Raw genomic sequence first — 112,415 nt, 5'->3', positions numbered from 1 at the left:
GCTCGTGGACAGCGCTGCGCGACGTCTCGCAGCAGGACGGCGATGGCAATGCGCATCAGGGTGATGTGATCGCCATCGACTGCCGTAACACCTACGCCTATGGCCAGCGCCTGGTCGCGATGGTCGGCCTGGATGATGTGATCGTGGTCGAGACCGATGATGCAGTGCTGGTCGGCAAGGCCGACCGCATGCAGGAGGTCAAGACCGTGGTGGCACAGCTGAAGGCCGAAGGCCGCAGCGAGGCGACCTGGCACCGCAAGGTGTATCGCCCCTGGGGCGCCTATGATTCGATCGACAATGGTGAGCGTTTCCAGGTCAAGCGCATCACGGTCAAGCCGGGCGGCACGCTGAGCCTGCAGATGCACCACCATCGCGCCGAACACTGGATCGTGGTCAGCGGCACCGCCGAGGTCACCCGCGGCGACGAGGTGCTCCTGCTGAGCGAGAACCAGAGCACCTACATCCCGCTGGGCGTGACCCATCGCCTGCGCAACCCGGGCAAGCTGCCGCTGGAACTGATCGAAGTGCAGTCCGGCAGTTACCTGGGCGAGGATGACATCGTGCGCTTCGAGGATACCTACGGGCGCAGTTGAGGTGGGTTGCCAAGCCTGCAACCGGCCAAGGGCGTTACAGAGAAAAGCCAGGGTCAATGACCCTGGCTTTTTCGTTGATCAGTTGCAAAGTTGAAACCACCAAGGGTATGCCAGGCTGACAACCGAAAAAGCGACACTATTGGCACCGGTAGTCTTTGCTCATCTGACTGTCTCGGAATGGATCAGTAAGCGCGTCGGTGTACTGACCCATCAACAGCCTATGAGTCGGCAGCAGATTCTTCCTGTAGAAACGACTGAAAGATGCCAACCTCTCACCGCGCTCCGTCAACTTCACGCAACCGCGCTGGATCTCGATGGTGCCGGACTGCAACTGCTCCGTCAGGCGCACTTCTACCAAGTGGTGCTCTCGCACGTACTCATCCGTAAAAACTTCACGGAACGCATCCTCCCGGATCCCTCCCCCTCGCTGCTGCAACTTCTCAAGAATGTAAAACGACAGCGAACGATCAATGACGGTCGGCACTGAAATTGCGAACAAGTACCCGCCAAGCAACCAGATCGTAGCGAGCTGAATCAACTCGAGCTTGCTGAATTCACTGAACCATTTGAATAAATGAAGCGTGCCAAACACGAGTACCAATGCGATCGCCGCATCAAGCACGCTGGCATAGAAAACTACGTTGACCCGGAAGTACCGCATATGGATGTAGTACGTGAGCAGCAGCGCAACAATGAAGACGGCAGTTGCCAAACCTGCCCGCAAGTACTTGTTCATTTGAACACCAAAAGTTTATTCGCTATGAAACTGAAAGCCATCTGCACCGCAGTTGCTATGAGAAATCCAATGCGATAGTCGTATCCCAATCGATCTGCCCAGATGTACATCACCAGGGCATGCAACGCTGCTATCGCAACATACACGACCAGGAACAGCGAGCCCTGCTTGAGCAGACTGCCCTGCTGACCGTGGAAGACGAAATAGCGATTACCGACGAAGGAGACAGCGATACCGAAAACTGCGGCTATCGCATTGGCAATGCCCGCGACAGGAATCTGGAGAACTTCAATATTGAAATGCAGCACCCCATAGTGCACGATCGTAGCTACGACTCCGTTGATGACGTAGCGAACGAACTGGCCGGACAACAGTCGCTCACTGCCGGCCGGCATACTGAATCTCTGCAACGAACTCCCGGTAGCTCCCTGCAACCAAGACGCCCCCGCTACGGATCATGCCCGAAAGCATCAGAATGATCAGCGTCAACGCAGCGGTCTGCAGAAACACCAGCAAGAGGATTCCAAACGCAAGAGAAAACCAACCCGGAGTCGCAAACCCGAGAGCTTTAAGGAGCAGAGCAAGAACGCCACCGCAGACCGATAGTCCTGCAACCAGTGTGCACGCAATACCCACACGCACAAGCACGTCCTCCGCAAAGACCATCAGCGCACGGAAGCCATGCAATGCCAAACCGACGAAATTCATCTTGCTGCGGCCCGCATAACGCGGCCCCCGATCCAGCGAGCAGGTCTGCACCCGCAACTTCGACCCCAGCACAGCAGCAGCGACGTGAGTCCACAACTCCTGCATCGAGGCCAGTCGACGGACTGCAGGCATCTTGGCTGCCATGAAGTTGCCAAAACTGATCCGGCGCCCACTGAGAAGCGAGAACAGCATCTTGTATACAACATAGAAAGCCTTGAACTTCAAGGATTCCACTCGACTTTTCCGACTCGCGACGACCACATCCACCTCGGGCGAATCCAGCGCTGAAACCAGCTCGGTCATGCTTTCCGGCGTATCTTCGCCATCGGAATCCATGGCAACTACAACCACATCATCCCCGAAGTGCTCGGCTACATAACTAAGACCAATTGCGATCGCGCGTTGATGCCCTACATTGCGGCGCAACTTGATCACCACACCATCAAGGGCCGCAGCCCGAATTGCCGAAACATCAAGGGGCTGACGCACGGATCCGTCATCGACAGCCACGATGTAGGTGTCGAGCCCCTGCGTTCGGGCAATCTCAAGGAACAACTTGGATGACGCTTCCAAGTCCTCGTACACGGGCATCACCACGACCTTGCGCATCAGTCCTTCCTCATGCCTGCAAGCGGTGACGGAAATATGCGATGGTTTCCTTCAGGCCATCCTCAAGACAGACCTTCGGCTCCCAGTCGAACGTTGACTTTGCAAGACTGATGTCGGGCTGACGCTGTTTCGGATCGTCCGAAGGCAACGGGCGGAACTCGATGGTCGAGTGCCCGCCGACAAGGCGCAGAACCGTCTCAGCCAGCTCCAGCATCGTAAATTCGCCGGGATTGCCGATGTTGACTGGACCAGTGAAATCGGCGGGGGAATCCATCAGACGCAACATCCCCTCCACCAGGTCATCGACATAGCAGAAGCTACGGGTCTGTGTACCATCGCCGTAGATCGTAATAGGCTCACCTTTGAGCGCCTGTACGATGAAATTGCTCACCACCCGCCCATCACTTGGATGCATGCGCGGGCCATAGGTATTGAAGATCCGCATCACCTTGATCTCCAACTGATGTTGACGCCAGTAGTCGAAGAACAAGGTCTCCGCACAGCGCTTGCCCTCGTCATAACAGCTGCGGATGCCGATCGGGTTCACGCGTCCCCAGTAGCCTTCGACCTGCGGATGGATCTCGGGATCACCGTAGACCTCGCTGGTACTTGCCTGGAGGATGCGCGCCCCAACACGCTTGGCCAGGCCAAGCATGTTGATGGCTCCGTGGACACTGGTCTTGGTGGTCTGCACCGGATCGTACTGATAATGCACGGGCGAGGCGGGGCAAGCCAGGTTGAAGATGCGGTCCACTTCGACATACAGGGGAAATGTGACGTCGTGTCGCATCAACTCAAAGCGGGGATGGTCCAGCAGACCCTGAACATTGGCCTTGCTTCCGGTGTAGAAATTGTCCACGCAGAGAACATCGTGCCCAGCCTCGATCAGCCGATCGCAAAGGTGGGAACCGAGGAAACCGGCACCACCGGTAACCAGAATGCGTTTTTGCTCTTCAAGTTTCAAAGCTGACCTCGGCATTTTGAAGTTGCGACCATGGAGGCGAATGGGCCTGTACACATGGATAGGCACAGACTGATCGCGGTGATTGTATGCGAAAACAAGGAGTCGCCTCCGGCAAACCGAGCGTACTCCCCACACCTCAGCCGTTGGCCGGTACCAGCTCGGCCATGACCCGCTGCAGGCCATCCTGCCACGTCGGCAGCACGATGCCGAAATCCTGCTGCAGCTTGCGGTTGTCCAGCACCGACCAGGCCGGGCGTTTGGCCGGGGTCGGATACTCGGAACTGGGGATCGCCTCGACCGACGGCGCCTTGGCCAGCAGGCCGGTCGCCAGCGCCTGCGCGAAGATCGCCTCGGCAAAACCGTGCCAGCTGGTCTGGCCACTGGCGGTCAGGTGCCAGGTACCGGACAACGGATCCGGATACTGCAGTGCCTGCGCAGTGACGTCGGCAATCAGTGCTGCCGGCGTCGGCGTGCCGATCTGGTCGGCGACCACCCGCAGCTGATCGCGCTCGGCGCCCACTCGCAGCATCGTGCGCAGGAAATTGGCGCCATGTGAGGCATACACCCACGCCGTGCGGAATATCAGGTGGCGGCCACCGGCGGCACGCACGGCGTCTTCGCCATCCCGCTTGCTGGTGCCATAGACGCCCAGCGGCGCGGTCGCTTCGTCTTCGCGGTAGGGCGCACTGCCCTGACCGTCGAACACGTAGTCGGTGGAGTAATGCACGAAGGGCACGCCATGGGCCGCGCACCAGCGCGCGATCACACCCGGTGCCTGCGCGTTGGCCACGAACGCGGCCTCGGCGTCCTGTTCGGCGCGATCCACCGCCGTGTAGGCCGCGGCATTGACCACCACCGACGGCTGCAGCCGGTCCAGCAGGGCTGTCAGGCTGTCAGGCTGGCCGAAATCAGCGGTTTCGCAGGGGCTGCCATCAGGCAGGACACCGCTGCGGGTGGTCGCGACCACCTGGCCCAAGGGCGCCAGCGCGCGCAGCAGCTCCTGGCCGACCTGGCCATTGCCACCGAAAACCAGAACGGTCATGGCACGTAGACCGGCAGGCGGTCTTCGGCAATGTCCTTCAGGAAGGGGGCGCTCTCGTCCTTGGCCGACAGGGTCGGTGCGCTCACCGGCCAGTCCACCGCGATGTCGGCATCGTTCCAGCGCACGCCTGCATCGAAGTCCTTCAGGTAGACCTCGGTGCACAGATAGCTGAACACCGCGCGCTCGGACAGTACGGCAAAGCCGTGGGCGAAGCCTTCCGGAATCCAGAACTGCTTCTTGTTCTCCGCGCTCAGCACCACCGCTTCCCACTGGCCAAAGGTCGGCGAACCACGGCGGATGTCCACCGCCACGTCATAGACCTCGCCTTCCAGCACGCTGACCAGCTTGCCCTGCGGGCGCGGCCACTGGTAATGCAGGCCGCGCAGCACGCCCTGTGCCGACGTCGACACGTTGCTCTGCACGAAGCGATCCGGCAGGCCCAGCGCGGCAAAGCGCTCGGCGTTCCAGGTTTCGAAGAAATAGCCGCGGGCATCGCCGAACACCGCCGGCTCGATCACCACGCAGCCGGGCAACTTGGTTTCAATCACTTTCACGGAACAACTCCACGCAGGGCGAGCTTGTGCAGGTACTGACCGTAGCCATTCTTGATCAGCGGTGCAGCCAATGCTTCCAGCTGCTCGGCGGTGATCCAGCCCTGGCCGAACGCGATTTCTTCCGGGCAGCAGACCTGGAGGCCCTGGCGGGTCTGGATGGTCTCGATGAAATTGGAGGCTTCCAGCAGCGACTGGTGGGTGCCGGTATCCAGCCAGGCATAGCCACGGCCGAGCGCTTCCAGGTGGAGGTTACCCTCGGCCAGATAGCGCTTGTTGAGATCGGTGATCTCCAGCTCGCCACGCGGCGACGGCTTCAGTTCGGCGGCGTGCGCGCTGGCGTTGCCGTCGTAGAAATACAGGCCGGTGACCGCATAGTTCGAGCGCGGGTTTTCCGGCTTCTCCACCAGGTCGATGACCTTGCCGCTCTTGTCGAACTCGGCCACGCCATAGCGTTCCGGGTCGTTCACCCAGTAGCCGAACACGGTGGCGCCATCCACGCGCTGGTCGGCACGCTTGAGCACGTCGCGCAGGCCGTGGCCGTGGAAGATGTTGTCGCCCAGCACCAGGCAGCTCGGCTTGCCGGCCACGAAATCGCGACCGATCAGGTAGGCCTGCGCCAGCCCATCCGGGCTCGGCTGCACCGCGTACTGGATGTCCATGCCCCACTGCGAACCGTCGCCCAGCAACTGCTGGAACAACGCCTGTTCGTGCGGGGTATTGATGATGAGCACTTCACGGATGCCCGCCAGCATCAGCACGCTGAGCGGGTAGTAGATCATCGGCTTGTCGTACACCGGCAGCAGCTGCTTGCTGACGCCCTTGGTGATCGGATACAGCCGGGTGCCGGAGCCACCGGCGAGGATGATGCCCTTGCGCTGGGTCATGAGGTCTCCTGGGTTCAGGCCGCGGTGCCGATGCGCTGCAGACGGTAGCTGCCGTCGAGCACGCCGTTGACCCATGCCTGGTTGTCCAGGTACCAGTCGACGGTGAACGTGATGCCCTGCTCGAAGGTGTAGGCCGGTTCCCAGCCCAGGTCGTTCTTCAGCTTGGAGGCATCGATCGCATAGCGGCGGTCATGGCCGGGGCGGTCGGTGACGTAGGTGATCTGGCTGCTGCGCGGCTGGCCGTCTGCACGCGGGCGGCGCTGGTCCAGAAGTGCGCAGATCGCCTGCACCACTTCGATGTTCTGCTTTTCCGAGTTGCCGCCGACGTTGTAGGTCTCGCCGACCTGGCCCTTGGCCAGCACGGTGCGGATCGCTTCGCAGTGGTCGGACACGAACAGCCAGTCGCGCACCTGCTTGCCATCGCCGTACACCGGCAGCGGCTCGCCGGCCAGCGCCTTGGCGATCACCAGCGGAATGAGCTTCTCCGGGAAGTGGTACGGGCCGTAGTTGTTGGAGCAGTTGGTGGTCAGCACCGGCAGCCCGTAGGTGTGGTGGAACGCACGGACCAGGTGGTCCGAAGCGGCCTTCGACGCCGAATACGGGGAATTCGGCGCGTACGGCGTGGTTTCGCTGAACTTGCCGGTCTCACCCAGGGTGCCGTACACCTCGTCGGTGGACACGTGCAGGAAGCGGAAGGCCGCGCCCTGCTCGGCCGGCAGCGCCTTCCAGTAGTCACGGACCGCTTCCAGCAGGCCCAGGGTGCCCACCACGTTGGTCTGGATGAAAGCGCCCGGGCCGTCGATGGAACGGTCCACGTGGCTCTCAGCGGCGAAATTCAGCACGGCGTCGGGCTGGTGTTCGGCCAGCAGGCGGGCGACCAGGGCGCTGTCGCCGATGTCACCCTGCACGAACACGTGGTTCGGATTGCCGTCCAGGCTGGACAGGGTCTTCAGGTTGCCGGCGTAGGTCAGCACGTCGAGGTTGATGACCTTGACGCCGCGCGCGACGGCCTCGAGAACGAAGTTACCGCCAATGAATCCGGCGCCGCCGGTGACAAGCCATGTGGGCACTACCTGTTCTCCTGATCGAAATTCATCCAAGGAGCGCCCATGAGCGCCCCGGCACAGCGGCACAGGATACATGCCGATGGCCTTCACGACTGCCTGCGTGACGTGAACGGAACGCCGGGGAGGTCATGTTTTTGCCGCGTCGCAGCAAACCCATACGCATTCGCATGGTCACCCCAAGCCAGCTAGAATCGGGATCCCACCCCCGAACCGGTTGCTGTTCCAGAACCGGGCGTTCTCCGCAACTGTGAGCCGGCCAGTGGCCGGCACTACAAGGATCGAGCAGCAGATGAAAATCCTCGTCGCGTACAAGCGCGTGGTGGACTACAACGTCCGCATCCAGGTCAAGCCGGACGGCTCTGGCGTGGTCACCGACGGCGTCAAGCTGTCCCCCAACCCCTTCGACGAAATCGCTCTGGAAGAAGCCCTGCGACTGCGCGACAAGGGCATTGCCAGCGAAGTGGTGGTTGCGACCATCGCCCCGGCCGATGCCCAGGCGCACCTGCGCAACGGTCTGGCCATGGGCGCCAACCGTGCCATTCACGTCGTCACCGACCAGGCCATCCAGCCGCTGACTGCGTCGCGCACCCTGCTCAAGCTGATCGAGAAGGAACAGCCGGACCTGGTGATCCTCGGCAAGCAGGCCATCGACGATGACGCCAACCAGACCGGCCAGATGCTGGCCACGCTGTGGGGCCGCCCGCAGGCGACCTTCGCCAGCAAGCTGGAGATTGCCGATGGCAAGGCCACGGTGACCCGCGAAGTCGACGCCGGCCTGGAAACGCTGGAAGTGGACCTGCCGGCCGTGGTCACCACCGACCTGCGCCTGAACGAGCCGCGCTTCATCAAGCTGCCGGACATCATGAAGGCCAAGGCCAAGCCGCTGGAGACCCTGCAGCTGGCCGATCTGGGCGTTGAAGCCGCCGACACCTTCAAGACCACCCATTACGCCGCGCCGTCCAAGCGCAGCAAGGGTGTGATGGTCAAGGACGCGGCCGAACTGGTTGCCGCACTCAAGCAGAAGGGGTTGCTGTAATGAGCAAGATTCTCGTCATCGCCGAGCACCACGACGGCAAGCTCAACGCCGCCACCGCCAAGACCGTCAGCGCCGCCGCTGCCATCAGCGGTGCCAGCATCGATGTGGTGGTGCTGGCCGCCGATCCGGCCGCCGTCGCCGCTGAAGCCGCGAAGATCGCCGGCGTCGCCAAGGTCCTGACCGTGGCCAACGCCGCCAACGCGCAGGCCATCGCCCAGGTGCTGGCGCCGCAGATCGCGCAGCTGGCCGAGGGCTACACCCACGTGTTCGGCCCGTCGACCACCTTCGGCAAGGACCTGATGCCGTGTGTGGCCGCCCTGCTCGGCGTCAACCAGGTCTCCGACCTGATGACCGTCGAAGGCAGCCACACCTTCAAGCGCCCGATCTACGCCGGCAACGCGATCATCACCGTGGAAGCCCCAGCCGACCAGACCGTGGTTGCCACCGTGCGTGCCGCGTCGTGGCCGGAAGCCGCCCAGGGCGGCAGCGCCGCCATTGAAGCGGCGAGCGTCGACGCCGCGCTGCCAACCCACACCCGCTTCGTCGGCCTGGCCGCCGGTGCCAGCGACCGTCCGGACCTGCAGAGCGCCAAGCGCGTGGTTTCCGGTGGTCGTGGTGTCGGTTCGGAAGAGAACTTCAAGGTCATCTTCCAGCTGGCTGACAAGCTCGGTGCCGCCGTCGGTGCCTCGCGCGCTGCGGTCGATGCCGGCTACGTGCCCAGCGACCTGCAGGTTGGCCAGACCGGCAAGATCATCGCGCCGGAACTGTACGTGGCTGTGGGTATCAGCGGTGCCATCCAGCACCTGACCGGCATCAAGGATGCCGGCACGATTGTCGCGATCAACAAGGACGGCGATGCGCCGATCTTTGAGATTGCCGATATCGGGCTCGTCGGGGATCTGTTCGCGATCCTGCCGGAGCTGGAAGCAGCACTAAACTGATGCTTTGAGCAGGGCACCCTAGGGTGCCCTGCTTTGAGCAGATTCAGTTGTCTCCGAACAGGTCCCGGGTATAGACCTTGTCTGCGACGTCATCAAGTTCGGAAGACATCCGATTGCTGATGATCACATCGGCCTCGCGCTTGAAGAGAGCCAGATCATTGACCACTCTCGACCGGAAGAATTCCGGATCCGGGCAGTTCGGTTCGTGGACAATTACCTCCACTCCCTTGCTCTTGATGCGCTTCATCACGCCTTGGATGCTTGAAGAGCGGAAGTTGTCTGAACCGCTTTTCATGATCAGACGGTAGACGCCAACAACCTTCGGCTTGCGCTTGAGAATCTGCTCGGCAATGAAATCCTTTCGCGTGGTATTGGATTCAACAATCGCGCGAATCAGATTCTGAGGAACGCTGCTGTAGTTCGCCAACAACTGCTTTGTGTCTTTCGGAAGGCAGTAGCCGCCGTATCCGAAAGAGGGGTTGTTGTAGTGTCCGCCAATGCGTGGATCCAGACTTACGCCCCGGATGATCTGCTTGCTATCCAGCCCGTGGCTGACAGCATAACTATCCAGTTCGTTGAAGTACGATACCCGCATGGCCAGGTAAGTGTTGGCAAAAAGCTTGATTGCCTCCGCCTCGGTTGGATCAGTGAACAGAATGGGAACATCCTTCTTGATCGCTGCATCCTTCAGTAGAGCCGCAAACACCTCCGCGCGCCCGGACTTCTCACCAACGATGATCCGCGAAGGATAGAGATTATCATGGAGAGCACGACCTTCTCGCAGGAACTCCGGCGAGAAGATGATGTTCCCGGTGCCAAATTTGGCTCGCACGCTTTCAACATAACCGACTGGAATGGTCGACTTGATGACCATGGTCGCCTCAGGAGCAATCTTCAGCACCTGAGAAATCACCGATTCGATCGACGAAGTGTTGAAGTAATTCGTTTCGGGGTCGTAATCGGTAGGCGTGGAAATGATGACGAACGCCGCTTCGGCATACCCATCGACCGGGTCCAGCGTCGCCCGGAAATCAAGCCCGCCGCCCTGCAATGCGGCCTCGAGCTCAGGATCGGCAATCGGAGACACGCCCCTGTTGAGCAACTTGACTTTTTCCTCAACGACATCGACAGCAACAACTTCATGCTGGCGAGCAAGAAGCACGCCGTTGGACAATCCCACGTAACCCGTACCAGCAACCGCAATCTTCACAATAGTTTCTCTATCAGTATTGCCAAGCATCAGATGACCACGAGCACACCAGGCACTTTCATCCCTTCCTCGTGGAACCAAAAGACCAACTCCTGAACCAAGCTTACTTCAAGCATGTACTGACCGGGAGGTGCCTCTGCGCTGAAGGAAACATCTACCGCCTTCCCGGGCGATAGCTCAAGCGAAAGATCCTTGCGAGCATCCCAACCCGGCGGCGCGCTGCCGCCTTCAACAGGCACCAAGCGCCAAGAGAGCCGGACATTTCGCCCTTCGGTCTCGATGGTCTTCAAGATCGAATCTGAACCATTTCTTATCCGAACCCTGGCGCTGACACCACCGGCCACTGCAGAACACTCAATGATAAGAAGCTCGATCCTGGCCGCCACCTCCGGTGCAATTCGACCAGCGAAGGGAACTACGTTGAAGTAGGGATCCGCGATGGCACCTGATTTCAATCTGGAAATCAACACAACATCCTCGCCTGCCACCTGCTTTCGAAAGTACTCTTCGTAATCCCCTGAAAGGCATGAATCCGCGCAAGCCGAAGTGCCACGATAGTTATCAAGAACGAACTCTGGCTTAGCATGGTCATCTACAAGTACCACGCGTTCTCGATAATCCGGTGACATGTCCAGCAACGCCCTATCAAGTGGCGTCCTGCTGACGGCCTTTATTGAAATCAACCGCCCACCCTCCAGATCAACCACCGACTCGATTGCAGATCTGTTTGCCAGCCCCCAGTAATCGACCTCAAATCGCCGCTTCCAATCAGAGCCAGCAAGAAAATTGAAGTAGACGTTCTGCAGGGGGTGCACCATCATCATCCAACCGATCTGCACGGCGAATGAAGCAGCAAGAACAACCGGCAGGCCACGTGCGAAAACTGGAAACTCGGCCGCCCACTTAGCTATGACAGTCAAGGCTCCAGCAGAAAGCAGGATCAGACCCGGATAAATGAAATAGAGTTGTCGCCATCCATCGTAGACCACCGACCCCATCGCGATTACTGCGACCAACGGGGCGTATGCAAGCAAAAGATAGGCGGTCACCAGTTCAGCCCTCTCGCCCCAGCGCATTATTTGGACCAACGCAGAAGCAGTACCAATCGCGGCCAGAACCAGGACTACAGGCGGCGTTGTTATTGCTATCCAGACCGGGAGGTAGTGCCAAGGAAGATCAGTTGCCTGGTACACGCGACCGAGATAGAGGACCTCATTATCCCACCGGAAATGCGCCATTCGTTCAAAAACGAAAATGAAATTCCGAACAGGCGCCTCCCAGAGAAATGGGAACATTACATAGACGGCAGCCACAGTGGAAAGAGTGTAAAGCAGGGACAACCTGAATACATGACCGCGGGATCTTTTTGCCTGTACCAGCTGGATAACAAGTAGAAAAACTGTCAGGGGCAGAAGCACGACCCCCATGATTCGGATATCGATAGCAAATCCCGTGGCCACTCCATGGAGTACCATTGCTCCGACACGCCCGGAAATCAGTGCCCTCGTCAACGTCCACGTCGATATGGCCATTGCGGCCATGAACGCAATATCCTTGGAGTTGTAGAACGACTCAGCGAAAACTCTGGGAGAGAGCGCCATCAAAATCGCCGCGGCAATCGCGACGGCCTCGCTCGCATATGCGAGCCTTGCCGTTCGATAGATGGCAAAAACACCCAAGGCACAGAGCAGGAACGTCAACAGATGCCTCAGCGGCCAGATCCGATCCCCCTCTACCCCAGTCAACCGCTCTGCGGCGGCAAGCGGAAGCTCAAAGGCTACGCCATAATCCCTGTCCTGCCACGTTGAAAGGTCGGGTATCGATCTGAGCTCCTCCTGCAAAGCTCCCGAACCCACCACGCCATCAACATACTTGAGGTTGACCAGTCCATTCATCCGGGACGTTGGCTCATCCCAAGAGACAGCGTAATCCGAGTGAATCAGGACTCCCACCAACAGGTAGACCACGAAAGCCGCTGCAGCGAAATACCTTCCTGAGACCCGCATCCCCCCCCCTTGGCCGCATGAATGAGACCCGCAGAGGCTGGAGCCAACCGCGGTCCCTCAGGGGTTCAGCGGGGTTGAGGCAACCGCCATTCCCTCGTCGCTGAACCAGAAAACAGTCTCTTGAACCAAATTCGCCTGCAAAGTTCCTGCCCCACGGTTCAATCCACTAGCGTGGAATTCCACGTTGGCCGATTCACCTGGCGCCAACTGTAGCATCAAGTCCTGGCGGGCATCCCATCCCGGGGGGGCCTTGTCCTCACCGGGCTGCACAACCCGCCATGAGAGGCGAACATTGCGTCCAGCTACCTCAAGGGTACTGATGTCCTGGGAAGATCCGTTGTGGATAGTTACAGTGACCCTCGCCCCGCCCTCATCATAGATCACGCTTGCGATTGCAATGCTGACATTGCGCGCGACTCCTGCCGGGATCCGGCCCGAAAATCTTGCCAATCGTCCGCCAACGCATTCTTGCTTGGGAACCATCACGATCCTATCCAGAAGCTGCTGCGCCTGAGTCCCGTCCACCCGCCCAAACTGAATCTGTGTGCGGACGAAACTCTCCGCGCTTTCACAGCTTCCAGCCACGCCAGCGCCAGGCGGCACGTAGCCGGAATATCCATTAATGGAAGCCATTCCATGATCCTGAGCATAGATCATCGCGTCGAGGTCATCGAGATATGGAGAATCCGATGATCGATCCGCCATGATCACGCTCCCGGGAACCACCCCGGCAGGCACCCTCGATTCAAAGTTCGCCTGCCTGGCCCGCCAATCAGCGAAGCTTGCGTTGCCTGCCTCAAAGGTACTTGACTCTGCAACCAGAAGAACAACCGCCAGCAGACCTCCAACGCAAAGACGAGGGGCACCACGTCGCTCAAGAAGCGTGAGAACACGCTGGAAACCAATACCTGCAAGGATACCAAGAGGCATGACCATGACCAGCATCACACGGGTTACAGCTCGTACTGAGTCGATCCCAGGAACGTGCAGGAAGAGTCGATAGATGGAGAAATTACTAACATTCAGGGTTCCAGCCACCAGCAACAGTAAGGAGACAAACGCCAACCGGCCAATATCGGTGTACTCGATCCTGCGAAGCGCAACCAGTGCACCCACCAAACAGAAGAGCAGAACGCCCACTCCGATGAAAAGCTGATGCTCATGCCGCATTGAAATGTCGGTGATCGAGCCGCCGACAACATGGCTTAGCTTGGAGAAATCTGAAATCAGGTAGCTCCAGACCCTCGGGAGCATACTGAGAATCTCATCGCGAGGTCGCTCAAACCCATGGGCGAGCGTGACTTGCTTGTATTTTGCGAGCAATGCAAACACAGCCGCTCCACACACAAGTACGACGGATGCAGATGCAAGCGTTCCAAACAAATTGGTTCTACTGACACTCTGCATGACGCTCCAGCGGATAGCCCCTGCCTTGCCCAGTAACAGCCAGCCGAAAACCATCGCGATCAGAAGATAAACAGCGAAGACACCTGTATAGATTGCACAGTAGAACTGCGCCATGAGCCAGACGGCAGTCCAAGCCAGAGACGACGTTTTTCCTGACTCCAACCAGGCATAGAAGTTTACAAATACCAACGGCACGAACATGCGAAACGCAAATTGCGCGTGGGCCTGCTGGGCTAGAACCGGGAGGGAGAACGCGAAGACAAACGCAGCAGCCGCGGCACCTGAATGCCTGAGTTTCAAACGTCTGAATGCGACGTATGCAAGCACATAGTTCAGAATGCCTCCAAGCATCAACCAGAGCGCAAGCGCCGGCTCCCGCTCAAACCCAAGAAGGCGAAGCAGGGCATAAGGAAGAATAGAACCGAAATGGTTATCGCTGAGCGCCAGGACGTCCTTGACCGGATAGAAGAACCCCGGACTCCACAGAAACTCTACGTCTCCTCGCAGCCATTGATAGACGTGCTCAAGCACCACAGAGTTGAATCTTGCGTCGATCAGATCGCCCGGTACTGCCGTGAGATAAGAATTTGCCCTCAACTGATAGAAGGTGACACCAACAAACAGGAAAAGTGTGAATGCAATCAGGCCTCTAGCCTTCTCGCCACCGACCGAAATTGCATTCATCAAGACTCTCTCTTCGCTCACACACAATTAGACTCTACGAATGGCGGAAATGCACGGTGCGTAAACTACCAGGCAATCAAGCCTGACCAGTGCAGCCCTTTAACCGCCTACCCACGGAGCAACGCGCCAGCGCACTCCTCCTCCGCAACTGTCAACGGCGGCGCATGATTTTCATGAACCCGTTTCGGAAACTCGAATTTGAGTACTTGGCCACGCTCTGACGGGCCCTTTCGGCCAGTTCGATCTGCGCTCCGGTTCCGTACAGCGCCATCAGATCTCGGGTTTTCAAGCGCAGGTCATCCGCATTACGGAAGTGGAATCCGTCGACGCCATCTGTGACGATTTCCTTCGGCCCCCCCATAGGAACAACGATTGGGATTGCACCAGCAGCCATCGCTTCGCATGCTGTCATGCCGAAGTGTTCCAGCTTCTCCGGTTCGATAGTTTCCGACTCACCCCAGCCAGCACCGTGCCAAAAGATCGAGGCCACGGAGTACTCCTCCAGCAACTCCCTGGCAGTAAGGTTGCCCATGATTCTGATAGGGTAACCGCGAGCAAGCTCATTCACCCGCTCAAAGTACTCTCGATGGGCGGCTGTATCCGCATGTACACTGCCCGCGAGGTGGTACTCCCACCCCTCTGGGACCATGCCAGCGTCGCACATACCCCTGAACGCACCAATGAGTTCCACGTGCTTTTTGTTATGCCCACCGGCAAAGAAACGCCCGACGCTCAGGATTACCCTCTTCTTGCCGTCGAGTTCAATGCCAGCGAATCGCTCGGTGTCGATCGGAGGTGGTAGAACATCCGCTTTGCGCGCCCAACGCTTCTCTACCCAGGCAGCCGTGAATTCTGAATTGGCCAACGGCACATCGTAACTGTCGATAAAAGGGCGCAGATCTTTTGAGACATGGCCTCGAACGAGCTTTCTTGCATTATTAGCAATACGCCCAAAGCGCGGAAATCCCTCGCGACTCAACTTTCCTGCCGCCCGCTGCAGGAAGCGAGCGATGCGTGAGCCTTCAACCAACTCGTGGGGAAAGAACACCAGATAGATCGACCTGACTGCCTGCGAGACCATCGACGAACAATAGGTTGAATTGATGAACAAGTCATAATCAGCACTTCTGGGCGCGAGCTCGGCGCACGACTGTGCAGGCCAGTCCACCCATCGCGCGCCATCAAGCTTCAGATTCATACGCTGGCAGAACTCAACCTCATCAACTGGACCAACGCGAATCAGGTCAACCTCGTAGCCCTCGGACAACAGTACTTCTGCGATGGTTCCGACGTGCTTCTCGCCACCACCCATCGTGGACCAATAGCGATTATAGATACCAACTTTCATCGTGCTCTAGCCCCAATCATATCAGTCGCGCGCAAGCGTCCGGTCCAGCGGTGCAGCAAGGCCAGGGGGGCGAGCTTGAGCAATCCATACTGGATGCGAAGTCGAAGACGAAGCTCTCCATTGCATCTCTCATTCCGGAATCCGCGCCGCACCGCAGCGACGAACGCCCGCAGGCACCGGGCGGACTCCCTCGCATATGCGGCTGCCGCTACATATAGAGGAGCATGCTTGATCTTGATCAAGACGTGGTTTCTCGACACAAAAAAGATGAACGTCGGTGACCATTCGACACTGGACCCGGTATGCACGTGACGAACCACACTATCAGGAACATAACGGAGACTGCCTCCCGCCTTGCGAAGACGCCAGCAGAGATCTGTATCCTCGTAATACATGAAGAAGCTGGAATCGAACAAGCCGGCCTCGATCAATGCCGATCGCCGCATGAGCATCGATGCACCACACAGCGCGTTGACGTTCTCAGCGGCGTCAAACTGGCCGGTGTCCACCTCGTAGATGCCACGATCGCCAGCTTCACCGCTGTCATTCAAGTTGGTTCCAGCATTGTTGATCACATCAAACGCTAGACCCGTCAGGAAGCTTGCATCACAGTCAAAAACGAATTCTTTGAAGCCTGTCTCAAGCCGCCCAGATGCCAGCTGACGCCCGCCTGCCTTGACAGTAAATTCGCCGCCCTCTCCCATCTCAGAGCCAGAGAGCACCAGCTTCAACTGGAAACTTCCGCCCGTCTGCTCTGGCGGCAAAGGGATTCGTAGCGTTGCGTCACCGTTTGTCCAGTTGACCTTCCTGGAACCGTGATACTCCGGCCCCCAGAAGCCGTGGGAATATATCAGCTTTCGGTAACCACTTCCGATGAAGCAACTCTCATCGTCAACAAGCACGCCAAGGTCTCGAGTGTCGTCCGAAACACCTGCTTCGCTCGGTCGGAATGCCGCGCTCTGGATGTTTAGCTCGACATACCGCCGGAAGAAAAGAATTTTCGATCCAGCAGCGGATGCCGCCGGATGGGACATCAGCTCCTCGACCAAAGCCGAGAGCCAGAGCGGATCGACTACGGTATCGTTGTTGATCAGCCCAATCAGCTCACCATTTGCGCGGGTCATGCCAAGGTTGTTTCCACCTGCAAAACCCAGATTTTTCCTTGATTCGATGATGCGAACCCAAGGGAAGGTAGATCCAACATAGCCCACGGAGTCATCGGCCGACGCATTATCGACGAAAATTACTTCAAACCGGGGATACTCGAGCTTCTCGATGCTCTCAAAGAGCGGCTGCAGGAAACGCCTTCCATTGTAATTGACAACAATAAGGCTCACCAAAGGGAGAGATTTCTCGAACTGCGCCCTTTTGGCCTGTGATACCTCATTGAGATGACGCTGTGCCTTCTCTTCATGGACGGCATAATCACGCGCACCCTCCATACTTCGCAGCATCTCCTGATACTCAGCTGCGACCTTATTTACTTCAGCCTTCCAATCACTGTCCTTGGCCATGAGCGCCTGATCGCGCTCAATTGAGATTCGTTCGATCTCCATCCTATAATCCGCGGCGACCTGCTCAACTCGCTGCCCCCACGCCTGATCCTTGTCGACAAGCATCTGGTCGCGCTCAAGACCTATCCTCGCAATCTCGCACTGATAGTCATTGGCCACCTGTCGAACGCGCGCCTCGACGTAGCCAGCAACCTCAAACACGGACTGAGGTAACCGCGGGATCTCCCCCGCAGACGCAAGCGCAACGAAGTAGACGGGCTGGCGAGGCATCTGCGCATTCTGCGCTTCTTCAAGAAGCCCGCCCTCTTCGCTCCAGTAGTGGCGGATCGCATCGGCACGATCCGAAGCAACCGGATTGATCGGCCTGATCCGCCCGATCATCGAAGCCATGGTGGTGCGCTGACCGTAAAGTTCGAAGGCGGGGAAGTACTGAAGAATCAACCCCTCGAACTCGGCACGATCCAACTCCTTGACATGGAATTCATTGTGGAATGCCGGCTTCTCCGAATACTCGACACGATCCGGACTGGATATCATCAGCACTCCGTCGGGACGAAGGACACGAACGATCTCCCTCATCATTTCATGGTGCTGATCATGGTGTTCGATTGTCTCGAAACTGACGACGACGTCGACGCTAGCATCAGGCAAAGGGATTGCTGTGCAGGAGCCGCAATGGAATTCGAGATTATCGGACCTGTATGCGTCACGAGCGTGGTCTACGGCACCAGGATCAATGTCAACGCCAATTACTTTCTGAGCATGTCGGGACATCAAGGCGGAGCCGTAGCCTTCTCCACATGCAATGTCCAGCACCTGCTTACCAGCAATGATCTCGCAGGCTAGGTGATATCGATGGTAATGTTCCATCTCGATCTCACCGGTCACACCCGGGATGAAGCGTTCTCCGGTGAAGTCCAGATGGTGTTCGGACATGGGCACAGAACCATTAATCACGACTTCATCTCCATTTCGATCCTGCGCATTGGTACGCCAAACAGGCCTAGACATACGGCACTCGATTGAACGTGGAGAATCAGGGCATCATGAATCCACTGGTGCTGGACATGATCAGCCTGGGTGCCTTCTGCGACCGCAGGTGAAATACTGTATTCCCCACCAGGCAATACCGGGAAGGTAAAATTAAACGAGGCAACCAGCGTTGTTTCCGGTGGCACCTTCATATCCAGGTCTCGCTGTGACAGGTAAGTATTGTCCGCGAAGATGATCTGGCCCAGTTTATCCTTGACAACAAACCCGACAATCGGCCGATGGATCTCGTCCTTGGTCCGGACAGTGACCTGTAGAGTAACGTCCTGCCCTCCAACGGCCCAGTTAACCGGATTGCCACCAGCATCCAGCAGTTGCACAGAGGTGATGGTGGCGGCACCTGTTCCGAACGAGGCCCGGTTCTCATCGAACTGAAAAACCTCAATGTCGTTGCGCAGATTGGACGCATCGATCAGCGACTGCCTCATGTCCACGTATTCAATAGGTGCGACCTCGACAAAGGCGTCGGTCGCACCACGTGGCTTCTCCCCTGTTTCTTCCGGCTCATCCAGAATCGGTTCAGCCGCAACCACCGAAGTGCCGGCAGATTCTGGCTCGAAAAGCGATGCAAGATAGGCCTGGGACAGCTCCTTGGGCGCACCATTCATGCGGAGATCGCCTTTGTCCAACCAAATTGCGCGTTCGCAGAGATTGATGACAGCCCCCATATCATGACTGCAGAAAAGAAGAGTCCCGCGCTTCATGAATGACCGGAGGAATCTCATGCACTTCTGGGTGAAATAGGCGTCTCCTACGGACAACGCTTCATCGACGACGAGGATATCCGCATCGACATGTGCAATAACCGAGAATGCCAAGCGCACAACCATACCACTTGAATATGTCTTGACCGGCTGATCTATGAAATCGGAAATCCCGGAAAACTCAACGATGTCAGGGTATCGACTCTCCATCTGTTCGGCAGTCAGTCCGAACAAGGCCCCACTGAGCATTACATTTTCTTTCCCGGTGAACTCAGGATTGAAACCTGATCCCAACTCAAGAAGCGCCGCGATTCGCCCGGTTGTTTTTACCTCACCCACAGACGGACTCAACGTGCCACAGACAAGCTGCAGCAGAGTCGACTTTCCCGAGCCGTTGCGACCGATGATGCCAACGGTTTCGCCACGACGCACACTGAACGAGACATCCTTCAGCGCCCAAAATTCGCGATAGTAGTGCTTGGGTTCGCCACCCAGCGCTCGATCCAGCGCGGGCAGGACGAATTGCTTCAACCTATCCTTCGGATCTGCGTAGATTTCGTAGAACTTGCCGAGGCCTGATACATCGATCACTACTTCCGGCGACGGGTCGGGCGAATTCTCAGAGGACATCAGCAAAGCCTTTACGCATCTTTTGGAATACAGCGAATCCGATGAAAGCGAATGCGGAGGCAATCACCAGATAGACGATCAGCCCCTTGAAGTCAGGCAACTTGCCCCAGATCAACACCTGCCGGGATTGCTCCATGATGAAGGTCAGAGGATTCAACATGAACAGCTTCTGGTATTTTTCGGGCCACGCGGACTGCGGATAGAAAACCGGCGAAAGAAACAGCATTGCAGTTGTGATGAACGTCGTTGTCTGCTTCAGATCACGAATGAATACACCCAGCGCGGCGAGGATCCAGGCAATACCGACCGCAATGACAAGCAGGGGCGCCAGAACGACAGGAAAAAACACAACCTGCCAATGCAAACCGCCGTTGCAGAGTACAAGACCCGCGAGCAGGACACATACGCTGGCAAGACAGTGAAAAAGGGCGGATCCGAGGCTGATGACTGGCAGCGTCTCGAGAGGGAAAACGACCTTGGTCACATAGTTTGTATTCTCAAAAATTATACCCGGGGCGCGATTGATCACCTCGGCGAAAAGGCCATGGATAATCACGCCTACGAACATCACCAATGCAAACTGCGCCCTGCTATCGCCCACCTGACCATGCCAGCGCGCCTTGAAGATTACAGCGAAGACAAATGTGTAGATGAGCAGCATTAGCAGCGGATTGATGAAAGCCCAGAGCAGGCCTGCAAATGACCCCTTATATTTACTCTGGACGTCTCTCTTTCCAAGCAGCCACACGATTCCACGATTTGTCCAGAGCGAATTCAACATCGCTCCGGGAGAAATTCGATTCATCTGAAAATTTTTCCCAATGAAGTCATGCGTAAGCACATGAAGTAACGCTACTGCGTTTCAACCCAGCGCCCGTTCCAGATCCACCTGCAGATCCCCCAGCTCCTCCACGCCCACGCTCAGCCTTACCAGCGCATCACTGATCCCCAGCTGCTCCCGACGCGCCACCGGAATCGAAGCATGGGTCATCACCGCCGGATGGTTGACCAGGCTTTCAACACCACCAAGCGACTCGGCCAGGGTGAACAGTGCGGTCTTCTCGCAGAAACGCTTGGCCGCCTCGAAACCGCCCTTGAGCACGATCGAGACGATGCCGCCGTAGCCGGCCATCTGCTTGCTGGCCAGCTCATGCTGCGGGTGTGACGGCAGGCCCGGGTAGATCACCTTTTCCACCGCCGGGTGCTTGTCCAGCCACTGGGCCAGGGCCATCGCGTTGGCGCAGTGCGCCTTCATGCGCAGCGGCAGGGTCTTCAGGCCGCGCAGGGCCAGGAAGCTGTCGAACGGGCCCTGCACGCCACCCACCGAGTTCTGCAGGAAAGCCATCTGCTCGGCCAGTTCGGCGTTGTCGCCAACCACCACCATGCCGCCGACCATGTCCGAATGGCCGTTGAGGTACTTGGTGGCCGAGTGCAGCACCAGGTCCGCGCCCAGTTCCAGCGGGCGCTGCAGCATCGGCGAGGCGAAGGTGTTGTCGACCACCACGATCAGGCCATGGCGCTTGGCGATGGCAGCGACCGCGGCGATGTCCACGATCTTCAGCATCGGGTTGGTCGGGGTCTCGATCCAGACCATCTTCGTCTTCGGCGTGATCGAGGCTTCGAACGCCGCCAGATCGGTCAGGTCGACGAAGCTGAAGTCCAGCCCGGCGGTGCGGCGACGCACACGCTCGAAGAGGCGGAAGCTGCCGCCGTAGATATCGTCCATCGCCACCACGTGGCTGCCGGCGTCCAGCAGTTCGATCACGGTCGAGCTGGCCGCCATGCCCGAAGCGAACGCAAAGCCGCGGGTGCCGCCTTCCAGCGACGCCACGCAACGCTCATAGGCGAAGCGGGTCGGGTTGTGCGTGCGCGAGTACTCGAAGCCCTGGTGCTCGCCCGGGCTGGACTGGGCATAGGTCGAGGTCGCGTAGATCGGCGGCATCACCGCGCCGGTGCTCGGGTCGGGCGACTGGCCGCCATGGATGGCCAGCGTGGCCAGGGCCAGGGCGCGATCCTGGGAAGTAGCGTTGGACATGTTCTTTCCTGAGGGGCGCCGACACGCGGCGCCATCGAAGGTGCGGAAGTCTACCAGCGCGGCCTTAACGACCTTTGACGCGGATAAACCGGGATTCAGCGGCGAACGTCTGCGATCGGCGGTTTACTGCACGCGACGGCGCAGATAGTTCAACAGGTCGATACGGGTGATCAGGCCCAGGAAGGCATCGCCGTCCATCACGATCGCCACCTGGCCGCGGTCGAACACCGGCAGCAGTGCCTCGATCGGCGACTTCACGTCCAGCCGGTCCAGCTTGCTGACCATGGCGGTGGCCACGGTGTCGCGGAAACGCGCCTCATCGCCATAGACGTGCAGCAGCACGTCGCTTTCGTCGACGATGCCGACCAGCTGGTCGCCGTCCATCACCGGCAGCTGCGAGACGTCGTACAGCTTCATGCGCTGGTAGGCGGTGGTCAGCAGGTCGTTCGGTCCGATCACGACAGTGTCGCGCTGGCCGTACGGGCGCAGGATCAGGTCGCGCAGGTCGCCGTGCTGCGGGCGCTGCAGGAAGCCGTTGTCCAGCATCCAGTAGTCGTTGTACATCTTCGACAGGTACTTGTTGCCGGTGTCGCAGACCAGTACCAGCACCCTCTTCGGCGTGGTCTGCTCCTTGCAGTACTTCAGTGCCGCGGCCAGCAGGGTGCCGGTGGACGAGCCGCCCAGGATGCCTTCCTTGCCCAGCAGTTCGCGCGCGGTGTGGAAGCTCTCCGCATCGGTGATGGCATAGGCCTTCTTCACCCGGCTGAAATCGGAGATCGACGGCAGGAAATCCTCGCCGATGCCTTCCACCAGCCAGCTGCCGGACTTGTCGTTGAGGTTGCCCTCGTTGATGTACTCGGCCAGGATCGAGCCGACCGGATCGGCCAGCACCAGCTCGGTCTTCGGCGACAGCGTGGCGAACGCGCGCGACAGGCCGGTCATGGTGCCGGAACTGCCGCAGCCGAACACGATGGCGTCCAGATCGCCGCCCATCTGCTCCAGGATCTCCGGGCCAGTACCGAATTCATGTGCGGCCGGGTTGTCCGGGTTGCCGAACTGGTTGATGAAGTAGGCGCCTGGAGTCTGCTCGGCGATGGTCTTGGCCAGATCCTGGTAGTAGTCCGGGTGGCCCTTGGCTACGTCCGAACGGGTCAGGCGTACTTCGGCGCCCATCGCCTTCAGGTTGAAGATCTTTTCGCGACTCATCTTGTCGGGAACGACCAAGATGAGCTTGTAACCCTTCTGCTGCGCGACCAGTGCCAGGCCCAGGCCCGTGTTGCCTGCGGTGCCCTCGACCAGGGTCGCGCCGGGCTTCAGGTCCCCGCGCTTCTCCGCCGCTTCGATCATCGACAGGCCGATGCGATCCTTGATCGATCCGCCCGGGTTGGCGCTTTCGAGCTTCAGGTAGAGCTCGCAGACGCCGGTGTCCAGGCGCTGGGCCTTGACGATCGGGGTCTGGCCGATGAGTTCGAGGACGGAAGAATGAATGGGCATTCGGAGGACTTTCGATTCGCGCCACGCAGGGCCGGACCGATGATTATCCGTCGGATGGCGATGAATGTCAGGTCGGCGCGGAGACGGGCCGCAAGCCCGCAAAAAGGGATGCGGACGGCCCCGGATCGACGAGGAGACCGGTACCGCCCGCATCGGTGAGTTGTGCCTGCAGGCCAAGGCACCACCGCCTGTGGTGCCTTGGCGCGGCCGCCTCATCGGCGGTGCCGCGATGCCGGGGCAGGAGCACCCGGCGGGGCCATCGATGGCCGGGTCACGCCGTTCCGGGCGTGACGGGGTGCGTCAAAGCGTGGGGGACGTCGTTGGGAGCGGTGTTTCGTACATTCGCAGAAGTCGTTGCTTGGCCAGCAGCTTCTCACGCTTCATGCGACCCAGGGTGACATCATCGATCGGGAGTACACCCAACTCCGCGTCCATGCACTTCTTGTTCAACTTGCGGTGCTGGTCATGGAGTGCCCTGAACTCCGGATCACGCGCGCGACGGGCGTCGATCTCGCTCTGGGGCTGATCTTCAAACATGATGGACCTCCTTCGACAGATACACGAACGCCCCGGCCGCAAGGCACGGGGCGTTGTTCATGGAGGAGCGCCGGTCGATGGCCACCTGGACGCCTGCGACGACCTGCGGCACTGGCCTGCGCACGTCGATCTGCTGCGGTTCGCGCCCTGCTTGCATCGGCCCGGCCCTCCCATCGTCCGGTCCGCGGCATTGCTTCCCGGACGATTGACCCTACGCCTGCTCAAGGCGGGGTACAAGACCCCTGCGTCAAAAAGACCGAACCCCGCCGGGGCGGGGTTCAGGCTGAATGCTCATCACAACGAAAAACAAACAATATCAAGCAATTACGGGGCGATGATGACCTCGGCCGAGCGCGCCTGGGTGGAGGCCGCCTTCTTGCCGGCGAGCTGGATCCGGTTGCTCGCGACACCGGCCGCGACCAGGGCATCGCGCAGCGCTTCGGCACGCTTCTGGCCTACGCCGTTCGCGTTGTCGTAGGCCTCGATGCGCAGGCGGCCCTTCTTGCCGATGTTCAGGTATTCGGCCAACGCCTTGGCCTGGTTGCGGGCCCCGCCGGACAGGCTGGAGGCGCCGGCGGCAAACGCATCGCCACGGAAGGTGAAGACCTCGCCGCGACCATCGAACTTCGAGGCCGGCAGTTTCTGACCGGACACCAGCTCGGCTTCCTCGCGGGCCAGCTTGGCGGCGTTCTGCTGAGCGGCGCTGAGGCGCTGCTGCTGCTTGCCGGCCACGCTGGTCAGGGCGTTCTCGGCGTCCTGGCGGGCCAGGGTCTCGGCCTCGGCGGCCTGGCGCAGGCGCTCGGCCTCTTCGGCCTGCATCTGCGCCTGCATGCGCAGCTGCTCGGCTTCTTGGCGGGCGCGGGCGGCATCGCGGCGGCTGGCCTCGATCAGCAGGTCGCTGCGGGTCCGCTCCAGGCGGTCGACCTCGCGGGCAGCCAGCGCGGTACGCACGGCGGTCTCGGCGATCTCGACCCGGCGCTCGGCCAGGTAGGTGGCCAGCTCCTGGTCGCGGCGCTTGGCCTTGTCCAGGGTGGCGATGGCCTGCTGGGCCTGCATGCGCTCGAACGCGCCCAGCTCAGCGGTATCGGGGTTGGCCTGGATCGCCATCAGGCGCTGGCTCAGCTGCGCCACCATCGGGTTGTCGGCGGCCACGGCCAGGGTCGGCAGCGCCAGCAGCGCGGCCAGGGTTGCGGCGGTCATCGGCTTCACCGGCGGTCCTCCCCGGTCGACAGCTGGCGTTGCAGCTGGTTGACCTCGTTGCGGCGCAGCTGCAGCTGTGCGGATACGGTGGCTTCCTCGCTGCGGACGCGGGCCAGGTCGGCATCGGCGGCGGCGCGCAGGGCCATCGCCGGGGCGTTCTTGCGCTCGCGGCGGTCGCCGGCGGCGCGCTGGGCCTGCTCCAGCCCCTGCCGGGCCAGCCCGATCAGGTCCGGGGCGTACTGGTCGGCGTCGGCCTGGGTGGCCTTGTCGACCGCCTGCCGGGCCTGCGCCAGTTCCAGGGCAGCGTCCTGCGCCCAGGCGGGGGCAGACAGTGCGAATGCAAACGCCATCACATACAGGCCATGGCGCATTCGTGCGAAGCTAAGTCGTTTCATTGGGGAGGCCGTACCGGTTGTCGGTTCACGGCCATTGTCGTCAAGCCGACACCGTGCTGGCAACGGGCGTCGACCGTTTCGTTGGGGAAAATTCGCAATGGATATCGGCTACTTCCTGAAGCTGATGACCGAAAAGAACGCTTCGGACATGTTTCTGACCACCGGGGCGCCGGTCTACATCAAGATCGAGGGGAAGCTCTATCCGCTGGGCAACACCGGCCTGCCGCCGGGCATGGTCAAGAAGATCGCCTACTCGCTGATGGACGAAGGCCAGGTACCGCAGTTCGAGCGCGAGCTGGAGCTCAACATGGCCATTGCCCTGCCCGATGCCGGGCGCTTCCGCGTCAACGTGTTCAAGCAGCGTGGCGAGGTCGGCATGGTCATCCGTGCCATCCGCAGCCGCATTCCGAGCATTGAAGAGCTGAACCTGCCGCAGGTGCTGAAGGACGTCATCATGACCCCGCGCGGGCTGGTGCTGGTGGTGGGGTCCACCGGTTCCGGCAAGTCCACCTCGCTGGCGTCGATGATCGACCACCGCAACAGCACCACCACCGGTCACATCCTCACCATCGAGGACCCGATCGAGTACCTGCACAAGCACAAGATGTCGATCGTCAACCAGCGCGAGGTCGGGCTGGACACCCATGCCTTCCACAACGCGCTGAAGAACGCGATGCGTGAAGCGCCGGACGTGATCCTGATCGGCGAGATCCTGGATGCGGAAACGATGGAGGCGGCCATCGCCTTCGCCGAAACCGGCCACCTTTGCCTGGCCACCCTGCACTCCAACAACGCCGACCAGACCATCGAGCGCATCCTCAACTTCTTCCCGGAAAGCGCACACAAGAACGTGCTGATGAACCTGGCGCTGAACCTGCGGGCGGTGATCAGCCAGCGCCTGGTGAAGAACAAGGAAGGCCGTCGCCTGCCCGCCACCGAAGTGCTGATCAACACGCCGATGATCCGCGACCTGCTGCGTCGTGGCCAGGTGCACGAGATCAAGGCGGCGATGGAAGGCTCGCTGGAGGAAGGCATGGAGAGCTTCGACCAGTGCCTGTTCCGGCTGGCCAAGGCCGGCACCATCGAGCAGGAGGAGGCCCTGCGCGCGGCCGACTCGCGCGATGGCCTGGCGCTGAAGTTCCGCCTGTCCGAAGGCAGCAGCGGCGAGCACGATCCGTACGCGGATTTCTCGGCCGGCGCGCCGAGCATCACCCACGGGTTCTGACCTGGAAAGGGGACGCGGGGGATCAAGTCGTTCATGGCACAAACGACTTCGTCCTTCCCGTTCCCTTTTTTCCTGAAAGGTTCAGGGGCGGTCTCATCCAATGAGACCGCTGATCCGTAGGTTTCCGCAATGGAAACCATCCGCAAGCTCGCCATCCTGGCTGACGCCGCCAAGTACGATGCCTCCTGCGCCTCCAGCGGCTCCGGCAAGCGCGACTCACGCGCCAGCGGCGGCATCGGCAGCACCGAAGGCATGGGCATCTGCCACAGCTATACGCCGGATGGCCGTTGCGTTTCGTTGTTGAAGATCCTGCTGACCAACTTCTGCGTCTACGACTGCGCGTACTGCGTGAACCGCGTGTCCAGCAACGTGCCCCGCGCGCGCTTCAGCGTGGACGAGGTGGTCGCGCTCACCCTGGACTTCTACAAGCGCAACTACATCGAGGGCCTGTTCCTTTCCAGCGGCATCATCCGCAATGCGGACTACACCATGGAGCAGATGGTGGAAGTAGCGCGGCAACTCCGCGAGGAACACCGCTACGCCGGCTACATCCACCTCAAGACCATTCCCGAGGCCTCGCCGGAACTGCTGGCCAGCGCCGGGCGCTACGCCGACCGGCTGTCGATCAACGTGGAGCTGCCCACCGAAGCCGGGCTGAGCGCGCTGGCACCGGAGAAGACCGTACAGTCCATCCGCGGTGCGATGGGCGAGCTGCGCTGGCGCATCGAGGAAGCCAAGGAAGCGCGCAAGGCGCCAGCGGTGGTCGCGCCAGTGTCCACCCGCAGCGCGCGTCCGCGCCCTCCCCGCTTCGCACCGGCCGGGCAGAGCACGCAGATGATCGTCGGCGCCGACGGCGCCAACGACCGGCAGATCCTCGCCAGCGCCGATGCGCTCTACGGCAACTACCGGATGCGCCGGGTGTACTACTCCGCCTTCAGCCCGATTCCGGATGCCAGCCGCCAGCTGCCGCTGCAGCCGCCGCCCCTGCAGCGCGAGCACCGCCTCTACCAAGCCGACTGGCTGCTGCGCTTCTACGGCTATGGCGTGGATGAAATCACCGATACCACCCAGGCCGGCATGCTCGATCTGGACATCGACCCGAAGATGGCCTGGGCGATCCGCCACCCCGAACGCTTCCCCGTGGATCTCAACCGCGCGCCGAAGGAAATGCTGCTGCGCGTACCCGGGCTGGGCGTGCGCAATGTGAAGCGGGTGCTGATGGCGCGCCGCCACGGTCGCCTGCGGGTTGCCGATGTGGCACGCCTGAAGGCGCCGATGAGCAAACTGCTGCCATTCGTGCTGCTGGCCGACCACCACCCACGCAGGGCGCTGGACGATCCGGCGGCGCTGCGCGCCCAGTTGGCCCCACCGCCCCGTCAGGGATCACTGTTCGATGCCCCACCGTCAGCCTGACGCACAGCGCTGGTCGCTGCGGGTGGACCCGCCGTGGTCGCTGGAGGCCTGGCGCAACGGTGCGCGCGATGCCCTCTTGCGTGGCATCGCACCGGAACAGCTGGACTGGCTGGAGGGCAGCGAGGCATCACTGCTGGATGCGCCCGCGGTCAGCTCCGCGCCCGTGCTGGCCGATGCCGGCGTGCCGAACGTACCGCGCGACTTCCTTGAACTGGCGGCCACCTGCCTCTGTCATCGCGATGTGCAACGCATGGCCCTGCTGTACCGGCTGCTGTGGCGCATCACCCATGGCGAGCGCTCGGTGCTGTCGAATCCCGCCGATGCCGACGTGCTGCGCGCAACCGCGCTCGCCCAGGCCGTTCGCCGCGATACCCACAAGATGAAGGCGTTCGTGCGCTTCCGCGAGGTGCCCGGCCAGCCCGAGGCGTTCATCGCGTGGTTCGAGCCACAGCACCACATCGTCGATCGGGTGGCGCCGTTTTTCGCGCGCCGCTTCACCGGCATGCGCTGGGCCATCCTGACACCGTCACGCAGCGTGGCATGGGATGGGCAGGCACTGGCGTTCGGGCCGGGCGCACGGCGTGAGGACGCCCCGGCAGAAGATGCGCGCGAGGCGCTGTGGCAGACCTATTACGCCAGCATCTTCAATCCGGCCCGGCTCAACACGCGGATGATGATGCAGGAGATGCCTGCCAAGTACTGGCGCCACCTGCCCGAGGCGCAGCTGCTGCCGCGCCTGGTGCGCGATGCGGGTGATCGCGTGCAGGAAATGCATGACCGGCCCGCGCAGGCACCGCAACGGAAGATACCTGCGCGGGCGCTGGCGCCAATGCCCGCCGCCGACGCCAAGGGATTGCAGACACTGCGCCAGCAGGCGCTGGCCTGCCGCCAGTGCCCGCTGTGGGAAGCGGCCACGCAGGGGGTGTTCGGTGAAGGCCCGGCCGATGCCCGGATCATGGTGGTCGGCGAGCAGCCGGGCGACGTGGAGGATCTGCGCGGCCAGCCATTCGCCGGCCCGGCCGGCCAGCTGCTGGACCGTGCCCTGGCCGAGCTGGGAATCGATCGCGCCACGCTGTACCTGACCAATGCGGTGAAGCACTTCCACCATGAGCGCCGCGGCAAGATCCGGCTGCACAAGCGTCCGGAAAGCCGCCACATCCAGGCCTGCCGGCCGTGGCTGATGGGCGAGATCGCGCGGGTGCGGCCGCAGGTCATCGTCTGCCTGGGCGCAACCGCTGCAGTCTCGGTATTTGGCCGTGATTTCAATCTGTCGCGCGACCGTGGACGCTGGCACACGCTGGAGGACGGCACCCGCGGCTACGCCACCGTGCATCCGGCGTGGGTGCTGCGGCAGGGCGATGATGCACGCCGCGAGGCCGGCTATCAGCTGTTCCGGGACGACCTTCGGCAGATGCTGCGAGGGGATGGGGCATCCGCCGGGCATGGCCCGGCGCTATCACGGGCCGGGGACCAGTAGCGCCGGGCCACGCAGGGCGAGCGAAGCGGCCTGTCAGGCGGCGTCGAGCTGGTTTTCCGGTCGCGCGCGCTCGAAGGCATCCAGCGCCTGGCAGGCCGCTTCAATCCGGCGCAACGTTGGATATGGCGTCAGGTCCAGGCCGAAGCGGTGCGCGTTGTAGAGCTGCGGCATCAGGCAGAGGTCGGCCAAACCCGGGCGATCGCCGTGGCAGAAGATGCCGGTGTCGCGGCTGTTGGCCAGCATCGCTTCCATCGCCGCAAAGCCTTCGGCGATCCAGTGCAGGGTCCACTGCGCGCGGGCGTCGGCCGGCAGCTGCAGGTCGCGCTCCAGGTACTGCATCACCCGCAGGTTGTTGATCGGATGGATATCGCAGGCCACCAGCTGGGCCAGCGCCCGCACCCGCGCGCGGCCGGCGGCGTCGGCCGGCAGCAGCGGCACCTGCGGGAAGCGCTCATCAAGATACTCGACGATCGCCAGCGACTGGGTCAGCGTCTGCCCAGCGTGCAGCAGCGTCGGCACCAGCTGCTGCGGATTGAGCGCGCGATAGGCGTCCAGGTGCTGCTCGCCACCCTCGCGCACCAGGTGCACCGGCCGCGCCTCCCAGGCCAGGCCCTTCAGCTCAAGGCCGATGCGCACGCGGTAGGCGGCACTGGATCGCCAGTAGGTGTACAGCACGATGCCGTCGTCGACCGGGCCGTCGTCACCCAGGATGTCCATCGCCGCCTCCATGCTCAGGGCTTGGCCGCCTGTTCGATGCGCTGCTCGATCGCACCGAAAATGCTGTTGCCGGCGGCGTCGAGCATCTCGATGCGGACCACGTCGCCGAAGGACATGAACGGCGTGCTCGGCTTGCCGTCGCGCAGCGTTTCCACCACGCGCTGCTCGGCGAAGCACGATGCACCCTTGCTGGTGTCTTCGTTGGCGATGGTGCCCGAGCCGACGATGGTGCCGGCGCTGAGCGGGCGGGTCTTGGCCGCATGCGCGACCAGCTGGGCGAAATTGAACTGCATGTCCACGCCCGCTTCCGGCGCACCGAACCACTGGCCATTGATGTGGGTCAGCAGCGGCAGGTGCACCTTGCTGTCCTGCCAGGCGGCACCCAGCTCATCGGGAGTAACGAACACCGGCGACAGCGCCGAACGCGGCTTGGACTGGAGGAAACCGAAGCCCTTGGCCAGCTCGCCCGGAATCAGGTTGCGCAGCGAAACATCATTGACCAGGCCGACCAGCTGGATGTGGCCAGCGGCCTGCTCCGGGGTGGCGGCCATCGGCACGTCGTCGGTGATCACCACGATCTCCGCTTCCAGGTCGATGCCGTAGTCCTCGCTGACCACCTTGACCGCGTCGCGCGGGCCGTAGAAGCCGGCGCTGGTGGCCTGGTACATCAGCGGGTCGGTGTAGAAGCTCTCCGGCACTTCGGCGCCACGGGCGCGGCGCACGCGCTCGACGTGCGGCAGGTAGGCGCTGCCGTCGACGAATTCATAGGCGCGCGGCATCGGCGCGGCCAGTGCCTGCATATCCAGGTCGAACACGCCATCGGCGTCGCCGGCGTTGAGCGATTCGTACAGGGCGTTCAGGCGCGGCGCGATGTGGCTCCAGTCCTCCAGGGCCTGCTGCAGGGTGGCGGCAATGCCGGTGGCGCGCACGCCGTGGCGCAGGTCACGCGAGACGACGATCAGGGTGCCGTCGCGGCCGCCTTCCTTCAAAGAACCAAGCTTCATGGGTGGGTGTCCGGAGTCGTGGGCAAACAAGTTTCAAGTGTAATCAAATATGCGGCGACGCCAAGCTGCAGCGCGGCATCGGCCCACCCTACCGTAGTGGGGGTTCGGCAGGGCTGCGCCCTGCACCTGCTTCAAGCCAAGGCAACGTCAAATGCCAAAGCGGCTCTGGTTTTCCGTGAGTTGGGTGGGGCGGTGTGGGCGGGCAGGACACGCCGTAAACCCATCCCTGGGGGCTCGATGGCGCCATCCATGGCGCCAACGGTCCTGCCCGCCCACACCGCCCCACCCTTGACAGGTTCCCGGTGACGGTCGGTAGATCCACGCCACGCGTGGATGAAATCTGTCAGATATCGAGTGAAATTCCGGGGTCAGATCCGTTTTCCAATGGAAAACGGATCTGACCCCATCAGCATTCCCAACAGCTCGCAGGAAACAGTCGAAGGCGGGGTGGGTCCGGTGGCGGGAGTGTCCGCGGCATGGATGCCGCGGCCAAGCCCCCAGGGGTGAGGGCGCTTTGCTTGCGAAGCACTGCTTCGCAAGCGCCCGAACGCACAGCCGCCAGCGGCTGGGCCGGACCGCGGAGCGGGGTTTACGGCGTCTCCCGCCACCGGACCCACCCCGCCCTCCCTCAGGAAGCCCGCTTTTGACGTTGACGTTGACGTCGCTTTGGCCTCTGCGGGTGCAGGGCGCAGCCCTGCGGAGAGCCCCCCTACCTGAACGGGGCTTTTTGCGCGAGGTCTCAGCCATCGGTTAGACTAGGCGGGTCTGCAGCGGCCGTCCGTTTCCCTCCGGGATCGCCGGCGACCTGGGTCCGCCCACTTCGCCCGCCCCCACTCCGACGCCGTTCGTCACGCATTCCAGCCTGCGCTCCGTGCCGGCTGCACCCAACTTCTCGCAGCGCGGTTCACGGGAACGCTCCGAGTCAGCCGATCAGTTTGATCTGCCCCCGTCTGTCCGATCGGACAGGCGTTTCTTGTACTTGGAGCAAACTCAATGTCTTTTGAATCGCTGGGCCTGGCGCCCTTCCTGCTGCGTGCGCTTGCCGAGCAGGGCTACGAAAACCCGACCCCGATCCAGCAGCAGGCGATCCCGCTGGCGCTGGCCGGTCGCGACCTGCTGGCCGGTGCACAGACCGGTACCGGCAAGACCGCTGCCTTCGGCCTGCCGCTGCTGCAGCACCTGGGCACCGCCTCGCAGGAAGTGCGCAGCGGCCCCCGCAAGCCGCGCGCGCTGATCCTGGCCCCGACCCGCGAACTGGCCACCCAGGTGCATGACAGCCTGCGTGGCTACAGCAAGTACCTGCGCATCCCCAGCGCCTGCATCTACGGCGGCGTCGGCATGGGCAACCAGCTGGACATCCTGCGCCGTGGCGTGGACCTGCTGGTGGCCTGCCCGGGCCGCCTGATCGACCACCTGGAGCGTCGCAGCATCGACCTGTCCGGCATTGAACTGCTGGTGCTGGACGAAGCCGACCGCATGCTCGACATGGGCTTCCTGCCGTCGATCAAGCGCATCCTGGCCAAGCTGCCGAAGCAGAACCGCCAGACCCTGCTGTTCTCGGCCACCTTCGAGGACAACATCCGCCAGCTGGCGCTGGAGTTCATGCGCAACCCGGAACAGATCCAGGTGACGCCGAAGAACACCGTGGCCGAAACCATCACCCACCGCGTGCACCCGGTCGATGCCGGCCGCAAGCGTGACCTGCTGCTGCACCTGCTGGCGCAGGACAGCCGCGAGCAGACGCTGGTGTTCGCGCGCACCAAGCACGGCAGCGACAAGCTGGCCGCGTTCCTGGAAAAGTCGGGCATCAAGACCGCGGCGATCCATGGCAACAAAAGCCAGGGCCAGCGTCTGCGTGCGCTGGGCGACTTCAAGGCCGGCCGCGTGACCGTGCTGGTGGCCACCGATATCGCCGCGCGTGGTATCGACATCAACGAGCTGCCGAAGGTGATCAACTTCGATCTGCCGATGGTGGCCGAGGACTACGTGCACCGCATCGGCCGTACCGGCCGCAACGGTGCCACCGGCCAGGCGATCTCGCTGGTCGCGCAGGACGAAGTGAAGCTGCTGCGCGCGATCGTGCGCCTGCTGGGCCGTGACATGGACATCCGCGATGTGCCGGGCTTCGAGCTGCAGGTGCCGATCCGCTGGGGCAACAGTGCGCCGGGCAAGGCCGAGCACGATACCGGCGAGCGCGCACCGCGCAAGAGCCATGCACGCCGTCCGCACGGTGATGCGCCGCGCCATGCGCACGCGGGCCCGAAGAAGGCCGGTGGTGGCCGTCGCGAGGGCGGTGGCAATGGCCAGCAGCGTGCAGGTGCCGGCCAGGGCCAGCGCCGTGGCGGTGGTGGCAATGGTGGCGGCCGTGGTCGTGGCCAGGGTGGCGGCGGTGGTCGCGCTGGCTGATCCCAGCTGACATCGAGGGTGCCTCCCGCTGCGCGGGGGCTATCGAGGGACGGCGCTGACGCGCCGTCCTTTTTTGTTGCTGGCTACCGGGTGATAAAGCACGCGGTGGCAGTATCGAGGGCGGATGGGCATGGGGGCAGCGCAGAACACGCTGTAAATACGTCCATGTAGCTCGATGGCGCCATCCATGGCGCCAACGGTTCTGCGCTGCCCCCATGCCCATCCACGTCAAGCATTGCCTGCGCCTTCTTCTCCCGCCGGGTAGCCGGGAGAAGAAAGATCAAATTCCAATTCAAATTCAAATTCAAATTCAAAGTCAGAAGCCGAAGCCGCAGTGCCCGCTTTTGCTTTTGCTTTTGCTCCCGCCTTGGGGTTCGATGCGTCCGCGCCCGCAGGAAACTGTCGAGGGGAGGCCGGGCGGGCTGCGCAGGACCGTGAGGCGCATGGATGCGCCGATCGAGCTTACATGGACGTATTTACAGCGTGTCCTGCGCAGCCCGCCCGGCCTCCCCCACACGCATCAATCAAGGCGCGTAAAGCCTCAACCCCGCGCTTTCGCCGGATTCACCAGATTCCCGAAGAAGACCGCATTGATCAGCAGTCGATCCGTTCCGTGCCAGTACTTGCGGTGCGCCGGGTCATCGGCGAACAGCACTACGTTGCCCTGCCCCTGCGCCGACACCAGCAGCCACGCGCTGCCCCCCACCCGCGCGCGGTTGCGCTCGGACAGGTAACCGTTCACCCGCGGCGGCGTGTCGATGCGTACCACCGTCGAGAAGGGATTCGCGCTCGGCCGCAGCGTCACCGTGTTCTCCTTGTTGATCGCCAGCTGCCGGCGCGGCACGCCGAACGCCAACGGATGGCTGGTGTCCACGTCGGCACTGAGGATGTTGCCGCTGACCCGCTCGATCGCGGCGATGTCACGCTGGTCACCGAACGCGCGGCGGCTTTCGTCAGCGGCATCCTCTTCCTTGCCGAGCTTCTCGCCGTCGGCCAGCTTCTGTTCGATCGCCCACTTCGATGCGCTGCCGTAGGTCACCAGCGAGCCACCGGCCTGCACCCAGCGCTTCAGCGCAGCCACTGCCGTGGCATCGACGCCGGTATAGGTACCGCCGGACAACACAATCGTGGTGTACCGGTCCAACGGCACTCTGCCCAGCTGCTGCGGGTCCAGTTTGCTGGCCGGCAGCCGCAACTGCTGGTCGAGCAGGAACCAGGCCGAGCCGATCTCGGTGGCCGCCACGCCCTCGCCCATTACCAGTGCCACCGCAGGCTTGCGCAGCGCCTTGACGCCGTCACTGCCGAGGTCGATGCCTTCGCGGCTGCGGCCGCTGGACAGCGCATGTACCTGTACGCCCGCCTCGCGCGCGGCGGACGTCACTGCCTCAAGCAGCGCCGCATCCTGCAGCGACTGACCGGCGACCGGAATGACCAGGCTGCCGGCGGCGAAGCTGATGTCGCCCTGCGCGGTCGCGGTGGTGAACGGCTGGAATGCCACGCGCGCATTCACGCCCTTGCCCTGCAGCGCGGCCAACGCGCGCCCGGCGTTGTAGTCGCGCCAGTCGATGGCATAGGCGAATCCGGCCTGCCCGCCAACGACCGCCCCCTGTTCCGCAGGCAGCGTGGTCACGCGCGCACCGCCATCAACGCGGCTGCGGCTGCCCGCGAACGCCACGCCATACGCCGGTGCAATCGCGTAGCTGGTACTGCCGTAGAACACATCACCCTTGACCGGCGGCGTCTCTGCGAAGATCGAATGCACCAGGCGGAACTGCGCCTGCTGCACCGGTACCACGTAGGCACTGCCCGGTGCGAAGTGCTGGCCATCCACGGTCACCGCGCGATCCAGCGCGCGCACCTCGATGCGATGCAACAGCAACAACTCAAGCAGGCGGCGGGTCAACGCCGGGTCATGCGCATCACCAAACACGAAGCTCTTCACCGGCTGCTGCGCGGCCTGCTTCAGTGCGCTCTGGAAGAACTGCTTCTGCAGGTCGAACAGGCCGTTGCGCTCGGCCACCGCGCCTCGCACCGTGCCCAGGCCGGTCGCGACCTGGTTGCGGATGGTGAACGGGAACGTCAGCAGGCCATTCACCGACTCCTGCACACGGCCGCGCGAACTGGCCTGCTCGACGGTCACGCCGACTGCGCCGTGGAAATCAGGATAGGTCGAGCCGTACACCGGCGAGAAGTTGTCGAAGTTCTCGCCGGTGTAGTACAGCGACCCCAGCGCATCCAGCGCCTGCGCGTGATACTTGGCCAGCGTCTTGTTGAATTCGTACGACGCCGCCGGGATCAGCGGGCTGTGCATGCTCTTCGGCGAGGGCTCGAAGTAATAGGTGCTGTCCTTGCCCATTTCGTGGAAGTCGATCTGCACGTTCGGGTACCACTGGTGGAACACCTCCACCTTCGGCCGGGAGTCCTGCTGGGTCAGGGCCAGCCAGTCGCGGTTGAGGTCGGTGAAGTAGTGGTTGGTGCGGCCCTGCGGGAACGGCTCGACGTGTTCCTTGTCGGCCGGGTCGGCCGAGGCCGGATCGGAGGCCCAGGCGTTGTGCCAGTTGGCAGCGCGATCGCGGCCATCCGGGTTCTGCGCGGGGTCGAACAGCACCACCGCCTGCTGCAGCCATCGCTGGGTTTCAGCGCTGCGGTTGGCCACCAGGTAGTAAGCGGTCAGCATCGCGGCTTCGGCACTGGAGGTTTCATTGCCATGTACGCTGTAGCCCAGCCACACCACCACCGGGCTGTCGCCGGCGGCGATGCGTGGCTGCGCCGGATCGACCAGGGTCGCGTGCTGCTGGCGGATCTGTTCCAGTCGTGCGTGGTTACCTGCTGCGGTGACCGTGGCGATCAGCAGCGGGCGGCCTTCATAGCTGCGGCCGATCTCGCGCACGCTGATTCTGTCGGAACGCTTCGCCAGTTCCTGGAAGTACGCCACCAGCTGGTCGTGCCGGGTGTAGCGGCTGCCGATCGGATAGCCGAGGAACTGCTCCGGCGTGGGAATGGCCGCATCAAATGCCGCTGCCTCGGTGGCCTGCGGGAAGAAGTAGGCGCTCTGTGCCTGCGCCGGCAATGGCAAGGACAGTGCGGTGGCGGCGGCGATCAGCAACGGAAGAACGGCACGGTGATGCAAGGACACGGTGACTCCCCTGTAAACAACGGCAGACGGTCGCGCGGCCGGCTCCCTGAAGAGACCGGCCGCGGCGGATGGATCAGAAGCGGTAATCGAAGCCGAGCGTGAAGTAGCGGCCGCGCAGGTCGTACTGGCTGAAGTCGTACGGCGCGCGGATGCCCGGGAACGAGGCGTCGTACGGCGGCGTCTTGTCGGCCAGGTTCTGCACCTTGGCGTAGACGGTCAGCTTGTCGATGCCGGTGTAGGCCAGGTACAGGTCGTACTGGCTGTAGCTGCCGACGCGCGTCTGCACGGCCTTGGCCGCGGTGCTCGCTTCCTGGCGGTAGCCGCTGGTGTAGTACCAGGTCACCGCCGCGTTGAAGTCGCCATGCTTCCAGTCCAGCGTGGTGGTGGCCTTGTCCTTGGGCAGGGTCGGGCCGAGGTTGCTGCCGGCGTAGTCCACCAGCGGGCCGCCGACCACGGTCGGGCGACGGTAATCGCGCACGTGGGTGTAGGCCGAAGACAGGGTGAAGTCACCGAGCGCAGTGGTCGGGATGCGCTGGCGCAGTTCGACATCGATGCCCGAGGTCTTCAGTTCACTCAGGTTCTGGTAGCGGTTGTAGACCGCCTGCAGCTTGCCGCGCTCATCGCGCTGCACCGCGCCGGCCACGTTGTCGTTGACCAGGGTCTGGGTGTTGTTGGTGCCCACCAGGTTGTCCAGCTGGATGCGGTAGTAGTCCACGCTCAGGTTGGTGTTGGCCCACGGCGACAGCACCACGCCGAAGTTCACGCTCCTGGTGCGCTCGGGCTTCAGTTCGTTGTTGCCGACGGTGAAGAAGGTCGGGTTCTGGCGCGAGCCCGGCACGTCCGGATCACGCGGGTCGACCACGCTGCCGTAGGCGATGCTGGTGCTGTTGGAGTTCTCCGACAGCGACGGTGCACGGAAGCCCTTCGAGGCCGACGCACGCACCAGCAGGAAGTCCAGCGGCTGCCAGCGCAGGCCGATCTTCGGCGAGAAGGCATCGCCGAAATCGTCGTAGTGGTCGGCACGCGCGGCGGCGGACAGCTCCAGCGTCGAGGCCAGCGGCACGTTCACTTCGGCGTAGGCCGCACTGACCTGGCGCTTGCCGTGCACTTCGGCGATCGCCGGGCGCACCTGCAGGCCGGCATCGATCTGCCACGGGTTGTTGGAATCGAGCTTCTCCCGGCGCCACTCGGCACCCGCAGCGAAGCCGATCTCGCCCGCCCAGGTGTGGCCCAGGCTGCCGGAGACCTTGGCGTCGATGCCCTGCAGCTTGGATTCGGCCGGACGCAGGGTGGCGATGTTGATTGCGTCGCGCACCGACTGCGGCGTCGCCGCCGGATCCAGCAGGTTGTAGCTGCCCGATGCCAGCGCATCGGCCAGTGCCCAGCGATTGGCGAAACCACCGGAGACGTTCTCACGCTCGCTGCTGCGTGCACCGAACGCGGCCACTTCCCAGTCCCACGACGCGGTGGTGCCACGCAGGCCGAACACACCGCGATAGGCGGTGGAGCGGTTGGTCTTGATCGTGCCGCCGAGGTCGAAGAACGTGTACTCGATCGGGATCGCACGGCCGTACGGGTTGTACGGATTGCTGGCCGGCAGCAGCGACGACACCGGCTCGGCCAGGCCGCTGTTCGCGTTCAATGCGAAGCGGCCGCTCTCCAGGGTGAAGAACGGGCTGCTGCCGAACCACGCGGCGCTCTTGATCTGGCTGTACAGCACTTCGCCGAAGGCCTCAACGCTGTCATTCAGCCGGAACGTACCGTTGGCGTAGGCCTGGTAGCGCTTGGTCGACGGGATCAGCGTGGTGAACGGCGCCTGGTTGAAGCCGCAGGTGTCACCGCTCAGGCCGTCGATCGGCGCGCTGGCAACCCGGGTGGTTCCGGCCGGGCAGTTGCCGTTGGCATCGAGCATCGGCACCGACACGCCGTTGACCAGATAGCGCGCGCCCTTGGCCGACCAGCCGTTCCAGCGGCCGCCCGGCTGGTCGGTGTAGATGCCGCTCCTGGTCAGGTTGCGTTCGTCCTGGTCCAGGCGCTCGCGGTTGTAGCCCTGCAGGCTGAAGAGGATGTTGTAGCCGTCGGTGTCGAGATCACCCAGGCCGCCGACGAACTTCAGGTTCTGCTCGTGCAGGCCGCCCTGGTCGGCACCGCCGAAGCTGCCGCCGATTTCGGCGCCTTCGAAGTTCTGCCGGGTGATGATGTTGACCACGCCGGCCACGGCATCGGAACCGTACACCGCCGAGGCACCATCCTTGAGCACTTCGATGCGCTCGACCGCAACCAGCGGCAGCGCGTTGAGATCGACGAAGGTGTCGGACAGGCCACCGGCCGGAAAACCATAGTTGGCCAGGCGGCGACCGTTGAGCAGCACCAGCGTGTTCTTCTGCGAGAGGCCGCGCAGGCCGATGCCCGCCGAGCCGGAGGCCCAGCCGTTGTTGGTGGTTTCGTTGCTGGCGTTGCCGGTGTTGGCCGAGATCGAGCGCAGCACGTCGGCCACCGTGGCCTTGCCGGTCTGTTCCAACTGCTGGCGACCGATCACCTGCACCGGATTGGAGGCCTCGGTATCGGTGCGCTTGATATTGGAACCGGTGACGCGCACGGCGGCCAGCGTGCTGGCTTCGCCACTGGCGTCGGCGGAGGTTTCGGCGGCGGCGGACAAAGGCGCGGCCAGAGCGACGGCCAGGGCCGCCACGAGCAGGGTGTGCTTGGGCATGACGATGTGGGGGAGGTGGTAAGGACGACGAAGTTCCGCAGTAGTCCATGCCAGGCCGGGGTTCGGCCAATAACATCTCTTCATACGGATATAAGAGAAACTATCATCTCTTCATCCGGATGGAAAGAATTAATTCGCGGAAGCCCAACATCCGCTCAGGCTGCCGGCCCGCCCACGGCGTACAATCGCGCCATGGAAATCTTCAAAGTCTTCATGCTCGAGGCGGCGCATCGCCTCCCCAATGTGCCGCCGGGGCACAAGTGCGCGCGCCTGCACGGCCACTCGTTCCGGGTGGAACTGAAGGTCGAGGGGGAGCCCGGCGCGCAGACCGGCTGGATCATGGACTTCGGCGACGTGAAGGCAGCCTTCCAGCCGATCTACGACCGCCTGGACCACCACTACCTCAACGACATCCCCGGCCTGGAGAACCCGACCAGCGAGAACCTGGCGGTATGGATCTGGAACGAGCTCAAGCCCAGCCTGCCCGCGCTGAGCGAGATCACCGTGCACGAAACCTGCACCTCCGGCTGCCGTTACCGCGGCCCGGCGATCTGATCAAAGCATTGATCTGAAAGGCTTTTCAAAGGCGCCTCGGGCGCCTTTGTTATTTTTGTTGCATTGCCGCATCAACGGCGTATGCTGCATTGCATCAAGTCACTCCCTGATGCCCCCATGGCCGCCGCCTTCAGCGATCGCTTCAGTGATGCCACCCGCCAGCTCGCCGCCGCGGCAACGCGCGCGAACCGGTTGGCGCTGGAGAACGCGGAAAGCATGTTCGGCGTGCAGCTGAAGGCGATGGAGCGCAACCTGACCGCGACCGGCGGCTGGCTGGGCGAACTGGCCCGCAGCGACGATGCGGCGGGCATGCTCTCCAGTGGCGCGCAGCTGTGGCAGGACAACCTGCAGCGGCTGGGCCAGGCCCAGCAGGACGTGGTCGGCCTCGGGCTGCAGGCCGGCAAGGCCTGGTCCGAACTGGTGCAGGGCTACAACCCATCAACGGCGGACGCGAACAATCACTGACGCGACGCAACGCTCATTGCATGGGTCCCTCCCCCCATGCAATCCGGACCCGGCAGATCCCTCCCTCTGCCGGGTCTTTTTTTGCCTGGCGTCCGGATACCGAAGTGCGTCTTCGTCCGTCGTCTCTGCCGGCTGAAGGGCCCTGCCGGGGCGGGCAGGGGCCTGGGCAAATGTCCCCCGGCGCCGGCCGTTGGCCGTCACCTCCTCCTTTACTTTGCCCGGCCCCCCGCCCGCCCCGACGAGGTTCGGCGTGCGGCAGGTGAAGCGCAGCGCTCGTGGCCGCCTTTCAACGAGGCGCCGACGAACTCCGAACGCAGGGCGGAGGCCCTTGCGTACGAAGTAAAGGGGGAGGTGACGGCCAACGGCCGGCGCCGGAGGACATTCGTACGCAAGGGCCTCCGCCCTGCGCCACGCAGAACCCACCGCGAAGGAACCTCAACGCCCGCGACCACCATGCCAATGCTGGTGCCACGCCTGGAACATCAGCACGTTCCACAGGTGCGTGTGCCACTTGCGCTCACCGCGCAGGAACGCCTCCCAGATACCGCGCACGCGTACCGCATCGAAACACCCTTGGTTGCGCAGCAGCTGCGGATCCAGCAGCGCCTCCGCCCAATCGCGCAGCGGGCCCGCCAGCCATCGCGCCATCGGCGGGCCAAAGCCGCGCTTGGGGCGGTACACCAGCGGCTCGGGCAGGTAGCGGGCCAGCAGGTGTTTCAGAATCCGCTTGTGCTCGCCATCGTGGTACTTCAGGTGCTGCGGCAGGCGCCAGGCCAACCGCACCACCTCCATGTCCAGCAGCGGTGCACGCGTCTCCACGCCCGCCGCCATGCCCGCGCGATCGACCTTGGCGAGGATGCCCTCGGCCAGGTCCATGCGGAAATCCAGCAGCTGGATACGCGCCTCGGCCGGCAGCGCCGTGTCCTGCTGCTGGAAGATCGTGATCGGTTCGCGCGCGCCCAGCACCACCTGCGCAGGCTGCCGCCAGCGCGTCACGCGCTGCAGGTAATGCCCTTCCACATCGTTGGCCGCGACCTCGGCCACCAGTGCGCGCCAGCCGCCGAGACGTCCGCGCTCGACGTTCATGCGGTTGCCGCTGCGCCGCGCCAGATCGCGCACCCAGTCCGGCAGACCGCCACACAACCGCGCATTGCGCAGCGCGCGGCCATAGCTGGGGTGGCCGAAGAACAGTTCGTCGCCGCCGTCACCGGTCAACGCCACCGGCTTGCGTGCACCCAACAGCTCGCTGGCCAGCAGGGTCGGCAGCTGCGAGGCATCGGCGAACGGCTCGCACCAGACCTGCGGCAGGCGCTGCAGCAGGTCCAGGCCCTGGCGCGCGTCCATGCGGTGCAGGTGGTGCTTCACGCCCAGATGCCGCGCGACCTGCGAGGCCCAGTCGCTCTCGTCATGGCCGGGATCGTCGAACCCGACCGTCCAGGCTTCGATCGGCAGGGTCGACTGCGCCTGCATCATTGCGGTTACCAATGAAGAATCGGTACCACCGGACAGGAACGCGCCGCAGGCCAGCGGCGAGTGCATGCGGGCGGCAATGGCCTTCTGCAGTGCCGCTTCCAGCTGGTCGGTGGCCTGCTCCAGGCTGGGTGCCGGCTGCAGGGGTTCCTGCAGTGCGCGCTGCATCGCGTCGCGTGCGCACCAGTAGCGTGAGCCACCCTGTGCGGCCTGGCTGGAACCGCCAGCCGCATGGTCATTCAGATCGATGCGCAGCATCGCGCCTGCCACCAGCTTGTGGATGCCGCGGTAGATGGTGTGTGGTGCCGGCACGTAGTCATGGCGCAGCAGCAGGCTCAGCGCATCTTGGTCGATGCTTGGTGCGAAACCGGCGAAGGCCTGCAGGGCCTTCATTTCCGAGGCGAACAGGAACTGGCCCTGGTACCAGCCGTAATACAGCGGCCGCTCGCCGACCGGGTCGCGGGCCAGCCACAGCTCGCGCGACTCGCGGTCCCACACGCTGAAACCGAACGCGCCCTCGATGCGGGACAGCGCGCGCTCCACGCCCCATTCAACGATCGCCTGCAGCAGCAGCCTGGCATCGCTGCAGCTGCGCGGCAGATCGCGCAGCTGCGCCTGCAGGTCGCCACGGTTGTACAGCCGGCCGTCCAGGCACAGCACGTAGCGGCCGCAGTCCGAGCTCAGCGGCTGCAACGGCGTATCGGTGGGTGCCCGGCAGTGCCCCAGCGCGAGGCCGGCCTCGGCGTCGGTCCAGTAGCCGATGCGGCCACGCCCACGCTGCTGCAGGGCGCGCAGCATCGGCGCCAGCTGCTGCAGCAGGTGTTCATCCTCGGCGGGCGGCAGCCAGGCTCCGACGACGCCGCTCATCGGGCACCTCGGCAGCAGCAGCGGGACGGGTTCGGCAGGCGGCGATGGGCGAGCGACATGGGCACGGCACGCGGAGCGGAGGAGACTCCATGCTCGGCGCGCCCCCTGTCCCGCGTCAGTCGCTTTGCTGTCAGCGATGGTCACCAGACGTATCACGAAGGTAACGCTTTGTAACAGCACCGCGTTATGCTGGGCGACAAGTTGTTGCCGGGCCTGAGGTCCGGCCCGTGCGCCAGCAACCCCGGCTGAATGGCGCCCGCCCCCGGGACCCGGGCGGCCCACAGGCTGGGATAGCATCGCCGCGCTCGTGCCGTGGCGGTACGTTTGCGTCCACGGAGGCCTTGAAAATGCTGGATATCGTACTGGTCGAAGACGATGCCCGCCTGGGTACGATGGTCAGCGACTATCTGCAGCGGCATGGCTACCAGGTAGCCCACGAGCGCAGCGGTGAGCGTGCCGTGACCCGGATCCTGGCCGAGAAGCCGGCCCTGGTCCTGCTCGATGTCGGCCTGCCCGACCAGGATGGTTTCGAAGTGTGTCGGCAGATCCGGCCCCACTATGACGGCATCATCTGCGTGCTGACCGCACGCACCGACAACATCGACCAGGTGCTGGGACTGGAACTGGGGGCCGACGATTACATCGGCAAGCCGATCGAACCACGGGTGCTGCTGGCCCGCCTGCGCGCCCATCTGCGACGCCACCGCCGGGTCGAGCCGCGCGATGGCAGCCTGCGCTTCGGCGAGCTGAACATCGACCCGTCCACCCGCAACGTGCACCTGCAGGGCGCGCTGCTGGAGCTGACCACCGCCGAGTTCGACCTGCTGTTCCTGCTGGCCAGCAACGCCGGCCAGATCCTCGACCGCGACGCGCTGCTGCGCGGCCTGCGCGGCATCGCCTTCGATGGCCTGGACCGTTCGGTCGACGCCCGCATCTCACGCCTGCGCCGCAAGCTGGGCGACAACCCGGAACAGCCGGAACGGATCAAGACCGTGCGCGGTCGCGGCTACCTGTTCAGCCGCTCGGCATGGGGATGAAGCGCACGCCCTCGGCGATGCGCGGCCACGCCTTCCATTTCCTGCGCTACGGCATCGGCTTCCTGGTTGCCCACCTGCTGCTGATCGTGCTCGGCCTGTGGGCCTGGGACGCGCTGCTGGAAGACCGCACCGAGGCCGGCCTGCAGGCCGAAATGCGCGGCACCCATTCCCTGCTGCAGCATCGATTCGCCGAAACCCCGCGTGAGCAGTGGCCGACGCTCGCGCGCGAACTGGACGCCGACTTCGCCTATGCCCTGCGCATGGTGCCGCTGGCCGAGGCGGTGAAGGAGCTGCCGGCCAGCCAGCGCCCCTCGTTCAACAATGGCCGCGTGCAGATCGACCTGGAGCATATGCGCAGCCTGCAGCGGATCGGCGACAGCGACTATGCAGTGATGCTGGGGCCGCTGGACGAGGCGCTGCCGGATGAGGGCTGGCAGGACAGCGATGTCTCCGGCGTGGCGATCCTGCTGCTGATCCTGATGGTGGCGGTGGCGCTGCCGATGTACGTGATGGTCTATCGCCTGTGGCGTGATGTCTCGCAGCTTGCGCAGGCGGCACGGCAGATGCGCGACGGCCAGCTGGAAACGCGGGCCCCACGCGCCGGCACCGCGCTGGTGCGGCCGCTGGCCAATGCCTTCAACCATATGGCCGAGCAGCTGCAGCAGCTGCTGGAGAGCCAGCGCGTGCTGGCGCAGGCGGTTGCACATGAAGTGCGCACGCCATTGGCACGGATGCGCTTCGGCCTGGCCGACCTGGAAGACACCGCGCTGGACGAAGTGCAGCGCGATGCGCTGGGTGGCCTGCGCACCGATGTCGATCGGCTGCAGCACCTGACCGATGCCGGCGTCGAGTACGCCGCACTCGGTCGCTGCCATCAGCTGACCCGGCAGCGCCTGCAGCTGGCGGCACTGGTGCGTGGCGTGGTCGCGCAGTTCGCGCCGTTGCCGATGCCCGTGCAGCAGGCGCTGTCGCCGGTGGACCTGGTCAACGTCAACCGACACATGCTGGAACTGGCATTGCGCAACCTGCTCGGCAATGCCCTGCGCTACGCGCGAAGGCAGATCCGCATCGCCAGCACGGTCAACGACGGGTGGCTGTGCCTGCAGGTGGAGGACGACGGCCCCGGCATCGCGCCCGAACTGCGCGGCCAAGTACTGCAGCCCTACGTGCGGCTGGACCCGGGCAGCCCCGGTTTCGGCCTCGGCCTGGCATTGGTGCAGGTGGTGGCCGACAAGCATGGCGGCCACGTCGAGGTGACCGATTCGGCGCTGGGCGGTGCCTGCATCCGCCTGCACCTGCCGCTGGACAGCGGCGGCGCGGTGGAGTGCGAGGCGGCCTGCTAGGCCGCCGGTTCCGCACGCGGCAACGCAAACACGAACAGCGCGCCGCGCTCACTGTCACGCAGTTCGATGCGGCGGCCATGCAGCTGCACGATGCGCTGCACGATCAGCAGGCCCAGCCCACCATTCTCGCCACGCCGTGCACCCAGCGCGGCCGGCGCCTGGAACAGCTGGCTGCGCAGTGCGGGGGCAACGCCAGGGCCATCATCGGCCACGCTCACCTCGACGCTGTCCGGCGTCGCGCGCAGACATACCACGATCCGGCCGCCGTCGGGCGCATGCCGCAGCGCGTTGTCGAGCAGGTTGGTCAGCACCCGCTCGACCAGGCCCAGATCGGCACGCACCAGCGCCAGGCCCGGCGGGAAGTCCGCGTGCAGGCGCTGGTTGCGCGCCTGCGCCGCCAACTCGAATTTCTGCAGCACGTCCTGCAGCAGTTCGGGCAGCGCGAACACCTCCCACTCCAGCCGCACTTCGCCGTGCTCCAGCCGCGCCAGCTCGAACAGCGCGCGTGCCAGCCGACCGACCTTGGCACTCTGCGCCAGGGCGATGCCGAGATAGCGGCGGCGCTCGTCCGGCGACAGCGTGGCGTCCTTCAACGCCAGCGTTTCCAGGTAGCCGTGCAACGACGACAGCGGCGTGCGCAGGTCGTGCGAAATATTGGCGACCAGCTCGCGCCGCTGCAGGTCCTGCTGGCGCAGCTGCTGCCATTGCTCGCCCAGCCGCTGCGCCATCTGCGCGTGCGCGTGTTCCAGGATCACAAGTTCGTCGCGCTCGCCGGGACGCAGCGGCTCGGGCGGCGGCAGCGGCGTCGGTGCATCGATGTCGAAGGCCTGGATGCGGCGGGTCAGCCGTCGCAGCGGGCGGGTCACCCAGTAGAACGCCACCAGCCCGGCCAGCAGGCCCAGGCCACCGACCAGCACCACCGACCACAACGTGGTGTTCCATTGGCTGCCGGCAGCGAGATCGTCGGACAGCATCTGCCGGTGTTCACCGACCAGCACCACATACACATAGCCGGCCTGGCGGCCCTGCACGATCAACGGCGCGGCGCTGAACACCTTGCGGCCGTCCTGGCTGCGCGGGTCATCGCCGAGGATCGGCAACGGTGCACCGGACAGCAGGCGGCGCAGTGGCGCCACGTCCACCCGGTTGCGCACCAGGTGCCCGCTGGGTGCATCGTGGCCGAGGATGCGGCCCTGGTCATCCAGCAGGTAGACCTCGACGCTGGGATTGACCGCCATCAGCTGGCCGAACAACGCGCGCACCGCGGCATCGCGCATGCCACTGGTGTCCATCAGTTCGCTGCGCTGGGCAATGTGCTCGGCCAGGCCCAGCGACAACCGCTGCACCACTTCCTGCTCGTGGCGGGTATTGGCGCGCATCTGCAGTGCCAGCAACGCCATGCAGCACATCAGCATCAGCGCGGCGATCACCGCCGCCAGCTTCTGCCACAGGTTCGGCTTGATCATGCCGCCGCCCCGGCCGGATCGACCAGCTTGTAGCCGCGTCCCCACACCGTCAGCAGTCGCCGCGGGTTGGCCGGGTCCGGCTCGATCTTGCTGCGCAGTCGATTGATATGGGTGTTGACCGTGTGCTCGTAACCATCGTGCTGGTAGCCCCAGACCTGGTTGAGCAGCTCCATGCGCGCGAACACCTGGTCCGGGTGGCGCGCGAAGAACAGCAGCAGGTCGAACTCGCGCGGGGTCAGCTCCAGCGCGTTGCCATCCACCGAAGCGGTGCGTGCCACCGGGTCCAGCTGCAACCCGCCCAGCTCGATCGCACCGGCATCGATGCGCGCGCTCTGCGCCATCGCCTCGGCACGGCGCAACAGCGCACGCACGCGGGCCACCAGTTCCGGCATCGAGAAGGGCTTTGCCAGGTAGTCATCCGCGCCCAGTTCCAGGCCGACGATGCGCTGGGTTTCGCTGCCACGCGCACTGATGATGATGATCGGCACGTAACGCGCCATCGCGCGTGCGCGCTGGCAGACCTGCAGTCCATCCACGCCGGGCAGCATCACGTCCAGCACCAGCGCGTCCCACGGCCCTTCCTGCTCCAGCAGGCGCAGGCCGGCGTCACCGGTGGCGGCGTGGGCGACGTCGTAGCCCTCATCGCCCAGGTGCATGCGCAGCAGGTCGGCGATGTGGGCATCGTCTTCAACGATCAGCACGCGTTTGGTGGACATCGGCAGCTCGGGGCCAGTGGGGAGGCTGCCCGCATTGTGGCGCGGGACGGCCGCCGATACCTCACGAAAAATTGAATCCTGCGTGAGGATTCGTTGACCTGGACGGGCGCAGCATGGCCCCGTCGCCCCTTCCTGGAGTCCGCCATGTCCCTTACCCGACGCCATCTGCTGGGCCTGGGCGGTGTTGCCACCGCGGCCGGCCTGCTCGGCCTGGGTGCCTGCAGCCGTGCCGCCCCGGCCGCCGCCGAGGCACGGCCGGCACGGCAGTTCGAGGTCATGCACAGCGACGCCGACTGGCGCCAGCGCCTCACCCCGGCGCAGTACGCAGTGCTGCGCCAACAGGCCACCGAGCGCCCGTACAGCAGCCCGCTCAACAAGGAACACCGGCAGGGCACCTTCGCCTGCGCCGGCTGTGCACTGCCGCTGTTCTCTTCGTCCACCAAGTTCGAGAGCGGCACCGGCTGGCCCAGCTTCTGGGCGCCGTTGCACAACGCCATCGGCGAGGACCGCGACTTCACCTTCGGCATGCTGCGGGTGGAGGTGCATTGCCGGCGCTGCGGCGGCCATCTCGGCCACGTGTTCAACGACGGACCGCGCCCGACCGGACTGCGCTACTGCATGAACGGCGCGGCACTGGTGTTCGTCCCCGGTGCCAGTGATGGCACCGCCGACGGCTGGCGCGTGCCGGTCGGTTCGTCCCCGACTTCCGGAGCCTGACCATGCTGCTGTTGCTGCTTGCCTACCTGGGGGGCGCGCTGACCCTGCTCAGCCCGTGCATCCTGCCGGTACTGCCGTTCGTGTTCGCACGTGCCGACCGCCCCTTCCTGCGCAGCACGCTGCCGCTGCTGCTGGGCATGGCACTCACCTTCACCGTGGTCGCCAGCCTGGCGGCAGTGGGCAGCCAATGGGTGGCACAGGCCAACCAGATCGGACGCTGGATCGCCCTGCTGCTGATGGCGCTGTTCGCGCTGGCCTTGCTGTGGCCGCGGTTGGCCGACCATCTGCTGGCGCCGTTCCAGCGCGTGGGTGCGCGGCTGAGCGCCCGCGCTGATGCGGCCGACGCTGCCGGGCGTGGCGGTGCCTGGACCTCGCTGCTGATCGGCATCGCCACCGGCCTGCTGTGGGCGCCGTGTGCCGGGCCGATCCTTGGCCTGGTGCTGACCGGTGCTGCGCTGCACGGCGCCAGCGTCGGCACCAGCACCCTGCTGCTGGCGTATGCGTTGGGCGCCATCACCGCGCTGGCGCTGGCGGTATGGGTGGGTGGCCGCGTGTTCCGCGCGCTGCAGGCGCGGCTGGGCCTCGGCGATGTGCTGCGCAAGGTGCTGGGCGTGGCGGCGCTGCTGGCGGTGGTGGCGATCGGCCTGGGCTGGGATACCGGCCTGCTGACCCGCCTGTCCACGGTCAGCACCGCGCGCATCGAGCAGGGCCTGCTGGATGCGGTACCCGGTGCGCAACCGGCGGCACCGCCGATGATGATGATGGCCGGCGCCAATGTCGGGGCCGATGCACCGCTGCCAGTGGAAGGCACCCTGCCAGCACTTGATGGCGCCACCGGCTGGCTCAACAGCCCGCCGCTGAGTGCACAGCAGCTGCGCGGCAAGGTGGTGCTGGTCGATTTCTGGACGTATTCCTGCATCAACTGCCTGCGCGCGATGCCCTTCGTGCACGAATGGGAACGTCGCTACCGCGACCACGGCCTGGTGGTGATCGGCGTGCACACCCCGGAGTTCGCCTTCGAGCGTGACCCGCGCAATGTCATGAAGGCGGTGCAGCAGCTGAAGATCGAGTACCCGGTGGCGCTGGACAACCAGTACACGATCTGGCGCGCGTTCAACAATCGCTACTGGCCAGCGCAGTACTTGGTCGATGCACAGGGCAACATCCGCGGCCACCAGTTCGGCGAAGGCAACTACGCGCGTTCGGAACAGGTGATCCGCCGCCTGCTGACCGAAGCGGGCCAGACCCATCTGCCGCCCCCAGCCGACCCCGCCGCAGCGGACCTGCAGGGCGTCGCCGCGCAGGCCGACATGGGCAACCTGCGTTCGCCGGAAACCTACCTGGGCCACGCCCGTGCCGAGCAGTTCGCTTCACCCGGTGGACAACATGCGGATACCGCCTTCGACTACGCGCTGCCCACCACGCTCGCGTTGAACCAGTGGGGCCTGTCCGGGCGCTGGACCGTCACCGACGAGGCTGCGCAGCTGCAGCAGGCCGGTGGCCGCATCGCCTTCCAGTTCCATGCGCGCGACCTTCACCTGGTGCTGGCGCCGGGCCAGGAAGGAAAGCCGGTGCGCTTCCGCGTGCTGTTGGATGGCAAGCCGCTGCCGGCTGCCGATGCCGGCAGTGATGTCGGCGCCGATGGCAGCGGCGTGGTCAACGAGCACCGCCTGTACCAGCTGGTGCGCCAACGCGGCACGGTCGGCCCGCACCGCTTCGAGATCGAGTTCCTCGACGCGGGCGTACAGGCCTATGCCTTCACCTTCGGTTGAACCGGGAGGACACGATGAAACTCTCCTTCGAACAGGGCATTGCCGCTGGCGTTGCCGGATTGGTGGCCGCGGCACTCATCGCCGGTGTGCTGTTGATTGACCACGGCGCCATCGCGGCACCGGTCGACGCCAGCGCGCAGGCCAAGGCGCTGCCAGTACCCAGCGGCGATGCCGCGTTCCGCGATGACGCCACCCACGCCAGCGTGGTGTTTGCCGGTGGCTGCTTCTGGGGCGTGCAGGGCGTGTTCCAGCACGTCAAGGGCGTGAGCAATGCGGTCTCCGGCTACATCGGCGGCAGCGCTGCAAATGCGCGTTACGAACGGGTCAGCAGCGGCCAGACCGGCCATGCCGAGGCGGTGAAGATCGACTACGACCCGCGCCAGGTCAGCTACGGGCAACTGATGCAGGTGTTCTTCTCGGTGGCGCACGACCCGACCCAGCTCAACCGGCAGGGGCCCGACCACGGCAGCCAGTACCGATCGGCGATCTTCACTGACGACGCCCGCCAGCAGGCTGCCAGCCGCGCCTACATCGCCCAGCTCGGCCAGGCCGGCAGCTACCGCGCGCCGATCGTCACCCAGCTGGTCAGCGGCCAGCGCTTCTACCCGGCCGAGAGCTACCACCAGAACTACATGACCAACTACCCGCAGGCGGCCTACATCCGCTACTACGACGCGCCGAAGCTGGCCGCCCTGGGCAGGCAGTTCCCGGCGCTGTACCGGCGCGATGCGGTGCTGGTGCCGATGCGCTGACGGCTTTTCCCCTGGGGCTGATCGGTGCTTGGCGCTGCTCTTCTGTAGAGCCGAGCCCACGCTCGGCTGCTGTTGGCGGAAAAGCAGCATGGGCTCGGCTCTACACAAAAAAAAGACGCACGGCCATCCAGCCGTGCGCTTGGAAAGTACCGGCCGTGCCCCGATCAGGCCCAGCCGACACCGCCATGCTAGGCTCGCCATCATCATGGGTACAGCACCAGATGGCGGGATGTTCGATGGATACAGATGACCACAGCGCGATGATCCCTCCCCGCTACCAGCGGCTGTCCGATGAACTGGCCGAGGCCATCCACGGCGGCCGGCTTCCCGTCGGCAGCCGCCTGCCGTCGCTGCGGCAGATGGCATCGCAGCGCCGGCTCAGCCTGAACACGGTGATCGCCGCCTATCGCCAGCTGGAGGATGCCGGGCTGGTGATTCCCCGGCCCAAGGCCGGCTTCGAGGTCGCGCCGCGGCTGTCGGTGCCGGAACGGTCGTTGCGCGATGTGCCCTCCGCGCCCACTGCACCGCTGCAGCAGGTACTGATGGCGCGCGTGCTGGAAGCACAGCGCCGCCCGGGCGTGATCGACCTGGCCTTCGCCGGCCCGCGCGGTCGCCAGTTCTACCCCGGCGCGCAGCTCGCCAGGCACACTGCCCAGGTACTGCGCCACGGCCAGCAGACGGTGGAGACCTACGCGCGCCCGAATGGTTCACCACGGCTGCTGGCGCAGATCGTGCGCCGTGGTCCGCGCATGGGCCTGCACACCCACGCCGAGCGCCTGCTGCTGACCCACGGTGCGATGGAAGCGCTGCAGCTGGCGTTGCGTGCAGTGACCCAACCGGGCGACGCGGTCGGCATCGAAGCGCCGTCCTATTTCAATCTGTACCCGTTGCTGGCCAACCTGGGCCTGCAGGCCATCGAACTGCCCACCCATCCGCAACACGGCCTGGACGTCGACGCGCTGGATGCGATGCTGGAGCACACGCCCTTGGCCGCGCTGGTGGTGATGCCGACCGTGCACAACCCGCTGGGCTGCACCATGCGGACCGCCGACAAGCAGCGCCTGGCCGAGCTGGTCAACGCGCGCCAGCTGCCGTTGATCGAGGATGCGGTGTACGCAGAACTGCAGTTCTGCGAGCCGCCGGCGCCCTTGCTGAAGGCGTTTGATCGCGACGGCTGGGTGATGGTCGTCGGCGGCTTCTCCAAGACGCTGGCACCGGATTACCGCATCGGCTGGCTCGATGGTGGCCGCTTCGCCGAGCGCATCGCGCTGCTGAAGTTCCAGTCCACCGGTGGCGAGCCGCAGCTGCTGGGTGATGCGGTGGCGGCCTATCTGGAAGCCGGCAGCTACGAGCACCATCTGCATCGCATGCGTCGCCTGTATCGCGAACAGGTCGGACGGCTGCGGCAGCTGGTGGCCGAGCACTTCCCGGCCGGCACCCGCGCCACTGAACCGCAGGGTGGATTCCTGCTGTGGCTGGAACTGCCGGGCGTGGATACGCGCGAGCTGTTCGAGCGTGCATTGAACGAGGACATCGTGTTCATGCCCGGCCAGGTGTATTCGCGTGGCGCGCGTTACCGCCATTGCCTGCGGCTGTCGTGCTGCCAGACGCTGGACGCGCACGTCATCGGCGCGGTGGAGCGACTGGGCGCGATTGCGCGGGAGCTGGCGGCGCGCCAGCTCCTGTAGAGCCGAGCCTACGCTCGGCTGCCCTTCGCCAATGGTCCCCCACTGAGCCGAGCATGGGCTCGGCTCTACAGTAGGCAGGTCAATCGAGCAGGTGCGTGCTCAGGATCTGGCCATCCGCCCCCGGAAGATTGGGCAGCCGCCCCCAGCACGGCATCGGCAGGCGCTGCTGCAGCGTGGCCACGTTCTCGTCCTGGCGCTGCATCGCCGGGTCGATGTGGTTGCCGATCCAGCCCAGACAGTCCACGCCGCTGGCCTGCAGTGATTGCGCAGTCAGCCGCGCGTGGTTCACGCAGCCCAGCCGCATGCCCACCACCAGCAGCACCGGCAACTGCAGCGCACGCACCAGATCGAGCTGATCCAGCGTGGCCGAAACCGGCGCCAGCCAACCGCCCACCCCCTCCACCACCACCACATCGGCCTGCGCACGCAGTCGTTCGAACGCAGCCACGATCGGCGCCAGTTCAACCTGCACACCATCCTCGGCAGCAGCCAGCTCCGGTGCCAGCGGCTGCCGCAGCGCGTACGGGTTCAGATCCGCGTAGTCCGGCACCGGCCAGCTGGCCGCCTGCAGCGCCAGCGCGTCTTCATTGCGCAGGCCCTGCCCCAGGTCCTCACTGCCGCTGGCCACCGGCTTCATCCCGACCGCGCGCAGCCCGCGCCGGCGCAGCGCATGCAGCAGGGCGGTACTGGTGGCGGTCTTGCCGATCCCGGTATCGGTGCCGGTGACGAACAGGGCGGGCGGCAGCGTGGCGGGCAACGGCATCGAAGGGCTCCAACAGGGCAACAGTGTGTGCATTATCGCCGGCCCGGCGCGCTTGCTAGACTGCAACCATGTTCGCCAATGCCTCGCTCACCGGCAGCAAGCCGGAACAATACGCCCAGCTGCTGGAACAGGCCCGAGGCCTGGTCTACGGCGAGTCCGACCGCATCGCCAACGCGGCCAACCTCTCTGCACTGGTCTACCACGCCCTGCCCGACCTGAACTGGGTGGGCTTCTACCTGTACGACGGCAAGGAACTGGTGGTCGGCCCGTTCCAGGGCCTGCCGGCCTGCGTACGCATCCCGCTGGACAAGGGCGTGTGCGGCGCCGCCGCCACCCAGCGCGTGACCCAGCGCGTGGAGGACGTCGATGCCTTCCCCGGCCATATCGCCTGCGATTCGGCCTCGCGCTCGGAACTGGTGGTGCCGCTGCTGCGTGGTGATGAACTGATCGGCGTGTTCGACATCGACAGCCCGAAGGTCGGCCGCTTCGACGCCGAGGATCAGGCTGGCCTGGAAGCCATCGCCCGCGTGTTCGTCGAGGCGTTGGGATGAGCGCACCGAAGCTGCGCAACATCGGCCCCAAAAGTGCAGCCTGGCTGCGCCAGGTCGGCCTGCGCAGCCGCGACGACCTGGTCGCGATCGGTGCGGTCGGTGCCTTCGTCAAGGTCAAGCGTGCCGGCTTCAAGCCCAGCCTGAACCTGCTGTACTCGCTGGAAGGTGCATTGCTGGACTGCCACTGGCAGGAGCTGAGCGAGCCGCAGCGCGATGCGCTGGTGCAGGACTATGAAGCGCGTATCGCCGCGCATCCGCTGAAGGCGGCCGGCCCGGCCTCGGGCCCGGTGCATGAGCAGCGCTTCGATGCCGGTGATGACGCTGAAGACAGCGTTGACGAGGGCGCGGACGAGGATTGAGCCGCGCCCCTCTGTAGAGCCGAGCCCAGGCTCGGCTGGCCTTTCTGATAGACGTGCAGCCGAGCATGGCTCGGCTCTACAAGAGCAGATCAGGGCTGCTGCAGCTCCAGCAGCTCGCCTACCAGGCCGGTCTCTCCGCGTTCCAACCGCACCCGCAAACGGGTGCCGTGGTCGATGCGCAATGCCCAGCACAGCGACATCGGCAGGCCGCACACCTGCGACAGCACCATGCGCAGCGGGCCACCGTGGCTGACCACCAGCGTCGGCAGCGGGTCCTCATCATCGAGCAGGCGATCCAGCGCGCGCGCGATGCGTCGCTCGAAGTGGCCCCAGCTTTCACCGTTCGGCGGCGGGAACGCATGCGGATCGGCGTGGAACGCCGCCAGCGCATCTTCCGGCAGGTCGAACAGTGATTGCCCGTCCCAGTCGCCGAAATCCAGCTCTTCCCATTCCTCGTCCGCTTCCACGTCCAACCCGCGCGGGGTGGCCAGTGCCATCGCCGTGTGCAGCGAGCGCAGCCGCGGCGAGCTGATCACGCGCTGCCAGGGCTGCGCGGCGTAGGCCTCGATCAGTTCCTGCGGCAGGCCAGCCAGCTGCGGTGGGTCGCTGCGGCCATCAAGGTATTCATCACGGCCATTGCCGGCATGGCGGACCAGGTCGAGGATCATGCGTGCGTCCCGGACGGGCAACGCAGGTACAGCGGAAAACGGGCGGACATCGGCAACGGCACCACGGGATCGAGCAACCATTCTAAAGGCACGGCCGGAGCAGTCGAGCAGACGCGACGCAACGGGACTGCCTGCGATGCCGTAGACTGCGCCCACTTCCAGGTGACCTGCGGCCACGGCCGGCAGGTTGAAACGGGAAGCCGGTGACGCGTGATTCCACGCCAGGCCGGCGCTGCCCCCGCAACGGTAAGCACGTCAGTTCCAGGCAACACCGCCACTGTGCCACGGGCATGGGAAGGCGCCTGGACGGTGGCCTCGCGCCACCCGGCGGCAAGCCCGGAGACCGGCCCGGAAGCCTCAGGTCGCGATGCGGTGGGCATGGCGCTGGATGACCGCAGCCCATGCTGCGGCATCGGCGCGTGCCTGCCTTCGCGGCTCCTCCCCTTCGCCACGCGGGCGTGCGTGGCACCTGGAGTCCCCCATGAAGCTGCAGTCCCGAATTCTGTCCCTGGCCGTGCTGGCCGCCCTGCCCGCGCTGGCACAGGCCAACGAGGACACCACCGCGCTCGACCAGATCCTGGTCACCGCTACCCGCACCCCGATTGCCCTGCAGGACAGCATCGCGCCGGCACAGGTGATCGATCGCGCACAGATCGAAGCGAGCCAGGCGACCTCGCTGCAGGAGCTGCTGCGTGGCCGCGCCGGCATCAACCTCACCAATGCCGGCGGGCTCGGCAAGCAGAGCTCGCTGTTCCTGCGCGGTACCAATTCCAGCCACACGGTGGTGCTGGTCGATGGCGTGCGCATCAACAGCGCCGACCTCGGCCTGGCCATGTACCAGGACCTGCCACTGGCGCAGATCGAACGCGTGGAAATCGTGCGCGGCCCGCAGTCGAGCCTGTACGGCGCCGACGCCATCGGTGGCGTGATCCAGATCTTCACCCGCCGCAACCAGGGCGATTTCGCCCCGCATTTCCAGCTTGGCGGTGGCAGCAACGGGCTGCGTGAAGCCAGCGGTGGCATTGGCGGTGGTACCGAGCGCGGCTGGTTCGGTGCCGACATCGCCTACCAGCATTCCGATGGCATCGATGCCTGCCGCGGCTCGGCCACGCTGTTCGCCGGCTGTTTCGCCGACGAGCCCGACCGCGACGGCTACCGCAACCTGTCCAAGAGCCTGCGCGGTGGCTATACCTTCAACGACCAGTGGAACGTGGAAGGCAGCGCGCTGCGCGCCGACGGCAGGAACCACTACGACGGCTACTACAACTACTCCGAGACCCGCCAGCAGGTGCTGGCCGGCAAGGTGCGCTACACCCCGTCCGAGCGCCTGGCATTCACCGCAAGCGTCGGCCGCAGTGACAACGAGTCTGACAACTTTGGCGACTTCGGTGCACGTGGCAGCGCACAGACCCACCGCGACAGCGCCTCGCTGCAGGGCGATATCGGCGTGGCCGAAGGCCAGCTGCTGAGCGCAGGCGTGGACTGGAGCGAAGACAACCTGGATGGCAGCAGCGCGGGTTACCTCGTCGACAGCCGCCGCAACACCGGCGTATTCGTGCAGTACCAGGGCCGCTTCGGCCGCCACCAGCTGCAGGCCAGCGCGCGCAACGACGACAACCAGCAGTTCGGCAACCACGCCACCGGCAGCGTTGGCTGGGCGATGGAACTGGGCCACGGCCTGCGCGTCAATGCCAGCTATGGCACCGCGTTCAAGGCACCGACCTTCAGCGACCTGTATGACCCGTGGAGCGGCGTGCCGACGTTGAATCCGGAGAAGTCGAAGAGTGCCAACCTGGGTGTTTCGCAGCAGGGCCAGGGCTGGCATTGGGGCCTGGACGTGTATGAAACCCGCGTCGATGATCTGATCACCTACGATGCGGCGACCTTCAGGATGCAGCAGGTGGAGAAGGCCCGCATCCGCGGCGCCGAACTGACCGGTGGCCTGCTGCTGGCCGGCTTCGACATCAACGCCCAGCTGAGCTACACCGACCCGCGCAACCGCACCGGCGGCAGCACCCAGTTCGACAACTGGCTGCCTCGCCGCGCGCAGCAGACCGCGCGCCTGGACATCGACCGCCGCTTCGGCGACTTCCGCGCAGGCCTGACCGTGCAGGGTGCGGGCAAGCGCTACGACGATGCCGCCAATGCGGTGAAGGTGGGAGGTTACGGCACGCTGGATGTGCGCGGCGAGTACGCGCTGACGCCGTCGTGGTCGCTGCTGGCGCGTGCCGCCAACGTGTTCGACCGCAGATATGAGACGGTGGCGTGGTTCAACCAGCCGGGTCGTGAGTACCAGTTGAGCGTGCGTTACCAGCCGAAGTGAAGGAAGGCGCCGGGCATTGCCCGGCGCGTTTTCCATCGACGCATGGCGTCGATCTACTGTAGAGCCGAGCCCATGCTAGGCTCATGCATTCAAGCAGCCGAGCATGGGCTCGGCTCTACACCGGGATACCGGCGGTCAGTCCCGGCAGTTCACGCAGGTCATCGATCACCGCCACCGCATGCGCGGTGGCCAGGTCCAGGCCGCGCGGATAGCCGTAGCGCACCAGTGCGATCGGCATGCCGGCATCTTCGGCGGCGCGGTAATCGGTCAACGAATCACCCACCATCAGGCAGGACGCCACCGGCAGCCCGAAGTGCGCTGCGATATGGCGCAGTGGCTCACCGCTGGGCTTGCGCTGCGGCAGTGAATCGCCCCCCAGCACCAGCGCGAACGCATCACCGATACCCAGATGCTGCAACAGCGGCGGCACCAGCGCTTCGGGCTTGTTGGTGCAGATGGCCAGCGGAACAGCACGTGCACGCAGCTGCGCGAGTGCTTCGCCCACGCCATCGAACAGGCGCGGGCTACGCAGCAGGCACTCACGGTAGTGCACCATGAACACCGGCATCACCTCGGCCAGGTCCACCTCGCGGCCGGCGGCCTGCACCGCCTGCTCGACCAAGCGACGCACACCGTCACCGATCCAGCCCAGCACGGTGGCCTCCGGCACGCGCGCCAAGCCGATGTCCTCCAGCGTGCGGTTCAGTGCTTCGGCGATATCGGCAGCGCTGTCGACCAGCGTGCCATCGAGGTCGAATACGACCAGCGGATAGGGATACGACAAGGGACGGCGCCTGTAAAACGTGGGGCCGTCCATTGTACGCCGCCCTTTTTCTACTGGATCCGCCTCAGCCGATCCGGCGTGCGCGGGTGGCCAGGAAGGTGGGCAGGTAACGGTCGATCAGGAAGCGCGGCCGCGGCTGCCAGTCTTCCATGAAGCGATCGATGACGAAGCCGGCATCCAGCTGCCCCCCAATCAGTTCGGTCAGGCTGTGGCCGAAGGTCAGCGCGTCACCACGGGCCAGTTTCGCCTCGCGTTCCGCCGATGGCAGATCTTCCAGATCCGAATAGGGAATGGCGTACTGCGGCCGGATCAGGCCCTGTGCATCCAGCTGCGGATCACGCGCGCCGACGAACAGCACCGGGTTGTAGAAACTGGCCATCAGCATCCCGTCGCGCGCCAGCACGCGGCGGCATTCGGTCCACACCGGGCGCACGTCGGGTACGTACAGGTTGGAGATCGGATGGAACACCACGTCGAAGCTGTCGTTGGCGAATACGTGCAGGTCGCGCATGTCGCCCTGCACGGTGCGCAGCTGCAGGCCGTCGCGCGCAGCGACCCTGCGATCCTGTTCCAGCTGCCCGTCGGACAGGTCGAACACGGTGACGTCTGCGCCGGCCGCCGCCAGCACGGGTGCCTGCTGGCCACCGCCCGAGGCCAGGCACAGGATGCGGCGGCCGCGCACATCACCCAGCCAGTCCAGCGGCAGCGCGCGTGGGGTCAGGTGCACCTGCCAACGGCCTTCGCGCGCGGCGGCAATGGTTGAGCTTTCCACCGGGCGCGACCATTCGCGCACTTCGCTGGCCTGGCGGTCCCAGGCAGCACGGTTGTGGTCGATCAAGGCCTGTCCATGGTTCATGTGTTCTCCTTGCCCGGTGGGCGCCAATCCAGATCCTGGAAGGCCGGGCTGGCGAAACACTCGGCCAGGTAGTCCAGGAATCGCCGCATGATAGCGGGCTGCTGGCGCCGTGACGCGTACACGGCATGAATGCCGAGTTCGTCCAGGCTGAATCCGGGCAGCAGTTCGATCAGTTCGCCGGTGCGCAGCAGCGGCGCCACCTGGTAGGTCGGCAGCATGGCGATACCGGCACCGGCCCGCACTGCCTCCAGCAGCAGCGAAGCCTCGTTGGCGCTGATGTTGCCGCCCACCGCCACCGACAGTGAACGGCCATCGCGGTGCAGCTGCCACAGGCTCTTGCCCACGTAGTGATGGGTCAGGCAGTTGTGCGCGGCCAGGTGTTCCGGTGCGGTGGGCGTACCGCGTGCCTGCAGGTAGGACGGCGTCGCGCACAACACCGAGCGACAGGTGGCCAGCCGTCGCGCAATCAGGCTGGGGTCGATCTGGCGGGCGATGCGTACGGCCAGGTCCACGCGCTCTTCCACCAGGTTCACCATGCGGTCGACCAGCAGCAGTTCGATGCGCGCCGCCGGGTGGCGTGCGACGAAACCTGCCACCGCCCGCGCCAGGTGGGCCTGCCCGAACGACACGCTGGCGGTCACCCTCAGCGTGCCGTGCGGCTCGGGATCGTCGCTGGCCAGTTCGCCCTGCAGCGCCTCGCCGATGGCCAGCATCTGCCGGAAGCGCGCCAGCGCCGCCTCGCCGGGGCCGGTCAGGCTGACCCGGCGCGTGGTCCGGTGGAGCAGGCGCGCGCCCAGCCAGCCCTCGACCTCGGCCAGGTAGCGGGAGACCATCGCCCGCGACATGTCCAGCACCTCGGCGGCGGCGGTGAGGCTGCCACGCTCGGCCACCTCGACAAACACGGTCATGGCGGTCAGTCGATCCATCTGCTCGATTCCTGCAACAAACAAGCGCGTTATACGCTGTTTTTCGAGCGACTGCAGCGGCCTAGAGTGGCCCCATTCCCACCCCGCACCGCCCCACGGAGTCCTGCCATGAAGATCGCCCTCGTTGGTTCCACCGGCAACATCGGCCGCCAGATCGCCCGCCACGCGCTGGCCAACGGCCACGAACTCACCGTCATCGTGCGCACCGCGCAGGACCTTCCGGCCGAACTGGCCGGTGCCCATCCGGTGATCGCCTCGCTGGATGACCAGGATGCGCTGGTCGCTGCCATCGCCGGCCACGACGTACTGGCCAGTGCCTACGGCCCGCGCCCGGGCGATGACATCGGCCGCGTCGGCGAGGTAGCCGCGCAGTTGGCCGCCGCCGCGCGCAAGGCCGGTGTACCGCGTCTGGTGGTGGTGGGTGGCGCTGGCAGCCTGGAAGTCGCGCCGGGCGTGCAGCTGGTCGATACCCCCACCTTCCCGGAGGCCTACAAGCCGTACGCGCTGGCCCATCGTGAAGCCTTCAATCGCCTGCAGGCGGTGGACGACCTGGACTGGACGTTCTTCTCGCCGGCCGCCGAAATCGGCCCGGGCGAAGAGCGCGGCCAGTACCGCGTGCAGCCCAAGGCCTTCCTGGCCGACGCCAGCGGCCACAGCCGCATCAGCTACGCCGACTACGGCGCGGCGTTCGTCGCCGAGCTGGAAGCGCACCAGTACCCGAAACAGATCATCACGGCAGCCTATTGATCATGGCGTGCGCCGGGGCTGGCCCGGCGCTACCTACCTGTAGAGCCGAAGGCAACGGCAGGAGCCGTTGCCAACGTCGCTTGCGACGGCCCGTAGGGGGCCGGGCAAGGACGCCCGGCATAGCCCACGCTCGGCTCCCCATCCGACACAAGGAATTCCCCATGCGCACCGCTGCCCTGCTGCTTCCCCTCGCGCTGGCCGCCAGTTTCACCAGTGCTCCGCTGATGGCCGCGTCGGCCACCCCGGCGCCGGCCACGGCAACGAAATCCCAGCTGCACCTGCAGACCTTCCATCCCGGCCCGCAGGCCATGTTCTCGGTGTCCTCGGTACTGATCGAAGGCCGCCACGACGCGATCCTGGTCGATGCGCAGTTCGGCGCCAGCGACGCGCGCAAGCTGGTCGAGCTGATCCGCGCCAGCGGCAAGCAGCTGACCACGATCTACATCAGCTACGGCGATCCGGACTACTACTTCGGCCTGGCCACCCTGCAGGATGCGTTCCCGAAGGCGCGCATCGTCGCCACCGCGCAGACCGTCGCCCACATCCAGCAGACCCAGGCCGGCAAGCTGGCCTACTGGGGCCCGAAGATGGGTGCGGACGTGCCGGCGCGCATCGTGGTGCCGCGGGTGCTGGACGGTGATGCCCTGATGCTGGAAGGCCAGCGCCTGCCGCTGATCGGGCTGGATGGCCCGACCCCGGACCGCACGGTGCTGTGGGTGCCGTCGCTGCGCGCGATCGTCGGCGGTATTCCGGTGGTGGCCGGCGAGCACGTGTGGATGGCCGATACGCAGACGCCGAAGTCACATGCCGACTGGCTGCAGACCCTGCAGCGGTTGCAGGCGCTGAAGCCGAAGGTGGTGGTGCCGGGGCACTACGCACCGGGTGCGGCGCTGGATGCGAGTGCGCTGGCGTTCACGGCGGACTACATCCGCGCGTTCGATGGCGAAGCGGCGAAGGCCAAGGACAGTGCGGCGCTGGTGAAGGCGATGCAGGCGCGTTACCCGAAGCTGGATGGCGTGGCATCGCTGGAGCTGAGTGCGAAGGTGGCCAAGGGCGAGATGCAGTGGCCGTGAGGTAGGGGGTTTTCTTTTGCAGGGCTGCGTCCTGCACCTGCTCAATGCAACGGCAACAGCCGAAGCAACAGCAACGGCTGGCTATCCCTGGGATGGCGGGGTGGGTCCGGTTGCGGGGGACGCCGTGAATCCGTCCATGGAGGCTCGGTCGCGCCATCCATGGCGCTCACGCCCCCGCAACCGGACCCACCCCGCCTTCGACAGTTCTGTGCGATCTGCCTGGGTGGCATGGCCTGCTTTTGGTGGGTGTCGACCCTGGTCGACACATGGGTCAGCTTCGCGGGAAGTCGTTCGTTTCGTGCTCGAACAACTCCCCCTGCACCACCGGCTCTTTCTCACGGAACCCACCCAGCCCGACACCCACCAGGCGATAGCGCGTCTCCGCCGGCAGGTCGACGCGGGCGCGCAGGGCCAGCGCGATGTCGCGCAGTTCCTCCATCGATTCCGGTGGGCGTTCCGGGGTGAAGCTGCGGGTGAGGATGCGGAACTGCGCGGTCTTCAGCTTCAGCACCACGGTGTGGCCGACGCGCTCGGTCTTGCGCGTTGCATTCCAGGTCTTCTCCGCCAGCTGCACGATCGCTTCGCCCAGGTCTTCCAGCAGCAGGTCCTCGGCGAAGGTGTCCTCCGAGGAGATCGACTGCACTTGCTGGTCCGGTTCCACCGGCCGCTCGTCGATGCCACGTGCACGGTTGTACAGGCTGCGGCCGAAACTGCCGAACGCCTCTTCCAGATCGATCAAGGCCCACTGCCGCAGGTCGCCGCAGGTGACGATACCGCGTGCGGCCAGCTTGCCTTCCATCACCTTGCCGACGCCGGGCACCCGGTTCACCGGCAACGGCAGCAGGAACGCGTCCACCCGCTGCGGCGGAATCACGAACTGGCCATCCGGCTTGCGCCAGTCCGAGGCGATCTTGGCCAGGAACTTGTTGGGCGCGATGCCGGCTGAAGCCGTCAGGTTCGTTTCCTCGCGGATCTGCGCGCGGATGGTGCGGGCGATGTCGGTGGCCAGTTCGATGCCGCTCTTCGGTTCGGTCACGTCCAGGTAGGCCTCGTCCAGCGACAATGGCTCGACCAGGTCGGTATGGCGCAGGAAGATCGCGCGCACCTGCTGTGACACCGCCTTGTAACGTGCGAAGTCCGGCGGCACGAAGATCGCATCCGGACACAGGCGTTCGGCACGCACCGCGGGCATCGCCGAACGCACGCCGAACACGCGCGCTTCGTACGAGGCCGCGCACACCACCGAGCGCGCGCCGCGCCATGCCACGACCACCGGCTTGCCGCGCAGTGACGGATCGTCGCGCTGCTCCACCGACGCGTAGAACGCGTCCATGTCAACGTGGATGATCTTGCGCAGTCGGGTCATGTCAGCTGGAAAGGGCGGGGGCGTGCTGAACGGGCCACACGCCGAAGTATGGTCGTTGCACATCAACAGGATGCGCGTATTCCATTGAAAACACTACGGTTGCGTACGGTTGAAATGTTTGATCGGCGCAGTTTCCACGGGCATCCTCGAGCGCTTGTTTCCCTGTTTCCCCGCTTCCAGGATTGTGCTTCATGACCCGTCTCCACGCGTTCAACCGCGAACAGCTGCTGGCCAGCGCACGCGGTGAACTGTTCGGCGCCGCCGCCGGCCGTCTGCCCAACGATCCGATGCTGATGTTCGACCGCATCACCGACATCCGCGAGGACGGCGGACCGCATGGCAAAGGCATGGTACGCGCCGAACTGGATATCCGCCCGGACCTGTGGTTCTTCGGCTGCCACTTCATCGGCGACCCCGTGATGCCCGGCTGCCTGGGCCTGGATGCCATGTGGCAGCTGACCGGCTTCTTCCTGACCTGGCTGGGCGCCCCCGGCAAGGGCCGCGCGCTGGGCTGTGGCGAAGTGAAGTTCACCGGCCAGGTGCTGCCGGACGCCAAGCTGGTGCGCTACGAGATCGACATCAGCCGCGTCATCAACCGCAAGCTGGTGATGGCCCAGTCCGATGCCCGCATGTACGTGGATGACCGCGAAATCTACAGCGCGCGCGACCTGCGCGTCGGCCTGTTCACTGAAACCGGGAGCTTCTGATGCGTCGCGTCGTCATCACCGGCATGGGCATCACGTCCTGCCTCGGCAATGATCTGGATACCGTTTCGGCTGCGCTGCGCGAAGGGCGCTCGGGCATCACCGCCCTGGCCGACCACGCCGAAGCGGGCCTGCGCAGCCAGGTCGGCGGCCGCGTCGACCTCGACCTGGACGCGCTGATCGACCGCAAGCAAAAGCGCTTCATGAGCGATGCGGCGGCCTTCGCCTATCTGGCCATGCGCGATGCCATCGCCGATGCCGGGCTCAGCGCCGAGCAGGTCAGCAGTCTGCGTACCGGCCTGATCGCAGGCTCCGGTGGCGGCTCCAGCGAATGGCAGATCGGCGCGGTCGACCTGCTGCGCGAACGTGGCGTGCGCAAGGTCGGCCCGTACATGGTGCCGCGCACGATGTGCTCGACCGTGTCGGCCTGCCTGGCCACGGCCTACCAGATCAAGGGCGTCAGCTACTCGCTGTCGGCCGCCTGCGCCACCTCGGCGCACTGCATCGGCGCTGCCGCGGACATGATCCGCCATGGCGCGCAGGACATCATGTTCGCCGGTGGCGGCGAAGATCTGCACTGGTCGATGAGCGTGATGTTCGACGCGATGGGCGCGCTGTCGACCAGCTTCAACGAGACCCCGGCCAGCGCCTCGCGTCCGTACGACAAGGACCGCGACGGCTTCGTCATCGCCGGCGGCGGCGGCATGCTGGTGCTGGAGGACTACGACCACGCCGTTGCACGCGGCGCGCACATCCACGCCGAACTGATCGGCTATGGCGTCACCTCCGACGGCGCCGACATGGTCGCCCCGTCCGGCGAAGGTGCGGTGCGCTGCATGAAGATGGCGCTGCAGGGCGTCGATCGTCCGCTGGACTACCTCAACACCCACGGCACCTCCACGCCGCTGGGCGACGTCACCGAGCTCAATGCGATCCGCGAAGTGTTCGGCGATGCGGTACCGCCGCTGTCGTCGACCAAGGCGCTGTCGGGCCATTCGCTGGGTGCGGCCAGCGTGCACGAGGCGATCTACTGCCTGCTGATGATGCGCGACGGCTTCGTCGCCGGTTCGGCCAACATCGGCGAGCTGGACCCGAAGGTGGAGAGCTTCCCGATCCTGCGCGAAAGCCGCGAGCAGCAGCTGGATACGGTGATGTCCAACAGCTTCGGCTTCGGTGGCACCAACGCCGCGCTGGTGTTCGGGCGGGTGTGATGGGGAAGGCGTGCCGACCAACGGTCGGCACCTACCGGTTACCTCGGCAACAACGGCAGCAGCAGCGCGTGCGCGTCCACCAGCGATCCAACGATGCGGTGGCCCAGGGCACGCAACTCTTCATCCGGATGCACCAGGTCCGGCACCTGGATCACGGTCATGCCGGCGGCCAGCGCCGCGCGCGTACCGGCCGGTGAATCTTCCAGCGCCAGGCACCGCTCCGGCGCCTGCCCCAGCCGCTGCGCGGCCAGCAGGTAGATGTCCGGCGCCGGCTTCGGCCGTGCCACGTCGCCACTGGTGATCACCGCATCGAAGTACGGCAGCAGGCCAGCAGCGGCCAGCTTGCGGTTGGCCCGTGGCTGCCGCGTGGTGGTCGCCACCGCGCGCGGAACCGCATGTGCCTTCAGCAGTTCCAGCAGCTCCAGGATGCCCGGCCGCAACGGCAGGCCGGTCTGCGTGCGTGCTTCGTACAGCTCATGGCAACGTGCTGCCACGGCGTCGATCACGCTGTCCTTGATGCCCTGCGCACGCAGCAGCGCGTGCGTATCGCGGTCGCCGAGGCCGACCATGCGCAGGAACACCGCCTCGTCCAGGCGCAGCCCGAATTCGTCGGCAGCCTCGCTCCAACAAGCCAGCGAGACGCGCTCGCTGTCGATCATCAGGCCGTCCATGTCGAAGATGACGGCGTCGGGCAGGAAGGGCAGCGCAGCGATGGTGGTCATGGAGCGAACAGCGTATCCAGGTCGCTTGAGGTGAGCTGCCTCCATTGCCCCTCGTCCAGTCCCTGCAGGTCCAGCCCGCCAACGCGGCTGCGGTGCAGGGCCTGCACATGGTTGCCAGTGGCGGCGAACATGCGGCGTACCTGATGGTAGCGACCTTCGTGCAGCACCAGGCGCGCGCGCCGCGCATCCAGCACTTCCAGTTCAGCCGGCAGCAGGGGCGTCTTCTCGGATTCGAGCATCAGCGTGCCGCTGGCGAACAGCGCCACTTCGTCGCCGCGCAGGTCGTCGCTCAGCTCAACGTCGTAGACCTTGGGCAACTTCGACTTCGGCGAGATGATCCGGTGCAGCAGGCCGCCATCGTCGGTCAGCAGCAGCAGGCCACTGGTCTCGCGGTCGAGGCGTCCAACCGTGGACAGCACCGGATCGCGGTCGCGGAAGCGCGGCGGCAACAGGTCGTAGATCAGGCGGCCGGTGTCCTTGGTCGAGCAGGTGTAGCCGGCCGGCTTGTGCAGCGCGATCGACAACCCGGCCGGTGGGTCCAGCGGCTCGCCGTCAACGCGGATGGCGTCGTGCGCCACCTGGTCATCCGCGTACAGCACTTCGCCGTCGGCGTCGGTGACACGGCCTTCGCGGAACATCCACTGCACCTGCTTGCGGCTGCCATAGCCGAGGTTGGCGATGTGCTTGACCAGTTTCATCGGCCCTTGCCCTTCACTGCTTCCACCAGTTTGAAGCCATCACGCTCGGCGATCACGCGCACCGCGCCAAAGCTCTCGTTGAGCGTGTACTCGTACGGCAGGTGGCGGTTGGCCACCACGTACAGGCGCCCGCCCGGACGCAGTGCCTGCGCGGCCACGGCGATGAAGCGCTGGCCGATGTCCGGGCGGTCGGCGCGCGACGGCGTGTGGAACGGCGGATTGCTGATGATGACGTCGTAGCCCGGCTCGATGCCGGCGGTGACGTCCTGCCAGAGGAAGCGCAGCGGCAGCGGACGCGGCGGCGGCGCCAGATTCAGCTCGGCCAGCGCCAACGCACGTTGCTCGGCCTCGTACAGGTCCAGCGCGGTGATCTTCGGGCAGCGCTCCAGCAGTTCGCGCGACAGGTAACCGTAGCCCGCGCCGAGGTCGGCGGCACGCCCGGCAAGGTCGGCCGGCAGGTGCTCGGCCAGCAGCGCCGAGGCCGGGTCGATGCGGTCCCAGGCGAACACACCGGGGCGGCTGAGGAAGCGGCCACCGACGATGGGCCGAACCGCGTCCAGCGCCGACCAGCGCTTGGCCAGGCCGGCGTCGTGCTGGCCCTGCAGCGGGGCGGTCCAGTACACGCGGCAATGGTTCTTGGTCAGGCTGCCGCCGAGGCCGGCCAGCTGCTTGAGGTCGCCCTCGCCCGAGCGCGCGCCTTCGTTGTTGGACTGGCAGGCGACGATGCGGCCGCCGTCGGCGACCAGGGCCAGCGCGCGGGCGAACAGCGCACGGGCTTCCTCGCGCTGGCGCGGCGGCAGCACCAGCACCAGCGGGTAACGGCCCTTGCCGGCGGCATCGTCCAGCTGGCCACTGACGGTCCAGCCGGCAGCCTGCTGCAGCGGCTGCGCGAACGGGGCAAAGCTCTGCTCGCAATGCACTTCGCGAGTGCCAGCGGCCTCGCGCAACGGCCAACCATCGCGGGCACGCAGGAAGGCCACCGGGCCCTCCGGCCAGCGCAGGGCGCCTTGGGAGAACGGCAGGAACAGGGTCTGCAGGGGGGCGTCGTCGCTGGAGGCCATCGGCGCGGGTACTTCAAGCGTGAGGGCCGTCCATTGTACCGGCTCGGCCGGGCCCGCCCGCCAGGACGCTTTGCGAAACCCGAACGGGGCCTTGATCCGCCAGCAACATTGGAACGTTCAGGGTAGAGGCTCCCCCGGAAACCCAGGAGAACCTGCATGCGAGCCTTGTTCGTCGGTGGCGTGGTCGACAACAGTGAAATGGACCTGGAAGGCAGCCATCCGCCCGTGCACTACCCCGAGGACACCGGCGGCGGCCACTCGCGCTACCGGCTGCACCAGGTCGGCCATGGCGCCGATGGCAGCGTGGCCTATGCGGTGTACGGCGCACCGGACCTGGCCGATGACGAGGTGGCGCGGGTCGCCGAAGAACGCGCCTATGCGCGCCGGTTCGAGGCGACGCCGACGTTGTTCGAGCATTGAGGCACCGGTAGCGCCCGAGCCCACGCTCGGGCGAGGGCGCAGCCGAGCGTGGGCTCGGCTCTGCAACCGATCAGGGCGCCCTGGGTGGCAGGCGGTTGATGCTGGCGATCTCGTCCAGCCACACGTGGTGCTGCTGCACCGGCGTGTCGTAGTCGTCCAGCCGCAGCTGGCCGTTGCTGCCTTCATCGCCGGCGCCGTTGCGGTACTGCTGCACGGTGGGCTTCACCGCCACCGTGCCGAGCAGGCGCCGGCCATCATGCAGGGTCAGTTCCACCTGCGTTTCGCCTTCCAGCTGCGGCAGCAGGGCTTCCAGGCGCGCGATCTGCGCCGGGTCGGTATGGATACGGGGAGCGGTACGGGACATCGGCGACCTCCTGCGTGCAGGGTCGCCGATCGGCCGTGAATGCTCAGTGCAGTGCGCTGTCCGCGCGCGGCACCTGCACCTTGCGCACGGCAGCTACCAGCTGCGCAACCGAGTACGGCTTGGCGACGTGCTCCTGGAAGCCCGAGGCCAGCGCCCGGCGACGATCATCGGCACGCGCCAGTGCGGTCACCGCCACCGCGGGCAGTGTTGCCGCATTCACGCCCATGTCTTCGCGCAGCGTGCGCACCAGCCCGTAACCGTCCATGCCCGGCATGCCGATATCGGTCAGCATCACGTGGTACTGCAGGTGCCCGGTATCGGCCAGCAGCGCCAGCGCCTCGCCGGCCGAACTGGCCGCCGATACGCTGGCGCCCTGCTCTTCCAGCATGCGCCGCAGGTATTCCAGCACTTCCGGCTGGTCTTCCACCGCCAGCACGTGCACGCCCCGCAGCGGATACGGCTCGACGATCACCGGCTCCAGGATCGGCCCGCTGATCACTTCGCGCAGCGGCCGGCGCTCGGCATCCGGCAGGTGCTGCGGCAGGCGCACGGTGAAGGTGGCACCGTGGCCATGCCCTTCGCTGGCGGCCGTGACCGTGCCGCCATGCAGTTCAACCAGCTGCTGCACGATGGCCAACCCCAGGCCGAGGCCACCATGGCGCCGCGTGGTGGTGCCATCGGCCTGGCGGAAACGGCTGAACAGGTGGTTGAGGAACTCCGGTGCGATGCCGTCGCCGGTATCGCGCACGGTGATCATCCAGTGGCTGTCGTCGGCCTGCAGCTGTACGTCGATGCGGCCTTCGGCCGGGGTGAACTTGATTGCATTCGACAGCAGGTTCCAGAACACCTGCTGCAGGCGGGTGGCATCGCCGAGCACGAGGCTCGGCTGCTCGGGCAGCTGCAGGTGCACGTCCAGCGCCTTGCCCTCGGCCACCGGTTCCTGCGCGCCGATGGCCTCGCCAAGCAGCGTGCGCAGGTCCAGCACTTCCACTTCCAGCTGCACCTTGCCCAGCAGCATGCTGCTGAGATCAAGCATGTCCGAGATCAGCCGCTTCTGTGCGCCGGCGCTGTTGGCGATCACGTTCAGGCCCTTGAACAGCGGGCTGGTGTTGTCCACGCGCTGCAGCAGAAGTTCGCTCCAACCAAGGATGGTGGTCAGCGGCGTGCGCAGCTCGTGCGACAGGGTGGCGAGGAACTCGTCCTTCAACCGCGCCATGTTCTCGGCGGCACTGCGCGCGGCGCGCTCGGACTGCAGCAGTTCCTCGCGTGCCAGTTCGATCTCGCGGCGTTCGGTCACGTCCGGGCTGCTGCCGGCCAGGCCGATGAAGCGGCCCATGCGCGAGAAGCGCGGGCGCGCGTTCATTTCCAGCCAGCGCCATTGGCCATCGGCACGGCGCGCACGCACCAGCGCATGCATCGATCGCTGTGCCTTCAGCGCTTCCTGCAGTTCGTACTCGAACACCGACGCATCATCCGGGTGCACCAGCCCACGCCAGACATCTTCCGGCACGCGCGTTTCATCGCCACCGAAGAACTCGCTGAAGGCGCTGTTGACGAAACGGGCGTGGCCGCGCTCGTCGAGCACCCATACCGGCATCGGCAGGCCATCGGCCAGCGCGCTGAAGCGGGCTTCGCTTTCGCCCAGGTCCACCTCCATCTGCTTGCGTGCGGTGATGTCGAAGAACAGGATGCCGACCTTGTCCTCTCCCGGCCGTCCCACGCGCACCGCGTCGACCGCGAAGGAGCGACCCAGCGCCCGTGCCTCCATCTCGAACTGTGCCGGCCGGCCGCTGCGCGCGACCTCGCCGTAGATGCGGAACCAGTCCTGCTCGTGGTTCGGCTCCAGCGCCGTCATGCGCTGGCCAAGGGCATCCTTCAGGCCCGTATGGCGCTCGAACGCGTCGTTGACCTCGATGAAGCGGTAGTCGATCGCGCGGTCACCCTCGAACAGCACCTGGATCACGCAGAAACCGGCGTTGATGCGCTCAAGCACGCCATGATGCAGGTCGGGTTCGGGCGCCGGCACCATCATCGGTGGGCGCTCCACTAAGGGCGGCAGTGTGGACAAGGGCGTCTGGACGGGCCGGATTGGAGGCACAGCATCTTCCAAAGGACGTATTCACAGCGTCAAGCGCCGTCAGTCATGGTTGACGACGATGAATTGGCGGCAACCGCTCTTGTGCGTGACGCATTCGGCCATTGCCGTTGCCCGGGAGCAGGCTCACACTCGATGTGTGATCAACATCGTCCCCCTCAGGGATGCAGGAGACCGTCATGAACCGCTCACTTGCTTCCGCCCTGCTGCTGGCCGGCGCCCTCGTGGCAGGCAGCGCCCAGGCTGCGCCCCGCGCGGTGACCGATCCAGCAGCCCCCCGCGCACTGCAGGCCGATGGCCCGGTGAGCGTGAAGTGGGACGATCCGGCCAGGTTCACCGAGATCCGCCAGAGCAGCAACCGCTTCGAGGCCGAACGCGGCGACTGGGTACAGCAGCTGGCGCGCTATGTGCAGACCACCGCCGCCAAGCCGCTGCAACCGGGCCAGACCCTGGATGTGACGCTGGTCGACATCAAGCGCGCCGGTGACTACGAGCCGTGGCACGGCCCGCGCGGGCGCGATATCCGGATCATGCGCGACATCTACCCGCCGCGGATCACCCTGCAGTACACGTTGAAGGACGCCAGCGGCCGCATCGTCAGCGAAGGTGACGCGCGCTTGAGCGATACCGGCTACCTGCACAACCTGGGCCTGAAGAGCGACAGCGACCCGCTGCGCTACGAGAAGCGCCTGATCGATGACTGGGTGAAGCGCCAGCTGGCCAGCCAGGCCACCGCCGCGCGGTAAGGCCGGGCAACGCGCCCCGCCGGCAGGTGTCGACCTTGGTCGACACACGTCAGACGACCGGCGCCGGCCAAGGTCGGCCGCTACCGAAGCCGAGCCTGGGCTCGGCGCTACACGTATACCTTGGCCACGCGCTTGACCGCGCACGGCAGCTGGTAGGCACTCACGCCACAGCGCGGCGCCAGTTCGGACAGCGTCGGCGCAGTGCCCCACAGCTCCACCACGCTGCCGACGCCGGCCTGCGGATGCGCGGTCAGGTCCACGGTCAGCATGTCCATCGACACGCGACCGATCAGCACACCGGGCTGGCCGTCGATCAGCACCGGGGTGCCGTTCGGCGCAAACTGCGGATAGCCATCGGCATAACCCAGCGCCACCACGCCAACACGCGTGCGTGCCTTCGACACGAAACGGGCGCCATACCCCACCGGCTCGCCGGCGTCGATCCAGCGCTCGGCAATCACCTTGGACTGCATCGTCATCACCGGGCGCAGCCGCGCGGTGACCTCCGTAGCATCCGGCAGCGGGTTCGCCCCGTACAGCATCAGGCCCGGGCGCACCCAATCGCTGCGCACGTCCGGCCAGCCCAGCAGCGCGGGTGAATTGCACACGCTGGTCTCGCCCTGCAGGCCGTCGGTGGCACGGGCGAAGGTCGCGGCCTGTTCGTGGGTGCGTTCGCTGTCCAGCTCGTCGGCACGTGCCAGGTGGGTCATCAGCACGATGCGCTCGACCTGCGGCAACGCCGACAGGCGCGCATGCGCGGCACGGAAGCTGTCCACGTCCAGGCCGAGCCGATGCATGCCGCTGTCCAGCTTCAGCCACACCGTCAGCGGACGCGGGCTGTCGAAGGCGGCCACGGCGTCCAGCTGCCACGGCGAACCAACGGCGAACCAGAAATCATGCTCGGCCACCAGCGCCATGTCGCTGGGTTCGAAGATGCCTTCCAGCAGCAGGATCGGCGCACGGATGCCGGCCTGGCGCAGTTCCAGCGCTTCTTCAATGGTGGCCACGCCGAAGCCATCGGCGTCGTCTTCCAGCGCTTGGGCACAGCGCACCGCGCCATGGCCATAGGCATCGGCCTTGATGATCGCCAGGGCCTTGCCACCGCCCAGTTCACGGGCGAGCCGGTAGTTGCTGCGAAGAGCGCCCAGGTCGATCAGCGCGCGGGCAGGACGCATGTGCGGTTCTCGTGTTGCGGCGCGTGACCGTACTGGCCGTAGCGGAAAATATCCAGACCTTCCGTGCTGATCTGCGGCTGGCGCGCGCTCATCAGGTCGGCCAGGTAGCGACCCGAACCGCAGGCCATGGTCCAGCCCAGCGTGCCGTGACCGGTATTGAGGTACAGGTTGCGGAACGGCGTGGCACCGATCACCGGCGTGCCGTCCGGCGTGGCCGGGCGCAGGCCGGTCCAGAACTGCGCCTTGGCCACATCGCCGCCCTTCGGGTACAGGTCGCGCACGACCAGTTCCAGGGTCTCACGGCGGCGCTGCGACAGCGACAGGTCGAAACCGGCCACTTCGGCCATGCCGCCCACACGGATACGGTTGTCGAAGCGGGTGACGGCCACCTTGTAGCTCTCGTCCAGGATGGTCGAGGTCGGCGCCATCGCCGGGTCGGTGATCGGCAGGGTCAGCGAGTAGCCCTTCAGCGGGTACACCGGCAGGCGCATGCCCAGCGGCGCGACCATGGCCGGCGAATAGCTGCCCAGCGCCACCACCACCCGGTCAGCGCTTTCCACCCGGTTGCCGACGCGCACGCCGGTCACCCGGTCGCCATCGAACTCCAGGCCGGTGATGTCCTGGTCGTAGCGGAATTCCACGCCGGCGTCGGCGGCCAGCTGGGCCAGGCGGCGGGTGAACAGCTGGCAGTCACCGGTCTGGTCGCGCGGCAGGCGCAGTGCGCCCACCAGGCCATCCACATGGGCCAGCGCGGGCTCGGCCTGGATGATGCCGGCGCGGTCCAGTACTTCGTACGGCACGCCGTACTGGGCCAGGATCTCGATGTCCTGCGCCGAAGCGTCCAGCTGCTGCTGGGTGCGGAACAGCTGGGTGGTGCCCAGGTCGCGGCCTTCGAATTCGATGCCGATCTGCGCGCGCAGTTCGTTCAGGCAGTCGCGGCTGTATTCGGACATGCGCACCATGCGCGCCTTGTTGATCGCATAGCGCTCATGCGTGCAGTTGCGCAGCATCTGCCACAGCCAGCGGTACTGGGCCAGGTCCATGCCCGGCTTGATCGCCAGCGGCGCGTGCTTCTCGAACAGCCAGCCGATCGCTTTCTTCGGCACGCCCGGGGCCGCCCACGGCGAGGTGTAGCCGAACGACAGCTGGCCGGCATTGGCGAAGCTGGTCTCCAGCGCCGGGCCGGGTTGGCGGTCGATGACCGTGACTTCAAACCCGGCCTGTCGCAGGTACCAAGCACTGGTGGTGCCGATCACGCCGCTGCCGAGAACTAGGACTCGCATGGGACTTCTCCAACCCGATCATTCCCTGCACTGGAGCGCGCCGGGACCATAATTGGGGAAGTATAGACAGCCGATACCAGTTGATTTGCCTGATTTGAAATCAACCGGCAGGATGTTCTCCTGCAATTCATTCCCCAAGGTTGACGGCGATGGCCACCCGTACCCGCGAACTGGACAAGATCGACCGCAAGATCCTGCGCATCCTGCAGGCCGAGGGCCGTATTTCCTTCACCGAGCTGGGTGAGCGGGTCGGCCTGTCGACCACCCCATGCACCGAGCGCGTGCGCCGGCTGGAACGCGAAGGGGTAATCACCGGCTATCACGCCCACCTGGACCCTGCGGCGGTGAAAGCCAGCCTGCTGGTGTTCGTGGAGATCAGCCTGGCCTACAAGTCCGGCGACATCTTCGAAGAGTTCCGTCGCGCCGCCCTGAAGCTTCCCAACGTGCTGGAGTGCCACCTGGTGTCAGGCGACTTCGATTACCTGCTGAAGGCACGGATCAGCGAGATGGCCTCCTACCGCAAGCTGCTCGGCAGCACGCTGCTGACGCTGCCGCACGTACGTGAGTCGAAGAGTTACATCGTGATGGAAGAGGTGAAGGAGACGCTGAGCCTGCCCATTCCGGATTGAGCCGGCTTGCGGGGGGGGGTCAGAGCCCGCTGTGCGGGATCCGACCCCGGTCAGGAGCGGCAAGAGGGCTGGATCCCGCAACGCGGGCTCTGGCCCCGGATCCGTCAACGCTGCTGCGGATGCTTCTGCGATCGCTGCTCCTGCTGCTTGCCGCCCTTGTGCGGCTGCTGCTGATCCATCTGCTGCTGTTGCTGCTGTTGCTGCTGTTGCTGCGGGTTGCGGCCCTGCGGTTCCTTGCCGGGATGACGGTTCTGCTGGTTCTTCATGATCGCGATCCAATGGACAAAGGAGAAGCGGCGGCGGAATGCCGGCGCAGGCTCACGGTGGTCCCGGGTCGGTTAATCGCAGGCGAAAAAGCAGTGACCGGCAGGATGTTGTTTTCGAAGGTTCAGCTGCGCCGCCTGTCGTGGCGCGGCCTTACCGGACCTGCTGGCCGTCGCCCTGCGGCACGCTGTCGAGATAACGCCCGGTGCGCGAGTCAAACACGCGGTTGGGACCGGCCGGGCGCACCCCGGGAATGATGCGGCCGTTGCGGTCGTACACCTTGTCGGCCGGCTTCGGTGCCGCCATCGGCGCGACCTGGGCCGGCCCCGTGGACTTGATCGGCTGCGCCGGCTGCGGCGAAGGCAGCACCTGCGGTTGCGGGCGCGCGGCTTGTGGCGGCGGCGGCACCGGCGCGGGCGCCACGGTGGTGGTGCTGCGGGTGGCGGTCGGATCAGCGGTCGGCACCTGGCCCAGCGCCAACGCAGGCAGCAGGGCCAGCAACAACAGTGGAAGGGTCGGTTTCATGGCACGCTCCGGCGTGGATCGTCTTTACCATGCGCCTGCCCCCGTGTGCCCGCCATGAACGGCCATCACACTTGCAAGGTTGCGCCATCACCCCCACGTTTTCCCGCAACCCCAGGCCATCGACCCCACGGAGCGCCGCCATGACTGCCTTCGATCTGACGCCCCCCACTGCCACCCAGACCGAGGCGCTGGTCGCCGGCCTCAGCAGCGAGGAACGCCGCGTGCTGCTGCAGCACGGCACCGAGGCCCCGTTCTGCGGGGTGTTCCTCGACAACAAGCGCGAGGGCGTCTACTGCTGCCGGCTGTGTGCGCTGCCGCTGTTCCGCTCCAGCACCAAGTTCGATTCGGGCACCGGCTGGCCCAGCTTCTTCGCGCCGTTCGACCCGGCGCATGTGCGCGAGATCCGCGATACCAGCCACGGCATGGTCCGCACCGAGATCACCTGCGCGCGCTGTGGCAGCCATCTGGGCCACGTGTTCCCGGACGGCCCGCCGCCCACCTACGAGCGCCACTGCCTGAACTCCGTCTCACTTTCGTTCACCGGCAACGGCGAACCGTGGCCTGACCCGTTGCAGCGCGGCGGCGCCGAAAGCGGCGTGGCGGGCTGAAACACCCCGCTGACCGATTTCACAGAATTCCCTCTTCAGAAAACCAGCGGATGGGCCGACAAGGAGATATCCCCGCTCCTTGCGTCGCGCCATGCTCATCATCGTTGGATTCCTGGTCGTCATCATCAGCGTGCTGGGCGGCTACCTCGGCGCACATGGCCGCCTGGGGGCGCTGTGGCAGCCCTACGAGCTGGTCATCATCGGCGGGGCCGCGCTGGGTGCATTCCTGGTCGGTACCCCGGCCAAGACGGTCAAGCAGACCCTGCAGGCGATGGTCGGCGTGTTCAAGGGCCCGCGCTACAAGCAGCAGGACTACATCGATGTGCTCAGCCTGCTCTACGAACTGCTCAACAAGGCCCGCCGCGAAGGCTTCATGGCGCTGGAAGACCATGTCGAGCGCCCGGCCGAAAGCGCACTGTTCGGCAACTACCCCAAGGTGCAGGCCGATCACCACCTGATCGACTTCATCACCGACTGCCTGCGCCTGATGATCGGCAGCAACATCGAGCCGCACGAGCTGGAGCCGCTGCTGGAACTGGAGCTGGAAAAGCACCACGCCGAAGCCATGGCACCGTCGCAGGTGCTGACCAAGGTCGCCGACGGATTGCCCGGTTTCGGCATCGTGGCGGCGGTGCTGGGCATCGTCATCACCATGGGCTCGATCGGCGGCGACATCGTCGAGGTCGGTGGCCACGTGGCAGGTGCGCTGGTCGGCACCTTCCTCGGCATCCTGCTGGGCTACGGTTTCGTCGGCCCGATGGCAGCGGCGATGGAAGCACGCGCCGAACAGGACAGCCGCATCTACGAATCGGTGAAGACCGCCCTGCTGGCCTGCCTGCGCGGCTACAACCCGAAGATCGCACTGGAGTTCGCCCGCAAGACGCTGCCGTCGAACGTGCGCCCGGCCTTCTCCGATTTCGAGCAGCACCTGAAGACGGTCAAGTAAGCCATGGCCGAGAACAAGCCCACCGTCATCGTCCGCCGGGTCAAGAAGGCCGGCCACGCCGCCCATCACGGCGGCTCGTGGAAGGTGGCCTACGCCGACTTCGTGACCGCGATGATGGCCTTCTTCCTGGTGCTGTGGCTGATGGCCACCACCAACAAGAACGACCGCGCCGCCATTTCCGAGTACTTCCGCAACCCCAGCCCGTTGAGCGGGCAGAGCGCCACGCCGGCGCCCGGCATGGCCGGACCGGGCGGCGCCAGTACTTCGATGATCAAGCTGGGCGGTGCCACCGACATTTCGCGTGGCAACAGCAACGATCCCTTCAAGAACCAGAAGGAAGCGGTGCCGCAGCCGGTGGACCAGCAGCAGCGCGACAAGCAGCAGCTGGAAGCACTGATGAAGGAACTGCAGGAAGCGATCAGCAAGAGCCAGGCACTGGAGCCGTTCAAGGACCAGCTGCTGCTGGACCTGACCCCGGAAGGCCTGCGCATCCAGATCGTGGACAAGCAGAACCGGCCGATGTTCGATCTCGGCAGCGCCACGCTGAAGCCCTATACGCAGCAGATCCTGCACGAGCTGGCCAACTACCTGAACCACGTGCCGAACCGGATCAGCCTGACCGGCCACACCGACATCACCGCCTATTCCGCCGCACGCGGCTACGGCAACTGGGAACTGAGCGCCGACCGTGCCAATGCCGCACGGCGCGCGCTGATCGATGGCGGCCTGGAGGACAGCAAGATCACCCGCGTGGTCGGCCTGTCCTCCTCGGTACTGTTCGACAAGGCCGACCCGCAGAATCCGATCAACCGCCGCATCAGCATCGTGGTGATGACCCAGGCCGCCGAAGCGGCCGCCCTGGCCGGTGCCGGCCCGCAGGTAGGGTTGTCGGCGCCGACCGCCGACCCGGATGTGCAGGCCGCGCAGGCGCCGGCGCGATGAACCAGGGTCAGATCCCTTTCCCATGGAAAGGGATCTGACCCCACCTGCGCGCGGCCGCTACAATGGCGGTCTTTCCGTTTCCAGGTGATCCCACCCCATGTCCCAGAACTCCAAGGCCAAGCGCGACAAGCGCAAGAAGCAGCAGGCCAAGCGTCCGTTTCTCCGCCTGAACGCCCAGCAGCAGGTGCAGAACCATGCCGTGCTGACCAACGAAGACGGCCAGGTGGTTGCGGCCATCGGCCTGCAGGGCCGTGAGTGGCTGCTGGCCATCGGCGGCCAGACCATGGGCAACGCCGAGAACCCGGTGCCGATGCTGGCCATGCTCAAGCACCTGGCCAACGTGCAGGAAAAGGAAGGCCGCAAGGTCAACCTGGAATATTCCGAGCTGCTGCAGAAGCTGCTGGACACCCTGGCCGAAGAGTCCGGCCAGACCGCTGACGAGTACCTGGACACGCTGGTCGCCGAGTTCGAAGGCGTCGACGCTGCTGAAGGCGAGGAAGGCGAAGCCGCCGAGGCCGCCGAAGGTGATGTGGTTGAAGCTGCTGCCGATGCCGCGGCCACCCCGGCCGCTGACAGCGACAGCAAGCCGCAGGCCTGAACCGGCCGCGGCGGTGACGGTCTACGTCGATGACGCGGTGCATCCCTGGCGCGGACAGCGCTGGGCGCACCTGATGGCCGACACCCTGCCCGAGCTGCACGCCATGGCGGCGCAGCTCGGCATTCCACTGCGGGCCTTCCAGAACAAGGCCAGCGGTGCGCACTACGATGTCACTGCCGAGCTGCGCGCACAGGCGATCGCGCTCGGTGCACGGGCTATTTCCCGGCACGCCGACCGCGACCTGGTCAAAGCGGTGATCGCCAACGCCCGGGCGCAGTACCGGCCGTAGGCGGCGCCAAGTGACGGCTGGGTCGAGTCGACTGGGTAGAGTCGACTGTTAGTCGACTATCGCGCGCAGCGCGGGGTTTTCGCGGCCGGATGGAAGAGCAGTCGACTAACAGTCGACTCTACCCCGTCGGGTGGTCCCGTCGGGTCGTCCCGTCGGGCCGCCCCCAGCAGATCGTCCCCGGCGGATCACCCCATCCCTCAGAACGGGTCGCTGCCCAGCCGGATTTCCACGTTCAACAGCGAGCACAGCGCCAGCATCGCGTCGTCGTCGCGGGTCAATGCCATCACGCCGCTGAAGCCGTCGCTGCCGGCATCCACGCTCCACAGCGTGTAGTTGTGCTCGCGCAGGCGGTCGAAGGCGGTGGACATCAGCTGCACGCTGTCCAGGTCTTCGGCGAAGTCCTCGTCGTCCAGGTCACCACCCCAGTCCAGCTGCAGGTTGAAGCGCGCCGACAGCTCGTTCACCGCCGACTGCAGCGATTCCAGGTCATCTCGCTCCACCTCGAAACCGGACTGCCAGGCAATGGCCGTGAACAGGGCCGGCAGCCAGTCGCTGTCCGCTTCCAGCGGCTGCCCGTCCTCGGACAGGTGCTCGCGCCAGCGATTGAACTGCTGCAGGGCCAGCTCTTCGTCGCCCGGGTTGATCAGCACCAGCAGGTTCCAGACCCGCGCCTCGAAGCCATCTTCGTCGAAGTCGTGGATGTCTTCCTCGAAGTCGAAATAGTCGCTGTTGTCAGGCATGGCGGAACTTCCTCTGGGGCAGGCCGGCATTCTACGGTTTATCCTGTGCCCCTGAAGCCGGCCTTGGTGGCCGTCACTGTGAACGAAGCGATGAGCGATACCCCTCCCGACCACCTGGCGATCAACCCGGCCAGCCCCTTCCATGATGCGCAGGCGCTGGAGCGCGGCGTCGGCGTGCGTTTCAACGACGTCGAGCGCGACAACGTCGAGGAATACTCGGTCAGCGAAGGCTGGATCCGCGTGCAGGCCGGCAAGGCCCGCGACCGCCGAGGCAACCCGATGACCATCAAGGTCAAGGGCAAGGTCGAGGCGTATTTCCTGGAAACGAAGCCGGAATAAGCGCGGCTCCCGCATGATCCTGGGGTCAGACCCCTTTCCTGCGGAAAGGGATCTGACCCCGATCGACGCCGCCCGACCGCAGCATCACTCGCGCTTGCGCGATTCCAGCAGGTCCAGGTTGCGGATCAGGCGCCGCGAGATCTCATCGGAGATCACCCCGCGCCGGGTCAACCGGAACAGTTCCTCGCGTTCGGCATTGAGGCCGGCGCTGCGCAGCTGGCGGTAGCCCATTTCCATGCGCCGTACCTTCTCCGGGTCCACGTCGGGCCCATCACTGTCGCGCTCCAGGTGGCGCTGGTACAGCAGGCTCACCCGTGACGCAGCGTCGTTGTACAGCTGCACGTTCTCGGTGTTCTGGTTCATCACCAGCTGCTGGCGCATGCGCTCGACCCCGGCCAGCGCGGCCTTCGACGACAGCCGGCGTGCCAGGTCCTCTTCCTTGCGTTCACCCGAATCGGCCGGCAGCTGCAGGCCCTTCAGCAGCTGCGGCAGCGCGATGCTGGCCCCCAGCAGCGAGAACAGGATCACCGACGCGGCCAGGAAGATCACCAGATCACGCGCCGGGAACGCACTGCCATCGGGCAGGAACAGCGGCAGGGTCAACACACCGGCCAGGGTGATCGCACCGCGTACCCCGGCCACCGAGGTCGCCACCACGATGCGCCAGTTCGGCGCCTCGCCGCGCTCCAGGCCACGGCGCCGCGCGCGCAGCAGGTTCCAGCGCAGCGACAGCCACACCCACAGCAGGCGCAGCGTGATCAGCGCCAGGTTGATCACCACCACGTACACCAGCAGCCACCACGCACTCTGGTGGCCGCTCTCGTTCATGGTGGTGGTGGCGCGTTCGACGATGCCCGGCAGCTGCTCGCCCAGCAGCACGAACATGATGCCGTTGAAGCTGAACTGCAGCATGTTCCAGACCCCGGCGCGCTGCACGCGCATGCTGCCGGAGACGCGGCCGGTCAGCTCCACGTAGCTCATCGCGATGCCGGCGGCGACCGCGGCGAGAATGCCCGAGGCATGGATCTCTTCGGCCAGCAGGTAGGCCGCGAACGGAATGAGCAGGTTGACCAGCATCGCCGCGCCGGGCTCTTCACCGAAGCGGCGCCACAGCCAGCGCTGGAACGTGGACACACCCAAAGTGACCGCCACGCCCACCGCCAGACCGGCCACCGCCACCCACACGAAGGTCAGCGATGCCGTAGCCAGCGAGAAGGTGCCGGTCATCACCGCCGCCACTGCGAAGCGGAAGCAGACCAGGCCCGATGCATCGTTGAGCAGCGACTCGCCTTCCAGGATGTGCATCAGGCGCTTGGGGATCGGCGCCTTGGAGGCGATCGCACCGACTGCCACCGGATCGGTGGGCGACACGATCGCCGCCAGTGCGAAGCACACCGCCAGCGGCATCACCGGAATCAGCCAGTGGATCAGGAAGCCGGCGCCGATGACGGTGAACACCACCAGGCCGAACGCCAGCTCGAGGATCGCGCCCTTGTCGCGGAACAGGCCCTGCTTGGGAATGCGCCAGCCATCAAGGAACAGCAGCGGCGGCAGGAACAGCAGGAAAAACACTTCCGGCTCGAGCGCGTGGCCGCGGTTGAACACCCCGGCGATCACCGCGCCCAGTCCGATCTGCACCAGCGGCAGCGGCAACGAAAAGGGGAGGACGCGAACCAGGTAGCCGCTGGCGACAACGGCTACCAGCATCGCCAGGACGACTTCGATGGTATGCATGCTTCTTCCAGGAAGCGGCGCGGGGGGAGGCTCGGAAGCCAGCGCCGGAAACCCGGAAAAAATTACCACATGCGACTGCAGGCGCGACGACGGGGATGGCCCGGCGTCAGCCCCGGCTCATGCCGCCCCATCGAAGCGGTACAGGTCCATGGCCAGGAAACCGGCGTCGATGCCGGCATCGATGCGACGTGCACCGAAGCCGCCCTCGCCCGCCGCGCCCATCGCGAAGAACAGCGGCAGCAGGTGCTCGTCGGTCGGGTGCGCGCGCTCGGCGAACGGGGCCTGCCGGCGATAGTCGAACAGTGCCTGGCGGTCATCAGCGGCCAGGCGCTGCTCCATCCACTCGATGAAGGGCCGCACGTACGGCGCTTCCTTGCCGTCCTGGTAGTCGCCCCAGTCGTGCAGGTTGTGGGTAATGCTGCCCGAGCCGACCAGCAGCACGCCCTGCTCGCGCAGCGGCGCCAGCGCGCGACCCAGCGCGAACTGATGCTCGGGGCCGAGCAGCGGCTGGATGGACACCGGCACCACCGGGATATCGGCCTGCGGGCGTAGCAGCCGCAGCGGCACCCACGCGCCGTGGTCGAGGCCGCGCTGCGGATCGAGGGCCACCGCCAGGCCGGCGGCGGCGATGCGGCCAGCCACGTCTTCGGCCAGCGCCGGATCACCCGGCGCCGGGTACTGCAGTTCGAACAGCGCGCGCGGGAAACCGCCGAAATCGTGGATGGTCGGAGGCTGCGGATGCGCGCCGACCAGCGGCTGCCGGCCCAGCCAGTGCGCCGAGGCCATCACGATGGCGCGCGGAGTCGGCAGATCGCGGGCCAGCTCGGCCAGGCGCACGCCGACCTGGCCCGGATGCAGGGCGGTCATCGGCGAACCATGCGAGATGTACAGCGAAGGCAGGCGGAACATGGAATTCTCCAGTTGCAGGATCAGGCGGCGATCAGCGCGAACGCAGGGTCCACTTGCCATCGCCGACCAGGAACAGCACCACCAGCGCCAGCGCCCAGAAGGCCGGGTATTCCCAGCCACCGCCGGCGTTGGCGAAGCTGAAGCCATTGGCGCCGTGCACGTTGACAATGGTGCCCAGCAGCAGCGGCACACCGGCCAGGCCGATCCAGCGCGCGTAGATACCCAGCAGCAGCGCGGCGGTGATCGCCAGTTCGACGCCGATGGTGAGGTAGCCGAGCACGCCGGGCAGCCCCAGCGACTCGAAGAACGCTGCCGTACCGGCCGGGGTGAACACCAGCAGCTTGGTCAGCGCGTGGACCAGGAACAGCACGCCCAGGGCCAGGCGCAGCAGGGTGGCGCCATACGGCGCCAGCGGCGAAACAGGAGCAGTCGTGGTGTGCATGGGGAAGCACCTCGGAAGGAATGGGTACAGGTTATTGCGCCTTCACGAGCCGATAAATACGATCGCTTGACCGTATTTATTTCAAAAGTCGCAACAATGGACACCCTCGAGGCGATGCGTGTGTTCGTGGCGGTGGTCGAGCGCAACGGCTTCAGCGCCGCCGCCCAGGCCTTGGACATGTCCACGGCCGGCGTTACCCGCCAGGTCGCCGCGCTGGAAAAACGCCTGTCCACCCGCCTGCTCCACCGCACCACGCGCCGGGTCAGCCCGACCAGTGCGGGCGCAGCCTACTACGCCCAGTGCGTGCGCCTGCTGGCCGAGTTCGACGCGCTGGAGGCCAGCATCGGCGCCCAGGCGCTGGAGCCCTCCGGCACCCTGCGCATCAACGCACCGGTCAGCTGGGGCATCGCCCGGATGGGACCATTGCTGGCCAGCTACCGCCAGCGCTTCCCGCAGGTGGAGCTGGATCTGGCGCTGTCCGACCGGCTGGTGGACATGGTCGAGGAAGGCTACGACGTGGCCATCCGCATCACCCGTGAGCCGAGCCCGGCACTGATCGCGCGCCGCCTGGGTGAATCGCGGGTGAGCCTGTGCGCCGCACCTTCCTACCTGGCCGCGCATGGCACGCCACAGACACCGCAGGAGCTTCAGGCGCACGCCTGCCTGAGCTACAGCTACTGGGCCGCCGGTGACCACTGGCCGCTGCAGGGGCCCGGCGGCGAAGTGAAGGTGGCGGTGAGCAGCCTGCTGCACGCCAACAACGGCGACGTGCTGCGCGAAGCGGCGATTGCCGGCATGGGGGTGATCCTGCAGCCGGATTTCCTTCTGCAGGATGCACTGGCCGATGGCCGCCTGGTGCGCCTCCTGCCTGACTGGGAGGCGGCGCCGATCGGCATCTTCGCCGTCTACACCAGCCGCAGCCACCTGGCACCGAAGGTGCGCAGTTTCATCGATCACCTGATCGAAACCGGGGTGTAAGGGTGCGTCCGCAGGGTATGGTCCAGCGCTACCGGCGCATGGATGCGCCGACGTTTCCTGCGGATATGGCCCGGTAGAGTCGACTGTCAGTCGACTCCCGCGCGTCGCGCGCGTTTTTCTGCCAAACGCCAAGAGCAGTGGACCAACAAGAGCAGTCGACTCTACACGTCGCCGGCTCCTACTCCGGAGCCCGGCCTAGGCCGCCACCTCGTCCAGCGCATCGATGATCCGCTCCAGCGGTGCCGGCCGCCCCAGCAGGTAGCCCTGCACCTGGTCACAGCCGTGCGCGGCCAGCCAGTCCAGTTGCCCCGGTGTCTCCACGCCCTCGGCGATGATGGTCAGCCCCATGCTGTGGCCCAGTGACAACAGCGCGCGGCAGATCGAGGCATTGCGCGGATTGGTTTCCACGTCCGCCACGAAGCTGCGATCGATCTTGAGGATGTCCAGCGGCAGGTGCTGAAGGTAGGACATGCTGGAATAGCCAGTGCCGAAATCATCCAGCGACACGCTGATGCCCTGCTCGTGCAGGCGCTGCATGGTCTGCATCGCCTGCGCCGGTTTGCGCATCAGGCTGCTCTCGGTCAGCTCCACATGCAGCGCGCCACGGGCCAACCCGAACTCCTGTTGGGCGCGGGTGAACTCGGCCACCAGATCGCTGTTGAAGAACTGCACCGCCGACACGTTCACCGCAATCGGCAGCTCGCCCCAGCCGGCCTCGACCAGCCGCCGCTGCGCCTTCGCTGCCGCGTGGATCACCCACCGGCCCAGCGCAAGAATCAGCCCGGTCTCCTCGCACAGCTGGATGAACTCGTTGGGCGGAATGAAGCTGCCGTCGGCCTGCGGCCAGCGCAGCAGCGCCTCCAGCGCCGCCGGACTGCCATCGCTGGCATGCCGGATCGGTTGGAAGTACAGCTGGAACTCGTTGTCGATGGCCGCATGGATGCGCCCGGCCAGGCGCAGCCGGTCGGCCAGCCGCGTGGTCACCGCCGCGTCGAACCACACCACGACGTTGCCCTCGGCGCGCGCCGCATGCGCCGCCTGCGCGGCCATGCCGATCACCTGCTCGGCGCTGTGGCCGTCACCGGCGATGTGCACTGCCACGCCGATGCGTGGCTCGAACTGGTGCAGTGAATCCTTGCCGCGCATCGGCGCCGACACGATCTGCAGCAGGTCGTCCAGCACGCGCTGGGTATCGTGCTCGGCACCGATGGCGAACACGAAGTCCTCCGCCGGCTGGAAGGCCAGCGTGCCGCAGCGTGCGCCCAACCCGCCCAAGCGGGTCGCCATCGACTGCAGCACCGCATCACCGATCTCGCGGCCCAGCGTATCGGCTACCAGCTGCAGGCCACGCAGCTGCACGAACGCGATGGTGTAGCCCTGTTCCTGCTCATCCAGCTGTTCGGTCAACGCACGTACGTTGAGCAGGCCGGTGGCCGGGTTGTGCCGCGCCTGGTAGGCCAGGTCGCGCTCGTAGGCCAGCCGTTCGCTGACATCCTCGGCCAGCACCAGGCAGGCCGGCTGGCCATCGAAATCGAGCTTGGACAGGTGCGCGCGCACTTCGAACACGCTGCCGTCCTTGCGCCGGTGCAGGCGCACCGCCGCGTCCTGCAGCTCACCCACGCGGGCCCTGGCGATCGCTCCCTTCACCTCGTCCCAGCCTTCGCGTGGGCGGATGTCGAGGATGCTCATCGCCAGGAATTCCTCGCGGCTGTAGCCGTACTGGCGCACCGCCGCGTCATTGACCTCGATGAAGCGCAACGTGTCCGGGTCGAACACCCAGAACGGCGCCGGGTTGCGGTCGAACAGCAGGCGGAAGCGGCGCTCCACTTCGCTCATCTGCTCGCGCGCCTGGTAGCGCTCGCTCAGGTCGGTCAACGCGCCGATCATGCGTCGTTCACTGTCGGCCACCTCCACCCGCTGTCCGCGCGCACCCACCCAGCGCACGTCACCACCGGGCAGCACCAGGCGGAACACCTGGTCGAGCACCGCACTACCGGCGAAGGCCTGGTCAAAGGCCTGCTGCAGGCGTGCGGCATCATCACGATGCACGCGGGCGAAGAAGTCGGCTACCGGCAGCGCATCGGTCTGCACACCGAAGATCTCGCGTGCCAGGGGGGACCAGCGCAGCAGCGCGGCATCCTCGTCCACGTACCAGGTGCAGACACGCCCGACCTGATGGGCCAGGCGCAGCTCGGCATGGCCGGCCTTCAGTTCTTCGGCCATCGATTGCTGGCGGCGGGTCGTGCGGCGCACCGCATACAGCAGCACGAGCAGCACCGCGATGTAGGCCAGCACAATCACCACCGACGCCTGCAGGTAAGGCCACCACGGCGCAAGGACGTCCTCGTCGGCCAGGCCGATCTGTACCGCCAGCGGGCTGCGGTCGAGCGTACTGATGGTCGTGATGCGCGGCACGCCATCGACCACGCCGGGCAGGCTGCCCAGCTCGACCACGGCCTGCGTGCCGAGCAGATCGCGCCGTGGCAGATCGTAGCGACGGCCTACCGTGCCATGCGGATCGGGCACGCGCGCCAGCATGTACCCCTCGGCATCACTGATCGAGACGAGCCCATTGGGGCCGACATCCAGGCCGCCCGCGATGCGCTGCAGTTCGCCGCAGCGCAGCCGTGCCAACAGCCAGCGCTCACCCACCATCGGCAACGCCAGCGGCACCACCCAGCCGCCGTCGCTGGCACGCTGCGGCGGCCCGATGTACAGCGCGCTGCCCTGCCCCCTGCGCAGCGGGTCGGTCCACAGCGGCAGCTGCAGGTCGCCGCGGCCGGCAGTCAGCGCGCGCCCGTGGCTGTCCAGCACCACGATGCTGTGCAGCTCAGCGTGGCGGCGCAGCACGCCACCGATGGCGGCATCCAGCAGTGCCGGCGCCTGTGCCGGCACGCTGCGGAACAGTTCGGCGGCATCGGCGGCAACGCCCGACATCGCCCGCTCCAGGTTGCGCAGCTCCATCGCCAGCAGCCGCTCACTGCCCACCGCCAGCGCCCGGCTCTGCCGTTGCGCGGCTTCCAGCCGGCGCTGATGGTCGTTGACCAGCATGGTGGCCAACCCGGCCACCAGCAACACGCCCAGCAGCACGCCGCCCCAGGTGATGGCGCGCAGCGGCCGGGCCAACGCCCGTTTCAGCGCGGGCATCGGTCGGTCTTCCTTGTGCAGTCGGCTGGCTTCATGCGCGAACGAATCCTCCACGTCCCCGACCTCAACGGCCGGCGGACGCCATTCTTGACGCCTGACCCCGTCCTGCATGGCCACCTCCCCGTGTCCGCGCAGGGCTCCAGCGCCCAGCATGCACCACCCCGGTGACGGCGTGAAGATCGCTTCGGCGCGTTCAGCCAGATCCTGCACAGGACAGGTGGCACAACGGAACGACCAGGCCGGCCGGCGCGGATTAGACTTGGGGTTTTCCGCTGCAAGAGAAGTCCATGTCCAAGCTGCGCCGTCCCACCCTGGCACTGGCCATCGTTGCCAGCCTGTCCCTGGCTGCCTGCGACCGTCCGGCCGATCAGGCCGCTGGCACCGCCAAGCCCGCCGAGGCGGCCCCCGCTGCGGCAAAGCCGATGCTGGGCAGCTTCGGTTTCGATGCCAGCGGCATGGACCGCAGCATCGCCGCCGGCGATGACTTCTTCGGCTTCGCCAACGGCACCTGGGTGAAGAACACCGAGATTCCGGCCGACCGTTCGCGCTTCGGCAGCTTCAACGTCATTGCCGAAAAGACCCTGGCCGACACCCGCGCCATCCTCGAAGGCGCTGCCGGCAACGCGCAGGCCAGCGGTGACGACAAGCTGATCGGCGACTACTACGCCGCTTACATGGACGAAGCCGGCATCGAGCAGCACGGCATCGCGCCGGTGCAGCCGCAGCTGAAGGCCATCGATGCGATCGCCGACAAGGCGGGCCTGGCCCGTGCGCTCGGCGGCGACGTGCGCGCCGACGTCGATCTGCTCAACGCGACCAACTTCTACACCGACCGCCTGTTCGGCCTGTGGGTGTCGGTGGACATGCTGCAGCCGGACCGCACCGCGCCCTACCTGGTGCAGGGTGGCCTGGGCATGCCCGACCGCGACTTCTACCTGGGCGATGGCCGCATGGCCGAGCTGCGCAAGCAGTACCAGGCCTATATCGCACAGATGCTGCAGCTGGCCGGCGTGGCCGACCCGGCCGGCAAGGCCCAGCGCATCCTGGCGCTGGAGACCAAGATCGCGCAGGCGCACGCCACCCAGGAAGAGACCAACGACGTGACCAAGGGTGCCAACCCCTGGACCCAGGCCGACTTCACTGCCAAGGCACCGGGCATGGACTGGAACGCCTTCCTCGATGCGGCTGCGCTGGGCAACCAGCAGGACTTCATCGTGTGGCAGCCCAAGGCTGTGGCCGGCCTGTCCAAGCTGGTCGCCACCGAACCTTTGGACGTGTGGAAGGACTACCTGGCCTTCCACGCGCTGGACCGTGCCGCCGCCTACCTGCCGAAGAAGTTCGCCGATGCCCGCTTCGCCTTCCATGGCACCGCGCTGAGCGGCACGCCGCAGCAGAGCGACCGCTGGAAGCGCGCCGTGGATGATGCCAACCATGCGGTGGGTGAAGCCATCGGCAAGCGCTACGTCGAGAAGCACTTCGACGCGAAGACCAAGGAGCGCGCGGACGAGATGGCGAAGAACATCATCGCCGCCTTCGCCAAGCGCATCGATGCACTGTCGTGGATGTCGCCGCAGACCAAGGCGCATGCCAAGGCCAAGGTCGCCGGCCTGACCGTGGGCATGGGCTACCCGGAGAAGTGGCGCGACTACACCGGCCTGGAGATCCGCCGCGATGACGCGCTGGGCAATGCACAGCGCGCCGAACTGTTCGAATACCAGCGCAGCATCGCCAAGCTGGGCAAGCCGGTCGACCACAGCGAGTGGGCGATGCTGCCGCAGACCATCAATGCGATGAACGTGCCACTGGAAAACCGCCTGGTGTTCCCGGCCGCGATCCTGCAGCCGCCGTTCTTCGACGGTGCCGCCGACGACGCGGTGAACTACGGTGCGATCGGCGCGGTGATCGGCCACGAGATCAGCCACGGCTTCGACAACGCCGGTGCACTGTTCGATGAAACCGGCAAGCTGCACAACTGGTGGACCGCCGAGGACCTGAAGCAGTTCAACGCCGCCGGTGATGCGCTGGCCGCGCAGTTCAGCAGCTACGAACCGTTCCCGGGCGTGCATGTGAACGGCAAGCTGACCCTGGGCGAGAACATCGCCGACGTGGCCGGCCTGGGTACCGCCTACGACGCCTACCAGCTGTCGCTGCAGGGCAAGCCGGGCCAGACCCTGGAAGGTTTCACCCCGGACCAGCGCTTCTTCCTCGGCTTCGCCCAGGCCTGGCGCAGCAAGAGCCGCGAGCAGGCGCTGCGCAACTCCCTGCTGACCGATGTGCATGCACCGGGCCAGTTCCGCGCACTGACCGTGCGCAACATCGACGCCTGGTACCCGGCGTTCGAAGTGAAGGAAGGCCAGAAGCTGTACCTGGCCCCGGACAAGCGGGTCAAGGTGTGGTGATGTAATGGGAACGGGCGCCGCAAGGCGCCCGTTTCATTTTCCGGTAGCGGCCAACCTTGGTTGGCACATGCCTCGCCCTGGTGGGTGCCGGCCTTGGTCGGAGCAGGAATCCACCCATGGGGTGGATCTAATCGCGCAGGCTCGCCGCTGCCAGCAGAGCGCTCGCAGCCAACACCGCCGCCGCCCACAGATTGGCGTGCAGCCCGATGCCATCAAGCAGCCTGCCACCGGCCCACGCCCCCAACGCGATGCCGATGTTGAACACGCCCACGTACAGCGCAGTGGCGATCTCCACCGCGTGCGGCACCGCCTTCATCATCCAGCTCATCAGGCCGACCGACACGCCACCATAGGCCAGGCCCCACAGCAACAGCACCGCAGCGCCGCCCGACGGGGAGTTGCCCACCCACAGCAACAACAGCGGCGTCAGCAGCAGGCCACACGCGATTGCCAGCAGGATGCCTCGTGGATGGCGAGCGGCCAGCGGCCCGGCGATGAAGTTGCCCGCGATGCCCGCCATGCCATAGGCGAACAGCAGCGCGCCGATCCATGCGGCATCCACGCCCGATTGCAGGGTCAGCAGCGGGCGTACATAGGTGAACGCAGTGAAGTGGCCCGTTACCAGCAGCAGCGTCAGGCACAGGCTGCGCTGGAGGCCACGGTGTCCAAGCAGTTGCACGAACTGCGCCGGCCGTACCGGCGCCGCCACCGCCAACGCGGGAAGCACTGCAAGATGCAGCCACAGGATCACCGCACTGAACAATGCCATCGCCGCGAACGCGAAACGCCAGCCCAGCGCGTCCCCGATCAGCGCGCCCAGCGGCACGCCCAGCACCGATGCTGTGGCCACGCCGCCGAAGATGATCGAGGTGGCCAGGCCGATGCGATGCGCCGGCACCAGGCGCGCGGCCAATCCACCGGCGATGGCCCAGATGCCGCCCATGCAGAATCCGACCAGCACGCGCGCCGCCAGCAGCCAGGCGATGCCGGGCGCCAGCGCGGAGGCGATGTTGGCCACCATCAGCAGGCCGAGCAATGCGCACAGGATGCGGCGACGATCGATGCTACCGGCAACGATCACCACCAGCGGTGCGAACAGCGCCGCCAGCAGGGCCGGTAGCGAGATCATCAGTCCGGCGGTACCGGTGGACGCACCCAGGTCATCCGCGATCGGGGTCAGCAGGCCGACCGGCAGCATTTCGGTGGTGACCACCGCGAACGTGGCAAGGCCGATGGCGAAGACCGCCCACCACGGGTGACGGGCCACGGGCACGGTCTGTGCGGGCGAAGCAGCGCTCATCGCGTGGCCTCCGCGGCACGGCCGGACACGCCTGCGTCTGGCAGCGCGTGCTGCGCGAACATCGCGATCAGCAGCACGCAGGCGCCGGCGATCAACGCGACGAGAAAACCCGGGCGCACGCCCGCGGCATCGACCACCTGGCCCGACACCGCCGCGCCCAGCGCGACACCGATGTTCAGGCCGGCCAACAGCCAGGTCATGCCCTCAGTGAGGCGTGCAGCCTGCACGCATTGCTCGACCAGCGACATCGCCACGATCATCGTCGGTGCGAAGAACGTCCCCGCCAGCATCACCGCGATGGCCAGCGATGGCAGGTTGCCGACCCACAGCAGCGGCAGCGCGGTCAGCGCTGTGGCCGCTGCACCCCGCAGCAGCAATCGGCGGAGCGGCACCTGCAGGTTCAATGAACCGAACAGCAGGCCTGCGCCACAGCTGCCCACCGCGTAGGCCGACAGCACCAGACTGGCGGCCAGCGGCTGCCCCCGCTGTTCGGCGAATGCCACGCTGGTGATGTCGACGGTGCCGACGATCACGCCCATCGCCAGCATCAGCAACGCCAGCAGGCGGATTTCCGGTTGCCGCAGCAGCGAGCGTCGCGATGCTGTGGCATCAAGGGCCTGCAGCGGCGGCTCGGTACGGCGTTGCAGCACCAGCGCGGCAACACCGGCCAGCAGCAGCACGGCCGCGACCAGCACGCCGGCCTGCGGCCACACCGCCACCGACAATCCCACCGACAGCGGTGGCCCCGCGATGAACGTAACCTCGTCGAACACGGTCTCCAGCGAGTACGCGGCCTGCAACTGCGGTCCACCGCGATGGATCGCGGTCCAGCGCGCGCGCACCATCGCCGACACACTGGGCATGCAGCCCGCCAGCATCGCCGCAACGAACAGGGTCCAGTCCGGCGCCGACAGTACGGTGCAGGCCAGCAACGCCAGCAGGCCGGACGCGCTGGCTGCAGCCGCCCACGGCAGCACCCTGCCCTGGCCGTGGCGGTCGACCCAGCGCGACACCTGCGGTGACAGGAGCGCGTAGGTCAGCACGAAGGTGGCCGAGACCGCACCGGCCAGGGCATAGCTGCCGCGCAGCTGCGACAGCAGGGTGATGATGCCGATGCCGGTCATCGGCAATGGCAGGCGGGCCGACAGCCCGGCCAGGGCAAGGCCGGTGGTGCCGGGGGCGGCGAACAGGTCGCGGTAGGGGGTAGCCATCAGGATCTCCAGGGCAGCGGCTTGCCTGGCGCACCCGGCGCCACGACAATACATACATAGCGTATGAATAAGAGGCTACATTCATACGCACCGTATGTAAATAATCATGCACTGCGTATGCAAGGAGCTCCGGATGGTCCGTCGTACCCGCGCCGAGATGGAAGAAACCCGCGCCAGCCTGCTGGCCACTGCCCGCCGGGTGTTCAGCGAGCACGGCTATGCCGCCACCTCGATGGATGACCTGACCGCCCAGGCAGGACTGACCCGGGGGGCGCTGTACCACCACTTCGGTGACAAGAAGGGACTGCTGGCAGCGGTGGTCGCCCAGCTCGATGCTGAGACCGATGTCCGCCTGCAGGCGATCAGCGACGGCGCCGATGACGCCTGGGACGGCTTCGTGCAGCGTTGCCGTGCCTATCTCGAAATGGCGTTGGAACCGGAGATCCAGCGCATCGTGCTGCGCGATGCGCGCGCGGTGCTGGGTGGTGCCTCACCGGAATCGCAGCGCCACTGCGTGCACTCGATGCAGCGCCTGATCGAACAGTTGATGGCGCAGGACGTGGTGGCACCGGTAGATGCGCAGGCGCTGGCGTCGCTGATCTACGGCAGCCTGGCCGAAGCCGCGTTCTGGATCGCCGACGGCGAAGATGGCGACATGCGCCTGCAGCAGGCGACGGCGGCGCTGGAGATGCTGTTGCGTGGGTTGAAGTCTGCCGTGTGAAGCCCATCCACGCATGGCGTGGATCTACTGCGGAATCCGCTCGGGTGGATGCCAACCCTGGTTGGCGCGTCTGCGGCACCGCGCGAAACGCGTGCCAACCCAGGTTGGCACCTACCGGAGCATTTCGGGCCACTCGCGCAGGATCACCACCGGCGCGCCCATGCGCGCGCAGGCGCGGCTGGCCAGGCCATCGGGCAATGCGCGACGGAACAGCGGCGCCATGCCCTGCATCAGCTTCGCCGACGCTGCCGCCTGCGCACGCTGGCGGCCAGTGCGTTCCAGCATGCCCTCGGCCCAGTCCGGCAGCAACGCCGCGCCCGCCCCCAGGAACACGTCGCGCGACAGCCCCGGCACCGGGACCGGCAGGCGCACGCCGGACAGCACCTCCAGCACCTCGCGCGAGCGATCATCCACGCGCAGTTCCGGCTGCCGCGCGCAGAAATACGCCGCCACCTCCGCTTCGCTGCGCGGTACATCCACCGCGCCCAGCGCCTCGGCCACCCGGCGGTACTCGTCGTAGTAGCGATCGGCGATGTACGCCGGCACCTCGCGCCCGTAGCGGCGGAAGCCCTGCAGGAAACCAAACGCTTCGGTCACATGCACCCAGGTCAGCAGTTGCGGATCATCGGCGGCGTAGGGCTCGCCCTGCGCGGTCTGGCCGCGGATCTGCGCATGGATGCGACGCACCTTGGCCACCAGCGCTTCCACCTCGCCGCTGGGCGCATAGCTGGTGCCGGCGACGAAGGCGGTGGTGCGGCGCAGGCGACCCACCAGGTCCTGGCGGAAGTTGGAGTGGTCGTAGACCCCGGCCAGCGCACGCGGGTGCAGGGTCTGCAGCATCAGCGCGCACAGCCCGCCGGCCAGCATCGAGGGGAATTCGGCATGCAGCCGCCAGGTGACGCTGTCGGGGCCGAACCAGCCCGGATCACCCACCGGCTGGTCGTAATCGATGCCGCTCTGGCCACGCGGGAAGGCCTCCAGCACCCAGCGCCGGATCGGCGCGGTGACGGGGCGGGAAAGTCGCTGCAGCAGAGCGGGCATCACAGGTCCAGGAAAGGCGGAAGTACGGCCGCGCGTTGCGCGGTCGCCCCCGATTCTGGGCGATCACGACGCCGGCGGCGAGTCTCCGCGCTCAGCGCCCGTTTCATGTGCGGCCGCAGCACATTTCACCCTGCGACATCCTGTCGCAGGCTGCAACCGCGATGCTGCGCTGCAGCAACATTCACCCATTCAGACAAAAGCCTTACCCCGCTTGGCATTGCGCCCATTGCACGGCTCGCTGGAAGTGCTAGAACTGGACCCGCCACACCGTCCAATGCTGATCGACGCACGTTCCACAAGGAGCCAGCCATGATTGCTTTGTTCAAGGGTTTGGGACTACTGCTTCGCGACAACGAGCTCTACAGCAGCCCGTTCGACAAACAGGTCGCGCACTGGCGCAACCTCAGCGAGCAGCAGATCCGCGATGAAGTGGCCGTGCTGGCCCAGGCCAAGTGCCAGTGGCTGATCGCCTCGATCGTCGGCTGGCAGGCGGCCTCACTGTTGATCCTCGGCCTGATCACCAACTACCTGTGGCGCGACGACTACCACATCACCTTCACCCGCGTGGTCGTGGTGTTCGGTTCGTGGATCTCCATCCTGTTCGTGATCTGGTTCATGGCCAACATGTTCGACCGAACCGCCGGTTTCGAGCGCTGGATGAAGGCCTTCAACAGCCGCGCGCGCATCAGTTCCAAGGCCGACAGCGTCGAACACGTAGCCGAGGCGCTGGACCTGGCCGAGCACTACCCGGAAGTGCTGGACTACAAGCAGGCGGTCACCGCCAAGCGCGAACTGCGCCACGAGGACATCCGCATCATGACTGAGATCGGGCGCATGAAGCAGCACTCCGAGCTGGTCGGCCGCCTCAACCATGTCGGCGAGAACGAACACCACCACGACCTGACGCTGCAACCTGCCTACTGACCCTTCGGGAAAGCGGGGGGACCCACACTGCCACCGTGATCACTCACGGTGGCAGTGTTCTATCGGGTCCTGGCTGACACACTGGCGGAAGCCGCTGGGCAGGTCACGCATCGCCTCGGTCGTCCCCACCGCCACGGCGAACCGGCGCAACGGTGGCGTCGCACACGCGGCGTCGGTACTGCACGCCGGGTCCAGCACCAGATAGTGGCATTGGCCACTACTGCTGGCGATGCACTGGAACCGTGCCTCGCCGTCGACCACGCTGCCCTTGCTGTACAGCGTGTCCATGCCGTTGGCACGGGTGCGGGTGATCGAGGTAGTGCTGGATTTGTCGCAGCCGGCCAGCGGCAACGCCGCGATGCAGGCAAGCACGAACAGGCGCATGGTGCCTCCGGGTTGCGGCTACATGCCGCGGAACAGGCTCATGAACGGTTGGCTGACCACCAGCGTCTCCGTGCGTCCACGCAGCCGCAGCACACCGCGGCCGGTATCGTCGCGGCTCACCGCCGCCACCGATTTCATGTTGACGATGGTCGAGCGGTGGATCTGGCGGAAGTGCTGCGGATCGAGCACGTCCAGCAACTCACGCAACGGCGTGCGCAGCAGGCTCTCACCCGCGGCCGTCACCACGGTGGTGTACTTGTTGTCGGCGCGGAAGTAGGCCACGTCCTCCAGCATGATCAGCTGCGTCTCGCGGCCGTTGCTGGCGGTGATCCAGGCCAGCGGTGGGCGCTCCGCGGCCCCCGGCGATGGGCCCAGCCGCTGCAGCAGGCGCTCAAGCACGGCATCGTCCTGGCGCGTTGAAGGCAACCGCGAGAGGATGCGCTCACGCGTGGCCAGCAGGCGCTCGTCGCTGACCGGCTTCAGCAGGTAATCCATCGCGCCCTGCTCGAACGCATCGATGGCGTACTGGTCGTAGGCGGTCACGAACACCACTTGAGTGCGTGGGCTCAACTCGGACAGCGAGCGTGCGACTTCAATGCCGCTGATACCTGGCATGCGGATATCCAGGAAGGCAATATCCGGCTGCTTCTCGGCCAGCTGCTCCAGCGCGCTGGCGCCGTCCTCGCACTCGGCCACCAGCTTCAGCTCCGGCCACAACCGGCGCAGCTGCTCCACCAGTGACTGCCGCAGCAGTTCCTCGTCTTCGGCAATGAGGGCTTCAAGCGGCATGGCTGCGCTCCTTGTTCGACTGCGGCAGGGTCATGGTCGCGGCCACGCCGCTGGGGAAGTTGGCAACGATTGCCACGCCGGCCTGCTCGCCACAGGTCAGGCGCAAACGTTCGCGCAGGTTCTTCAGGCCGATACCGGTACCGCTGGTGCCCTGGCCGAAGCCGAGGCCGTCGTCGGCCACGGTCACCGTCACGTGGTCATCGAAGCCGCGCGCCAGGATCCAGATCGTGCCGCCGCCGGGCTTGGGTTCCAGGCCGTGCTTGATCGCGTTCTCCACCAGCGTCTGCAGCGCCATCGCCGGCAGGTGCACGCCCTGCAGTTCGTTGGGCACCTGCACCTCCACCGCCAGCCGCGCGCCCATGCGGATACGCAGGATCTCCAGGTAGGCGCGCGTGCGTTCCAGCTCCACGCCCAGCGTCGACACCGACTCATCCACCTGCGGCAGCGAGCTGCGCAGGTACTGGATCAGGTGGCCAAGCATCTGCTCGGCGCGCGCCGGATCGGTGCGGGTCAACACCTGCGCGTTGGCCAGCGTGTTGTAGAGGAAGTGCGGTTCCACCTGCGCATGCAGCAGGTTCAAGCGCGCGACCGACAGTTCCTTCTCCACCTGGGTCTGTTCGGCCGCGGCCTGTTCGTCGCGGCGCTGGTCGGCCACGCGGCGGCTGATCGCGCGGGTCACCGCTTCGGCGTTCTCGAAGTTGCTGCCCTCGTCCAGCGCGAGCAGATCGGCCCACCAGCCAGCGTCTGGTTCGAACAACAGCGTGACAGTGCTGGTGCCCTGCCCCGGCGTGACCGTGGCCAGCACACTGTTGCGCTTGATCGCCAGCCGCGCCGGCAGGTTCCAGCGCGAGGGCTGGCGGCCATTCCAGAGATCGACCCGGCGCACGTAGGCGCGCACCTGCAGGCTGCCGGCCGAGCTTTCCACATCCTCCACGCGCGGAAGTTCGGCAATTGCCGCTTCCACCACGGCGTAGGCCTGGCCGGCGTCCATCGGCAGTTCCACCTGGCGGCGCTGGCGCCCTGACAGCGTGGTCGAATCCAGCCGGCCAGCCACCAGCCAGACCCGGCGTATATGGGTGATCGCGCTGCCCAGCGCGGAGATCATCAGGAACATCGCCAGCAGGCCGAACACCCAGCCGGGGCCATCGTTCATGCCGCTGAAGATGCCGCTCCAGACCATGCCGGCAACAACAAGCGCGGCGGCCCAGGCCAGCAGGTGGCGGATCAGGAGAGAGAGGCTGGCGAACACGACGGCGCCTTGGAGGAAGGGGGTGAGCCGAGCATAGGGCGGTCCGCCGGGCAAACAAGCGAGTTGCGACGAAGGGCCGGAAAGCGGGGATGGAAGCCTTCAGTGCAACGCCGGGCATGGCCCGGCGCTACCGGAGGGTGGCGAGGCAGCGCCCCGCAATCCCTCATCTGCGCTGGTCGGCGCTGGCGTCACGCACGGCGCGGAACGACTCGTCCTTGCTCCAGTTCGGCCAGCTGCGCGAGTTGGCCAGCTGGTTGCCCAGCGTGTACAGCACCTCCAGGTCGCGGGCGGCACCGGCGAACACCCAGTCCGGCTGCCATTCGTCGCCCTGCTGGTGGTAACGCTTGGCGGTGTAGTCCTCGGAGGCCTTCTTGCCTGCGGCCACGCCGCCGTCCACCCAGTCCTGGCCGGCCGACCAGGACAGCGCCGGCACGCCACGCTTGGCGAACGGGAAGTGATCGGAGCGGAAGAACAGGCCTGCTTCCGGCTTCGGGTCCGGGGTATAGCGGATGTCCCAGCCCTTGGCCACGTCCTTCAGCTGGTCCAGCAGCTCGAAGCGCGCGGCACCGTAGATGCCGAAATCACGCGACGGGCCGAACGGCGCCATGCCGTCCATGTTGATCACCGCCACGGTCTTTTCCAGCGGGTACAGCGGATGGGTGGCGTAGTACTCCGAACCCAGCAGGCCCTTTTCCTCGGCGGTGACCGCCAGGAACAGCACCGAACGCTCGGGGCGCTTGGCCTTGGCGAAGCCGCGGGCAAGCTCGATCAGCGAAGCGGTACCGCTGGCATTGTCCAGTGCGCCGTTGAAGATGCGGTCGCCGCGCGCGTCCGGCTCACCCATGCCGATGTGGTCCCAGTGCGCGCTGTAGATGAGGGTCTCGTCCGGATGGCGGCTGCCTTCCAGGCGCGCGGCCACGTTGTGCGAGGTGATGACTTCGGTCTTCACCGCATACTTCGCGTCCAGGCTGGCGCCGGTCAGCGGCACCGGGGTGAAGTCGCGCTGCTGCGCCTTCTTCTTCAGCGCTTCGAAGTCCTGGCCGGCCGAGCGGAACAGCTCCACCGCCAGGTCACGCTGGATCCAGCCTTCCAGCAGCGGGTGGCTCTCGGACGGGTTGTCGCGCACCACGTCGAACATGGTGTTGGTGTTGGAGCCGGCCACCGTGGCCCAGCCATAGGAGGCCGGTGCAGTCTCGTGCACGATCAGCACGCCCAGCGCGCCCTGGCGTGCGCCTTCCTCGTACTTGTAGGTCCAACGGCCGTAGTAGGTCATGCCCTTGCCGTCGAAATCGCCCTGGCCGGTTTCGAAGTCCGGGTCGTTGATCAGCACGACGGCGATCTTGCCCTTCAGGTCCACCCCCTTGAAGTCGTCCCAGTTGCGCTCCGGCGCCTTCACACCGTAGCCGAGGAACACCAGCGGCGCCTTGCTGATGTCGACGTTGCTGGCGCCGTTCATGGCGGCACGCACGGCAATCTGCTTGCCCTGCTCCAGCGGCAGGGTCTTGCCGCCCTGGTGCAGCGCCAGCTGCGGTGCGCCGACGATGTCGCCCTTGCGCAGGGGCACGGCCTGGGTCCACAGGCGCTTGCCGTCCTTGAGGTCACCGCCGGGCTGCAGGCCGGCCTCGGCGAACTGCTTGCTGAGGTAGGCGATGGTCTTCTCTTCGCCCGCGGTGGCCGGGGAGCGGCCTTCGTAGGCGTCGGAGGCCAGTTCCTTGACGTCGGCGGAGATCCGCGCGCCGTCGAATTTCGGGGTGGCCGCCATCAGTGCGCTCGACACTGACAGGGCCAGCAGGCCCAGTGCTACTCGCTTCATTGCTCTCTCCAGCAGGGAAATCCTTCTGGAGTTTAATGGGATTCGGCAGGGCTGCGCCCTGCACCTGCCGAAGCCGGGGCAACAGCAACAGCCGGAGCAACAGCAACAGTAGAAGCAGGCATTCGGTGGGATGGCGGGGTGGGTCCGGTTGCGGGGGACGCCGTGAACCCTTCCTTGGGGGCTTGGCCGCGGCATCCATGCCGCGGACACCCCCGCAACCGGCCCCTCCCCGCCTTCGACAGGTTCCCGCTGCTGTTGGTGGGTGTCGACCATGGTCGACACGAACGGAAACAAGAAGGGGCCAGATCCCTTTCCCGGCGGGAAAGGGCTCTGACCCCATCTGTGTCTTGCTTGGGCGTGTTACCAGTTCGGGTCTTCGGCCGGGGCCGCGGCGGGCTTGGGCTTCGGCTTGGCCGCCGGGCGCGCGGCGGCGGCCGGTGCTGCCGAGGCTGTTGCGCCAGCAGCGGCGGCAGCCGGCTTGCTGCCCAGCTTCTGGCGCAGTTCGATCTGGCCCGGGCGGAAGCCGCCACGCATCGCGTCGACGCCGTCTTCGATGGTGCCGTAGGAGGTCTGTGCGGCCACGCGGTCGATGCGGATGGTGCAGCACGGGTGTTCGCTGCGGCCTAGCGAGCGGCCGGTCTGCGGGTCCTTCAGTTCTTCGCCCAGGCGCACGGCCTGCCAGCGCTGGCCAGCCTGCAGCGTTTCGCCGCCCTGGCTCAGTACCACCTGGTCGCCGTCCACCGAGACGACCGACACCGGGAACAGCGTGGTGACGATGGTGGTGCCGATCTGGCCGGACAGCGATTCCATCATCGCCGCCGCCATGTTGCGGCCGTTGACCACGCGCGGCAGCGTGCTGGGGCCGGTCGAGGCCAGCTGGTGGTCGAAGCTGTCGGACATCACCACCTGGCCGGTGGTGGCGTTGATCAGGCGCAGGGTGATGCGGCCACCACCGGAGTACGAGGTCACCTGGCGGTCGGACATGCGCAGGTTGCGCACGCTGCGCGGGTACTCGAAGCGTTCGATGGTCGGGATCAGGATCAGATCGGTCGCCAGCTGCTGGCCCACGCGTGCGGTGTCCTGCAGGCGGACGTTGCCGCTGTTGATGTGGTCGATCTCGGCCTGCAGTTCGTCACCGAACTCACGGTCCAGCACGATGAAGCGCTGGGTCTGGGTCAGGGTGTCGGACAGGCGGGCACGGATCGCGTCGGCCACTTCATCGGCATCCACGCGGCCGTCGCCCACGGCGTAGCTGCCTGCCTTGGTACGCGGCAGGGCCACCACGATCTTCGGCTTGCCCTGCTCGTCCGGTGCGCGGTACTGGGCGATCTGCGCGCGCACGCGCACCTTCCAGTAGCTGCGCATGCTGCGATGGGTCACGTCGGAGTCGAACGAGCTGGCGCCACGCTTGGCATCAACACTCACCTTCTCGTCGTAGCGTTCACTGACGCTGGCCGAGGCCGAACCGCTCTTGGCCGAGGCTTCGCCGGACGCGCTGGCCGACGCCGAGCCCTTGAAGCTCCAGCCTTCGTCACTGGCGCGCACGCGGGCGATGGTTTCCTCGTCCAGCTGCCGCACTTCGTCCTGCGACAGGATTTCATAGCCCAGCACCGCGCCCTGCGAGCCGGCGATCATCTGCTGGGTGAACGCGTCGGCGCGGATATCGCCGACGTGTTCGCCATCCACATCCACATGCAGGCCTGCACGCAGGCTCTGCATCTGGCTGGCCACGCGTACACCGTTGACCTGCGCCACGGCCGACTGCAATGCCGCCAGCACCGCCAGTTCCGGGGTGCTGCCGATGCCGTCGGCTTCACGCGCGACCTGGGTGGTGCCACCGAAATCCGGCGTGCCACGCAGCGGCGCGTCTTCCACCGGCGCATTGCTGGCCAGTGCACTGGTTGCCTTGTCCTTGGCGGGCGCGGCGGCCGGGGCGTCCTGCTTGCCACAGGCTGCAAGCAGCGTGGCAGCAAGACCCAGGCCGATCAAACGGGTTGTCGTGCGCATGGAGATTCGCCTCGGATCAGAGCTTGTCGAGCATCGAATCGGCGTTGGACGGCACCTTCACCTTGCTCTTCTTGGCGAAGGTCACGGCCGACTTGGTCGAGCCGTACAGGCCCTGGATGAAGCCCGGCGATTCCTTGGCCACCCATGCACCTGCGGCCAGCTTGCGGCCGACGGTGGCCAGCTGGGTCGCACCCAGGTTCTTCATGCCGGCGGTGAAGTTGCTGGCCTCGCCGCCCAGCTTCTGTGCTTCGGCCGCCGAGGCCAGCAGCGAGACCAGGCCTTCGGCATAGTGCTGCTTGGATTCAGCGTTCAGTTCCGGCTGTGCGGCCTGGCGCTCGTTGATCGCCGCCTGCGCAGCTTCGCTGACCGACACCGACTTCTTCATCGCATCGACGCTGACCGAACCCGACGACAACGCCTGGCGCTCGGCTTCCAGCAGCTGCACCTGCTCGGCCAGGCCGAAGGCGCGGGCGAACGAGGTCTGGGCCTGCAGCGAGTGCGACTGCGAGGTAACGAAGCGACGCACCAGCGCTTCCTGCGCGGCTTCGTCCGGAGCGGCGGCGCTGGAGGTGCTGCTGGAGGTACCGGTGGCGGCACCGGCCAGGTCCTTGAGCTTGCCCAGGCCAGCATGGGCCGGCATCGACAGGGTGGCGGCAGCGATGGCCACGGCAAGAGCGGTAGTGCGGATCATGTGAGTGTCCTTTGGGAGAGACGGCCGCGATGCGGCACGTGGGAAATCGATAACCCCAGGGCGATGCCGAGCTCGGCCTCCCCGGAGTGGGGGATCAGCGAACCGCCTTGACGTTCAGTTCGTTGATCATCTGCTGGGCGGCCTTTTCAGCCGCCAGCTGCAGGGCATTGGTACGGGCCACGGTTTCATTGGGGCCGGTGCCTGAGAACTGCACCGGGCCCACCGACGACACGGTGCGCGGGAAGCGACCGGTCACGTCCAGCACCTTGCCGGTAACGGTGACGAACACGCGGGTGTTGCCGCTGGCCGGATCGCGGTCGCGCATGCCAACGTCGAGGTTGCCGACGGCGATGTACGGAATGTTGGCCGCACGGATGCCGTTGGCGGTGTCACGCAGGGTGGCGGCAGACAGATCGTTGCCGGTGCTGAAATCCTTGCGGATGCGCTCGATGCTCAGCAGGCCACGCGATTCACCTTCCACGTATTCGGCTTCAACCACTTCGTAGCCGGCGGCGCTGAAGGCACCGGTCATCGCCGTGTTGACCTCGGCGGCATTGGCCACCTTCCAGCTGATGTTGTCGCTGCGCTGGGTGGTGCTGCCACCGCTGGTGACCGACATCGACGCGTTCTGGTTGATGCTGCCGTTGGTGCTGACCGAGTTGCCGCGGAAGCTGTCGCCCTCGCGGGTGTTCTCGTTGTAGCTGGAGCTGACGTCGGTGCGGCGGTACTCCTTGTCCTGGAACGACTGCACGGTGTCCTGCGAGCGCGCCATGAACAGGAAGGTCAGCAGCGAGCGCTGCGCGGCGGTGGCACCGGCCACGGCCGAACCGGCATCCAGCTTGGTCTGCAGCAGGGTGGTGTTGATCTCGGCGCGGACGGTGACGCTGTAGGTCTTGGCCTTCTTGTCTTCGGTGTCCGACAGCTGCACGGCGCTGAGCACGTAGCGGTCGATCTCGCCGATGAACTCGGCGCGGCGGGCTTCGAACAGGCGCAGCTTGGCCGCACCGCTTTCGGCGATGTACGCCTCCAGTGCATTGACCTTGGCCTTGTTCAGGGCCTGGGCACGGGTATCGGCGCTCAGGCGCAGGCTGTAGCTGGCCGAACCGGTACCGCGCGAGCTGGCGGTCTGCGCCGCGACCGGCGAGGCCACCGCCAGGGCGATGAGGAACAGCAGAAGGGTACGCATCAACGACATGACTTGATCAACTCCTGGAGGGCTTGGGTCTGCTGCTGCAACGGGCGGCCGCCCGGCTTCTGCTCATCCAGCCAGGCGCGCGAATCGGCACGCTTGGCGGCGGCGCCGGCGAAGGCATCGAAGCCCGCCAGCAGGGTTTCGTAGCTGGCCGACCACTGGTCGACCTGCCACTGCGTCACCGGCACCACCTTGGTGGCTCCCTTGCGCAGCGGCTGTTCGAAATAGACCTTGCCGGAGAACGGCTCGGTCACCTTCGCGGTGAAGAACGCGCCGAACAGCATCGTCTTCATCGCCGCGGTTTCTTCAATCACGCCGTTCTTCAGCGCATCGACCTGTACGCTGATGACGTAGTCCGGCTCGGGGATCTTCAGCTGGTAAACCTTGCCGTCGGCAAAGCGCGCGGCCATCGCACCGCCGATCGCCTGGCCCGAGGCCGGCGGCAGCAGGCCCACACCGGTATTGGACGACAGCGTCTTGGACAGCTCATGCGCCAGGGTGGCGCGCAGCGGTGCTTCCCACTTCGGGTCGGGCAGCTTGCTGCGCGCCGCATCGGACAGCGTCACGCCGCCCACCTGCAGGCGACGCACCGCGGCATCGGGCAGCCTGGCCTGGGCGAGGCTGGTCGCGAGCACCTGCGACAGGCTGGTGGCAGCGTTGCCGTACAGCAGATCGGCGACGATCGCGTCGATATCGTCGTTGTCCGGACGGTAATCCTGCACGTCGATGCGCTGCAGGGTCACCGGATAGGACGCGATCACCTGGCGCTCGCGGAAATCGAAGAACAGCGCCTGCAGGGCCACTTCCACCAGTACCTTGTACTGGTTGCCGATCGGCTCGACCGAGACCAGCTCGCGGTCCAGCGCGGCGGCCAGCACAGTCGCGCTGGTGGTGCCGTCGAGCATCGCCACCGTCTGGTCGATCAGTTCCAGGTTCGCCGGCGGCCGGCGCTTGAGCGCCTGCGCCAAGGTCTGGTTCAGCGGGATCAGGCCGCGCTTTTCCAGCACCGCGTGCGCATGCGGCGTGGTCGCCTGCACGGCAGCGGCATCCGCGGTATAGGCAAAGCCGGCCCAGTAGGCCTGCTGCGATTTGTCTGCGGCCTGCGCAGCCATCGGCCATACGGCCAGGCACAGGGCATAGGCAAGCAGGCGCGCAAAAGCGCGCGATGCGCTCTTCGTCCTTGAATACATCCAACCGCTCCTCGGTCAATACGCACGGAACGTGGACGCTCATGCGCCCACTGGGCGCGAAACATAGCCGCTCAGGCGCCTGCCGACAAGTGCTGCGTTCGTCGCAGTCACTCCGTGGTTGGCAGGCCGGCCTTTTGCCGCAGCAGGCCCCGCTCTGCCTGGTTCTGGCTGAGTCTGGCGGCTTCCGCGAAAGCGTGACGTGCGTCGAGGTCACGCCCCAAGGACTGTAGTACTTCGCCGCGTACCACCTGCAACGGCGCGTACTCGCGCAGGCGCGGCTCATCCAGCAACGGCTGCAGTTGTGCCCACGCAGCGAAGGCGCCCTCGCTGCGCAGCACCGCCACGACCCGGTTCAATGCGACAACCGGCGAAGGCATCACCTGCAGCAACCGGGTATAGAGCGAAGCGATTCGAGCCCAGTCGGTGGCGTCAGCCCGGCGCGCAGCCGCATGGCAGGCGGCAATGCGTGCCTGCAGCACATAGGGATCGTCGCCGCCACCGGCCGCCAGCGCGCGCGCCAGCGCCTGCTGGCCACGCTCGATCTGCAGCCAGTCCCAGCGGGCTCGGTTCTGCTGGTCCAGCAGCACCGGCGCACCCTGCGTGTCGGTCCGTGCCGCAGCTCGCGAGGCCTGCAGCTCCATCAATGCCAGCAGCCCCAGAACCGGCGGCACCGGCAGCCGATGGGCCAGGATGCGCGCCAGCCGCAGCGCTTCCTCGCACAACGCCGGTCGCATCCAGTCATCGCCGGCGCTGGCCGCATAGCCTTCATTGAAGACCAGGTAGATCGCCTCCAGCACTGAAGCCAGCCGCTCGGGCATCGCCTCCGCGCGCGGCACTTCATACGGCACCTGCTTCTGCGCCAGCGTACGTTTGGCGCGCACGATGCGTTGGGCGATGGTCGGCTCGGGCTGCAGGAAGGCGCGGGCGATCTCGGTCGTGGTCAGGCCACCGAGCAGGCGCAGGGTCAGTGCCACCCGCGCATCGGCTGGCAGCACCGGGTGGCAGGCCACGAACATCAGGCGCAGCAGGTCGTCCCCCAGGTCATCTTCCAGCGCCTGGCTGTCATCCGGCGCTGGCAGGGGTGCCGGATGCAGCTCCTCACCCCATTGCGCATGCTGCTGCGCCACGCGCTGGTGCTGGCGCAGCACATCGATGGCACGGTTGCGCGCAGTGGTCATCAGCCAGGCTCCGGGATTGTCCGGGATGCCCTGCTCCGGCCAGCGCTCCAGCGCGGCCAGCCAGGTGTCCTGGGCCAGCTCCTCGGCACGGCCGACATCGCCCCCGAGCAGCCGCGCCAGGCGCGCGATCAACACCGGCGACTCCATCCGCCAGAGGGTTTCCAGACGCTGCGTCAGTGCGGGATCGGGCATGCGCCGATCACAGCACGCACGCCCGGTCCGCACAAGCGCCGCAACTCACGCGTCCACAATCGGCTTGAAGCCGCCCCAGAACATGCGCTTGGTATCGAACGGCATGTCCTTCGGGCCCAGCGATGCCAACCGTGGGTCAGCCATCACCTTCGCGTTGACGCGGTCGCGTGCCGCACGCGAGCGGAATACCACGAAGGCGACGATCACCGTCTCACCGGGCCTGGCCTTCACCGCGCGCGGGAATGACGTGCTCTTGCCCGGTTCCACGTCGTCGGCCACGCACTCGATGTACTGCAGCGCGCCATGGTCCTTCCACACCGCGCCGGCCTTGCGGGCAAGGCGGCGGTAGGCCGCCACCTTGTCCTGCGGGCACGGCAGCACGTAAGCATCCACGTAAGCCATGAGGGTTCTCCCTTGCGGCAGCCGTCAGCCCGGCTCGCCGTCCATGTGTGCGATTTCCCAGAGATGGCCATCCAGGTCCTGGAAGCCACGCTGGTACATGAAGCCAAGATCGCGCGCCGGCTGCGGTTCGCTGGCGCCTGCGGCCAAGGCCTTGTCCACCATCACGTCCACCGCCTTGCGGCTGTCGGCCGACAGGCAGGTGATCACCTCGGTGTGGCGGTGCGCATCGGCAATCGCCTTGTTGGTGAACTGCTTGAAGAACGGCTGGGTCAGCAGCATCACGAAGATGCTCTCGCTGATGACCATGCAGGCCGCATCGTCATTGGTGAAGGTGGGGTTGAAGCTGTAGCCCAGGGAGGCGAAGAAGGCCTTGGAGGCGTTGAGGTCCTGCACGGGCAGGTTGACGAAGATCATCTGCGGCTGCGGTGCACTCATCGGTAAAGCTCCTTGTGGATGGAGGAAAGAAGAATCAGGGCTGCTTCATGCAGTTAACCATCCACGGCTTGCCGTAGCGGTCGATCAACATGCCCCAGCGGTGCGCCCAGAACGTTTCGGCGATCGGCATCTGCACCTGGCCGCCTTCGGCCAGCGCGGCGAACACGCGCTCGGCTTCCTTGATGCTGTCGACATCGACATTGATGGTGGTCGAGCCACCCTCGCCGCCGCCGGGGCCGTCGGCGGCCATCATGATGGCGTTGCCGATCTCCAGCTGGCTGTGCGCGACGTGGTCGAGGGTTTCCGGCGGCATTTCGTTGCAGCCCGGCGAGCCATCGGAGGGCGGCATGTCGCGGTACTTCATTTCCGACGTGACCTGGCCACCGAGTGCCTTGGCGTAGAACGCCATCGCATCGTGGGCCTGGCCGCTGAAGCCGAGGAAGGGAATCAGTTTCATGGCACTACTCCGTTGAGGGATTCAGGGTGGCAGCGCCAGGCCATGCCCGGCGGGGAAATGGAATGGATCAACCTTCCAGCTGTGCACGCAGACGCTGTTCCTGCTGCTGTAAGTCGGGGGTGAAGGCTTCACCGAAGTCTTCGGCGGTGATCAGGGGGCGCAGTTCCAGCGTGCCGCCACTGCCGAACGGCGCACGGCTGGCCCACTCGACGGCCTCGTCCAGCGAGCGCACGTCCCACAGCCAGAAGCCGGCGATCTGCTCGCTGGCGGGACCGAACGGGCCGGCCTCGACCCTGGGCGCGCCGCTGCCGAAATGAATGCGGCGACCGCGCTGGGTGGCGTGCAGGCCTTCACCGGCCAGCATGATGCCGGCGGCCACGAGTTGTTCGTTGAAGGCGCCCATTTCGGACAGTTCCTGTTCGCTGGGCATGCGGCCGGCTTCGGAGTCGGCGTTGGCCTTCACGATCACCATTACTTTCATTGCAGTCTCCCGTGGGGACGCGTGGTGCGTGCCCTTCACTGGGTACAACGAACCAAGGGGCTGGGAATCGACACGTCCTCTAAAAATTATTTCTTCCGTGGAAAGCGCGCCTTCGGCGGAGGTCGGCGAACGGCGGAGCCCCTCCGTGGTGGGTTGGGTGGGTCGCTGAAAGCTGGGTTCCTGGGCTTTGCCGGGCGGGTAGACGGGTCGGGGGACGCCGTAAACCCGTCCCTGGGGGCTTGACCGCGGCTTGCTCGTGTGCGCTGTCCTGCGCACACGGCAAGACCGGGGTTGGGCATCGTGCCCAACCCGCCCGAGGCATGCCTCGGGCCCATGCCGCGGACACCCCCGCCCCGCCTACCCGCCCGGCCCTGGACAGTTTCCTGCCTGCGGTATCCACCCCGGGAAGATCAAGAAAAAAGGCAAAGGCAAAGGCAACGGCAAAAGCAACGGCGGTTGGCTGGCGGCCTCGGCTTTGCGAGCGAAGCGACCCGCTTTTGCTCTTGTTGTTGATTTCCCGTGTTGGGTCGGCCGCAGAGATCTGTCCAAGGCCGGGTGGGGAGGCAGGACAGGGGCGTGAGCCGCATGGATGCGGCGACCGAGCTAACATGGACGTACTTGCAGCGCCCCCTGCCCTGCCTCCCCACCCGGCCAAATCCAAGAACCCGAGCTTTCAGCGACCCACCCACCCCACCACGGAGGGGCTCCGCCGTTCGCCGATCGCCCGCCGCAGGCGGCTTTTCGCGCTGCAGCATGCCGACAGGCAAACCTGCGCCATCATGGACACCCCGCCCCCGCCAGGACCGTGCCATGCAGCAGTACCTGCTTCTGATCTACATCGAGCCTGCCTTGCTGCAGGCGCTGCCCATCGAAGAGTTCAATGCGCTGATGCGCGACTGCCTCGCCCACGCCGACCAGCTGCAGGCCGAGGGCACGCTGCTGGTAGCGCAGAAACTGCAGCCGGTCGACACCGCGCAGACCCTGCGTGTGCGCGATGGCCACAGCCGTGTACTGGATGGCCCGTTCGCCGAAACCCGCGAACTGCTGGCCGGCTTCAACCTGATCATCGCCCGCGACCGCGACGAAGCCATGCGCATCGCCCGCGACTTCCCGTGGGCCCGCTTCGGCAGCATCGAAGTGCGGCCGCTGGAAGACATGGACGCCGAGCGCGAACGCTGCGGCGCCCCCGCCACGGCTATGGCAGCAGCCGCACCCTGATCTCGCGCGGGCCGATGCCTTCGTTGCCGCTGTAATCGCGCACGCTGGCACGCACGACGTACTCGCCCGGCGGCAGCGCCGCCGGCTGCCAGCGGCCGGTTTCCATCAGGCCATCGCGCACGGTGTTGGTGGCAAGGTAGCGGAAACGGGTCACCGCGCTGCCATGCACGGTGATGCCGCTGTCCGGCGCGTAGGCCACGCGCACAGCCTCCCGCTGCGGCGGCATGCGGTTGAACACGATGTTCCAACGCGGCTGCTCGTAGCCCTGCAGCGGTTGGCCGCCCGCATCGAGGATCTGGTAGCCCACCTGGTACATGCCCAGGCGGCGCCGCGGCAGATTGTTATCGACCTGGTCCCAGGCCTCCACCACGATCTGCACGCCACGCCCCTGCCGCGCCACCATCACCACGCCATCGCTGCCCGCAGCCATCGGTTGGTCGTTGTCGTCCAGCAGCGCCACATCGGTGATGCGCGGCGCGAAGTGGTCGGCGTAGTTGTGGAAACCCAGTGCCACGGCGTTGGTCTCGAAGCCGCCGGTGCCGACGGCCAGGTGCACATGCGCCTGATTGTTGATGCTGCCCAGGCGGTCCCCAACATGGATGCGCATGCCACGCCGTACGCGCATCCGCTCCAGCCTGCCCTGTTCGTCGTACAGCGCCTGCCAGCGCCCATCGAAGGGTTCATTGCGCGGGGTGCGGCCCACCCGCATGTGGATGTACTTGAGGCGGTCCACCGCCAGGCCCTCGGCCTGCTCACCCAGGCTCCAGGCCGCCATCGGGCTGCTGATCTTGCCGTCGGCGATCGCCAGCACGGTCTGGCCCACGTCACCGCGCACGTCGAAGCCGCCGTGCAGGTGATGGCGACTCTCGCCCTTGAAGTTGCCGCGCACTTCCCCCAACGTGCCGACCACTTCGTGCCAGCCATCCTGCGGGGCCAGCGGCCAGCGTCCGCCAGTATCGGGCAGCGTGGCATCGGCGGCCGGGCCGACCAGCGCCGGCGCGGGCAGCTCACCCACCGGAAGCGGGCGCAGGCGGTGCAGACGGTAGGCGGTGGCATCGGCCACCAGCACGCTGCCGTCGGCGTCCATCGCCAGGCCACTGGGGCGGGCCAGGCGTGGCAGTCGACCGTTGCCGACCAGCGCGATCTGGTGGCCCTGCGGCGTCACCTGCACGATGCGGCCATCCATGTCGCCCACGTACAGCACGCCATCGTGGGTGGTGGCCAGCGACAGCGGGCCATTGATCACACCTCCGCCCCCCACCACGGTGCTGACCGTGCCATCCATGCCGACACGGCGTACCGCGTTGTTGAACAGATCGGCCACCAGCAGCGCACCGTGCGCATCGAAGGCCAGCGCCACCGGCGTATCGAAACGCGCAACGCTGCCCACGCCATCGGCCGATCCCGGCCGCTCACCACCGGCCAGGGTGCGCACCGTGCCGTCGGTGCCGATCACCCGGATACGGTCGTTGTAGGTATCGGCCACGTAGACCTGGCCCTGCGCGTCCACCGCGATGCCCATCGGCGCATCAAAGCGCGCCTGCGCGGCCGGCCCATCGGCATAGCCCTGTTCACCGCCCGCCAGCGTGGTTACCTGGCCGTCGGTGCCGATGCGGCGGATCGCATGGTTGCCGGTGTCGGCCACATACAGGTTGCCCTGCGCGTCGGCGGCAATGCCCGAGGGCGTATTGAAACTGGCCTGTAGTGCCGGGCCGTCAACGCGCCCCTCGCCCTGCCCGGCTACGGTTTCGACGTGGCCATCGGGAAGGCGGCGACGGATCCGGTTGTTGTCACCGGCATCGGTGAAATACACGCTGCCATCGGCACTGCGCAGCAACGCGTACGGATCGGCGAAACGTGCCTGCGCGGCGGCGCCGTCGCGGTCACCCGGGTGGCCATCGCCGGCCAGCGGTTCGATCTGCGCGGTCCACGCCAACGGCGTTGGAGCCGGACCCGCGGGTTCAGCCAGCGTAGGCAGCGGTGTCTCCCACCAGGTTGCGGCCAATGCCACTACCGTCGCCAACGCCACGCCTGCCGCCATCCATTGCCACCGTGCCATCGTGCTGCGCTGCCTGCTGCTGTGTGAAGAGGCACAGACAATAGACGCTGAGCACGGCATGCGCCACGGCCAATCGTACGGCCGGATACCAGAATTCCATGCACCGCGCTTGTTCTCGCTGGCCACAGCAGGTTCAATGCGGTTCCCACGGATGGAGATCCTCCATGCCCCGCACGCTCCCCCTCGCCGCCCTGCTGATCGCCGCACTGGCCAGCACATCCGCTTCCGCATCGATCACGGTGGCGCCGCAGAAGCCGTCGGTCACCAGCGACGCCGTACACATGGCCTATGCCACGCGATGGGATGAGGCGATCCAGCAATCGCGCAGTGGCAACACGCTGGGTGCGCTGATCGCGATGGAGCGGCTGATGGAAGACCCGCTGCTGGACGACTTCGATGCCGAGCACCGCGGCCGCGCCGCGCAGGTGGCCGGCTGGACCGCGATGGTGCAGAAGAAGCCCGAGCAGGCCCGCCGCTACCTGCAACGGGCGCAGGAGGCACTGCCGGAGGATGCGCAGATCCTGCTGACCCTGATGTCGCTGGAACTGTCCGAGAACAGGCCCGTTCCGGCCACCCAATATCTGGTGCAGGCGCTGAAGCATGCCGACGCGCCGCTGCCGCTCGAACACCAGGCCGTCAACTATCTGCAGTACCGCCTGCGCGACCAGCCGCAGCAGCGCATGGAGCTGCTGCAGGCACTGTTCGACAACGGCTGGAAGAGCGGTGGCCTGGAACCGACCGGACTGTGGCTGGCCTTGGCCACGCTGCAGGCCGACAACGGTCGCGGCGACGACATTCCCGCCACCTTGGCCCGCATCACCGCCCCCGCCGAGATCATTCGCCTGCGCAGTGACAAGCGCTTCGATCGCTACGTCGACCGCACCGATCCGCGCTTTGATCCCGTGCAGGCTGCACAGAAGCACCTGGACGAACTGCGCGTATCAGGCCTGCTGGATCGCAAGCTGGATGCACGCATGGCCGAATTCAGCAGCACGCTGCTGATGCTGGACCGCAACGAGGAAGTGCTGGCGCTGACCGATGGCATGGCCCGTGCAGCGGCCGAGGGCGAGTCCCCGTCGGCGCAGGAGGCCGAATGGGTGGCGTGGCTGCTCAACAGCCGGTTCACCGCACTGCGCCGGCTCGGGCGCACCGACGATGCACTGGCGGCGGCGCAACAGGCGGCCCGCATTGGTGCGCTGGGCCCGGACGGCATCGAGCATCAGTTGAATGTCAGCTTCGTGCTCACCTCGCTCGGGCGCATGCAGGACGCCGCGCAGGCGGTGAACGCTATCCAGGGCCTCGCCGGGTACGGCAAGGCCGCACAAGCCCTGGTGCAGTTCACCGCCGCCCGCGAGCGCGGTGATGCCAGGGCGATGGACGCTGCGCGCAGCGTGATCCTTGCCGAGCGCAACGACGCCCACCTTTTCCATCGTGAGATGCTGCTGGACGAAGGCAACCTGGAGGGGGCAGCCGCCGTGCTGATCGATCAACTGCGCTCCCCCATCGACCGTGGCGAGACACTGGCCAGCCTGCAGGACATGCGTACCTACCCGTCGCTGCCGGGCGACGTGAAGATCGATGCGGCCTGGCGTGCGCTGAAGCAGCGCGCTGACGTGCAGGCGGAAGTTGCCCGTCTTGGCCGCATCGAACGCTACGAACTGGTCAGCACCTCCACCTCGCGCTGAGCGGCTTTTGTGTAGAGCCGAGCCCACGCTCGGCTGCAATTGATGCAGCCGAGCATGGGCTCGGCTCTACAACGCCACGTGCAGGCAGCACCGTCCGCCTAGTGCGCCGGCACCTCGGTACGGATGCCCATCGCCTCGCGATAGCGCGCGTACAGCGCCATCACCTTGTCCACGTAGGCCAGGGTCTCGGCATACGGCGGCACGCCCTTGTAGCGGGTGACCGCACCGATACCGGCGTTGTAGGCCGCCGCCGCCAGCGGCCGGTCACCGTTGTAGCGGCGCAGCAGCGCGCGCATGTAGCGGGCGCCACCGTCGATCGACTGCTGCGGCGAGAACGGATCATTCACGCCGTACTCCTGCGCGGTCTCCGGCATCAGCTGCATCACGCCCTGCGCGCCCTTGGTCGAGACCGCCAACGGATCGAAGTTGCTTTCGGCGTGGGCGATCGCGCGCAGCCAGGCGTCATCCACGCCGGTGGCCTTGGCGGCGGCCTTGAACTGCTTGGCATGCTGCGCCAGCTGCGGTTTGCCGACCTTGCCAAGGCCCTCGTGGGCGGGTTCACCCGGCGGCGTGGCCACGGTGAACTTCAGGAAAACCTTCGAGCCGGGCAGGTTGCGGGTGGAGTAGACCAGCACGCCATCCTGCTCTCGCTCGTACAGCACACCACTGAACACACCCATGTTGCCCCACAGGTTCGGTGTCTGGATGGCGTTGTCGTCGATTTCCCTGGGGGTACAGCGCGAGCCGGGTTCCGGGGCAGTGGCCAGGCTGACGGTGTTGCCCTGCACGCAGCGGTAGACGGTGCGCGCAGCGGCCGGCCCGGGCCACAGGCTGGGCAGCAGCAACAGCGCGATGGCGGCAGGGCGGGGGAACATGGCGGCCGGATGATCCGGCCGCAGCCGCTAACGCCAAGTGAATAGGGGTGGGACGGGTCCAGGGACCAGCACTGGCACGGTACCGGTACCGGTACCGGTAGAGTCGACTGTTAGTTGTGATCTCTCGGTAGGTTGTTCATCCGGGGCATCTTTGGAAAATGGTGGTTACCACACCTGTCCAGTCCCCAAAGAGCCCGGATGAACCACCATAAAAATGCCCGTTTGACGCCGTTTAGTCGAGAACTTCTTG

Annotated in this window: 103 protein-coding genes and 1 riboswitch (1 of these 104 running past the window's edge); of the genes, 37 read left to right on the top strand and 66 right to left on the bottom strand. The window is 65.9% G+C overall.

From position 1 onward, the window contains the following. A protein-coding gene (locus AC5P8Z_RS16100; RefSeq protein ID WP_495229502.1) for a mannose-1-phosphate guanylyltransferase/mannose-6-phosphate isomerase crosses the window boundary here: on the top strand, positions 1-593 show its 3' end. It extends 811 nt beyond the left edge of the window; only the last 593 of its 1,404 coding nucleotides appear in the window; its start codon lies beyond the left edge, outside the window; its stop codon occupies positions 591-593. A 136-nt stretch (positions 594-729) separates the two neighbouring features. Here the strand turns inward: AC5P8Z_RS16100 and AC5P8Z_RS16095 are convergent, their stop codons facing one another. From AC5P8Z_RS16095 to rfbB, 8 genes are all read right to left on the bottom strand, one after another. Beyond that, entirely contained in the window at positions 730-1,329 is a 600-nt protein-coding gene (locus AC5P8Z_RS16095) for a hypothetical protein (protein WP_049410539.1), read from the bottom strand. Continuing rightward, a complete protein-coding gene (locus AC5P8Z_RS16090; RefSeq protein ID WP_495229501.1) occupies positions 1,326-1,700 on the bottom strand; it encodes a GtrA family protein in 375 nt (124 codons plus the stop codon). Before AC5P8Z_RS16090 ends, AC5P8Z_RS16095 begins: the two co-directional genes overlap by 4 nt. A gap of 7 nt (positions 1,701-1,707) precedes the next feature. Next, on the bottom strand, positions 1,708-2,646 hold the full coding sequence (locus AC5P8Z_RS16085; protein WP_049410534.1) for a glycosyltransferase: 939 nt from the start codon (positions 2,644-2,646) through the stop codon (positions 1,708-1,710). A gap of 10 nt (positions 2,647-2,656) precedes the next feature. Further along, positions 2,657-3,610, bottom strand: coding sequence for a UDP-glucuronic acid decarboxylase family protein (locus AC5P8Z_RS16080; RefSeq protein ID WP_312543459.1), 954 nt, complete (start codon positions 3,608-3,610; stop codon positions 2,657-2,659). 136 nt (positions 3,611-3,746) lie between these two features. After that, positions 3,747-4,652, bottom strand: a complete 906-nt coding sequence (rfbD, locus tag AC5P8Z_RS16075) for a dTDP-4-dehydrorhamnose reductase (protein ID WP_495229500.1) — start codon at positions 4,650-4,652, stop codon at positions 3,747-3,749. Then, positions 4,649-5,206 (bottom strand): dTDP-4-dehydrorhamnose 3,5-epimerase, encoded by a 558-nt coding sequence (gene rfbC / locus AC5P8Z_RS16070; RefSeq protein ID WP_049434959.1) that lies wholly within the window; start codon positions 5,204-5,206, stop codon positions 4,649-4,651. Before rfbC ends, rfbD begins: the two co-directional genes overlap by 4 nt. Then, positions 5,203-6,090 carry a glucose-1-phosphate thymidylyltransferase RfbA gene (gene rfbA, locus AC5P8Z_RS16065; RefSeq protein ID WP_286070878.1) on the bottom strand — a complete coding sequence of 296 codons (888 nt, stop codon included), beginning with the start codon at positions 6,088-6,090 and terminating at the stop codon, positions 5,203-5,205. Before rfbA ends, rfbC begins: the two co-directional genes overlap by 4 nt. Before the next feature lie 14 nt (positions 6,091-6,104). Further along, on the bottom strand, positions 6,105-7,160 hold the full coding sequence (gene rfbB / locus AC5P8Z_RS16060; RefSeq protein WP_295568224.1) for a dTDP-glucose 4,6-dehydratase: 1,056 nt from the start codon (positions 7,158-7,160) through the stop codon (positions 6,105-6,107). A 286-nt stretch (positions 7,161-7,446) separates the two neighbouring features. On the opposite strand from rfbB, the gene AC5P8Z_RS16055 reads away from it, so the two are divergent. Continuing rightward, positions 7,447-8,193: an electron transfer flavoprotein subunit beta/FixA family protein gene (locus AC5P8Z_RS16055; protein WP_057496707.1), complete on the top strand. Its 747-nt coding sequence runs from the start codon at positions 7,447-7,449 to the stop codon at positions 8,191-8,193. Then, positions 8,193-9,134, top strand: a complete 942-nt coding sequence (locus tag AC5P8Z_RS16050; RefSeq protein ID WP_495229499.1) for an electron transfer flavoprotein subunit alpha/FixB family protein — start codon at positions 8,193-8,195, stop codon at positions 9,132-9,134. The genes AC5P8Z_RS16055 and AC5P8Z_RS16050 overlap by 1 nt, the downstream gene beginning before the upstream one ends. Before the next feature lie 43 nt (positions 9,135-9,177). Here the strand turns inward: AC5P8Z_RS16050 and AC5P8Z_RS16045 are convergent, their stop codons facing one another. The 12 genes from AC5P8Z_RS16045 to AC5P8Z_RS15990 all read right to left on the bottom strand — a co-directional run bounded on the left by AC5P8Z_RS16045 (position 9,178) and on the right by AC5P8Z_RS15990 (position 25,324). Then, a complete protein-coding gene (locus AC5P8Z_RS16045; RefSeq protein ID WP_495229498.1) occupies positions 9,178-10,344 on the bottom strand; it encodes a nucleotide sugar dehydrogenase in 1,167 nt (388 codons plus the stop codon). 29 nt (positions 10,345-10,373) lie between these two features. Beyond that, complete coding sequence (locus AC5P8Z_RS16040; protein ID WP_495229497.1) at positions 10,374-12,311, bottom strand: ArnT family glycosyltransferase; 1,938 nt, start codon at positions 12,309-12,311, stop codon at positions 10,374-10,376. A gap of 96 nt (positions 12,312-12,407) precedes the next feature. Beyond that, on the bottom strand, positions 12,408-14,441 hold the full coding sequence (locus tag AC5P8Z_RS16035) for a hypothetical protein (RefSeq protein WP_495229496.1): 2,034 nt from the start codon (positions 14,439-14,441) through the stop codon (positions 12,408-12,410). A 151-nt stretch (positions 14,442-14,592) separates the two neighbouring features. Beyond that, on the bottom strand, positions 14,593-15,789 hold the full coding sequence (locus AC5P8Z_RS16030) for a glycosyltransferase family 4 protein (RefSeq protein WP_495229495.1): 1,197 nt from the start codon (positions 15,787-15,789) through the stop codon (positions 14,593-14,595). After that, a complete protein-coding gene (locus AC5P8Z_RS16025; protein ID WP_495229494.1) occupies positions 15,786-18,239 on the bottom strand; it encodes a methyltransferase domain-containing protein in 2,454 nt (817 codons plus the stop codon). The genes AC5P8Z_RS16030 and AC5P8Z_RS16025 overlap by 4 nt, the downstream gene beginning before the upstream one ends. A gap of 17 nt (positions 18,240-18,256) precedes the next feature. Further along, the gene (locus tag AC5P8Z_RS16020; protein WP_495229493.1) at positions 18,257-19,687 is read right to left on the bottom strand and encodes an ABC transporter ATP-binding protein; all 1,431 of its coding nucleotides are present in this window, start codon (positions 19,685-19,687) and stop codon (positions 18,257-18,259) included. Continuing rightward, positions 19,677-20,492 (bottom strand): ABC transporter permease, encoded by an 816-nt coding sequence (locus AC5P8Z_RS16015; RefSeq protein WP_495229492.1) that lies wholly within the window; start codon positions 20,490-20,492, stop codon positions 19,677-19,679. The genes AC5P8Z_RS16020 and AC5P8Z_RS16015 overlap by 11 nt, the downstream gene beginning before the upstream one ends. 57 nt (positions 20,493-20,549) lie before the next feature. Beyond that, positions 20,550-21,722, bottom strand: coding sequence for a cystathionine gamma-synthase (locus AC5P8Z_RS16010; RefSeq protein ID WP_495229491.1), 1,173 nt, complete (start codon positions 21,720-21,722; stop codon positions 20,550-20,552). Positions 21,723-21,845: 123 nt separating this feature from the next. Beyond that, positions 21,846-23,216: a pyridoxal-phosphate dependent enzyme gene (locus AC5P8Z_RS16005; protein ID WP_295568250.1), complete on the bottom strand. Its 1,371-nt coding sequence runs from the start codon at positions 23,214-23,216 to the stop codon at positions 21,846-21,848. Positions 23,217-23,516: 300 nt separating this feature from the next. Beyond that, positions 23,517-23,753 (bottom strand): HP1242/YdcH family protein, encoded by a 237-nt coding sequence (locus AC5P8Z_RS16000; protein WP_005407964.1) that lies wholly within the window; start codon positions 23,751-23,753, stop codon positions 23,517-23,519. Positions 23,754-24,077: 324 nt separating this feature from the next. Continuing rightward, on the bottom strand, positions 24,078-24,962 hold the full coding sequence (locus AC5P8Z_RS15995; protein WP_286070860.1) for an OmpA family protein: 885 nt from the start codon (positions 24,960-24,962) through the stop codon (positions 24,078-24,080). Continuing rightward, positions 24,959-25,324, bottom strand: a complete 366-nt coding sequence (locus tag AC5P8Z_RS15990; protein ID WP_019660954.1) for a DUF4398 domain-containing protein — start codon at positions 25,322-25,324, stop codon at positions 24,959-24,961. Before AC5P8Z_RS15990 ends, AC5P8Z_RS15995 begins: the two co-directional genes overlap by 4 nt. 121 nt (positions 25,325-25,445) lie before the next feature. On the opposite strand from AC5P8Z_RS15990, the gene AC5P8Z_RS15985 reads away from it, so the two are divergent. The 3 genes from AC5P8Z_RS15985 (at position 25,446) to AC5P8Z_RS15975 (ending at position 29,463) form a co-directional block, all read left to right on the top strand. Beyond that, positions 25,446-26,573, top strand: a complete 1,128-nt coding sequence (locus AC5P8Z_RS15985; protein WP_043398800.1) for a PilT/PilU family type 4a pilus ATPase — start codon at positions 25,446-25,448, stop codon at positions 26,571-26,573. A 129-nt stretch (positions 26,574-26,702) separates the two neighbouring features. Then, entirely contained in the window at positions 26,703-27,986 is a 1,284-nt protein-coding gene (locus AC5P8Z_RS15980) for a putative DNA modification/repair radical SAM protein (protein WP_286070859.1), read from the top strand. After that, positions 27,967-29,463 carry a UdgX family uracil-DNA binding protein gene (locus tag AC5P8Z_RS15975; protein ID WP_286070858.1) on the top strand — a complete coding sequence of 499 codons (1,497 nt, stop codon included), beginning with the start codon at positions 27,967-27,969 and terminating at the stop codon, positions 29,461-29,463. Before AC5P8Z_RS15980 ends, AC5P8Z_RS15975 begins: the two co-directional genes overlap by 20 nt. A gap of 33 nt (positions 29,464-29,496) precedes the next feature. Here AC5P8Z_RS15975 and maiA read toward each other — a convergent pair whose 3' ends face one another. Continuing rightward, a complete protein-coding gene (maiA, locus tag AC5P8Z_RS15970; protein ID WP_495229490.1) occupies positions 29,497-30,180 on the bottom strand; it encodes a maleylacetoacetate isomerase in 684 nt (227 codons plus the stop codon). A gap of 14 nt (positions 30,181-30,194) precedes the next feature. After that, entirely contained in the window at positions 30,195-31,184 is a 990-nt protein-coding gene (locus tag AC5P8Z_RS15965) for a fumarylacetoacetate hydrolase family protein (RefSeq protein ID WP_495229489.1), read from the bottom strand. 993 nt (positions 31,185-32,177) lie between these two features. Between AC5P8Z_RS15965 and AC5P8Z_RS15960 the strand changes: the two genes are divergently transcribed. Further along, on the top strand, positions 32,178-33,590 hold the full coding sequence (locus AC5P8Z_RS15960) for a DEAD/DEAH box helicase (RefSeq protein ID WP_286070855.1): 1,413 nt from the start codon (positions 32,178-32,180) through the stop codon (positions 33,588-33,590). Between the two features lie 541 nt (positions 33,591-34,131). On the opposite strand, the gene AC5P8Z_RS15955 is transcribed toward AC5P8Z_RS15960, so the two are convergent. Beyond that, positions 34,132-36,726: a M14 family zinc carboxypeptidase gene (locus AC5P8Z_RS15955; RefSeq protein WP_495229488.1), complete on the bottom strand. Its 2,595-nt coding sequence runs from the start codon at positions 36,724-36,726 to the stop codon at positions 34,132-34,134. A gap of 73 nt (positions 36,727-36,799) precedes the next feature. Next, on the bottom strand, positions 36,800-39,439 hold the full coding sequence (locus AC5P8Z_RS15950) for a TonB-dependent receptor (RefSeq protein WP_495229487.1): 2,640 nt from the start codon (positions 39,437-39,439) through the stop codon (positions 36,800-36,802). Between the two features lie 192 nt (positions 39,440-39,631). Between AC5P8Z_RS15950 and queD the strand changes: the two genes are divergently transcribed. Beyond that, entirely contained in the window at positions 39,632-39,994 is a 363-nt protein-coding gene (gene queD / locus AC5P8Z_RS15945; protein ID WP_004141227.1) for a 6-carboxytetrahydropterin synthase QueD, read from the top strand. Positions 39,995-40,111: 117 nt separating this feature from the next. Next, entirely contained in the window at positions 40,112-40,459 is a 348-nt protein-coding gene (locus tag AC5P8Z_RS15940) for a phasin family protein (RefSeq protein WP_495229486.1), read from the top strand. Between the two features lie 435 nt (positions 40,460-40,894). Here the strand turns inward: AC5P8Z_RS15940 and asnB are convergent, their stop codons facing one another. Then, positions 40,895-42,796: an asparagine synthase (glutamine-hydrolyzing) gene (asnB, locus tag AC5P8Z_RS15935; protein ID WP_286070850.1), complete on the bottom strand. Its 1,902-nt coding sequence runs from the start codon at positions 42,794-42,796 to the stop codon at positions 40,895-40,897. Positions 42,797-43,143: 347 nt separating this feature from the next. Between asnB and AC5P8Z_RS15930 the strand changes: the two genes are divergently transcribed. Together AC5P8Z_RS15930 and AC5P8Z_RS15925 are read left to right on the top strand one after the other, a co-directional pair. Then, positions 43,144-43,833 (top strand): winged helix-turn-helix domain-containing protein, encoded by a 690-nt coding sequence (locus tag AC5P8Z_RS15930; RefSeq protein ID WP_286070849.1) that lies wholly within the window; start codon positions 43,144-43,146, stop codon positions 43,831-43,833. After that, entirely contained in the window at positions 43,830-45,176 is a 1,347-nt protein-coding gene (locus AC5P8Z_RS15925) for an ATP-binding protein (RefSeq protein ID WP_286070848.1), read from the top strand. The genes AC5P8Z_RS15930 and AC5P8Z_RS15925 overlap by 4 nt, the downstream gene beginning before the upstream one ends. On the opposite strand, the gene AC5P8Z_RS15920 is transcribed toward AC5P8Z_RS15925, so the two are convergent. Both AC5P8Z_RS15920 and AC5P8Z_RS15915 read right to left on the bottom strand, forming a co-directional pair. Beyond that, positions 45,173-46,642, bottom strand: a complete 1,470-nt coding sequence (locus tag AC5P8Z_RS15920; protein WP_495229485.1) for a sensor histidine kinase — start codon at positions 46,640-46,642, stop codon at positions 45,173-45,175. The two genes, AC5P8Z_RS15925 and AC5P8Z_RS15920, sit on opposite strands and share 4 nt — an antisense overlap. Then, positions 46,639-47,358 carry a response regulator transcription factor gene (locus AC5P8Z_RS15915; RefSeq protein WP_295568288.1) on the bottom strand — a complete coding sequence of 240 codons (720 nt, stop codon included), beginning with the start codon at positions 47,356-47,358 and terminating at the stop codon, positions 46,639-46,641. The genes AC5P8Z_RS15920 and AC5P8Z_RS15915 overlap by 4 nt, the downstream gene beginning before the upstream one ends. A gap of 144 nt (positions 47,359-47,502) precedes the next feature. On the opposite strand from AC5P8Z_RS15915, the gene msrB (AC5P8Z_RS15910) reads away from it, so the two are divergent. From msrB (AC5P8Z_RS15910) to AC5P8Z_RS15895, 4 genes are all read left to right on the top strand, one after another. Then, entirely contained in the window at positions 47,503-48,075 is a 573-nt protein-coding gene (gene msrB, locus AC5P8Z_RS15910) for a peptide-methionine (R)-S-oxide reductase MsrB (protein WP_286070845.1), read from the top strand. A 2-nt stretch (positions 48,076-48,077) separates the two neighbouring features. Beyond that, complete coding sequence (locus AC5P8Z_RS15905) at positions 48,078-49,847, top strand: cytochrome c biogenesis protein DipZ (RefSeq protein ID WP_495229484.1); 1,770 nt, start codon at positions 48,078-48,080, stop codon at positions 49,845-49,847. A 14-nt stretch (positions 49,848-49,861) separates the two neighbouring features. Beyond that, a complete protein-coding gene (gene msrA / locus AC5P8Z_RS15900) occupies positions 49,862-50,599 on the top strand; it encodes a peptide-methionine (S)-S-oxide reductase MsrA (protein ID WP_495229483.1) in 738 nt (245 codons plus the stop codon). Positions 50,600-50,835: 236 nt separating this feature from the next. Beyond that, positions 50,836-52,287: an aminotransferase-like domain-containing protein gene (locus tag AC5P8Z_RS15895; RefSeq protein WP_495229482.1), complete on the top strand. Its 1,452-nt coding sequence runs from the start codon at positions 50,836-50,838 to the stop codon at positions 52,285-52,287. Between the two features lie 79 nt (positions 52,288-52,366). Here the strand turns inward: AC5P8Z_RS15895 and bioD are convergent, their stop codons facing one another. After that, positions 52,367-53,050, bottom strand: coding sequence for a dethiobiotin synthase (gene bioD / locus AC5P8Z_RS15890; protein ID WP_286070841.1), 684 nt, complete (start codon positions 53,048-53,050; stop codon positions 52,367-52,369). 68 nt (positions 53,051-53,118) lie between these two features. Here bioD and AC5P8Z_RS15885 point away from each other — a divergent pair, with 68 nt between their 5' ends. Together AC5P8Z_RS15885 and AC5P8Z_RS15880 are read left to right on the top strand one after the other, a co-directional pair. After that, positions 53,119-53,601: a GAF domain-containing protein gene (locus AC5P8Z_RS15885; RefSeq protein WP_286070840.1), complete on the top strand. Its 483-nt coding sequence runs from the start codon at positions 53,119-53,121 to the stop codon at positions 53,599-53,601. Then, positions 53,598-53,960 carry a TfoX/Sxy family protein gene (locus tag AC5P8Z_RS15880; protein WP_286070839.1) on the top strand — a complete coding sequence of 121 codons (363 nt, stop codon included), beginning with the start codon at positions 53,598-53,600 and terminating at the stop codon, positions 53,958-53,960. Before AC5P8Z_RS15885 ends, AC5P8Z_RS15880 begins: the two co-directional genes overlap by 4 nt. An 89-nt stretch (positions 53,961-54,049) precedes the next feature. Here the strand turns inward: AC5P8Z_RS15880 and AC5P8Z_RS15875 are convergent, their stop codons facing one another. Continuing rightward, positions 54,050-54,628 carry a histidine phosphatase family protein gene (locus AC5P8Z_RS15875; protein ID WP_495229481.1) on the bottom strand — a complete coding sequence of 193 codons (579 nt, stop codon included), beginning with the start codon at positions 54,626-54,628 and terminating at the stop codon, positions 54,050-54,052. A 143-nt stretch (positions 54,629-54,771) separates the two neighbouring features. After that, positions 54,772-54,994, top strand: a riboswitch (cobalamin riboswitch). A 115-nt stretch (positions 54,995-55,109) separates the two neighbouring features. On the opposite strand from AC5P8Z_RS15875, the gene btuB reads away from it, so the two are divergent. Beyond that, positions 55,110-56,951: a TonB-dependent vitamin B12 receptor gene (gene btuB / locus AC5P8Z_RS15870; protein WP_495229480.1), complete on the top strand. Its 1,842-nt coding sequence runs from the start codon at positions 55,110-55,112 to the stop codon at positions 56,949-56,951. 115 nt (positions 56,952-57,066) lie between these two features. On the opposite strand, the gene gph is transcribed toward btuB, so the two are convergent. The 3 genes from gph to AC5P8Z_RS15855 form a co-directional block, all read right to left on the bottom strand. Further along, positions 57,067-57,735, bottom strand: coding sequence for a phosphoglycolate phosphatase (gene gph, locus AC5P8Z_RS15865; RefSeq protein WP_495229479.1), 669 nt, complete (start codon positions 57,733-57,735; stop codon positions 57,067-57,069). Positions 57,736-57,799: 64 nt separating this feature from the next. Continuing rightward, a complete protein-coding gene (locus tag AC5P8Z_RS15860) occupies positions 57,800-58,591 on the bottom strand; it encodes a class I SAM-dependent methyltransferase (RefSeq protein ID WP_286070835.1) in 792 nt (263 codons plus the stop codon). Beyond that, on the bottom strand, positions 58,588-59,517 hold the full coding sequence (locus tag AC5P8Z_RS15855; protein ID WP_286070834.1) for a LysR family transcriptional regulator: 930 nt from the start codon (positions 59,515-59,517) through the stop codon (positions 58,588-58,590). The genes AC5P8Z_RS15860 and AC5P8Z_RS15855 overlap by 4 nt, the downstream gene beginning before the upstream one ends. Before the next feature lie 108 nt (positions 59,518-59,625). Here AC5P8Z_RS15855 and AC5P8Z_RS15850 point away from each other — a divergent pair, with 108 nt between their 5' ends. Next, a complete protein-coding gene (locus tag AC5P8Z_RS15850; RefSeq protein WP_286070833.1) occupies positions 59,626-60,264 on the top strand; it encodes an NAD(P)-dependent oxidoreductase in 639 nt (212 codons plus the stop codon). Positions 60,265-60,425: 161 nt separating this feature from the next. Next, entirely contained in the window at positions 60,426-61,337 is a 912-nt protein-coding gene (locus tag AC5P8Z_RS15845) for an MBL fold metallo-hydrolase (RefSeq protein ID WP_495229478.1), read from the top strand. Positions 61,338-61,608: 271 nt separating this feature from the next. Here AC5P8Z_RS15845 and dinB read toward each other — a convergent pair whose 3' ends face one another. Beyond that, on the bottom strand, positions 61,609-62,703 hold the full coding sequence (gene dinB, locus AC5P8Z_RS15840) for a DNA polymerase IV (protein WP_495229477.1): 1,095 nt from the start codon (positions 62,701-62,703) through the stop codon (positions 61,609-61,611). A 191-nt stretch (positions 62,704-62,894) separates the two neighbouring features. On the opposite strand from dinB, the gene fabA reads away from it, so the two are divergent. Continuing rightward, a complete protein-coding gene (fabA, locus tag AC5P8Z_RS15835) occupies positions 62,895-63,410 on the top strand; it encodes a 3-hydroxyacyl-[acyl-carrier-protein] dehydratase FabA (RefSeq protein WP_010484110.1) in 516 nt (171 codons plus the stop codon). Then, a complete protein-coding gene (fabB, locus tag AC5P8Z_RS15830; RefSeq protein ID WP_286070830.1) occupies positions 63,410-64,618 on the top strand; it encodes a beta-ketoacyl-ACP synthase I in 1,209 nt (402 codons plus the stop codon). The genes fabA and fabB overlap by 1 nt, the downstream gene beginning before the upstream one ends. A 38-nt stretch (positions 64,619-64,656) precedes the next feature. Here the strand turns inward: fabB and AC5P8Z_RS15825 are convergent, their stop codons facing one another. The 3 genes from AC5P8Z_RS15825 to AC5P8Z_RS15815 are packed head-to-tail and all read right to left on the bottom strand — an operon-like array spanning position 64,657 to position 67,099. Next, a complete protein-coding gene (locus AC5P8Z_RS15825) occupies positions 64,657-65,340 on the bottom strand; it encodes an HAD family hydrolase (protein ID WP_295568319.1) in 684 nt (227 codons plus the stop codon). Next, positions 65,337-66,038 carry a pseudouridine synthase gene (locus tag AC5P8Z_RS15820; RefSeq protein WP_286070828.1) on the bottom strand — a complete coding sequence of 234 codons (702 nt, stop codon included), beginning with the start codon at positions 66,036-66,038 and terminating at the stop codon, positions 65,337-65,339. The genes AC5P8Z_RS15825 and AC5P8Z_RS15820 overlap by 4 nt, the downstream gene beginning before the upstream one ends. Then, entirely contained in the window at positions 66,035-67,099 is a 1,065-nt protein-coding gene (locus AC5P8Z_RS15815; RefSeq protein WP_495229476.1) for a class I SAM-dependent methyltransferase, read from the bottom strand. The genes AC5P8Z_RS15820 and AC5P8Z_RS15815 overlap by 4 nt, the downstream gene beginning before the upstream one ends. A 156-nt stretch (positions 67,100-67,255) precedes the next feature. Between AC5P8Z_RS15815 and AC5P8Z_RS15810 the strand changes: the two genes are divergently transcribed. Further along, a complete protein-coding gene (locus AC5P8Z_RS15810; RefSeq protein ID WP_005407925.1) occupies positions 67,256-67,519 on the top strand; it encodes a hypothetical protein in 264 nt (87 codons plus the stop codon). A 70-nt stretch (positions 67,520-67,589) separates the two neighbouring features. On the opposite strand, the gene AC5P8Z_RS15805 is transcribed toward AC5P8Z_RS15810, so the two are convergent. Next, complete coding sequence (locus AC5P8Z_RS15805) at positions 67,590-67,883, bottom strand: DUF3247 family protein (protein WP_286070826.1); 294 nt, start codon at positions 67,881-67,883, stop codon at positions 67,590-67,592. A 43-nt stretch (positions 67,884-67,926) separates the two neighbouring features. After that, positions 67,927-69,915 (bottom strand): hybrid sensor histidine kinase/response regulator, encoded by a 1,989-nt coding sequence (locus AC5P8Z_RS15800; RefSeq protein ID WP_495229475.1) that lies wholly within the window; start codon positions 69,913-69,915, stop codon positions 67,927-67,929. A gap of 242 nt (positions 69,916-70,157) precedes the next feature. Between AC5P8Z_RS15800 and AC5P8Z_RS15795 the strand changes: the two genes are divergently transcribed. Further along, the gene (locus AC5P8Z_RS15795) at positions 70,158-70,724 is read left to right on the top strand and encodes a DUF3016 domain-containing protein (RefSeq protein WP_495229474.1); all 567 of its coding nucleotides are present in this window, start codon (positions 70,158-70,160) and stop codon (positions 70,722-70,724) included. Between the two features lie 107 nt (positions 70,725-70,831). On the opposite strand, the gene alr is transcribed toward AC5P8Z_RS15795, so the two are convergent. Both alr and AC5P8Z_RS15785 read right to left on the bottom strand, forming a co-directional pair. Next, complete coding sequence (gene alr / locus AC5P8Z_RS15790) at positions 70,832-71,899, bottom strand: alanine racemase (protein ID WP_295568329.1); 1,068 nt, start codon at positions 71,897-71,899, stop codon at positions 70,832-70,834. Beyond that, positions 71,878-73,182 carry a D-amino acid dehydrogenase gene (locus AC5P8Z_RS15785; protein WP_495229473.1) on the bottom strand — a complete coding sequence of 435 codons (1,305 nt, stop codon included), beginning with the start codon at positions 73,180-73,182 and terminating at the stop codon, positions 71,878-71,880. The genes alr and AC5P8Z_RS15785 overlap by 22 nt, the downstream gene beginning before the upstream one ends. 149 nt (positions 73,183-73,331) lie before the next feature. Between AC5P8Z_RS15785 and AC5P8Z_RS15780 the strand changes: the two genes are divergently transcribed. After that, positions 73,332-73,811, top strand: coding sequence for an Lrp/AsnC ligand binding domain-containing protein (locus AC5P8Z_RS15780; RefSeq protein ID WP_005407919.1), 480 nt, complete (start codon positions 73,332-73,334; stop codon positions 73,809-73,811). A 104-nt stretch (positions 73,812-73,915) separates the two neighbouring features. On the opposite strand, the gene AC5P8Z_RS15775 is transcribed toward AC5P8Z_RS15780, so the two are convergent. Further along, the gene (locus tag AC5P8Z_RS15775; protein ID WP_495229472.1) at positions 73,916-74,077 is read right to left on the bottom strand and encodes a hypothetical protein; all 162 of its coding nucleotides are present in this window, start codon (positions 74,075-74,077) and stop codon (positions 73,916-73,918) included. A gap of 151 nt (positions 74,078-74,228) precedes the next feature. Continuing rightward, the gene (locus tag AC5P8Z_RS15770; RefSeq protein ID WP_495229471.1) at positions 74,229-74,600 is read right to left on the bottom strand and encodes a classical arabinogalactan protein 4; all 372 of its coding nucleotides are present in this window, start codon (positions 74,598-74,600) and stop codon (positions 74,229-74,231) included. 140 nt (positions 74,601-74,740) lie between these two features. Here AC5P8Z_RS15770 and msrB (AC5P8Z_RS15765) point away from each other — a divergent pair, with 140 nt between their 5' ends. The 5 genes from msrB (AC5P8Z_RS15765) (at position 74,741) to AC5P8Z_RS15745 (ending at position 77,983) form a co-directional block, all read left to right on the top strand. Continuing rightward, positions 74,741-75,208 carry a peptide-methionine (R)-S-oxide reductase MsrB gene (gene msrB, locus AC5P8Z_RS15765; protein WP_005412124.1) on the top strand — a complete coding sequence of 156 codons (468 nt, stop codon included), beginning with the start codon at positions 74,741-74,743 and terminating at the stop codon, positions 75,206-75,208. 91 nt (positions 75,209-75,299) lie between these two features. Then, the gene (gene motA / locus AC5P8Z_RS15760; protein WP_008264562.1) at positions 75,300-76,154 is read left to right on the top strand and encodes a flagellar motor stator protein MotA; all 855 of its coding nucleotides are present in this window, start codon (positions 75,300-75,302) and stop codon (positions 76,152-76,154) included. Between the two features lie 3 nt (positions 76,155-76,157). Continuing rightward, complete coding sequence (gene motB / locus AC5P8Z_RS15755; RefSeq protein WP_495229470.1) at positions 76,158-77,096, top strand: flagellar motor protein MotB; 939 nt, start codon at positions 76,158-76,160, stop codon at positions 77,094-77,096. Between the two features lie 97 nt (positions 77,097-77,193). Next, complete coding sequence (locus AC5P8Z_RS15750; protein WP_295568338.1) at positions 77,194-77,694, top strand: hypothetical protein; 501 nt, start codon at positions 77,194-77,196, stop codon at positions 77,692-77,694. Positions 77,695-77,707: 13 nt separating this feature from the next. Beyond that, on the top strand, positions 77,708-77,983 hold the full coding sequence (locus tag AC5P8Z_RS15745) for a DUF4031 domain-containing protein (RefSeq protein WP_049432338.1): 276 nt from the start codon (positions 77,708-77,710) through the stop codon (positions 77,981-77,983). Positions 77,984-78,180: 197 nt separating this feature from the next. Here AC5P8Z_RS15745 and AC5P8Z_RS15740 read toward each other — a convergent pair whose 3' ends face one another. Then, positions 78,181-78,723 (bottom strand): DUF6630 family protein, encoded by a 543-nt coding sequence (locus tag AC5P8Z_RS15740; RefSeq protein WP_495229469.1) that lies wholly within the window; start codon positions 78,721-78,723, stop codon positions 78,181-78,183. A gap of 90 nt (positions 78,724-78,813) precedes the next feature. Between AC5P8Z_RS15740 and AC5P8Z_RS15735 the strand changes: the two genes are divergently transcribed. Further along, a complete protein-coding gene (locus tag AC5P8Z_RS15735) occupies positions 78,814-79,062 on the top strand; it encodes a DUF3297 family protein (RefSeq protein WP_012509930.1) in 249 nt (82 codons plus the stop codon). A gap of 84 nt (positions 79,063-79,146) precedes the next feature. Here the strand turns inward: AC5P8Z_RS15735 and AC5P8Z_RS15730 are convergent, their stop codons facing one another. From AC5P8Z_RS15730 to AC5P8Z_RS15720, 3 genes are all read right to left on the bottom strand, one after another. Beyond that, complete coding sequence (locus tag AC5P8Z_RS15730) at positions 79,147-80,796, bottom strand: Na+/H+ antiporter (protein ID WP_049432345.1); 1,650 nt, start codon at positions 80,794-80,796, stop codon at positions 79,147-79,149. 117 nt (positions 80,797-80,913) lie between these two features. Further along, positions 80,914-81,705 (bottom strand): dioxygenase family protein, encoded by a 792-nt coding sequence (locus tag AC5P8Z_RS15725; protein WP_495229468.1) that lies wholly within the window; start codon positions 81,703-81,705, stop codon positions 80,914-80,916. A 31-nt stretch (positions 81,706-81,736) separates the two neighbouring features. Further along, positions 81,737-82,147: a DoxX family protein gene (locus AC5P8Z_RS15720; protein ID WP_495229467.1), complete on the bottom strand. Its 411-nt coding sequence runs from the start codon at positions 82,145-82,147 to the stop codon at positions 81,737-81,739. 96 nt (positions 82,148-82,243) lie between these two features. Here AC5P8Z_RS15720 and AC5P8Z_RS15715 point away from each other — a divergent pair, with 96 nt between their 5' ends. Further along, a complete protein-coding gene (locus tag AC5P8Z_RS15715; RefSeq protein ID WP_295568345.1) occupies positions 82,244-83,125 on the top strand; it encodes a LysR family transcriptional regulator in 882 nt (293 codons plus the stop codon). 195 nt (positions 83,126-83,320) lie between these two features. Here the strand turns inward: AC5P8Z_RS15715 and AC5P8Z_RS15710 are convergent, their stop codons facing one another. After that, a complete protein-coding gene (locus AC5P8Z_RS15710) occupies positions 83,321-86,383 on the bottom strand; it encodes a bifunctional diguanylate cyclase/phosphodiesterase (RefSeq protein WP_495229466.1) in 3,063 nt (1,020 codons plus the stop codon). Between the two features lie 176 nt (positions 86,384-86,559). On the opposite strand from AC5P8Z_RS15710, the gene AC5P8Z_RS15705 reads away from it, so the two are divergent. After that, positions 86,560-88,671 (top strand): M13 family metallopeptidase, encoded by a 2,112-nt coding sequence (locus tag AC5P8Z_RS15705; protein WP_286070810.1) that lies wholly within the window; start codon positions 86,560-86,562, stop codon positions 88,669-88,671. A 127-nt stretch (positions 88,672-88,798) separates the two neighbouring features. Here the strand turns inward: AC5P8Z_RS15705 and AC5P8Z_RS15700 are convergent, their stop codons facing one another. Continuing rightward, a complete protein-coding gene (locus AC5P8Z_RS15700; RefSeq protein WP_495229465.1) occupies positions 88,799-89,971 on the bottom strand; it encodes an MFS transporter in 1,173 nt (390 codons plus the stop codon). Beyond that, entirely contained in the window at positions 89,968-91,182 is a 1,215-nt protein-coding gene (locus AC5P8Z_RS15695) for an MFS transporter (protein ID WP_495229464.1), read from the bottom strand. The genes AC5P8Z_RS15700 and AC5P8Z_RS15695 overlap by 4 nt, the downstream gene beginning before the upstream one ends. Positions 91,183-91,315: 133 nt before the next feature. Here AC5P8Z_RS15695 and AC5P8Z_RS15690 point away from each other — a divergent pair, with 133 nt between their 5' ends. Continuing rightward, positions 91,316-91,903 (top strand): TetR/AcrR family transcriptional regulator, encoded by a 588-nt coding sequence (locus AC5P8Z_RS15690; protein ID WP_495229463.1) that lies wholly within the window; start codon positions 91,316-91,318, stop codon positions 91,901-91,903. Positions 91,904-92,014: 111 nt separating this feature from the next. On the opposite strand, the gene AC5P8Z_RS15685 is transcribed toward AC5P8Z_RS15690, so the two are convergent. Then, entirely contained in the window at positions 92,015-92,944 is a 930-nt protein-coding gene (locus tag AC5P8Z_RS15685) for an oxygenase MpaB family protein (protein WP_495229462.1), read from the bottom strand. A 309-nt stretch (positions 92,945-93,253) separates the two neighbouring features. Here AC5P8Z_RS15685 and AC5P8Z_RS15680 point away from each other — a divergent pair, with 309 nt between their 5' ends. Then, complete coding sequence (locus AC5P8Z_RS15680) at positions 93,254-93,868, top strand: hypothetical protein (protein WP_106549748.1); 615 nt, start codon at positions 93,254-93,256, stop codon at positions 93,866-93,868. A 39-nt stretch (positions 93,869-93,907) separates the two neighbouring features. Here AC5P8Z_RS15680 and AC5P8Z_RS15675 read toward each other — a convergent pair whose 3' ends face one another. The 13 genes from AC5P8Z_RS15675 to AC5P8Z_RS15615 form a co-directional block, all read right to left on the bottom strand. Continuing rightward, positions 93,908-94,252: a hypothetical protein gene (locus AC5P8Z_RS15675; RefSeq protein ID WP_495229461.1), complete on the bottom strand. Its 345-nt coding sequence runs from the start codon at positions 94,250-94,252 to the stop codon at positions 93,908-93,910. Between the two features lie 18 nt (positions 94,253-94,270). After that, positions 94,271-95,041, bottom strand: a complete 771-nt coding sequence (locus tag AC5P8Z_RS15670) for a LytR/AlgR family response regulator transcription factor (protein WP_286070807.1) — start codon at positions 95,039-95,041, stop codon at positions 94,271-94,273. Continuing rightward, complete coding sequence (locus AC5P8Z_RS15665; protein WP_286070806.1) at positions 95,031-96,290, bottom strand: sensor histidine kinase; 1,260 nt, start codon at positions 96,288-96,290, stop codon at positions 95,031-95,033. Before AC5P8Z_RS15665 ends, AC5P8Z_RS15670 begins: the two co-directional genes overlap by 11 nt. A 163-nt stretch (positions 96,291-96,453) precedes the next feature. Then, a complete protein-coding gene (locus AC5P8Z_RS15660; protein WP_286070805.1) occupies positions 96,454-98,103 on the bottom strand; it encodes a M28 family metallopeptidase in 1,650 nt (549 codons plus the stop codon). 360 nt (positions 98,104-98,463) lie between these two features. Further along, complete coding sequence (locus AC5P8Z_RS15655; RefSeq protein ID WP_286070804.1) at positions 98,464-100,110, bottom strand: CsgG/HfaB family protein; 1,647 nt, start codon at positions 100,108-100,110, stop codon at positions 98,464-98,466. 16 nt (positions 100,111-100,126) lie between these two features. Then, positions 100,127-100,801, bottom strand: a complete 675-nt coding sequence (locus AC5P8Z_RS15650) for a hypothetical protein (RefSeq protein ID WP_295568355.1) — start codon at positions 100,799-100,801, stop codon at positions 100,127-100,129. Positions 100,802-100,895: 94 nt separating this feature from the next. After that, entirely contained in the window at positions 100,896-101,996 is a 1,101-nt protein-coding gene (locus AC5P8Z_RS15645) for a hypothetical protein (protein ID WP_495229460.1), read from the bottom strand. Beyond that, complete coding sequence (locus AC5P8Z_RS15640) at positions 101,987-103,183, bottom strand: hypothetical protein (protein ID WP_495229459.1); 1,197 nt, start codon at positions 103,181-103,183, stop codon at positions 101,987-101,989. Before AC5P8Z_RS15640 ends, AC5P8Z_RS15645 begins: the two co-directional genes overlap by 10 nt. A 107-nt stretch (positions 103,184-103,290) precedes the next feature. After that, the gene (locus AC5P8Z_RS15635; protein ID WP_495229458.1) at positions 103,291-104,553 is read right to left on the bottom strand and encodes an RNA polymerase sigma factor; all 1,263 of its coding nucleotides are present in this window, start codon (positions 104,551-104,553) and stop codon (positions 103,291-103,293) included. 45 nt (positions 104,554-104,598) lie between these two features. After that, positions 104,599-104,955 carry a DUF1428 domain-containing protein gene (locus AC5P8Z_RS15630; RefSeq protein ID WP_286070798.1) on the bottom strand — a complete coding sequence of 119 codons (357 nt, stop codon included), beginning with the start codon at positions 104,953-104,955 and terminating at the stop codon, positions 104,599-104,601. Positions 104,956-104,979: 24 nt separating this feature from the next. Further along, on the bottom strand, positions 104,980-105,390 hold the full coding sequence (locus tag AC5P8Z_RS15625; RefSeq protein ID WP_188219105.1) for a VOC family protein: 411 nt from the start codon (positions 105,388-105,390) through the stop codon (positions 104,980-104,982). Positions 105,391-105,424: 34 nt separating this feature from the next. Continuing rightward, the gene (locus tag AC5P8Z_RS15620) at positions 105,425-105,847 is read right to left on the bottom strand and encodes a VOC family protein (protein ID WP_286070797.1); all 423 of its coding nucleotides are present in this window, start codon (positions 105,845-105,847) and stop codon (positions 105,425-105,427) included. 67 nt (positions 105,848-105,914) lie between these two features. Then, the gene (locus tag AC5P8Z_RS15615) at positions 105,915-106,328 is read right to left on the bottom strand and encodes a YciI family protein (protein ID WP_241885894.1); all 414 of its coding nucleotides are present in this window, start codon (positions 106,326-106,328) and stop codon (positions 105,915-105,917) included. Between the two features lie 810 nt (positions 106,329-107,138). Between AC5P8Z_RS15615 and AC5P8Z_RS15610 the strand changes: the two genes are divergently transcribed. Continuing rightward, complete coding sequence (locus tag AC5P8Z_RS15610; RefSeq protein ID WP_286070796.1) at positions 107,139-107,546, top strand: YciI family protein; 408 nt, start codon at positions 107,139-107,141, stop codon at positions 107,544-107,546. On the opposite strand, the gene AC5P8Z_RS15605 is transcribed toward AC5P8Z_RS15610, so the two are convergent. Both AC5P8Z_RS15605 and AC5P8Z_RS15600 read right to left on the bottom strand, forming a co-directional pair. Beyond that, a complete protein-coding gene (locus tag AC5P8Z_RS15605; RefSeq protein ID WP_495229529.1) occupies positions 107,524-109,587 on the bottom strand; it encodes an NHL repeat-containing protein in 2,064 nt (687 codons plus the stop codon). The genes AC5P8Z_RS15610 and AC5P8Z_RS15605 overlap by 23 nt on opposite strands. After that, positions 109,508-109,705: a hypothetical protein gene (locus tag AC5P8Z_RS15600; RefSeq protein WP_286072080.1), complete on the bottom strand. Its 198-nt coding sequence runs from the start codon at positions 109,703-109,705 to the stop codon at positions 109,508-109,510. Before AC5P8Z_RS15600 ends, AC5P8Z_RS15605 begins: the two co-directional genes overlap by 80 nt. 64 nt (positions 109,706-109,769) lie before the next feature. Between AC5P8Z_RS15600 and AC5P8Z_RS15595 the strand changes: the two genes are divergently transcribed. Continuing rightward, positions 109,770-111,290, top strand: a complete 1,521-nt coding sequence (locus AC5P8Z_RS15595; protein ID WP_286070795.1) for a tetratricopeptide repeat protein — start codon at positions 109,770-109,772, stop codon at positions 111,288-111,290. Positions 111,291-111,388: 98 nt separating this feature from the next. On the opposite strand, the gene AC5P8Z_RS15590 is transcribed toward AC5P8Z_RS15595, so the two are convergent. After that, positions 111,389-112,165: a lytic transglycosylase domain-containing protein gene (locus AC5P8Z_RS15590; RefSeq protein ID WP_286070794.1), complete on the bottom strand. Its 777-nt coding sequence runs from the start codon at positions 112,163-112,165 to the stop codon at positions 111,389-111,391. Positions 112,166-112,415 lie beyond the last annotated feature (250 nt).

The organism is Stenotrophomonas sp. YJH_SMC_17 (genome assembly GCF_059371655.1).
The sequence above is the reverse complement of the archived record's forward strand: the minus strand, read 5'-3'. Positions and strand labels throughout refer to the sequence as shown.

Bases quoted from the DNA above. Each gene is read 5' to 3' on its own strand.
- AC5P8Z_RS15675 (WP_495229461.1), bottom strand. From the start codon at position 94,252: ATGCGCCTGTTCGTGCTTGCCTGCATCGCGGCGTTGCCGCTGGCCGGC.
- AC5P8Z_RS16025 (WP_495229494.1), bottom strand. From the start codon at position 18,239: ATGTCCGAACACCATCTGGACTTCACCGGAGAACGCTTCATCCCGGGT.
- AC5P8Z_RS15730 (WP_049432345.1), bottom strand. From the start codon at position 80,796: ATGCATACCATCGAAGTCGTCCTGGCGATGCTGGTAGCCGTTGTCGCC.
- AC5P8Z_RS15975 (WP_286070858.1), top strand. From the start codon at position 27,967: ATGCCCCACCGTCAGCCTGACGCACAGCGCTGGTCGCTGCGGGTGGAC.
- AC5P8Z_RS16010 (WP_495229491.1), bottom strand. From the start codon at position 21,722: ATGTCCAACGCTACTTCCCAGGATCGCGCCCTGGCCCTGGCCACGCTG.
- AC5P8Z_RS15775 (WP_495229472.1), bottom strand. From the start codon at position 74,077: ATGAAGAACCAGCAGAACCGTCATCCCGGCAAGGAACCGCAGGGCCGC.
- AC5P8Z_RS15735 (WP_012509930.1), top strand. From the start codon at position 78,814: ATGAGCGATACCCCTCCCGACCACCTGGCGATCAACCCGGCCAGCCCC.
- AC5P8Z_RS15895 (WP_495229482.1), top strand. From the start codon at position 50,836: ATGGATACAGATGACCACAGCGCGATGATCCCTCCCCGCTACCAGCGG.
- AC5P8Z_RS15875 (WP_495229481.1), bottom strand. From the start codon at position 54,628: ATGATCCTCGACCTGGTCCGCCATGCCGGCAATGGCCGTGATGAATAC.
- AC5P8Z_RS15630 (WP_286070798.1), bottom strand. From the start codon at position 104,955: ATGGCTTACGTGGATGCTTACGTGCTGCCGTGCCCGCAGGACAAGGTG.
- AC5P8Z_RS15930 (WP_286070849.1), top strand. From the start codon at position 43,144: ATGCTGGATATCGTACTGGTCGAAGACGATGCCCGCCTGGGTACGATG.
- AC5P8Z_RS16030 (WP_495229495.1), bottom strand. From the start codon at position 15,789: ATGAAAGTTGGTATCTATAATCGCTATTGGTCCACGATGGGTGGTGGC.
- AC5P8Z_RS15625 (WP_188219105.1), bottom strand. From the start codon at position 105,390: ATGAGTGCACCGCAGCCGCAGATGATCTTCGTCAACCTGCCCGTGCAG.
- AC5P8Z_RS15885 (WP_286070840.1), top strand. From the start codon at position 53,119: ATGTTCGCCAATGCCTCGCTCACCGGCAGCAAGCCGGAACAATACGCC.
- AC5P8Z_RS15805 (WP_286070826.1), bottom strand. From the start codon at position 67,883: ATGTCCCGTACCGCTCCCCGTATCCATACCGACCCGGCGCAGATCGCG.
- asnB (WP_286070850.1), bottom strand. From the start codon at position 42,796: ATGAGCGGCGTCGTCGGAGCCTGGCTGCCGCCCGCCGAGGATGAACAC.
- AC5P8Z_RS15615 (WP_241885894.1), bottom strand. From the start codon at position 106,328: ATGAAAGTAATGGTGATCGTGAAGGCCAACGCCGACTCCGAAGCCGGC.
- AC5P8Z_RS15980 (WP_286070859.1), top strand. From the start codon at position 26,703: ATGGAAACCATCCGCAAGCTCGCCATCCTGGCTGACGCCGCCAAGTAC.
- AC5P8Z_RS15985 (WP_043398800.1), top strand. From the start codon at position 25,446: ATGGATATCGGCTACTTCCTGAAGCTGATGACCGAAAAGAACGCTTCG.
- msrB (WP_005412124.1), top strand. From the start codon at position 74,741: ATGACTGCCTTCGATCTGACGCCCCCCACTGCCACCCAGACCGAGGCG.
- queD (WP_004141227.1), top strand. From the start codon at position 39,632: ATGGAAATCTTCAAAGTCTTCATGCTCGAGGCGGCGCATCGCCTCCCC.
- AC5P8Z_RS15610 (WP_286070796.1), top strand. From the start codon at position 107,139: ATGCAGCAGTACCTGCTTCTGATCTACATCGAGCCTGCCTTGCTGCAG.
- alr (WP_295568329.1), bottom strand. From the start codon at position 71,899: ATGCGTCCTGCCCGCGCGCTGATCGACCTGGGCGCTCTTCGCAGCAAC.
- AC5P8Z_RS15915 (WP_295568288.1), bottom strand. From the start codon at position 47,358: ATGTCCACCAAACGCGTGCTGATCGTTGAAGACGATGCCCACATCGCC.
- AC5P8Z_RS15700 (WP_495229465.1), bottom strand. From the start codon at position 89,971: ATGAGCGCTGCTTCGCCCGCACAGACCGTGCCCGTGGCCCGTCACCCG.
- AC5P8Z_RS15725 (WP_495229468.1), bottom strand. From the start codon at position 81,705: ATGTTCCGCCTGCCTTCGCTGTACATCTCGCATGGTTCGCCGATGACC.
- AC5P8Z_RS15965 (WP_495229489.1), bottom strand. From the start codon at position 31,184: ATGAAGCTTGGTTCTTTGAAGGAAGGCGGCCGCGACGGCACCCTGATC.
- AC5P8Z_RS15825 (WP_295568319.1), bottom strand. From the start codon at position 65,340: ATGACCACCATCGCTGCGCTGCCCTTCCTGCCCGACGCCGTCATCTTC.
- AC5P8Z_RS15940 (WP_495229486.1), top strand. From the start codon at position 40,112: ATGGCCGCCGCCTTCAGCGATCGCTTCAGTGATGCCACCCGCCAGCTC.
- AC5P8Z_RS15750 (WP_295568338.1), top strand. From the start codon at position 77,194: ATGTCCCAGAACTCCAAGGCCAAGCGCGACAAGCGCAAGAAGCAGCAG.
- AC5P8Z_RS15645 (WP_495229460.1), bottom strand. From the start codon at position 101,996: ATGTCGTTGATGCGTACCCTTCTGCTGTTCCTCATCGCCCTGGCGGTG.
- AC5P8Z_RS15820 (WP_286070828.1), bottom strand. From the start codon at position 66,038: ATGAAACTGGTCAAGCACATCGCCAACCTCGGCTATGGCAGCCGCAAG.
- AC5P8Z_RS15705 (WP_286070810.1), top strand. From the start codon at position 86,560: ATGTCCAAGCTGCGCCGTCCCACCCTGGCACTGGCCATCGTTGCCAGC.
- AC5P8Z_RS15810 (WP_005407925.1), top strand. From the start codon at position 67,256: ATGCGAGCCTTGTTCGTCGGTGGCGTGGTCGACAACAGTGAAATGGAC.
- AC5P8Z_RS15800 (WP_495229475.1), bottom strand. From the start codon at position 69,915: ATGATGGTGCCGGCGCCCGAACCCGACCTGCATCATGGCGTGCTTGAG.
- AC5P8Z_RS16050 (WP_495229499.1), top strand. From the start codon at position 8,193: ATGAGCAAGATTCTCGTCATCGCCGAGCACCACGACGGCAAGCTCAAC.
- AC5P8Z_RS15605 (WP_495229529.1), bottom strand. From the start codon at position 109,587: ATGGCGGCAGGCGTGGCGTTGGCGACGGTAGTGGCATTGGCCGCAACC.
- AC5P8Z_RS15680 (WP_106549748.1), top strand. From the start codon at position 93,254: ATGATTGCTTTGTTCAAGGGTTTGGGACTACTGCTTCGCGACAACGAG.
- AC5P8Z_RS15815 (WP_495229476.1), bottom strand. From the start codon at position 67,099: ATGGCCTCCAGCGACGACGCCCCCCTGCAGACCCTGTTCCTGCCGTTC.
- motA (WP_008264562.1), top strand. From the start codon at position 75,300: ATGCTCATCATCGTTGGATTCCTGGTCGTCATCATCAGCGTGCTGGGC.
- AC5P8Z_RS15950 (WP_495229487.1), bottom strand. From the start codon at position 39,439: ATGCCCAAGCACACCCTGCTCGTGGCGGCCCTGGCCGTCGCTCTGGCC.
- AC5P8Z_RS16015 (WP_495229492.1), bottom strand. From the start codon at position 20,492: ATGAATCGAATTTCTCCCGGAGCGATGTTGAATTCGCTCTGGACAAAT.
- AC5P8Z_RS15855 (WP_286070834.1), bottom strand. From the start codon at position 59,517: ATGGATCGACTGACCGCCATGACCGTGTTTGTCGAGGTGGCCGAGCGT.
- AC5P8Z_RS15620 (WP_286070797.1), bottom strand. From the start codon at position 105,847: ATGAAACTGATTCCCTTCCTCGGCTTCAGCGGCCAGGCCCACGATGCG.
- AC5P8Z_RS15710 (WP_495229466.1), bottom strand. From the start codon at position 86,383: ATGCAGGACGGGGTCAGGCGTCAAGAATGGCGTCCGCCGGCCGTTGAG.
- AC5P8Z_RS15960 (WP_286070855.1), top strand. From the start codon at position 32,178: ATGTCTTTTGAATCGCTGGGCCTGGCGCCCTTCCTGCTGCGTGCGCTT.
- AC5P8Z_RS15920 (WP_495229485.1), bottom strand. From the start codon at position 46,642: ATGATCAAGCCGAACCTGTGGCAGAAGCTGGCGGCGGTGATCGCCGCG.
- AC5P8Z_RS15770 (WP_495229471.1), bottom strand. From the start codon at position 74,600: ATGAAACCGACCCTTCCACTGTTGTTGCTGGCCCTGCTGCCTGCGTTG.
- AC5P8Z_RS15990 (WP_019660954.1), bottom strand. From the start codon at position 25,324: ATGCGCCATGGCCTGTATGTGATGGCGTTTGCATTCGCACTGTCTGCC.
- AC5P8Z_RS15685 (WP_495229462.1), bottom strand. From the start codon at position 92,944: ATGCCCGCTCTGCTGCAGCGACTTTCCCGCCCCGTCACCGCGCCGATC.
- AC5P8Z_RS16005 (WP_295568250.1), bottom strand. From the start codon at position 23,216: ATGCCCATTCATTCTTCCGTCCTCGAACTCATCGGCCAGACCCCGATC.
- AC5P8Z_RS16020 (WP_495229493.1), bottom strand. From the start codon at position 19,687: ATGTCCTCTGAGAATTCGCCCGACCCGTCGCCGGAAGTAGTGATCGAT.
- AC5P8Z_RS15785 (WP_495229473.1), bottom strand. From the start codon at position 73,182: ATGCGAGTCCTAGTTCTCGGCAGCGGCGTGATCGGCACCACCAGTGCT.
- AC5P8Z_RS15690 (WP_495229463.1), top strand. From the start codon at position 91,316: ATGGTCCGTCGTACCCGCGCCGAGATGGAAGAAACCCGCGCCAGCCTG.
- maiA (WP_495229490.1), bottom strand. From the start codon at position 30,180: ATGGACATCCTGGGTGACGACGGCCCGGTCGACGACGGCATCGTGCTG.
- AC5P8Z_RS15850 (WP_286070833.1), top strand. From the start codon at position 59,626: ATGAAGATCGCCCTCGTTGGTTCCACCGGCAACATCGGCCGCCAGATC.
- rfbA (WP_286070878.1), bottom strand. From the start codon at position 6,090: ATGACCCAGCGCAAGGGCATCATCCTCGCCGGTGGCTCCGGCACCCGG.
- AC5P8Z_RS15595 (WP_286070795.1), top strand. From the start codon at position 109,770: ATGCCCCGCACGCTCCCCCTCGCCGCCCTGCTGATCGCCGCACTGGCC.
- dinB (WP_495229477.1), bottom strand. From the start codon at position 62,703: ATGACCCGACTGCGCAAGATCATCCACGTTGACATGGACGCGTTCTAC.
- AC5P8Z_RS16085 (WP_049410534.1), bottom strand. From the start codon at position 2,646: ATGCGCAAGGTCGTGGTGATGCCCGTGTACGAGGACTTGGAAGCGTCA.
- AC5P8Z_RS15695 (WP_495229464.1), bottom strand. From the start codon at position 91,182: ATGGCTACCCCCTACCGCGACCTGTTCGCCGCCCCCGGCACCACCGGC.
- AC5P8Z_RS15655 (WP_286070804.1), bottom strand. From the start codon at position 100,110: ATGCGCACGACAACCCGTTTGATCGGCCTGGGTCTTGCTGCCACGCTG.
- AC5P8Z_RS15720 (WP_495229467.1), bottom strand. From the start codon at position 82,147: ATGCACACCACGACTGCTCCTGTTTCGCCGCTGGCGCCGTATGGCGCC.
- rfbD (WP_495229500.1), bottom strand. From the start codon at position 4,652: ATGACCGTTCTGGTTTTCGGTGGCAATGGCCAGGTCGGCCAGGAGCTG.
- AC5P8Z_RS15905 (WP_495229484.1), top strand. From the start codon at position 48,078: ATGCTGCTGTTGCTGCTTGCCTACCTGGGGGGCGCGCTGACCCTGCTC.
- AC5P8Z_RS16000 (WP_005407964.1), bottom strand. From the start codon at position 23,753: ATGTTTGAAGATCAGCCCCAGAGCGAGATCGACGCCCGTCGCGCGCGT.
- fabA (WP_010484110.1), top strand. From the start codon at position 62,895: ATGACCCGTCTCCACGCGTTCAACCGCGAACAGCTGCTGGCCAGCGCA.
- AC5P8Z_RS15650 (WP_295568355.1), bottom strand. From the start codon at position 100,801: ATGATCCGCACTACCGCTCTTGCCGTGGCCATCGCTGCCGCCACCCTG.
- AC5P8Z_RS16055 (WP_057496707.1), top strand. From the start codon at position 7,447: ATGAAAATCCTCGTCGCGTACAAGCGCGTGGTGGACTACAACGTCCGC.
- AC5P8Z_RS15660 (WP_286070805.1), bottom strand. From the start codon at position 98,103: ATGAAGCGAGTAGCACTGGGCCTGCTGGCCCTGTCAGTGTCGAGCGCA.
- motB (WP_495229470.1), top strand. From the start codon at position 76,158: ATGGCCGAGAACAAGCCCACCGTCATCGTCCGCCGGGTCAAGAAGGCC.
- AC5P8Z_RS15780 (WP_005407919.1), top strand. From the start codon at position 73,332: ATGGCCACCCGTACCCGCGAACTGGACAAGATCGACCGCAAGATCCTG.
- AC5P8Z_RS15635 (WP_495229458.1), bottom strand. From the start codon at position 104,553: ATGCCCGATCCCGCACTGACGCAGCGTCTGGAAACCCTCTGGCGGATG.
- AC5P8Z_RS15740 (WP_495229469.1), bottom strand. From the start codon at position 78,723: ATGCCTGACAACAGCGACTATTTCGACTTCGAGGAAGACATCCACGAC.
- btuB (WP_495229480.1), top strand. From the start codon at position 55,110: ATGAAGCTGCAGTCCCGAATTCTGTCCCTGGCCGTGCTGGCCGCCCTG.
- msrB (WP_286070845.1), top strand. From the start codon at position 47,503: ATGTCCCTTACCCGACGCCATCTGCTGGGCCTGGGCGGTGTTGCCACC.
- bioD (WP_286070841.1), bottom strand. From the start codon at position 53,050: ATGCCGTTGCCCGCCACGCTGCCGCCCGCCCTGTTCGTCACCGGCACC.
- AC5P8Z_RS15925 (WP_286070848.1), top strand. From the start codon at position 43,830: ATGAAGCGCACGCCCTCGGCGATGCGCGGCCACGCCTTCCATTTCCTG.
- AC5P8Z_RS15795 (WP_495229474.1), top strand. From the start codon at position 70,158: ATGAACCGCTCACTTGCTTCCGCCCTGCTGCTGGCCGGCGCCCTCGTG.
- AC5P8Z_RS15590 (WP_286070794.1), bottom strand. From the start codon at position 112,165: ATGTTCCCCCGCCCTGCCGCCATCGCGCTGTTGCTGCTGCCCAGCCTG.
- AC5P8Z_RS15640 (WP_495229459.1), bottom strand. From the start codon at position 103,183: ATGTATTCAAGGACGAAGAGCGCATCGCGCGCTTTTGCGCGCCTGCTT.
- AC5P8Z_RS15715 (WP_295568345.1), top strand. From the start codon at position 82,244: ATGGACACCCTCGAGGCGATGCGTGTGTTCGTGGCGGTGGTCGAGCGC.
- AC5P8Z_RS15880 (WP_286070839.1), top strand. From the start codon at position 53,598: ATGAGCGCACCGAAGCTGCGCAACATCGGCCCCAAAAGTGCAGCCTGG.
- AC5P8Z_RS15670 (WP_286070807.1), bottom strand. From the start codon at position 95,041: ATGCCGCTTGAAGCCCTCATTGCCGAAGACGAGGAACTGCTGCGGCAG.
- AC5P8Z_RS16095 (WP_049410539.1), bottom strand. From the start codon at position 1,329: ATGAACAAGTACTTGCGGGCAGGTTTGGCAACTGCCGTCTTCATTGTT.
- msrA (WP_495229483.1), top strand. From the start codon at position 49,862: ATGAAACTCTCCTTCGAACAGGGCATTGCCGCTGGCGTTGCCGGATTG.
- AC5P8Z_RS16035 (WP_495229496.1), bottom strand. From the start codon at position 14,441: ATGAATGCAATTTCGGTCGGTGGCGAGAAGGCTAGAGGCCTGATTGCA.
- fabB (WP_286070830.1), top strand. From the start codon at position 63,410: ATGCGTCGCGTCGTCATCACCGGCATGGGCATCACGTCCTGCCTCGGC.
- AC5P8Z_RS15845 (WP_495229478.1), top strand. From the start codon at position 60,426: ATGCGCACCGCTGCCCTGCTGCTTCCCCTCGCGCTGGCCGCCAGTTTC.
- AC5P8Z_RS15600 (WP_286072080.1), bottom strand. From the start codon at position 109,705: ATGGAATTCTGGTATCCGGCCGTACGATTGGCCGTGGCGCATGCCGTG.
- AC5P8Z_RS15860 (WP_286070835.1), bottom strand. From the start codon at position 58,591: ATGAACCATGGACAGGCCTTGATCGACCACAACCGTGCTGCCTGGGAC.